Origin of the sequence: Streptomyces sp. NBC_01260 (assembly GCF_036226405.1) — a bacterium.
Lineage (GTDB): Bacteria > Actinomycetota > Actinomycetes > Streptomycetales > Streptomycetaceae > Streptomyces > Streptomyces laculatispora.
On the sequence record NZ_CP108464.1, the window covers coordinates 800,733 to 914,537 of the forward strand.

The window sequence follows — 113,805 nt, forward strand, 5'->3', positions numbered from 1 at the left end:
ATCGACCGATTGATGAGCAAGATCAATAAGTGGCGGCGCACAGCCGGATCGACGCCGGATCATGCCCATAAAACGGTGTCAGAAAGTCGATGTGCTCAAGAACTTGAGGAGCAACGTTTTCTGTACGATCTGGCAGGTGCAGCCACCCCAGGACGACGACACCGCCGATCTCCTCGCACCCGTTCCGGCCGTACGGACCGGCAGCCTCGTGGGATACGCACGCGTGTCCACCAAGGGGCAGTTGCTCGACCGGCAGATCCACGCACTCACCGAGGCAGGGTGCATCCGGATCTTCGCCGACAAGAAGTCCGGCAGGAACGCCGAGCGCGAGGAACTGTGGAAGGCCCTCGACTACCTGCGCGAGGACGACACCCTCGTCGTCCCGTCGCTGGACCGGCTTGGCCGTTCCATCCAGGACCTCATCGCGATCGTGTCCGGCCTGCGCAAGCGTGGCGTCGGCTTCACCGCGCTGCACGAGGCGCTGGACACGACCACGCCCGGCGGGCGCCTGGTTTTCCACGTGTTCGCGGCACTGGCGGAATTCATCCGCGAACTCATCGTGCAGGGCACCAACGAGAGCCTGGACGCCGCTCGTGCCCGCGGCGCCCGACTCGGTCGCCCGCGGGCGATGACGGAGGAGCAGGTACGTCACGCCCGCGACCTGCTCGCCCGCCCGGAGAACACCGTCACCTCGATCGCGAAGCTCCTTGGCTTCTCCAGGAACACGATCTACAACTACGTGCCCGAGCTGAAGGGCGGTCGCCTCGCACTCAATGAGGCGACGAGTACGCCGGAACTGTCCCAACCCACCAGGTCCGAGGACTGATCACCGCCGTTTGCGGCTGGTGACGATCCTGCTCGCTTATTCCGTACCCAGCAGGCCTGACGGCTCGTTGGGCAGGACAGCAGCGGCCGTCTTGACGTTCCCGGTCGCGGGTGGGGTGTGGAAATGTCGATGCAGCCGAGGCCGTGGCCGAAGGTGCCTGAGCTGACCGCGCAGGTGGCGCGGGCGGTGGCGGCACGGGGCCCGTACCCGTTGGCGATGCGGGTCCGTGACGAGCTGGGCGAGTTGTTCGCGGACGCCGAGTTCGCCGAGGCTTTCGGAGCCAGAGGGCTGCCAGGCTGGTCACCGGGCCGGCTCGCGCTGGTGACGGTGTTGCAGTTCGCCGAGAACCTCACTGACCGGGGGGCAGTGCATCGGGTGCGGTACGGCATGGACCTGAAATACGCGCTCAGCCTGGAGCTGGATGATCCCGGGTTCGACGCCTCGGTGCTGTCCGAGTTCCGCACGCGGTTGGTCGAGCACGGGATGGAGGAGAAGGTGCTCGACCTGCTGCTGACCGCGCTCAAGGACGGGGGCTTGGTGAAGGCGGGAGGCAAGCAGCGTACTGACTCCACCCGCGTGCTGGCGGCGGTCCGTGATCTGAACAGGCTGGAGCTGGCCGGGGAGACGCTGCGGGCCGCGCTGGAGGCGGCTGGCCTGCGCGGCCCCGGACTGGCTGATCCAGGCGGTGCCCGTTCGGGAATGGGCCGAGCGCTATGGACCGCGGATTCACTCCTGGCATCCGTCGGCTTCTACGAGCAGGCGCGAGGAGATGGCCCTGGCTTACGGCCGGGACGGGTTCGCGCTGCTGGAGGCGGTGCACGCGCCTGACGCCCCAGCCTGGCTGCGCGAACTCCCGGCGGTGCAGGTCCTGCGCACGATGTGTGTGCAGAACTACCACCGTGCCGTGACCGAGGCCGAGGCGGAGGCGGAGGTGAAGCGCCGGGAGAGCAAAGACCTCCCGCCCGGCAGACTGCGGCTGGTCTCCCCGTACGACACGGACGCGCGCTACGGCCTCAAGCAGGGCTCCTGGTGGACCGGCTACAAGGTCCACATCAGTGAGTCCTGCGACGAAATTGATGACCACGACGCGCCCGCCGGCCAGGCGACGATCCCTGGAGCCGACGGACCGCCGCCGCGCTTGATCACCAGTATCGCGACCACCGACGCCACAGTGACCGACGCGGAAATGACTGAACCGGTCCATCACATGCTCGCAGGCGGTGGTCTTCTGCCCGCCGAGCACTTCCTCGATTCCGGTTATGCCTCCGCCGAGTTGATCGTGGGGATGAAGAAGAGTTTCGGGGTCACCATGGTCACTCCGGTCCTGATGAACAGCTCGCCCCAGGCACGTGCCGGCGCGGGGTTCGACCGCACCGCGTTCACCATCGACTGGGAAAATCGGCAGGCCACCTGCCCACGCGGGGACACCAGCACCTGGTGGAGCCCCGCGACCCAGCGCGGGACCACGGCCATCGTCATCAAATTCGACAAGGAAACATGTCGCCCCTGCCCGGTTCGGGGCCAGTGCACCCGCTCGAAGACCGGCGGCCGGACCCTGTCCCTGCAACCCCGCGAGGTGCAAGAAGTCCTCGACCATGCCCGCCTCCAGCAGGGCGACGATGAGTGGCGAGCCAAGTACGGAACCCGCGCGGGCATCGAGGGAACCATCCACCAGGCCGTCGCGGTCACCGGAATGAGACGTGCCCGCTACCTCGGCCTCCAGAAGACCCACCTGGAGCACTCTTTCTCCGCCGCTGCGCTCAACCTCATCCGCCTCGATGCCTGGTGGAACGGCCACCCGCTCGACCACACCCGCATCAGCCACCTTGCCCGACTCAGCCTTTCCCTCGCCGCGTGACCGAACAAGCCAGCAGGATCGCCACCAGCCACAAACGGCGGCGATCAGTTCGCGCCGGGGCACCTCCGCTTCACATGCTCGCGTCCTCTTCGGTAGGTGGTCTGGGGACAGTACGGCGGAGGTCATCGGCCGCGGCACGGTGTCCCTCTGCGGTCAGGCGGTCGGCGAGGAGGGCCCGAGCTTCGCGGTACCCCTTAGAAAGCTGCGCTGGCATGGTGTCGTGCCGTTCGATGACTGTTCCGGCCTCGGCGAGCAGGACGACGGCTTCCTCCAGCCAGGAGCCGCCCGCCTCGGTCCGCAGGTTGATGGCGAGGAGCAGCATGAGGGCGAGCCTCGCCTCGAATCCCGGGTCGGCCATGGCCATGCGGCGGCGTATGGCCACGGCCTCGTCGGTCACGGCGATGGCGTCGTTACGGCGGCCGATGGCCAGGAGCACAATGCTGAGTGAGGCCAGTGCCTCGGCCAGTTTGTTCGCGTGGGCTTGCGGTTGACGCCCGGCCAAGCGCCGCAGTATGGATACGGACTCGTGGGCGGCGGAGAGTGCCTCGGCTCCCTGTCCCGCGTAGAGCAGGTGCACGGCGCTCCCGGTCAGTACGTTCGCCAACTCGCTCTCGTACGAGACAGGATGGACTGCGGCGAGTCGGCGGAGGAGAGCCACCGCTTCCTGCGCCACAGAGATCCCGGGGTCGCCTACGCGCCACAGTGCCTTGGCGAGGTTGGACAGAGCTTCCGCCAGGGCCTTGGTGTGCGCTGCCGCGTTCGTTTGCGAGAGCCGTCGCAGGATAATAATGCCTTCCTGGAGTGCCGCCACAGACTCCTCGGGAGTGGCGGTGAATCCGAGGCACAGGCCGAGCCCCACCAGAGACGCGGACAGGTCCCGCTCATGGGTCACGGGGTCGCCAGCGGCCAACTCCCGGAATAGGGCCACGCACTCCTGTGTCGTGACGGTCGCGTCGACCCACCGGTCGGCCTGGCACAGATCTCGCCCGACGTTCAGCAGCGCGCTCGCGAGATCGGACCGATACTGATCGTCTCGTCCGGCGAGTTCGCGCAGGATTCTGATGGATTCCTCGGTGGCCGCCAGTGCGTCGGCGCGGCGTCCGACTGCGGAGAGTCGCACGCCGTAGGCCGTCAGCGCGGTCGAGAGGTTGCGTTCGACCAGTTCCGCCTCGGCGGGGTGCCGCAGTTTGTTGCGGTCCAGCGCTCGGTATTCCCGCACATTTTCCTCGGCCGCCGCCAGCGATTCCTCCAGTTGCCCCGCGTGATAGAGGCGGACGCTGTGCTCGTGCCGGACGACGCCCTGGTCGTTGAGGTGCCCGGCCCGTGAGAGCCGGTGCGGCAGTAGTCGGGTGCTGACGGCTGCGACGCCCGGGTCGAGGTCTGGGTGGGGCAGCTTGAACGGCGGGAAGTGGGCCGCAATGGCTTCGAGGAGTTCGGGTGCGATGTCGTCGAGCCGGGCCAGCGTGGTCAGGGCGGCGCTGCCGGCTGCGACGGCGACGTGGGGGGCGGCCGCGAGGAGTGGGTACAAGTGCCGTGGTCCGACGTGCGGCCAGCGCTGGGCGGCCGATGCAAGGAAGGTGACGGCGCGGGGGGTCCACAGGAGTGTGGCGGGGTCGGTGGCGCCGGTAAGCAGGGTGCCGACGGTCACTCGGGCCCATGGCTGGGCCGGGTACTCGGCGTGGTGCCCCGGGAGGGTGAGCGCCAGGAAGTCCTCGCTGAGGCGGTCTGGGTACAGCGGTTCCAGGACGGTCTCCTGGGCTGGGTCCGCCGGTGGGTAGCAGACGGCGTGGTCGGCGAGCACGCGGTGCGCCGGGAGCTTCAGGTCCAGCCCGGCAACGACGTCCAACCCCTGAGCGGGCGCCATCGGCCCCGTGAGCGCGGCGGTGAACACGGTCCGGTTCATCGCGTCGGGCGGGGTGGTGAAGGTCCGCGCGGTCGGGTCGATCTCGTGGCCGCCCTCTCCGTGCAGCCGTGCCCAGTGCAGATGTTCGCGGTCCAGGAGGTAGCAGGTCAGCCCGGCGAGGTCGGGCGGCGGGCGACGGCCCGCGACGTGGGCGTCGACAGCGACCAGGGCCGCGAGGTGTACCGAAAGGGTCAGCCCGAAGTCGTCCCCGGCGAGGGCGGCGGGTGTTTCGACACGGAGGGACGGGACGCCGTACCGGGCGGCGAAGCTGTCATGGGCGACAGCGAACATCTCCGTCCGCGGCGACCCGTCGCCCTCCCACTCCTGCGTCCCGTCGGACAGCGGAGGCAGGAACTGCGTGGACGTTCCGGCCTGGAGGTTGGCAACGGAGGCGCGGACGGCGGGCCAGATATCGTCGCCTCGGGCCAGCAGCAGGATGCGCGCGGGCACCTCGGGTTGGTGCAGCAGGGCGTTGCTGAACAGCCACAGCAAGTGCGACAGCGGCCAGCGGTCGGCGTAGTCGACGACCAGCAGGGTGCCGTCCGCAGCGGCGCCGAGATCCTGGCTGCCGGGCGGCGGAATTACGCTCCCGGGGCCGTGCGTGGCGGTGACCACTTGCCAGCCGTCGTCCGCCGATTCACGCGCGAAGTGGTCGGCGAGCCGGGTTTTCCCCTGCCCGCCTGGCGCGTGCAGCCACCTCACAGCGAGCTGTGGCCCCTTGTCTCGCCATCGCCGCAGCGCTGCCAGCTCCGCCGTCCGGCCGGTGAACTCCACAACGGCGAAACGGGCGTTGAGCATGCGGCTCGGCACCTCGCGCAGGAACGAGTCGTCGGCGGCGGGCGGCGGGCGCCACCGCTGAAGCAGGTACACCGGTATGCCATCGCCGAAGACGTGGATGTCCGCGCCGACAACACCATAGGCAAAGCCGTTCTCGGCGCGGACGGACTGTGTCACGGCGTGTCTTCCTCGGCGTCGGTGGCGCTGGCCGGTGGCGAGGGGTACGGCGAGGCACGATGGTGGACGTGCACGCTGCTGCCCGGCCCAAGCGCGCCGTACGCCGACCCGCCGCCAGTAGCATGCACGCTCTGCTGCCAGACGTTCTGAGCCGTCGGCAACAGAGCGCCGACCTCGTCGATCAGCGCGGCCACTTCGCCGGAGAGCTCCGGGGCACGGCGCAGCAGATCCTCCAGGTTCTCCTGCCAGCGCTGCACCTGCCTGTTTCGGGCAACCTCCAGCTCGGCCGCGTCCCGCACTCGGGCCGCACTCGCCTCCAACTCGGCCTGCACGGGGTCGTCCTCGTCTCCCGTCATGCCCTCGTCACGCCGTCTGAAGAGCGCCACGGTCCGGTCGCGGGCCACCTCCCACGCGGAGGTGGCCATGGCGGAAACGACGGTGGTGGCGCCGGCCATGGCCAGTAACGACACTGGGTCCGACAAAGGCATCCCCTTTCAGAGTCCCGCGCCTCTGGTGGCGAAGGCCATCCAGGCGGATGCGGGAAGTGCCAGCACGAGCCGTCCGGTTTTCGAGTCCCGGACGGAGACTACGTTGGGATAGTCAGCAGCGGCTTCCAAACAGTCAACTCCGCCCACCGCACCCGGCTCACCGCTCCACCGACACATGCCGCACCGGAGCACCGCCGTTTGCGGCTGGTGGGTGACAGCGTTCCTATCGGACCGCCTCATCCGCCTCGATGCCTGGTGGAATGGCCATCCGCTCGACCGCACCCGCGTCAGCCACCTTGCCCGCCTCGGCCTCTCCCTCGCTGCGTGACCGAATATGCCAGCAGGATCGGTGACAGCGTTCTTACCGGCACCCCTTGTCGCGGGCGATCTCAATCGCCACGTCCGTCGTGCGGCCGTTGACCATGCCGCCGTCGCCCAGCTTGTGAATCAGGTTGGCCGAGCGCATCAGGCGCTCGACTTCACCGGTCGTGAAAACGGGCCGCAAGCCGCTCGGGCGTGCCAGCTCCAGCTGCGACAAGCGTTCCAGGACACCGGCGATGCTGGTCTCCAGTGTGTTGAGAGGCTGATGGTCGGCCTTGAGTGCCCGCGCGAAGTTCACGAACAAGTCGTCAGGTTCGCTCTGTGCATGCTCGACGGCCTGCAGGACGCTGACCCGCTGCTTCAGCGCAATGGCCAGGGCAGCGATTTCGAGGTGGGTGCGGAACGTGCCGCCATGGTCGTCGACGCCGGGAAACGACTTGGTCAGCGTGCTGATCTCGACGGCCTTGCCCTCCGGCAGCTTGTCGAGTGTGCTTTGCCACCCAGCGAGGCAGCGGTCAGCGGCGCCCAGCGCCGTGTTGATGGCGTGGACTGCCGAGTCCACTCCCAGCGAGGCACCGAGCTTGCCCTGATCGAGCAGAATGGCTGTGGCTTTGTCGATGGCATCGCGGCAGCCGTCCAGTTCGCTGTGCTCGGCTTCGAGCTTTTCTTCCTGCAGTTGCTCCAGCAGTTCCGTGATGTGTTCGATAGCCTGCTGGCGCTTGTTGTCCGTGTACGCGCTCACTCCCACCGCTACGGCCATGAGCACGAGCGGCGCAGCCACGGTGAGCGTCGCGCCGGGCACCGGCAAGACCGTTGTCGCGCTGCACCGCGTACGGCATCTCCTGGGGTTCCTGCGCGACGGCGGGCGATCCCGGTCCTCCGATGACGCCCCCGCCGTGCGTATCGGAACCATGCACTCCTTCAAGGGCCTCGAGTTCCGTTGCGTGGCCGTCATCGGCGTGCACGACAAGGCGCTGCCCTACCCGGGGGCCGTGACACCGGCCGATGTGGACCGGCTCCAGCGCGAGGCGGATCTGATGGCTGAGCGCTGCCTGCTCTTCGTCGCCTGCACCCGGGCCCGGGACGGCCTGTACGTGTCCTGGACGGGGGTGCCGAGCCCGTTCCTGGTCGAGGCCGGTGTGGCGTGAGGACGAAACACCACGGGCACGGCCGCGGAGAGAACGCCAGGCGCGGCAGCCATCGAACCGCGTCAAGCGGCCCTCCCCAGGCCTCATCGTCCGCTGCGACGGCGATGGGCCCGCTGCCGGCACGTCGCACCGCAGTAGCGTGCCGGGCGTCCCGCGGTCTTGGCCTCGAACTCGGCCCCGCACTCCTCGCATCGTGTTCTCATTGCGGGACGCCTGCCGGGCCCGTCACGAAATGCATGCCCTTCCGTGACTGAAGCCGGTCCCCGCAGGCCCTCCAGCGCCAGCTGGACCATGCGGACTCCCCCGGCGCTGTCCCGATGAGCGGCCCGCATCGTCGCGCACCCGACAATGAGTACGGCGACGTCGTCCGGGCCGATGTCGGCGCGGACCCCGCCGGCCTGCTGGGCGGCGCGGAGCAGTTCGGCCAGTGCCTGCTGGAACTGGTGTCCCGACGCGGCGAGCATCGGACGCGGCCAGCTGGTGTCGGTGGTCACGAGGTCACAGACGTGCCTGCGCCCGGCGGACTTGTCGATGGCCTCAAGGAGGAACCCGAAGAACGCCGCGGTGGGAGGGGCCTGGGCGGCCCATCGCCGGGCGGCGGCGACCAGGTCCTCGACGTGCTGGACGAGCACGGCCTCCAGCAGGGTCTCCTTGCTCGGGAAGTGCCGGTACACGGTGCCGGTGCCGACCCCCGCCTGCCGTGCGATCGCGCTGAGCGAGACGTCGAGTCCCTGAACGGTGAACGCCTGAACAGCGGCGACGAGCACCTTCGTGCGGTTACGCCGGGCATCCGCCCGGCCGGTGTCAGGGGGAGCAGGAGCCATGTCACGTAATCCCTTGTCCGTCCGACTCAACCGGGTGCAGGATTCCACATCGTCCCCGGGGCCGCCACGCTGACCGTGCCCCCGAAACTCCCCGGGGCGGAGGATGACATGACTGTTCACCCGTCAGACCCCGCGTCCGGTCCCGGCCCTCGGCCCGATGACCGACTCGTTGCCGTGACCGGCGCGACCGGCAAGCAGGGGGGCGCCACCGCACGTCGCCTCCTGGCAGCCGGCAGACCGGTGCGTGCGGTCGTACGTGACACGACCGCACCCGCCGCCCTCGCGCTGCGTGCCGCCGGGGCCGAGCTCGCCCGCGGCGATTTCGACGAACCGGCGAGTCTGCCGGCGGCGCTGGAGGGGGCCTCGGCCCTGTTCGCCGTGCCGCCCGTCGCGTACGGGCCGGCCGGCACCGACGTGGAGCGGGAATTCGTCCGCGGCCGGGCCCTCGCGGATGCCGCGGATGCGGCCGGAGTCGGGCACGTCGTGTTCACCGGCATCGCGTCCACTCGGGACGGGCTGGCCGCGGCTCAGGGCAAAGAACGAACAGAGCACTACCTGCGCGAGCGGATCCGTCTGGTGACGGTGCTGCGGCCGGTGCGGTTCATGTCGAACTTCCTCGCGTCGTGGGACATCGGCATGGACGGCATCGTCGACGGTGTGCACCGCCACGTCTTCCCGCCGGACGAGCCCGTCCAGGTCATCGCGCTGGAGGACATCGCGGAGTTCGCCGCGCTGGCATTCGACGACCCCGACCGGTTCGCCGGCCGGACACTGGAGCTGGCCGGGGACGCCCCGACCCCGGCACAGGCGGTCGCCGCCATCACCGAAGCGACCGGCACGACCGTGCGCTACGAGCAGCTCACCCATGACGAGGCCGCCGCGCTCAGCCCCGAGATCGCGCACGTCAGGGAACGTTGGGCAGCCGGCGCGCGCTGGCATGCCGACATCGAGGTACTGCGCGTGGTGCACCCCGGACTGCGCACCTTCGCGGACTGGCTCGCGGAGTCCGGCGCCACTGCGATCCGCACCGGATTCCTTTCCCCTCAAGTCCCTTCAGTGCAGGCAGGCTGACCCGTTCGGTGCGTGCGCGAGGGACGCGGGGGCCCGGCTGGACTGCTCCAGGAGATGAGTTGTCCCCCAGGCCCTCATAGGCCCCCTGAGGTCCCCTGGGGGACAACCCCCAGGAAAGTCGGGGAGAAACCGGGTCGTGGGGAGGACGCCGGGTCCGTAGGTTCTGGGGTGAGATCTTCGTACCGCCCCACACACAGCCTCCGGAGGCATCTCGTGACCGCCCCAACCCCTCAGCCGACGCGCACGCCTCGCGCGCTTGTCGCGGCCTTCGTGCGCTTCGTGGTCTGCGGCGGTGGGGTCGGGGTCGCCTCCAGCGGGATGCTGGTCCTGCTCCACGACCGGATGCCGTTGGCCGTGGCGAACGCTCTGGTGACGGTCGTGTCCACCGTGATAGCGACCGAGCTGCACAGCAGGATCTCGTTCCGGAGCGGGCGCCGGGGATGGGGCGTCCACCTTCAGTCCGGGCTGACCGTCGCCGTGAGTTACGCCTTCACGACCGGGGCGCTGCTCTGCCTGTACGCGTTCCGGGCCGAGCCGTCGGCGCTGGTCGAGCAGAGTGTGTACCTGTCGGCGTCGGCGCTCGCCGGGGTCGGCCGGTTCGCGCTGCTGCGGGTGGTGGTCTTCGGGGAGCGGAAGGCCGGCCGGACCCGTGCCGGGGTGCTCGGCAGGACTTCCGTGGCCATGGCCGCCTGACACGGAAGGGCGGACCGTCGTCCTCGGTCGCGCCTGCCGTCGGCACCGATTGGATATCGTGGCTGGTCGGCCGGGCAGTCGCGCGGCCCGTGAGTCGAGTGGGCGGGGCGCAGGTGGCACAGGAGCGGGCCGGATGGGTGCGGGTGCCGGTCGGGGACGGTGCCGTGCGGTGGGCCACGCGTGGGAAGTGTCTGCGGGTGCTGGTCGTCGTGCACAACGTGACCTCCGCCACGCGGCTGCTCGACGTGCTGCCGCTCTTCGACGGCGATCTGCGGATTCAGCTCCTCGCCACCTGCCCGGAGTCCTCCGCGTTCTCGGCCGGCACGGCCGAGCTCCTGGCCGGCACCGGAGTGCCGGTGCTGCCGTGGGAACAGGCCGTCGAAACGCCGGTCGACCTGGCCGTCTCCGCCAGCTTCGGGGGCCAACTGGAGCTCCTGCGTGGCAAGTTGACGATCCTTTCGCACGGTGTCGGATACACTAAAAGGCTGGCTGCACCGGACACCGGACACCGGACACCGGACCGGGGACGGGGACGGGTGCGGGGGCCGATCCCGCGCCCGTGTTCGGACAGGCTCCGCAGTGGGTCCTGGCCAATGGCGTGCCCATCGCGGACGCCCTCGTCCTCTCCCATCCCGAGCAGTGCGACCGGCTGCGCGCCGCGTGCCCCGAGGCCGCGCCGACCGCCGTGCTCGCCGGTGATCCCTGCTTCGACCGTGTACTCGCCGCCCGTCCCTACCGCGAGCGGTTCCGCCGGGCGCTCGGGGTACGGGCGGGACAGCGGCTGATCGTCCTCAACTCCACCTGGAATCCGGAGTCCTTCTTCGGGGACGGCGGCGCGGGCGGCGACGACCTGCTGCCCGCACTGCTGCCTCGGCTCGCACGCGAGTTCCCCGTGGACGAGTACCGGTTCGCCGCCGTCCTGCACCCCAACATCTGGCACGGCCACGGTCCAGGTCAGGTCCGGGCCTGGCTCGACCGGGCTCGGCGCTGCGGGCTGGTGCTGATCGATCCGCTGGAGGGGTGGCGGCAGGCCCTGGTGGCGGCCGATGCGGTGGTCGGGGACCACGGGTCCGTCACCTTCTACGCGGCGGCGCTCGGCACTCCGGTGCTGCTGGCGGCGGCTCCGCTGCACGAACTCGATCCCGGGGCACCGGTCTCCGACTTCATGCGGGAGGCGCCCCGGCTCGATCCCCGTGAGCCGCTGCGCGAACAGATCGACCGGCTCATCGAGCACCATCGGCCGCTGCCGGGGCCCGCCGCGTACACGACCTCCGTGCCGGGCGAGGCCGCGGTCCGGCTGCGGACCCTGTTCTACTCGATGATGGGTGCGGCGGAGCCGGAGTGGCCCGCCTCGCTGGACCCGTTGCCGCTGCCCGGCCACGAGCCCGTGTCCGTCACCGCTCCCCTCCATGTACTGACCCGGGTGCCGAGTCCGGGCGAGGTCGTGGTGACCCGTTGGGCGGGTTCCCCGCCGGCCGCCGAATGCGCCGGCGGGGAGGTGCACATCGCCGTGCACGAGGACACCCGCGACGTGGACCAGTTGGAGCTGGCCGACGTCATCTTCCGGGACGGCCTGCCCGACGATCCTCGCTTCGGGTCTCCGGCCGTCTGGACGGAGGAGGTGTTGCAGCGCCATCCCGGCTGTGCGCTGGCCGCCTTCACGGTCGGTCCTGCCGAGTGTGTCGTCCGGCTGCGGGGCGGGAAGCCGCTGCGCCTGCTGTCCTCGCCGGAGACCGCGGTGGACCCCGCTGCCGCCGCCTCGGCTCTCCACGCGCTGCTGGGGGCCGGGGAAGCCGGCGGCGACGTCACGGCGACGCGGCTCGCGAAGCTGGTGGCTGACGGCGGGTTCGCGGTCCGCGTCGGGGCCCGGCGGGTACGCGTGCGGGTCGCCGGCCTCCACCCCGGGTGACGCGGCTCAGCCGGTGCCGCGCTCCTCGGCCGTGCAGCGCTCGCGCATGGACCGCAGATGGGCCACGTGGTACTCGGCGCTCTGGCCGCTCAGCGTCGTGATCGCCGCCTCGATCAGCGGGCGTGCGGCCGCGGTGTCCGACGCGTCCAGCCAGGTCTCGGCCAGGTCGGTCAGGGTCCGGGCCGTGTTGTACGTATCCCCCTGCGCCCGGAAGTGGCTCAGTGCCGTCCCCAGCCGGTCCCGGGACTCCTCGAACCTCCCGAGGCCGCGCAGGGCCCGGCCCCGGTGGCGTTCCAGCAGGGCACGTGCGCGGGGGACGTCGGCGGTTCCTTCGTCCTGAGTGCCCATCGTGATCAGGACGGCGTCCGCCGCCTCGAAGCACGCGTAGGCCTCCTCGAACCGCCACTGACGCAGCCGCAGCAGTCCGAGGAACTCCGTCGCCGACGCATGGCCCCGCTTGTGGCCCGCCGCCTCCTCGGCCCGCGCGGCCGCGAGTGCCTCCGCCTCCGCCTCGTCCCAGTGGCGCAGCTCGGTCAGCGTGTGCGCGAGTTGGGCGTGCAGTGCTCCCGCGTCCGCCGTTCCCGGCAGGTGGGTGTCGGCGAGCCGTGCTCCGATGCGCAGTGCGGGCAGCAGCATCTCGTGGCGGCCCGCCTTGAGTTGCAGCGGCCACAGGGAGCGGCAGAGCCGTACGGCCGAGGCCGGGTCGCCCGACTCCTCGGCGCAGTGGACGGCCTGGATCAGGTTGCCGCACTCGGCGATCAGTGCGTCAAGCGCCTCGCCCCGGCTTTCGAAGGCAGGGGTTCCTGGGGCCGGGTTTCCTGGGGCCGAAGGTGCGGGGACCCGCCAGCTCTCCGGCAGCGCCTGATGGGCCACGGACGTCGACAGATGGACATACCAGCGCAGGGCTCGGGCCATCGCGGCCGAGCACGCGGCGATGCCGTCCTCCTGCACGGCGACGGCCTCGGCGTGTCCGCGGACCGCGGGGCGGTAGTGGTAGCGGGCCCGGCCGTCAGCGGTGGTGTTGCGCTCCAGCAGGAGCCCTTCCGCCAGTTCGTCCAGTCGTTGGGCGGCGTCCTCGGGCGTCGTTCCGGTCGCGTGCGCGGCCACCGCGGCGTCGAGGGCGGGCCAGTCGCATACCGCCATCAGGCGGTACAGCTTCGCCGTCCCCGGTTCCAGCGAGCGGTAGGTGTCCTGCGCCGCCGCCCGTACGGGGTCGGCGCCGGCGGCCGGGCCGGACGCGGGTTCGGTGAGGCGGGGTGCCGCCGCACGCAGGGCGTACGGCGATCCGCCGCACCGGGCGAGGACGGAGGGCAGGGTGGCGCGGGCCGCGGCGATCGCCGGCTTGTCCAGGAGCTGGGTCAGCAGCCGTACCGCGTCCTTGTCCGTCAGCGGGCCGACGGGAACGCGTACCGCGTCGAGGCCGGGGAACGGACGACGGGCCACCACGATCATGAACACAGCGGGCGCGGAGGTGAGGAGCGGCCGGATCTGGGCGGCCGAGTGCACATGGTCCAGGACGATCAGCAGCTTCCGGTCCGCTACGCAGCGGCGGAAGAACTCGCTCAGCTCTCCGGCCGAGGTCGGCATATCCTCGTCCCGCAAGCCGAGTTGGCGCAGCAGGCTGCGCAGTACGGTCCCCGCATCGCGTGCGGCAGCGGTGCCGCCGGCCAGATCCGCGTAGAGCTGCCCGTCCGGGAACACGGCCGCCTGGCGCACTCCCCAGTGCACCGCCAGCGTGCTGGTGCCCATGCCCTCGGCGCCGTGCACCAGGGCCAGCCTCGGGGTTCCGTCCGCACGGCGCGACGCCTCGCGGTCGAGGCTCTTCAACGCCTCCTTGCGGTCGGTGAAGAACCTGATCGAGGCGGGGAGGCCCGGCTGTCCGGCGGCGGGTGCGAAGTCCGCTCCCGGACCCCGGCCGCCACCGCTCACCCGGTTCACGAACGCCGTCCACGAGGAGGCGAGTTGAGGGTCGCGGCGGAGCCGGTCGGACACCATGCGGGCGACCGCGTCCAGTTCGTCCGGTGCGGTGGGCGCCGGGATTTCGCGGCCTGCGATGCGGCGGACGAATCCGCCCGTCGACTCCCACGCCCATCTTCCGGCCTCGTTGGCCATTCCCGAGCCGACCGCACCGAGCACCGCCGAAACGGCCGTCAGCGAAATGGGATCCAGCATGTCGCGCACTCCCCGTTCCCGGTGTTCCGCGCGGTGCGCCCTCCCCGGCACCGCCGCTGCCACCGTGCGGATGCAATCTACCGAGTCCGGCGGCGCCCCGTGCGACACCGTGCGCCACGGGCGGGGTTGGCTATCCTGACGACCGTTCCAGGTGATCACAGTGGCCGTGCGGGCCGCGGCACGGGCTGCGCACGCGCCGGAGGGGGAGAGTCACGTGCGGGGTGCTGCGGCGAGCCGGGGGTCGGTCAGGAAGGCCGAGCAGGCGTGGAATCAGGCGATGCTGCTGATGCGGCAGGGGGACACCGCGGGGGCATCCGCGCAGTTCACGCTCGCCGCGTCCCACGATCCGGCCGCCGCCGACGCGTGGCTCGGCCTCCATGCGACCGGGCAGGATCAGCAGCGGGCCCTGGACGCCATGCTCCGGACCTCCGGGGCGTTCGGCGCGCTGCGCACGAAGTTCGGGCTGCCCCTGCGGTCCACGTTCCAGATCGGCCACTACGTCACCTTCCGGCTGGAGAACGCACGCGATCTGTGGCTGGCCGCGATGTCCTCGCTGCTGGACAACGGCCGGCTCGACGAGGCCTGGGCCGGACTGTCGACCGCACAACTGGACTGTGACGAGACGCGGTTCATCTATACGCGGTACGCGTTCCTCAAGGAGGACTGGGCCCTTGTGCTGAGGTTCGCCACCGGGATCGGTGACGCGTTCCTGCGCGACGAGTCGCAGTTGTACGTCGGTGCGTCGCTCTTCGCCCAGGGCGTCCACCACGAGGCGCTGAATGTGCTCGCTCCGCTCCCCGGGAAGCTGGAGAAGGGGAGCAGGTTCGATGCCGAGACCAAGTACTTCATGGGGCGGTCCCTGGAGGAACTGGGGCGGAAGGAGGATGCCCTGAAGCGGTACCAGTACGCCTTCCGGTGTTCGCCGGACCTCTTCGACGTGGATGTCCGCGCCCAGGCCCGCCCGGCGCCGGCGCCGGCCTCCCCGCTCACCCCCGAGGACGCCCCGGACGTTGCTCCCGCGCGGCACTCCGGTGAGCCGGCGCCGTCCGTTCCGGCCTCGGCGGGCTCTCCGTCGCCGCAGACCGGGCCCGGTGGCGGCGCGGAGAGCGGCAGCGGGGACGGGCCGTCGGCGCAGGAGCGGGCCGCCCTGCTGGCCGAGGCCCGGAAGTCCCTCGACGGCATGATCGGCCTCGAACCGGTGAAGCGCCAAGTGCTCACCCTCATCGCCCAGTTGCGGATGGCCGCGCTGCGGGAGGAGCAGGGCCTACCCGGGGGTGCCAAGCCCCGGCACTTCGTCTTCGCGGGGCCGCCGGGCACCGGCAAGACGACGGTGGCCCGCATCATCGGCAAGGTCTTCGCCGGACTCGGCCTGTTGCGGTCCGGTCATGTGATCGAGGCCCAGCGCGTCGATCTGGTGGGGCAGCACCTCGGGTCCACGGCCATCAAGACCACCCAGGTCATCGACTCCGCGCTGAACGGGGTGCTGTTCATCGACGAGGCGTACGCCCTGTCCAACAGCGGATACAGCGGCGGCGACGCCTTCGGGGACGAGGCGATGCAGGTGCTCCTGAAGCGGGCCGAGGACGACCGGGACCGGCTCGTCGTCGTACTCGCCGGATACCGCGACGAGATGGCCGGTCTGCTGGCGAGCAACCCCGGTCTGGTGTCTCGTTTCAATACGCGCGTCGACTTCCCCTCGTACTCCGCCGAGGAACTCGTCCGCATCGCCCGGTCCGTGCTGGCCTCCCAGGGCGACGAGCCGGATGCCGGGGCCGTCGACGTCCTCGGGTCCCTGTGCGCGGCGATCGTGGACGGCGGGATGGCCGACACCGTGGGCAACGCCCGGTTCGCACGCGAGCTCTGCCAAAAGGCCTCCGCGCAACGAGACCTGCGGCTGTACGCCGCGCACGCCGACAGCACACCGACCCGGGAGGAGATGGTCACCGTACTCGCCTGGGACGTGGTCGCCGCACATGACGAGCTCATGGAGTCCCACGGTCTCGCGGGTGAGGCCGAGGGAGCAGGCGGTAGCGGCGGGTAACCGGTGCCGGCCTGTCACCGCCCGCCTCGTCACGGCGCCGTGAAGTACTCCGGGAAGTGCGGTCCGAGCCACGGCCTGCGTCCCCAGGCGAGGACCCGGCCCCTGGCCATGGCGCCCACCGGGGAGATACGGCCGAGCGCCATCAGCAGGAACGTGACCGGCTCGATGGAGATCGTGCAGTCCGGGCGGTCCGGCGGCCGGTGGCCCACCGACACCACGCCGTCGGTGAAGATCACCCCGAATCGGTCGCCGCCCCACAGCCGGACCGCGTAGCGGGCGGTGAGACCCGCCGTGGCCACGGCGTCGGTCACCCGGGGCATGGCCTGGACGAAGAAGGGCAGGGTCAGCCCGGCCCGGGGCCGGTCGACCATGTGCGGGCGCCTCAGCGCCCGCGCCAGGTCGTAGCCGTGGCCCAGCATGTGCGTCAGGAGGTACGAGCCGAGGACCGCCCGGTTCATCGGACCCATCGGCGTCATCAGCTCCTCGTCCGCGGGGTGTTCGGCCACCGCGTCGAGGAACGCGGCGGTCTGCGCCACGATCATCGCGGCCAGCGGCTCGCCCTCGCGCTCGCCGAACGCCGCGAGGGCCCGCTCGTTGGCTGCGGCCAGGCCCTGCGGGGTGCCGTCCCCGTAGTCGCGCGCGTGCCCGGCGGCCACTTCCGCCATCAGTTGGTTGGCCTGCGCGAGATGCGCCGCCGCCTCCCCCACGGTCCACTCCGACCTGGGAACCGGCCGCCCGGTGTCGGGGGCGTCGCGCAGCAGCGCCGCGATCTCGGTGGCCGTCGCCCGAATCGCGTCGGCCAGCCCCTCGGGCAGCCTGCCCCGTATGTCGTGCTCCGCCACCGGCTCCACCCTGTTACCGCCCTCGTGAACGCCGTGCCTCGTGCGTACGGATCCTGCTCCGTGCCCACGCGCACGGACCTGCCGCACACACCTGTTACCTGCGGGTACACAAGAGCAGGTCGCGGGCACCGCGGGCAAGAGGTCGACGCCCACAGTTCGAACCCCTCTACGATCGAGCACGTGTGCGCAAACGTGATCGTCGCTGAAGACGACGAGAAGCAGGCCGAACTCCTCCGCCGATACCTCGAACGGGAAGGCCACTCCGTCACCCTCGTCGGCGACGGCCTCGCGGCCCTCGACCTGGTCAGGCACCGGGAGCCGGACCTGCTGGTCCTCGATGTGATGATGCCCCGTGCCGACGGTCTGGACGTGGTGCGTGTCCTGCGCGCGGAGTGCCGGGAGTTGCCGGTACTGATGCTGACGGCCCGCACGACCGAGGACGATCTGCTGCTCGGACTCGATCTGGGTGCGGACGACTACGTGACCAAGCCGTACAGCCCGCGTGAGCTGATGGCCCGGGTCCGTACGCTGCTGCGCCGCAGCAGACGCCCCACCGGCGCCGAACCCGCCGACGCCGCACTGCTGACGGTCGGGGCGCTCGTGGTCGATCCGACCCGGCACGTGGTGTCGGTCGGCGGCGAGGCCGTGGACTGCACGCCCGGCGAGTTCAGGATCCTTGCCGCGCTCGCGGCCGAGCCCGACCGGGTCTTCTCCCGGCAGCAACTGCTCGCGGAACTCCACGGCTTCGACCGGTACATCAGCGACCGGACGGTCGATGTGCACGTCATGAACCTGCGCAAGAAGATAGAACCCGCCCCGCGCCGGCCGGCCCGGCTACTCACCGTCTTCGGCGTCGGATACAAGCTGACGGACCCGGCGAAGGCTGCGACACGTGCGTCGTCATAGCGGAGCGCGTCTCCACGACGGGGCGCACAGCGCCTCCCCCGGCTCCGAGCGGCGGGCGCGGCTGCCGTTGCGCAAGAGCCTCTTCGCCCGGCTGCTGACCGTATCCGCACTGGTGGCGGCCTGTTCGGTGGCTGCCACCGCCTGGCTCGCCGTCCAGACGACGTCCGGCGCGATCCGGCAGGAGCAGGGGCAGAACCTGACCGCCGATGCCCGGATCTACCACAGCCTGCTCGGTTATGCGGCGGCTCATCCCACCTGGGAGGACGTCGGGGGGACGGTGCGTGAGCTGGCCAGGAAGTCCGGCCGGCGGATCGCGCTGACGACGGAGCGGCGCGATCCGCTCGCCGACTCGGCCGACCCGGCGTCGTCGCCCGCCCTGCCCGCGCAGGCCTCGGCGATCGTCGACCCGCTGTCGGTGGACACCGCGCTGGCGGCCGAGACCGCGGGCGCCTCCGGCGCTCCGGCCGACCGGGTCGATCCGCGAGCTGTCGGGCCGTTCCGGCTGCCCGCCTCGGAACGTGCGGAGTTGCAACAGATCGCCGAACGGAACGTGGCCTGCCTCAGCAACTCCGGGATCGCCTCGGACGTGGTCCGCAGCGCGAGCGGTCGCCCTCGGATCCAGGTGGTGGGCAACGACCCCGACCGTCTCCAGGGCACTCGCTGCACCACCGATGCCCTGGACAGTCCGACGGCCACCGAGAAGAAGGCGCTGAAGTCCCTCAACCAGCTGGCCGACGCCTGTCTGAAGCGCCAGAACCGCGTCGGCGTACACCTGAAGCTCGATCTGTCCTGGGGGCAGGCGCCGGAGCCCCGGCCCGCGGAAGTGCTCGCCAGTATGGCGCCGAGCGCGTCGCCCAGTCCCGTGCCGACCTCCCCGCCCACGGCCGTCACGCCCAGCGTCTCTCCGGACACCCGCCCCTCGCCTGCCGTCGGCAACGGCGAGGACGGCCGGGCCATCGCCTCCTGCGTCGGCACGGCCCGTCGTGAACAGCTCGGTTCGTACGTCGCCTCGCCCGCGCTGCTGTTCATCGGCGACACCGGCGGCACCACGGTGCCCGGTTTCGATCTCTCACCGGCCAACACCGCCAGGATCGCGGGCACCGCGGCGCTCGTCCTCGCTCTCACCGTCGGCGCGTCGGTACTCGTGGGCGCACGGCTCGTACGCCCGCTGCGCGCGCTGACGGGCGCCGCCCAGCGGATGCGGGACGGCGAGGACAGCGTGCCCGTGCTGGTCGCCGCGGACAACGAGATCGGGCGGCTCGCCGCCACCTTCAACGACATGTCCGCCCACCGCGCCCGGCTGGAGGCGCAGCGCAAGGCCATGGTCAGCGATGTCGCCCATGAACTGCGCACCCCGCTCAGCAACATCCGCGGCTGGCTGGAGGCGGCGCAGGACGGCGTGGCCGACCCGGACCCGGCGTTCATCGCCTCGCTGCACGAGGAGGCGGTGCTGTTGCAGCACATCATCGACGACCTCCAGGACCTGGCCCAGGCCGACGCGGGCGCGCTGCGGCTGCACCCCGAACCGGTACGGATCGAGGACCTGCTGAACCAGGTCGCCGCCGCACACCAGGCCCGCGCCGACACGGCCGGGGTCGCGCTGACGGTGCTCCCCGCGCCACCGGGCCGCCCGGTCCCGGGGCTGACGGCCGATCCGGTCCGGCTGCGCCAGGCCCTCGGCAATCTGGTCTCGAACGCGGTCCGCCACACCCCGTCCGGCGGGAAGGTCACCCTGCGTCCGTACGGCTCCGAGTCCGGGGAAGCGGTGCTGGTGGACGTCACCGACACGGGCAGCGGCATTCCGCCCGAGGACCTCGGTCATGTCTTCGACCGCTTCTGGCGCGGCGAGAAGTCCCGCAGCCGCCGTACGGGAGGCAGCGGGCTGGGCCTGGCGATCGTACGGAAGCTCACGGAGGCGCACGACGGTTCGGTCACGGCGGTGAGCGTGCCGGGACAGGGGTCGGTGTTCACACTCCGCCTCCCGGCCGACCGCAGTGGCTCGTCCGGGGACGGTTCGACGGAGGCCGGCTCGACCGACGGCCGCTCGACCGACGACCGCGACGGCGCCGGGAGCGGTTCCGAGCAGCCCTGATGCGATGACCACAGCGTTCTGACAGCTTCTTCATATCTTCGGGACAGCCTGTCGGTACGCCTCGCGCCGCGGTGCGATTCCGCATCGCGGCGCCGTCGAGGCCGACCTGGAACGGAGCCATATCCATGTCCCTGCGCTCGTCCCTGCGCACCGTAGTCCTTGCCGCTGTCGCGGCCGGCGCGGTATGCGTCCCCGCCACCTCGGCCTTCGCCGACTCCTCCCCCACCGCCTCGCCCGCGAGGCCGTCACAGAGCGCCACCCCCTCTGTCGTCCCCTCCCGCGCGCCCTCCACCGCGCCCTCCGCCGTACCGTCCGAGGCGCCGCGCGGCGGCGTGGCCGCGGGCGACAGGACCGCACCCGCGGTCCGGCCGGCGACCGTGCCGCGCGGCGGAGTCGCCGCGGGTGAGCACCCGGCCGGCACGTCCGGTGACAACACCGCCGCGGTGACGGGTTCCGCCGTGGCGGCCCTCCTGGTCGCGGGCGCCGGAACGGTCGTCCTGCGCCGCCGCTCCACCGGCCGCCGCAACGGCTGACCACCCCTCAGCCGACAAGCCGGCAGTGGCGCCGTCCTGCATCAGGGCGGCGCCACTGCCGTCGGCCGATCTCTTCTGGAGTCTGTCCTCATGTCCCGCACGCCCCAGTTCCTCCGGCGCACCGCTCTGCCGGTGTACACCTGCCTCGCGCTGACCGCACTGACCTCGCTGACCGGCTGCTCCGACTCCTCCCCGCCGAAGCCCTCGGCCGAGGCCCGGAACACGGAGTCGGCCGCCACGACCGGAACTCCCGCACCCGGCCCGGGAACCGCGTCCGCTTCCGCGAAGTCCGCCTCGCCGCCCGTCCACGTCTCCATCCCCTCCCTCGGGATCAACAGCGCGGTCATGCGCCTCGGGCTCAACCCCGACCGCACGGTCGAGGTGCCGCCCGCCGACAAGGGCATGACGGTCGGCTGGTACACCGGCGGCTCCGTACCCGGCCAGCCGGGCCCCGCCGTACTGATCGGCCACAACGACACCCGCTACGGCCGGGCCGTGTTCCACGACCTCAAGAAGATCGCCAAGGGCGCGGACATCGCCGTCCGCGACGACCGGGGCACCGAGATCCACTTCAAGGTCACCGACCGGGAGACGGCGAGCAAGAAGGCGTTCCCGACCGCGCGGGTCTACGGACGCACCGAGGCCCGTGCGCTGCGGCTGATCACCTGCGACGGTTCGTTCGACGCCGCGGGGCACCCCGTGGACAACCTCATCGTGTACGCCGAGAGGAAGTGACGGAGCAGCCGGTGAGAGGTGTCCGGGAATGACGGGCACCTGATGGACGGCCGGGGGCGGTGCTCCCCGGCACCTGCCGTCTACCCACGTCCGGCGGGCGCAACGGCTCAGCGACGCCGCCGGGGCGGTGGCGGACGACCACGAGCGGGCCGTGGAGGCCGTACGGGCGGCCTGGACGCCGTTGCACCGGGAACTGGCGGACGAGCACCTGAGCAGGCTTCCGGTGGCGCGGCTTCCCTGGGCGGTCAGCGAAAGGCCGGGTGCCGACGAGTGGGAGAAGGGCGGCATCCGGAGCGTGCGGGACGTACTCGACGCCGGGGTGTGGGAGCTGGGCCGGTTGCCGGGGGTGGGGCCCGGGGCGGCCGGGCAAGCGGTTGCCGCCGCGCGGCAGATGTCCGACCTGGCCGACGCCACTCCTGCCGTACGGATCGATCGACTCCGGCCGGCCCGAGCCCCGGACCACGTCCCTGCTGGTCGCCCTGCAGGTACTGGTGGACGGCGGAGCGGCGGCCCGGGATGCCGCGGAGGCGGGACGGGCCCTGGCCGAGCGGCTGGAGCCGCTGCTGGCCGACGCCGCGCCGTGCGGTACCTACCGGGAGATGCTGCGTGCCGGACCCGGTCAGCGCAGGCGGGCCCGCTCGTCCGCGACGCGGCTGCGCAAGGAGTTGGCCGCGGCGGCACGGACCGGCCTCGCGGACCGGTTCGCGCAGGCGTCGGTGGATCTGCTGCGCGGTCAGAACAGCGATGCGGCCGGGCCGGCCGCACGGGTGGACTTCGATGCCCGCTCCGCGGAGTACTGCCGCGTACTCGTGGATGTCACGGGCCACGGCGTCGTGCCGGCGAACTGACCGCGAGGAGCGGGACGGTGTAATACGCCGCCTGCTTCCGGTGGGACTGGGGCGGCCGGATGTGTGCGGGCCGGCCCGGTCCCCCCTCAGTTCGCGCTCCGCCCGCCTGCTTCGCGCAGGTCATGGTCGGCCGCCCGGTCGTGGGCGGGGTCCGGCGAGCCGTCCGCCGCCGGTCTCAGAAGAAGACCCCGCACCGCAGCAGCACATTCGCGTACGGCCGCGCCTCGCCCGTGCGCACCACCAGGCGGGCATCCGCCGTGAGCCCCTTGAGTGCGTCGTGGGAGACGTGGGTGAGGTCCGGGAGGCGTTCGGTCAGGAGCCGGGCCGCCTCCGGGTTGGCCTCCCGGATCTCCTCGGCCGCTGTCGCACCCTCCACCACCAGTTCGTCCAGCAGGCCGTCCAGCACCTGGGCGAACGACGGGACGCCCGCGCGGAAGGCGAGGTCGACGATGCGGGGGCCCGGCGGGATGGGCATGCCGACGTCGCAGATCAGGACGGCGTCGCCGTGGCCCAGCTCGGCCAGGGCTCCCGCGAGGTGACGGTTGAGGATGCCTGACTTCTTCACAGTGCGGAGACCTCTTCCGCGGTGGGGAACGACGCCTGCGCGCCCTCCTTGGTGACGGCGGCCGCGCCGACCCTGACGGCGAAGGCCGCTGCCTCGGGGAGCTCCTCCCCCAGGCCGAGCCGCCAGGCCAGGGCCGCCGTGAACGCGTCGCCCGCACCCGTCGTGTCCACCGCGTCGACCGCCGGGCTCGGGACCCGTACGAAGTCGCCGGTACGGGTGTCGGCAGCCAGCGCGCCCCCGGCTCCCAGGGTGATCACCACCGAGCGGGGGCCGAGCGCGGTGAGCGCCTGGGCCCAGGACTCGGGAGTGGTGCCCGCGTCGCGGCCCAGGATGGAGCGGGCCTCGTGCTCGTTGACCACCAAGGGGTCGCAGGCCGCCAGTACTCCGGCGGGGAGCGGTGCGGGCGGGGACGGGTTGAGGACGAGGCGGGTTCCGGAGGGAAGGGCGCGGGCCGTCTCGGCGACCGTGTCCAGGGGGATCTCCAGTTGGACGGAGACGACCCGGGCGGCAAGAAGCAGTGGGCCCGCCGCCCGGATGTCCTCGGGAGTGAGCCGGGCATTGGCGCCCGGCGAGACGACGATGCTGTTGTCGCCCGACGGGTCGACGGTGATCAGGGCGACGCCCGTGGGCGCTCCGCCGACGAGGACTCCGGTGGTGTCGACGCCCGCCGACCGCTGCGATTCCAGCAGCAGCAGTCCGTGGGCATCGTCGCCGACGCGGGCCAGCAGCGCCGTACGGGCTCCGAGGCGCGCGGCGGCGACCGCCTGGTTGGCGCCCTTGCCGCCGGGGTGGACGGCCAGGTCGGAGCCGAGCACCGTCTCCCCCGGTGCCGGGCGCCGGTCGACGCCGACGACCAGGTCGGCGTTGGCCGAGCCGACGACCAGGAGGTCGAACCGGGCGGGACCGGAGTCCTCGTTCTCGTACATCTGTTGCTACTGCCTTCCGTGGACTGCGTGTTCGGGAGGGGCGGCGTGATCAGGAGGAGCCGCCCGGCCAGGACAAGGCGCCTGGCCGGGAGACGCCCTGACGTCAGGAGAAGTCGGCGACGTTCTGCCGGGTGACGACCTTGACCGGCACCTTCACCGTGCCGGCGACCTTCTTGTCCTCGGCAGCCCGGACCGCGTTCTGCACGGCGATCTTCCCGAGCTCCTTCGGCTGCTGGGCGACCGACGCGTACAGCGTGCCCGCACCGACCGCCTTCAGACCGTCCGGTGTGCCGTCGAAGCCGACCACGGAGACCGACTTTCCGGCCTTGCTGCCGAGCGCCTTGACCGCGCCGAGCGCCATCTCGTCGTTCTCGGCGAAGACACCGGTGATGCCGGGGTGGCCCTGGAGGAGGTTGGTCATGACGTCCAGGCCCTTGGTGCGGTCGAAGTCGGCCGGCTGGGTGGCCACGACCTTGATGCCCGGGTACGCCTTGATGCCTGCGGCGAAGCCCGCTCCGCGCTCGCGGCTGGCGGAGGTGCCGGCGGTTCCCTGCAGGACGACGATGCTGCCCTTGCCGCCGAGCTTGTCGGCGAGTGCCTTGGCGGCGAGCTTGCCGCCTGCCACGTTGTCGGAGGCGACGAGTGTCGCCGTGTCCGCCTTGTTGACGCCCCGGTCCGCGGCGATCACCGGGATGTCGGCCTGGTTGGCACTGCGGACGCCCGGTCCGACCGCGTCGGAGTCCACCGGGTTGACGATGATCGAGTCCACCCCGGAACTGGTGAAGTTCTCCAGCTGGTTGGCCTGCTGCGAGGCGTCGTTCTGGGCATCGGTGACGGTCAGGTCGATCCCGTCCGCCTTGGCCTGCTCCTGCGCGCCCGCCTTCATCTGGACGAAGAAGGGGTTGTTGAGCGTGGAGAGGGACATGCCGATCCTGGTCTTGCCTCCGGAGGAACCGGAGTTGAAGAACGTCACGGCGGCGATGACGGCCGCCACGCAGACCAGTGCGAGACCGGCCTTCATCGCTCCCCTTCGACCCGGTCCCGGTGAACCCGGCGCGCCGGAGGAGCCGCCGGCGGACGCCGCTCCCGAACCGGCCTTGCGGCGCAACGTGTCGAGCAGCACCGCGAGGGCGATGACGACACCGATGACGACCTGCTGCCAGAAGGCGGACACGGACATGAGGTTGAGGCCGTTGCGCAGCACGGCGAGGATCAACGCGCCGATCAGGGTGCCGGAGGCCTTGCCGACGCCGCCCGCGAGGCTGGCACCGCCGATGACGACCGCGGCGATCGCGTCGAGTTCGTACCCCTGCGCGGCCTGCGGCTGGGCGGAGGTCAGACGGGAGGCGAGGACGATACCCGCGACGGCGGCGAAGAGACCGGACAGCGCGTAGATGGCCAGCTTCTGCTTCTTGACGCGCAGTCCGGAGAGCCGGGCGGCCTCCTCGTTGCCGCCGATCGCGTACATGGAGCGGCCGAGGTAGGTACGGGCGAGGACGAGGGCCGTGATCAGCCCCATGGCGATCATGACGAGGACCGGTACGGGCAGCCAGCCGCCGAGCGTGTCGCCGAGTACGGAGACGGAGTCGGGGAACGAGATCGGGCTGCCCTGGGAGATCACCAGGGACAGACCGCGCGCGATCGACAGCATGGCCAGCGTCGCGATGAACGAGGGCAGCTTCCCGTACGCGACGAGGGCGCCGTTGACGAAGCCGCAGGCGATGCCGGTGGCGACGGCGAGGAGGACCGCGAGGACGACGGGCATGCCCGCTGACGTCGCCGACCAGGCGAGGACGGTCGCGGAGAGCGCGGCGACCGAGCCGACGGAGAGGTCGATGCCGGCGGAGACGATCACGAAGGTGACGCCGAACGCGAGGATCGCGGTGACGGCGGCCTGCACACCGACGTTCAGCAGGTTCTGGGTGGTGAGGAAGTCACCCGAGAGCAGCGACATCGCCACCAGCAGGACGACCAGCGCGGTGAGGGCTCCGTTGTCGAGCAGCAGGCGGCGCAGGCTCGGTCCGGCGGCTCCCGCGCCCGCCTTGCTCGGATGAGTGTCAGTGGCCACGGGGGCTCTCCTCGTCGTTCTCGGTGGGTTCGGTCGCGGGGGCGGAGCTGACGGCGAGGGCCATCACGGCGTCCTGGGTGGCGCGGTCGGCGGCGAGTTCACCGGCGATCCGGCCCTGGGCCATGACCAGCACCCGGTCGCTCATGCCGAGGACCTCGGGCAGATCGCTGGAGATCATGAGTACGGCGTGGCCGGAGGCGGTCAGCTCGTTGATGAGCTGGTAGATCTCGACCTTGGCGCCCACGTCGATGCCCCGGGTCGGCTCGTCGAGGATCAGCACCCGGGTGTCCGCGAGCAGCCACTTGCCGATGACGACCTTCTGCTGGTTGCCGCCGGAGAGGGTGCGGACGTGCTGGCCGAGGCCCGCCATCCGTACGCCGAGCTGGTCGGCGATCCGGGCGGCGGCCGTGCGCTGGCCCTTGAGGTCCACGAGTCCGGAGCGGCTCGCCGACCGCAGGGTGACCAGGCCGAGGTTCTCCTGCACGGAGGCGTCGAGCACCAGGCCCTGTCCCTTTCTGTCCTCGGGGACGAGGCCGATCCCGGCGCTCATGGCGGCGGTGACGTCGTGCTTGCCGAGCCGCTCGCCGCGCACATCGACCGTTCCCGCGTCGTACGGGTCGGCGCCGAAGACGGCACGGGCGACCTCGGTGCGGCCGGCCCCGACGAGTCCGGCGAGGCCGACCACCTCACCGGCACGCACCTCGAAGCTGATGTCGTGGAAGACGCCGTCGCGGGTGAGCCCGCGCACGGACAGCAACGGCTCCCCGGCGTCGGCGCGTTCCCGGGGGTACTGCTGGTCGATGCTGCGTCCCACCATCAGCTGGACGAGTTCCGCCTCGGGGGTCGAGGCGGGCACCTGGTCGATGCTGCGGCCGTCGCGCAGGACGGTGACGCGGTCGCCGAGGGCGGCGATCTCGTCCAGGTGGTGGGTGATGAAGACGATCCCGACGCCGTCCTCGCGCAGCCGGCGCACGATCCGGAAGAGCTTGTCGACCTCCTCGGAGGTGAGGACCGCGGTCGGCTCGTCCATGATCAGGACGCGCGCCTCCAGGCTGAGGGCCTTGGCGATCTCGACCATCTGGAGCCGGGCGATGCCCAGTTCACGGATCTTCGCCCGGGGCGAGACGTGCAGACCGACGCGGTGCAGCAGCACCTCGGCGTCGGCTTCCATGCGGCGCCGGTCGATCAGTCCGTAGCGGCGCGGCTGGCGGCCGAGAAAGATGTTCTCGGCGACCGTGAGATCGGGGACCAGGTTGAACTCCTGGTAGATCGTGGCGATCCCGAGCTTCTCGGCGTCCTGCGCACCGTGGATGCGGACTTCCTGTCCCCGGGCGAAGATCCGGCCGCTGTCCGGGCGGTAGGCGCCGGAGAGCATCTTGATGAGCGTGCTCTTGCCCGCGCCGTTCTCGCCGAGCAGGACGTGCACCTCACCGCCGCGCAGATCGAAGTCGACGCTGTCCAGGGCGACCACGCCGGGGAAGGTCTTGCGCACGCCTTCGATGCGCAGCAACTCGACTGACTCGCTCACGCGTTGCTCCTCGGGCCGGATGCGGGCAGGGGCGGCTCGCCGGTGCGCTCGCCGCATGAGCCGCGCACGACGAGACGGGCGGGCAGGGTGACGGACTGCGGGGGCCTGCCCTCGACGATGTCGACCAGCGCGCGTACGGCCGCGCGGCCCAGTTCGCCGGTGGGCTGGGCGATCGCGGTGATCGGCGGTCCCGTGTGGACGAACCAGGGGATGTCGTCGAAGGCCGCGAGCCCGATGTCCTCGGGAACGCGCAGGCCGTGGGCGCGGATGGCGTCCAGGGCGCCGAGGGCCATGAGGTTGTCGGCCGCGAACACGATCTCGGGAGGCCGGGGCAGGGCGAGGAACTGCTCGGTGGCGCGTCTGCCGCTGGCCGCCTGGAAGTCGCCCTGGCCGGTGTAGGCGTCCGGCAGCGCGAGTCCGTGCGCGCTCATCGCGGCCCGGAAGGCCTCGACACGCTCGTTGCCGGTGGTGGTGGCCGCGGGCCCGGCGATGATGGCGAGCCTGCGGTGGCCGAGCGCGTACAGGTGGGCGACCAGGTCCTGGATGGCCCGGTGACCGTCGGCACGTACGACGGGAACGTCCACACCCGGCATCCAGCGGTCCACGAAGACCATCGGGGTGCCGGCGCGTGCGACGTCGTGGAGCAGCGGGGAGTCGCCGTCGGCCGGCGAGACGAGGAGCCCGTCGATCCTGCGGTCCAGGAGTGTACGGACGTGGTGGTCCTGCTGCTCGGGCTGCTCGTCGGCGTTGCCGATGATCACGCTGTAGCCGAGGGCCCGGGCTTCCTCCTCGACCGAGCGGGCCAGGGCGGTGAAGTACGGGTTGAGCACGTCGCTGATGACGAGACCGAGTGTGCGGGTCTGATCGGTGCGCAGCGAGCGGGCGAGGGTGTTGGGCCGGTAGCCGAGGGCTTCGACGGCTGCGAGGACGCGTCCGCGCGCGTCCGGGCTGACGGAGGGATGGCTGTTGAGGACACGGGAGACCGTGGCGACAGAGACTCCTGCCTGGGCCGCGACATCCTTGATGCTCGCCATTTCCGGGACCACCTCCTTGTGGTTTCCGTGCGCCTCGAAACCAGCAGCCAGGGCCGTGGAATCGATTACACGGATGATTGGAATCGATTACATGGCCGAAAACAACCCCCTCCTCGATCTCCGAGACCGGATCGTGATGCGGGACGGGCCGCGGTGGGGTGGGTGACCGGGCGGCCTGATTCACCCGCGCGCGGCTGCGGGACGGGGCCGACGGTCAGCGGCGGGGATGGGCGGCCGGCCCCGGCCTGTGGGGCATGGAGAGCGCAGCCAACTGCAACCAGAGCCACGCCGGGTGCCACGACTCGCGCAGGTAGAAATGAACAGCGAGTGAGTTGGGGCCTGCCCCCGTGCGTTGGGGGTGGGCCCCTCTTGCCGGAAAGGATCACCGCATGTCATTGGCAGAGTCCTGGGATGGGTACGCGGTTGGGAGCAAGCCACGCCGGACCGTGAACGCCAGGGCGAGACGACGTGGCTGAACTGGACTCAGTACGCCGATCACGGGCCGAACGAAAGCGTTCCAGGACTGTCGCCGGACGCCGGGTGCTGCTTCGTTCCCGCACGGCATCGGGTGGCATCCTGGCGTTCTCGCAGCTCCCTGTCGGGGACCAGGACCTCCAACCAGGCAGGGACTGCGGCACATCCACAGCCTCGATGCGTGGGAACACCTCCTCGCAGGCCACGGATTCACCGCTGTGTCAGCCGCCGGAGGGCAGGACCGTGGGCACGGTGCTTGTACGCGCGCCGGCTCCTTGACCGCGCTTGCCTGCCGGGTGCGAGACGAAGATCCGTTTGCACATCAAGCCGCACATCGGCAGCGTGAAGCGGTGCGAGATCACGGATGACACCTTGGACGACCTGTACCGGCTATTGGAGGAGGCCAGGAAGCGCACTGGCTGGTCATCGTCCGGGGTCGGGCGCGCACCCTGAGAAGGTGTCGCCGCGGTGGCGCACCCTGCGCAACCGGCTCGAACGTCCGGCAGCACTCGCCGGGCTGCACCATGGCCTGATACAGCCCCTCACGCATGGACGGAGCTGGCGCCGGCCGGCCGCCTCCGGAGCCGGTCTCAGTCTGTCGTCCCCGGCCTGACCTGGGGATTTGCTCTGCCGCTGGTCACGTGGTTGGTCGCGCCACAGCCTGAGAAACAGAAAAACCCCAGATGAACTGGGGTTTTTACTGGTGGTGTCCGAGGGGGGACTTGAACCCCCACGCCCGATAAAGGGCACTAGCACCTCAAGCTAGCGCGTCTGCCATTCCGCCACCCGGACTGGGTGATCAGCCGCGGTCTCCCGCGGCGACAAAGAAAACAATACCAGGGGTTCGGGGTCCGTCTCACCTGCATATCCGGTGGTCAGTGCGCTGGTCAGCGGGGTGCGGGGCGATCGGGGAGACGATTTGGGCGACGCACCCCGCCTTCGCGCACGGTCCGTCGTCGGTCACGTACGCACGGTGTGCCCGGAGGGTCGGCGGCGGGGTCCCCGGGGGCGCGGGCGGGGCGGGTTACGTTCGCCGGCATGAGTGATCGCGGCTATCGGCCACCCCGCGCGCTGTCACCGTTGCGTGAGCATCTGCGCGAGACCTTCTGGTTCGCTCCGACCCTGACACTGGTCTGCGCCATCGCCCTCTGGTTCGCCGCCTCGGCGCTCGACGAGCAGCTCGTCGCCTACCTCCAGGACGAACGGGCGTACGACGAGGTCAAGGACCTGCTCTCGATCGCCGAGGACACCAAGACGATCGTCGTCACGATCGCCTCGGCGATGATGACCTTCATCGGTGTGGTCTTCAGCATCTCGCTGGTGGCCGTGCAGATGGCGAGCGGACAGCTCACACCCCGGGTGGTACGGATCTTCGTACGGAGCCGGATCAGCAAGCTCACGCTGTCGGTGTTCCTGGCGACGTTCGTGTTCTCGCTGCTGGTCCTCAGCTCGTACGAGAGCGAGACGGACCCGCGCCGGGTGGTCTCCGTGCCGTTCCTGCAGAGTGTGCTGACCGCCGCGCTCGTCGGGCTCAGCCTGCTGCTCTTCATCGCGTATGTGAGCTCGACGCTGCGACTGATGCAGGTCGGCCCCGTCGTCGACCGCATCACCCGGGATTCCTTCCGGGTGCTGGGGCGGATGCCTGGCGGCCTGCCTCAGGAGGGGCCGCTCGCGGCCGAGACCGGGCGGCTCGTGCACGAGGGGCGGGCCGGGGTCCTGCGGGACGTGAACGTGGCACGGCTGGTGCGGGCAGCCCGGCGCCAGGGCGTCGTTCTCCGGCTGATCCCGCGGCTCGGGGACTTCGTCGTGCCGGGGACGCCGGTGCTGGCGGTGCACGGCGGGGCCGCGCCGCCCCGGCGCGCGCTGCGGTACACGGTGTCCGTCGGGGTCGAGCGCACGCTGCACCAGGATCTGGCGTTCGGGCTGCGCCAGCTGTCGGACATCGCGCTGCGGGCCCTCTCGCCGGCCGTGAACGACCCGACCACCGCCGTGCAGTGCCTGGACCGGATCGTGCAGTTCCTGGCAGCCCTCGCGGACCTGCCCCTCGGCGCCGCCCACCACCGGGACCGCAAGGGGGTCGTACGGCTGGTGCAGGACGTGCCGGGGTGGGCGGATCTGGTGGATCTCGGCTTCGAGGAGATCCGGCGGTGCGCGACGGGCAGTCCGCAGGTCACCCGGCGGCTGCTGGCCGGGATCGACGATCTCCTGCTGCTGACGGCGCCCGAGCGGCAGGGGCCGCTGGTCCGGCACCGTACGCTGCTGATTCAGGCGGTGGAGCGCACGGTGCCGGACGCGGACGAGCGGGAGTTCGCGCTGCTTCCCGACCGGCAGGGGATCGGGTGAGCCGGACTCCGCCTCTACGGCATCAGGTGGTAGTCCGGGAAGTTGCCCGGCAGGCGCTCGCCCGGCGGGCCCTCGGTCACGGCGCGGACCAGGAGTTCACCGCCGACGAAGGCACCGCGCCACGAGCCGCCGAAGCCGCCGAAGAGCTCCTCGCGGTCGCCCCGGGAGCGCGGCACGCCGTGGCCGACCTTGAACGCGCGGATCTGGGGAGCCAGCCTCTCGTACGTAGCGGGGTCGTCGGTCGAGAGGGTGGCGACCAGGGCCCCGTTCGAGGCGTTCATGGCGGCGAGGAGCTCCGCCTCCGTATCGACCAGGACGATCGTGTCGACCGGGCCGAAGGGCTCCGCGTGGTGGAGCGGGGAGGACGGCGGCGGGTTGAGGAGCGTGACCGGGTGGAGGTAGGCGGAGGTGTCCTGGCCCGGAAGGAAGTGGCCGTCCGCGGGAGATGCGCCGGCGCGGTGCAGTGGGACCGCGCCCCGGTCGATCGCCTCGGCCACCTGGTCGGCCAGTTCCTCGGCCTTGGCCGCGTTGATCAGTGGGCCGAAGTCCAGGGCGGGAAGCGGATCGGCCGGGTCCGCCACGGCGAGGGGGTGGCCCACGCGCAGGGCGCGGACCGCCGGGAGGTACGCCGCCAGGAACGCGTCGAACGCGCTGCGCTGCACGACGAAGCGCGGGTAGGCGGTACAGCGCTGCTTCCCGTAGTCGAAGAGCTTCGGGACGACGGCGCCGAGCGCGTCCCAGTCCGTGTGGTTCCAGATGCCCCAGGTGTTGAGCCCCTCCTGTTCGAGGATGTGCCGTTTACCGAGGTCGGCCACGGCGGTGGCGATACGGGCTCCGGTGTCGCGGCCCCCGACGAAGGAGACGCAGCCGATCTCCGGTGAGCGGACCAGGGCCTCGGAGAGTTCGCCGCCACTGCCGCTGACGAGAGTGAGAGGGACGCCCTCGCGGGCGGCGAGCGCACAGGCCAGGGTCAGACATGCGACGCCGCCGTCGGTGGGGGCCTTCGCGATCACGGCGTTGCCGGCGAGTGCCTGCACCAGCATCGCGTGGACCAGCACGGACATGGGGTAGTTCCAGCTGGCGATGTTGGAGACGGGTCCCGGGAGCGGGGTGCGGTCGGTGAGCATCCGGTCGATGTTGTCGACGTACCACCGCACCCCGTCGATCGCCCGGTCGACATCCGTCTGGGCGAGACGCCATGGCTTGCCGATCTCCCAGACGAGGAGGAGGGCGAGCAGTTCACGGTGTTCGGTCAGGGCGTCGAGGGTGGCCGCGACGCGGGCGCGGCGCTCGGGGAGGGGGATGTGCCGCCAGGCGCGGTGCTGGTCGAGGGCGGCGCGGACCGCGTGCGTGGCGGTGGGGGCGTCGAGTCGGGGCGGTCCGGCGATGGGGGTGCCGTCCACGGGGGTGGTGACGGAGAGCACCCGGCCGTCGCGCTGCCAGGTGGCTGCCCAGAGGTTCAGGACGCGGTCGTCCTGGAAGGCCTCGGGGGCGGCGGCGAGGCAGCGGTGCCAGGCGTCCTGCCAGGCTGTGCCGGGTTTGAGGGCGAGGGTGGTGCGGGGTGTGGGTGTGGTGCCGGAGGTCATGGGGTTCTCCGCTCTCGGTGCACAGTCGGGGCGGCGGATGCGGTGGGGAGGAGTGCGGCGGGGTGCGGCGGGCCTTGTCCCCTCGCCCGCCCTTCCCGTGACCGGGGCTCCGCCCCGGGCCCCGCCCCTCAATGGCCGGAGGGGCTGGAGTGGGGGGCGGGACCGGGAAAGCGCAGGCTGGAAGAGCGGGACGGCTGGGGCGTGAGTCGCGTTCGGGTCAGGCGGGCTCGGGTCAGTATCGCTGTTTCTGTGGGAGTGGAGCCGACTGACACTCCCGCCGCCTCCAGCGCACGCTGAGGCAGCCGGGCCGGCCGCGGGTGCGGGACATCGCCCCGAATCCGCAGCCGAACAGCCGGGAAGTGGTCTGGCGGCCACGTCCTTCACACCACGACGTCGGGCCTCCCCGCACATGTGCGGGGAGGCCCGACGTAAGGGGCCCGACGTGGTCGGGCCCGCCGATGGTGCTACTTGCGCAGCGCTGCCATGCCCTCGTAGCTGATCCGCGCCTGCTTCAGGGACTGCGCGAGGTCCGTCGAGCTCGGTGCGGTGTCCTGCTCGACCATCGGGTTGCGGTAGTTCGCCTCCCCGACGCGGCGGAAGAAGGTCCGGTAGTCGATGACCCCGGTGCCGAAGGGGACCATCTCGTAGCCGTCGCCGTTGGTGGTGCTGACCACGCCGTCCTTGGCGTGGAACAGCGGGTAGCGCTTGTTGTGGCGGCGGACCAGTGCCGCGGGGTCGAAGATGTTCTCCCGCTGCGATCCGTCGTGCGCGGTGTAGCCGTGGAACTTGTACTGGGCGACGTGTGCCCAGAAGATGTCCATCTCCAGCCATACGGTCTTCGGGTCAGTGACCTTGAGGAAGTACTCGAGCTTGCGGATGCCGGAGCTGCGGGTGGGCCGTCCCTGTGCGTCCAGCGGGCCGCCGTCGAGCAGGAAGCCGTAGGCCGCGTCGTGGTTGTGGGTGTACAGCTTGATCCCCGCACGACGGGCGATCTGCCCCATCGCGTTCCACTTGTCGGCCGCCACGTCCCAGTCGGCACGGTAGGCGCTGCCAGTGGGGTCACCACCGGTACCCATGTGGTCCATGCCGAGGATGTTCGCTATTTCGAGGCTCCGCTTGAACTGGTCCAGGTCGCTCTGGCTCAGCGGCCAGGACGAGGGGATGAAGCCGTGGTTGCCCTGGGCGCGCAGGCCGTAGTCGTCCAGCCAGGAGCGCAGCAGCTTCGCGCCCGCCACCGTTTCGAGGTTGTTGCCGCCGGGTGCGTTGGCGTGCTGGCCGAACCCGGCGAACTCGACCTGCTTGTAGCCGTACCGGGCGAGCTCCTTGAACACATCGCGGAAGCCCGAGGGAAGGCTGGTGCTGAGCGGATCGCGGCCCGTGGCGTCGCGCACGGTGTACAGGATGATCCCTCGCTTCGCCGCCGGGACCAGAGCCTGGCCTTGGCCGTGACCGTGGTTGTGGTCATGGCCGTGGCCCTGGTGGGACGCGGGCTGGGCGAAGGCCGGCGATGCGCCGAGTACGGGCGCGGCGATCGCCGTTGCCGCAGCGGCGGTGCAGGTGCTGAGGAAGCGGCGGCGGTTGACGCCGAGGGTGCGGCGCAGGGCGCTGTCCGTTCCGGATTCGTCGTTGTACTCGGTCACGGTCTCTCTCTTTCTCGAAGATGCGCACAAGGCTGTGCACGGACCGATCTCATGCGAGGCCGGCAAGCGTGAGGAGCAGGGACTTCACTTCGGTGGCCCGGACGGGGCCGGTGAACGCGTGGGGGGTGGAGCAGAGGATGAGCGGACCTTCTTCGTCGCTCAGGGGGAGGCGGCCGTGGCTGCCCCGGATAGGTGACGGGTCCAGGGGGACGACCGCCATGCGGTAGCGCATCCCGAGCTTCTTGCGGGCGACCGCGGTGGCCGCCTTGACCCGGACGTACGGGTCCTGGGGGTCCAGGAAGAGTTCGACGGGGTCGTAGCCGGGTTTGCGGTGGATCTCGACGAGCTGGGCGAAGTCGGGCGCGCGGTCGTCGTCGAGCCAGTAGTAGTACGTGAACCAGGCGTCCGGGTCCGCGACGGCGACCAGTTCGCCGGAGCGCGGATGGTCGAGTCCGTGTGCCTTCTTGCCCTCGTCGTCCAGGAGCTGCTCGATGCCCGGGAGGTCCGCCAGCGCTTCGCGGGCCGCTTCGAGGTCCTCGGGGCGGCGTACGTAGATGTGCGCGATCTGGTGGTCGGCGACGGCGAAGGCCCGGGAGGTCATCGGGTCCAGGTACTCCATGCCGTCCTGGGTGTGCACTTCCAGGAGGCCGGCGCGGCGCAGCGCGCGGTTGATGTCGACGGGCCGCTCCACCCGGGTGATGCCGTACTCGGACAGGGCCACGACGGTGCGGCCCTCGCGGCGGGCGTCGTCCAGGAGCGGGGCGACGGCACGGTCGAGGTCGGCCGCGGCCTTGAAGGCGCGCGGGTCGTCGGGGCCGTAGCGCTGGAGGTCGTAGTCGAGGTGCGGGAGGTAGCAGAGGGCGAGGTCGGGGTGGCGGGTGTCGAGGATGTGCCGGGTCGCGTCGATGATCCACTGCGAGGAGACGAGGTCGGCGCCGGGGCCCCAGAAGTGGAAGAGGGGGAAGGTGCCGAGTTTCGCGGTGAGTTCGTCGTGGAGGGCCGGCGGGCGGGTGTAGCAGTCGGGTTCCTTGCGGCCGTCGGCGTAGTAGACGGGGCGGGGGGTGACGGTGAAGTCGGTGTCGGCGCCCATCGCGTACCACCAGCAGATGTTGGCGACGGTGTAGCCGGGGTGGGCGCGGCGGGCCGCGTCCCAGAGCTTGTCGCCCTCGACCAGCCCGTTGTGCTGACGCCACAGGAGGACGTCGCCGAGTTCGCGGAAGTACCAGCCGTTGGCGACGATGCCGTGTTCGGCGGGGGTGGTGCCGGTGAGGAAGGTGGACTGGGCGGCGCACGTCACGGCGGGGAGCACGGTGCCGAGCGGTGCGTGGGTGCCGGTCCGTCCGAGGGCCTTGAGGTGCGGCATGTGGTCCAGGAGGCGGGGGGTGAGCCCGACGACGTCGAGGACCAGCAGCGGGGTGGGTGAGCCGTCCGTCCCGGCGGTCGTCCCTGCGGTGGTCATGGCAGCTCCTTGAGGCCGAGGTCGACCAGGAGGTCGCGGGCGAGGGTGAGTTCGGCGGCGATGCCGTCGGCGAGCTGGGCGCGGGTCCGGGGGCGCAGTTCGGCCGGGAGCGCCTGCCAGGTGTACGTCTCGACCTCCAGGTGCCGGGTGAGCGGCTGCGCCCCGCCGACCAGCCGGTTCAGCGTGGACCGGAGTACGGGGAGGGTGGAAGCGAGCGGTGGTGCGGGTGGGGCGTGCAGCGGGACGTGGAAGTGGGCGCGCCACGGGGCGCTGTCGGGCAGGGTGTCGCCGGTGACCGCCTCGTCGAGGTCGTCGGTGCCGCGCGGTCCCGCGGCGGTGGAGACGCGGGTCTGGTGGAGGAAGCGGGGTTCGGCGAAGGCGGCGAGCGCGGTGCGCACCTCGGGGAGGTGGGGTTGTTCTGCGTGCAGGGCGGCGGAGAGCTGTGCCTTGACGGGCGGGACGCCTGCGGCGGCGAGCGCGTCGAGTGCGCCGTCCGGGTCCTCGAAGGAGGTGGCGAGATGGCAGGTGTCGATGCAGATGCCGATGCGTTCGTGGCCGATGGCGGTGAGGGGTGCGATGGCGTCGGCGGTGGTCTCGACGGTGCATCCGGGTTCGGGTTCGAGGCCGATCCGGATGGACTTCCCGGTGAGTTCGGCCAGCGCGTCGAGGCGTTCGCCGAGGGTGGTGAGCGCGGCGAGCGCGGTGCGGGCCGCCTCCGGGTCGCCCGTGTACGGGGTGCGCCAGGCGATGGGCAGGGTGGAGATGGTGCCTTCGGTGACGTCGTCGGGGAGCAGGGTGACGAGGAGCCTGGCGAGGTCGGTGGTGTGGGCGAGCCGTTCGGGGTCCGTCCAGTCCGGCTTGTACACCCGGTACTTGACCTCTTCGGCGCCGAATCCCTCGTAAGGGAAGCCGTTGAGCGTGACGACTTCGAGTCCCCGGTGGTCGAGTTCGGCGCGCAGGGAGCGCAGTTGCGCGGGGTCGTTGACCAGGGTGCGGGCGGCGTCCCTGGCGAGCCAGAGGCCGATGCCCAGACGGTCGCGTCCGAGCCGTTTGCGTACCGGTTCGCAGTGGTCGCGCAGTTGGGCGCGGACGCCTTCGAGGGTTTCGGCCGGGTGGACGTTGGTGCAGTAGGCGAGGTGGACGACGGTGCCGTCGGAATGGCGGAAGCGCATGGCCTCACTCCCCGCCGCGGAGGATGGAGTTGCCCTCGTGGAGCGGTTCCGGGTCGGCGGTGTCCAGGTGGAGGCGGCCGCTCTGGCGGTAGAAGGCGACGGGGTTGCGCCACAGGACCTGGTCGACGTCGTCCTCGGTGAAGCCGGCGGCCAGCATGGCGTCGCCGACGCCGCGGGTCTTCAGCGGGTCGCTCCTGCCCCAGTCGGCGGCGGAGTTGACCAGGACCTTCTCGGTGCCGTGGAGCTTGAGGACGGCGACCATGCGGTCCTCGTCCATCTTGGTGTCGGGGTAGATGGAGAAGCCGGCCCAGCAGCCGCTGTCGAGGGCTTCCTTCACCGTCGTCTCGTTGAGGTGGTCGAGCACGACCAGTTCCGGGGCGAGGTGGGATTCGCGGACGACGTCGATCGTGCGGCGCAGCCCGGCGAGCTTGTCGCGGTGCGGGGTGTGGACGAGGGCGGGCAGCCCGTGGTCGGCGGCGAGCTGAAGCTGGGCGGCCAGCGCGGTGTCCTCGGCCGGGGTCATGGAGTCGTAGCCGATCTCGCCGACGGCGACGACGGAGTCCTTGACGAGATAGCGCGGCAGGGCGTCCAGGACGGGGGTGCAGCGGGGGTCGTTCGCCTCCTTGGGATTGAGGGCGAGGGTGCAGTGGTGCGCGATGCCGTACTGGGCGGCGCGGAACGGCTCCCAGCCGAGCAGCGCGTCGAAGTAGTCGAAGAAGCTGCTCGGCGAGGTGCGGGGCTGGCCGAGCCAGAAGGAGGGTTCGACGAGGGCCCGGACCCCGGCGTCGTACATCGCCTGATAGTCGTCCGTGGTGCGGGACGTCATGTGGATATGGGGGTCGAAGATGCGCATCAGGACTCCTCCGATGGGGCCGTTGGGGCCGTGGGGGCGGCGGGACCGGGGGCAGCGGGACCGGTGGCGGTGGTGGTGGAGCCGGGGGCGCTCGGGCCGGGGGCCGTGAGGGCGAGTACCCGGTGCAGGTCGGCGGGGACGGGGCGGCCTGCCGCGATGCGCTCGGCCGCGTAGTCGCCCAGCATCCGGGCGAGTTCCGCGTCGCCGCGGGACCGCCGGGCCAGCTGGTCGACGGCGGCGACGGGGACACCGGTGAAGAGGCATTTGAGGACGGCGTGGCGCCAGTTGTGCGGATCGAGATGCTCGCCGGCGTACGGGCCGACGGCGGCGGCGATCAGTGTGGTGTCGTTGGCGCGCAGAGCGTCCTCGACGAGGGCCAGGGCGGTGGCGCCGAGGTCCAGTGCGGGCAGTACGAGCAGGACGGCGCGCCGTTCGGCGGCGGTGCCCTGTTCGTAGAGCCGGGTCGCGGCGGCCAGTCCGGCGCGGGCCTCGATGAGCAGCAGGGCGCGTACGGAGTCGGCGTGTTCGAGTCCGCAGTGGCGGCCCGCTGCGGCGTACCGCAGTTCCCACGAGGGGACGGCGTACACGTTGCGGGAAGGTTCGGCGTCCGGATGGGCGGCGGCGTGGGCGGCCTCGGCGAGTGCTTCGTCGAGCCAGGCGCGTGCGGCGCCGCCGAGCTGCGCGTCGAGCTCCTTGCGGGTCAGCAGCGGGGCATCCGGCGAGGTCATCGGCATGGCGTTGCTCCCTTCCGGGGTCTAGTGGCTCGACGGAGCGTGCTTGCGGAGGAACTCGATCGAGCTCTGGGCGAGTTCGGGGCCCGCGTGGGAGTGGCGGGGCAGCTCGACGACGGTGAGTCCGGCGTATCCGGTGTCGCCGAGGGCGTCGAGGGCGGCGAGCACGGGCGGGAAGTCGATCTCTCCCTCGCCGAAGGGGAGGTGTTCGTGGATGCCGCAGCGCATGTCCTCGATCTGGACGTGTCGCAGCCAGGGGGCCGCTTCGCGTACGCAGTCGACGGGCGAGGCCTGCTCCAGGCACTGGCAGTGGCCGATGTCGAGGGTGAGTCCGAGCGGTTCCGGGTCACCGCACAGCGCGCGCAGGTGGTGGAAGTCGGAGAGGTGGCTGAGGAGATGTCCGGGCTCGGGCTCGATGGCCAGCGGCACACCCGCTCGTTCCGCGGCGTCGAGGACCGGAGCGAGGGCGCCGGTCAGCCGCTCCCAGCCGGTGTCGGGAGCGGTGCCCAGTGGCATGACCCCGCTGAAGCAGTGCACGGCGTGGGCGCCGAGCTCGGCGGCGACGCCGACGGCCCGGACCAGCAGCCCGGTCCGGGCGGCCCTGGCCTCGGGGTCCGGGTCGAGCAGCGAGGGGCCGTGCTTGCGGCGCGGGTCCAGGACGTAGCGGGCCCCGGTCTCCACGGTGACGCCGAGACCCAGCGCCTGGAGCCTGGCGGCGGCCTGCCGGGTGCGGGCGAGGAGGTCCGGGCCCATCGGATCGAGGTGCATGTGGTCGAGGGTCAGCCCGACCCCCTCGTAGCCGAGGTCCGCGAGGAGTGCGAGGGCGTCGCCGAGGCGGAGGTCGGTGAGTCCGTTGGTGCCGTAGCCGAGGCGGATCGTCATGTGGGGCTCACCTTCCGGGCGAGACTGCGGGCGAGCGGGACGAGGCCCATGACGGCGAGCGCCGTGCCGGACGCGCCGGACCGGGCGGCGAGGGCGGCCTGGAGCGGGATCATCGCCCGGATACCGCTGCCGACGGCGCGCTGGGTGAGCGGCGGCGACGGGTTGAGCGCGGCGTGGACGAGCGGGCGGGCGGCGGTGCGGAGGTAGGCGCCGGTGAGCGCGGTGAGCAGGAGACGGGCGGGGGCGCTCGCTCCGGTGCGGGCGCGTGCGTTCGCGGGGGCGCCGCCTCCGGCACGGGAGCCGGGCGGGGCAGTGCCGCCGCCGCCGGCAGGCAGCGCCGCGTCGGCCTCTCCCCGCCGCTCCCGCACCGCGACGCCGCCGAGCGCGACGACCGCTCCGAGGGCGGCGAGGGGTGCGGTGGTGGAACCGCCCTGTGCCTCATGGCGCGAGACGGCGGTGACCGCGTAGGTGTGCGCCGTCAGCAGGGCGGCGGCGGGCAGGGCCGCGGGCAGCGCGGCACGGGCGGAGGCCGTGGTGGCCGGACCAGTGGCGCGGGTGGAGTGCGCGGCCGTCGCCGTCGCCGTCGCGCCCAGCAGCAGGTCCAGGCCGCGGGCCGCCGCCATGGCCGCCGGGCCCGCCGGGGTGTGCTTCAGGCGGAGGTCGTACGCCCAGACCGTCGCCGCGAGGCCGGTGGCCACCGTCAGGGCCGGGCGTCCCGCGCGGGCGGCGAGGGCCAGGCCCGCCGCGGTCAGCGCACCGGCCGCGACGAGCGCCGCGCGGGGCGTGATCCGGCCTGAGGGGATCGGGCGGTGCGGGCGGTCCACGGCGTCCTCGTCGCGGTCGGCCCAGTCGTTGAGGGCCATGCCCGCCTCGTACAGACAGAGCGAGGCGCCGACGGCGAGGGCGGTGGAACGGTTGGGGCGGCGTCCGAGAGCCGCCGCGCCCGCCAGCGCGTCGCCCGGCACGGTGAAGAGTGCGGAGACCCTGAGCAGCTCCGCCCAGGCGCGCACGGTCACTTCTCCCCCCGCAGCCGCTCCGCGAAGGCGAGCAGCGCCAGGTACTGCGCGGACAGTGCGGCAGGTCCGCCGTCCGGGTCCTTGAAGTAGAAGCCGAGTTCGGGGCGCGGGCCGGTCAGGCCCGCCTCGTGGGCGCGGGCCAGCAGCCGTGCCAGGTCGAGCACCAGGGGCGCGGCGAGTGCCGAGTCGCACCCCTGCCAGGTGGTCTGGAGCACCATGCGCGCGCCGAGGAAACCGTCGAACGCGATGTGGTCCCAGGCCGTCTTCCAGTCGCCGAGTGCCGGCACGTCGTCGATGTGGACCTCGCCCTCGGGGGCGGAGCCGAGCGTGTCGGCCAGGACGCGTTCCTTGCCGGCGTTCTTCGCGGCGGCCGCGGCCGGGTCGGCCAGTGCCGCCCCGTCCCCGCCGCCCAGCAGATTGGTGCCGGACCAGGCCCGTACCGGCAGGGCCCGCTGCACGAACATCGGGGCGAGCACGGAGCGCAGCAGGGTCTGGCCGGTCTTGCCGTCGCGGCCCGCGTGAGGAAGGGCGCAGGCCGCGACGGCGGTTTGGAGGGCGGGGGTACGCAGCCCGGTGGAGGGGGTGAAGTTGACGTACGGACAGCCGGCGCGGAGCGCCGCCGCGGCGTAGAGCGAGCTGGCGGGCAGCCGCTGCGCGCCGGGCGCGGGCGTCGGCTCGGTGGAGGCGACGTTCACGACGACGGTCCTGGCCAGGCCGTTGCGGCGGCCGAATCCGGTGATGTCGGCGGCGAACGCGGTGACGAGCTCCTCGTCCGTGCGGGTGTCGCCGGGGAGCGGTCCCCCGGGGCGGATCTCCGCGTCGGCCGCTGCGAGTTCGGACTGCACGGCGGAGGGGAGCCCGTGCGGCAGCACTCCCCCGGCGGCGAGTACCTCGGCCCGTTTGGGGAGGGGGCAGTCCAGGGTGTCGTGTCCGCCGAAGACGAGCGAGGCCACGGGTGGCAGACCGCTCTCGGCGAACGGCGGGGTCTCGGTGACCATGCCTGCGGCCGGGTGGAGGCCCGCCGCGACCGCTGCGCACCCCGCCGTGGCGGTGGTGGCGACGGAGCCGCGTGCTCCGATGAACCAGACTCCGGTACGAACGGCGTGTGCTGACACGGGCTGCCTCCCTGGCTGGGGGTCCTGGCTGGGCAGAGCTGGTGGCGCTGTGCACGGGGAGAAGGGGGCTGCGGACGGCGGGCGGGGGCGTGCTGCCCCGCCCGCCGTCCGGGCGGTGGCCCTATGCGGAGGGCAGTTCCTTCAGCTGGATGTCGCGGAAGGACACCTGGTCGTCGGCCCCGTGGTTCTGGAGGCCGATGTAGCCGTCCTTGAGGCTGCGGGCCGGATCGGTGTTGGTGAAGTCGTTGATCTTCACTCCGTTGAGGAAGATCTGGAGACGTTCACCCTGGACCTTGATCTCGTAGCTGTTCCACTGGCCGGGCGGCCTGAGGACCTGGTCACGGGCCTTGATGTTGGCCGACTTGAAGGTGTAGACGGCGCCGGTGGTGCGGTCGGCGGCGTCGGTGGCGTCGATCTGGACCTCGTAGCCGTTGTTGACGGCGGACCAGGGGTCGTCGGACTCCGGGAAGCCGACGAAGACGCCGGAGTTGTCATCGCCCGCCAGCTTCCAGTCGAGCTTCAGGGAGTACGACTTCAGCTCCTTGGCCTGGTAGGTGAGCAGGCCCATGCCGCCTTCGGAGCGCAGCTCGCCGTCGACGACGTTGAACTTGCCGGGGCCCGCCTGCTTCCAGCCTTCGAGCGTCTTGCCGTTGAAGATCGGCCGGTAGCCGGTGTCCGGCTTGCAGTCGGCCTTCACCTGGCCGGCCGCGTACCGCATACCGCCCGAGAGGAGCTTGCGGAAGTCCGGGTCGGCGTAGGACTCCTTGGTGTGGCCGAGGCCGGTGTAGAAGGAGCGGCCGCCCTGGTAGCTCTGGCACCAGGTGATCGGGTGGTCGCCCTTCATATTGCCGCCGGTGTAGGTCGTCTCGTCGAGGGTGGCGAGGACCTTGACCTTGCCGCGCGGGTTGGTGCGGTAGTTGTACAGCTCGTCGGTGCGGTCCCAGGCGTCGCCCAGGTGTGCGGTCGCCGGGTTCTTGCGGTCCTCGACCCGGACGGTGACGGGCTGGATGGCGGGGTGGCTGTCGAAGTACGCGCCGACGAGTCCGCCGTAGAACGGCCAGTCGTACTCGGTGTCGGCGGCGGCGTGCACGCCGACGAAGCCGCCGCCGGTGGACACGTAGTTCTCGAACGCCTTCTGCTGGTCGGCGTTGAGGACATCACCCGTTGTCGACATGAAGACGACGGCGTCGTAGCGGGCCAGGTTGGCGGTGGTGAACTGGCCGGCCTCCTCCGTGGCGTCGACCGTGATGTTGCTGTCCTTGCCGATCTCCTTCAGTGCGGCGATGCCCTCACCAATCGCGTCGTGGCGGAAGCCGGCGGTCTTGGAGAAGGCCAGGACGCGCTTGGCGGTCTTGTCGGGCGGGGTGTTGGAGAGCTCGAAGTCATCGATGTCGTAGAGCGCGCCCTCGCCTCCCTTGAAGACCAGGAAGAGCTCGGTGGCCTTCTTCGGGACGCCGCGCAGCGGTACGTCGATGTCCTGGAAGGTCTCCCAGCCGCCGGTCACCGGGACCGGTGCGGAGCCGAGGATCTTGCCGGTCGCCGAGCCGGACCGTACTTCGAGGAAGCCGCCGGCGCCGCCGGAGGAGATCCGGGCGGTGAGCTTGGTGGAGTCGCCGAGGATGTACGGCTTGAAGGAGATCCAGTCGCCGTTGTCGATGTCGCCGACGGTCTTGCCGCCCTCGGCGTTCGCCTTGTCGTACGTCTTGATGCCGGACGAGCCGGTGAAGTGCTCGGCCTGGCGGTGGCGCGGCTGGAGCTGCGACTGGTCGTGGCCGGTCAGCGCGGCCTGGCCGCCGCCCCCGCCGTCGGTGTACGAGGCGTCGATGACCCCGAAGATGTTGGCGTTGGGGTCGTGCCCGCCGTCCATGTCGGTCTTGATGGTGCCGGTGCAGCCGTGCGCCGAGGTGATCGGGTGGCCGTGGCTGTCGTGACCGAGGACGAAGCGGACCTCGATCTTGGAGCAGTCGATCGTGCCGTCCTCGGGGTCGGTCACGTTCACCTTGAACGGGATCGCGTCCCCGAAGGTGAACAGCTGCCCGTCACCGGGGAGTTCGAGGCTCACGGTCGGGGCCGTGTTGCCGACGGTCACATGGACGCTCGCCGAACCGGTGCGTCCGGAGGGGTCCTGCGCGGTGACGGTCGCGGTGTAGGTGCCGTTCTTCTTGTACGTGTACGTGGGGTTGGGGTCGGTGGAGGTTCCCCCGTCGCCGAAGTCCCAGGCGTAGGTGAGGGCGTCGCCGTCGCCGTCCGAGGTGCCGGCCGAGGAGAACTTCGCCTTCAGCGGCGCGGCGCCCGAGGTCTTGTTGACCGCGGCCTCCGCGATCGGGGAGCGCCCCCCTGTGGCGTTCTCGATTCGGTAGAGCGCGGAGTGCTCGTCGCCGCCGAACCAGGAGAGGCCGTAGTCCAGGACGTAGAGCGCCCCGTCGGGTCCGAAGGCCATGTCCATCACCTGTGTGCCGGACCACGGGATGTCGTTGATCGACTGCACGGCGCCGTCGGCGTCCTGCTCGATACGCTTGATCCACTGCCGGCCGAACTCACCGGCGAAGAAGTCGCCGTCGTACGCCTCCGGGAACTTCACGGGCGAGTCGAGGTCGGCGTCGTAGTGGTAGACCGGTCCGCCCATCGGGGACTCGGATCCGGTGCCGAACTCCGGGACGGAGCCGCCGTCGTAGGGGATCCAGGCGGCCTGCGCCGGGGGCAGGTCGACGATGCCGGTGTTGTGCGGCGAGGTGTTCTTCGGGGCCGCGCAGTCGAAGGCGGCGCCGGAGGTCTTGGTGGCGAAGTCGTAGTCGATGTAGGGGTCGTTGTCACCCGTGCAGAACGGCCAGCCGAAGTTGCCGGCCTTGGTGACCCGGGCGAACTCGACCTGTCCGGCCGGTCCGCGCTTGGGGTCGGCCGCGCCCGCGTCCGGACCGTAGTCGCCGACGTAGACGATGCCGGTGGCCTTGTCGACGCTGAAGCGGAACGGGTTGCGGAAGCCCATGGCGTAGATCTCGGGGCGGGTCTTGTCCGTGCCCGGGGCGAAGAGGTTGCCGTCCGGGACGGTGTACGAGCCGTCGTCGGCCACCTTGATCCGGAGGATCTTGCCGCGCAGGTCGTTGCTGTTGCCGGCGGAGCGCCGGGCGTCGAACGCCGGGTTGCGGTCGGGGCGGGCGTCGAGGGGGCTGTAGCCGTCGGAGGCGAAGGGGTTGGAGTCGTCGCCGGTCGACAGGTACAGGTTGCCGTCGGCGTCGAAGTCGATGTCGCCGCCGACGTGGCAGCAGATGCCGCGGGACGTCTTGACGTCGAGGACCTTCTTCTCGCTGCCCAGGTCGAGCGTGCCGTCCTCCTTGAGGACGAAGCGGGAGAGCCGGTTGACGCCGTCGAACTTGGCGAAGTCGGCGGCGGTGCCGGTCTCGGGGGCGTCGCCGTCCGGGGTGTCCATCGGAGGTGCGTAGTAGAGGTAGATCGCCCGGTTCTCGGCGAAGTCCGGGTCGATGCCGACGCCCTGGAGGCCTTCCTCGTCGTGCGAGTAGACGGGGACGGTGCCTGCGACGCTGGTGTTGCCCGAGCTGTCGGTGAGGCGCAGCTCGCCGGTGCGCGAGGTGTGCAGCACGCTGCGGTCGGGGAGCACGGCCAGCGTCATGGGCTCGCCGGTCTCGGCGGCGCCCTTGGCGAGGGTGACCTGCTGGAAGTCCTCGGAGGCCGGGGCGGGGGCGGGTTCCTCGTGGGCGGCGGCCGTTGTGGGCGTGCCGCCCAGAGTGAGGGTCGCGGCGGCGAGCAGGGCGCCGGTGAACAGGGCGAGGGATTTGCGGACGCGGAGTCTGGTTCCGGTCCTGCTTCGGGTTCTGTGCACGAGTGTCCTCCGGAGAGTGCCGGTGGTACGGGCGGGTGCGGGTGCTGCCGTGCCGTTTCGCGCGGGGACTGCCGCGCAGATCGGTCGGGGCCTGTGTGGCTCCCGTGACGGGGGTTATGTCGTGTACACGTTCTGGACGGTAGACCTGTTCGTCCAGGACGGAAAGCCCTTGTGCAGCGATGTTGTTGAACTTTTTCCTTGGTCAGGACAAAGAGGGGCGAGGGCAGCGGGGACCGGCCCGACGGCGTGCGGTGTGCCGCGAGCGGTGCGCGATCAAGCCTCTCCGGTGAATGAGGAGCGGGGGTCCGGGGGCGCCCCCGCAAGGGCGGCGCCCCCGGGCCCGGTCAGTCCTTGCCGCCGAACGCCGCGTCGAACGACGCGCTCGGCGGGTCGAAATCGAACCGCTTCAGCGACGTCAGCGCCTCCGGCGCGCCCGTCAGGCGGTCCATGCCCGCGTCCTCCCACTCCACGGAGACCGGCCCGTCGTACTCGATGGACCGCAGCATCCGGAACACGTCCTCCCACGGCACATCGCCGTGCCCCGCCGAGACGAAGTCCCAGCCGCGCCGCGGGTCGCCCCACGGCAGGTGGGAGCCGAGCCGGCCGTTGCGGCCGTCCAGGCGCTTGCGGGCCTCCTTGCAGTCCACGTGGTAGATCCGGTCCCGGAAGTCGTACAGGAAGCCGACCGGATCCAGGTCCTGCCAGACGAAGTGGCTCGGGTCGAAGTTCAGCCCGAAGGCGGGCCGGTGGCCGACGGCCTCCAGCGCGCGGTGCGTGGTCCAGTAGTCGTACGCGATCTCGCTCGGATGCACCTCGTGGGCGAAGCGCACCCCCTGCGCGTCGAACACGTCCAGGATCGGGTTCCAGCGCTCGGCGAAGTCCTCGTACCCCCGCTCGATCATGTGCGGCGGAACCGGCGGGAACATCGCGACCAGGTGCCAGATCGAGGAACCGGTGAACCCGATGACCGTACGCACCCCGAAGGCGGCGGCCGCCCGCGCGGTGTCCTTCATCTCCTCGGCGGCCCTGCGGCGCACCCCCTCGGGCTCCCCGTCGCCCCAGATCCGGGCGGGCAGGATGCCCTGGTGGCGCTCGTCGATCGGGTTGTCGCAGACGGCCTGCCCGACCAGGTGGTTGGAGATCGCCCAGCACTTCAGCCCGTACGTGTCGAGCAGCCGGCGGCGCCCCTCCAGGTAACCCGGGTCGGCAAGCGCCTTGTCGACCTCGAAGTGGTCTCCCCAGCAGGCGAGTTCGAGCCCGTCGTAACCGAAGTCGCGGGCGTACCGGCAGACGTCCTCCAGTGGCAGGTCGGCCCATTGACCGGTGAAGAGGGTGAAGGGACGGGGCATGCGCAGGACCTCCTAGAGCTGTGCGGTGGTGTGGACGGGGGTGTGCACGGAGTTCTTCGCGGCGCTCTCCTCCACTGCCGCCAGCACCCGCTGCACCTGCAGTCCGTCCGCGAACGACGGTGTGGGAGCGGAGCGTTCGGCGATCGTCCGGACCACGTCGCGGGCCTGGTGGATGAAGGTGTGCTCGTATCCGAGCGCGTGCCCCGGCGGCCACCAGGCCTCCAGGTAGGGATGCTCGGGCTCGGTGACCAGGATGCGCCGGAAGCCGGCCGTGGTGGCGGGCTCGGTGTGGTCGTGGAAGGACAGCTCGTTGAGCCGTTCCAGGTCGAAGGCGAGCGAGCCCAGCTCCCCGTTGATCTCCAGCCGCAGCGCGTTCTTCCGGCCGGCTGCCATCCGCGTCGCCTCGAAGGAGGCCAGTGCGCCGGAGGCGAGCCGGCCGGTGAAGAGCGCCGCGTCGTCCACCGTCACCGCCCCTCGCGCACCGGTGTCCGCCGCCCCGGACAGGCCCGCCGCCGGGCCCGCCCGCAGGGGCCGTTCGCGTACGAAGGTCTCGGTCACCGCCGACACCCCGACCAGCAGCTCCCCCGCCAGGAACTGGGCGAGGTCCACGATGTGCGCCCCGAGGTCGCCGAGCGCGCCCGAGCCCGCGTGCTCCCGCTCCAGCCGCCAGGTGAGCGGTGATCCCGGGTCGACCAGCCAGTCCTGGAGGTAGGTGGCGCGAACGTGCCGCAGGGTACCGAGCCGCCCCTCGGCGATCAGCTTCCGGGCGTAGGTGAGGGCGGGGACCTTGCGGTAGTTGAAGCCGACGACCGCCACCTGACCGCGGGCGGCGGCGCGCTCCGCCGCCTCGGTCATGGCCTCCGCCTCCGCGACCGTGTTGGCGAGCGGCTTCTCGCACAGCACGTGCTTGCCCGCCTCCAGGGCCGCGATGGCGATCTCCGCATGACTGTCGCCAGGGGTGCAGATGTCGACGAGCTGCACGTCGTCCCGGGCGATCAGGGCCCGCCAGTCGGTCTCCGCAGCCGCCCAGCCGTGCCGGTCGGCGGCGGCCTCGACCGCCCTGCGGTCGCGTCCGCAGATCGCGGCGAGAGCCGGTCTCATCGGCAGCTCGAAGACGTGGCCGGCGGTGCGCCACCCCTGCGAGTGGGCGGCGCCCATGAACGCGTATCCGACCATACCGACCCCGAGCGTCGGTGCGCTCGCCATCGGCCGGTACGTCGGCGGCGCCGCCGCCTCCTGCTCCGTCTCTTCCCTACGGGCCATCCGGACTTCCTCCTCATCGATGGTTCGGTGGGTGCGGCAGGAGGGTCAGCACCCTCCTGCGGGGCGGTTCAGTTGAAGCCCGTCGGCAGGTACTGCTCGATGTTCTCCTTGGTGACCACCGCCGAGTAGAGCGTGAGGTTGGTCGGGATCTCCAGCTCGGAGAGACCGGCGACACCCTTGCCCTGGCCGAGCGCCCGGGCCAGGTCGATGGCCGAGGCCGCCATGGTCGGCGGGTAGAGAACGGTGGCCTTCAGCACACTGTTGTCTGCCTTGATCGCGTCCATCGCGGACTTGGCCCCGGCCCCGCCGACCATCAGGAACTCGTCCCGGCCGGCCTGCTGGATGGCGCGCAGCGCGCCCACGCCCTGGTCGTCGTCGTGGTTCCACATGGCGTCGAACTTCTTCTGCGCCTGGAGGAGCTGGGCCATCTTCGCCTGGCCGGACTCGACGGTGAAGTCGGCGGCCTGACGGGCCACCAGCTTGATGTTGGAGTAGTTCTTCAGCGCGTCGGCGAAGCCCTGGCTGCGCTGCTTGGTGAGCTCCAGGTTGTCGATGCCCGCCAGCTCGACGACCTTGGCGTTCGGCTTGTCCTTGAGCTGTTCGCCGATGTACGTACCGGCGTTGAGGCCCATCCCGTAGTTGTCGCCGCCGACCCAGCAGCGGTACGCCTGCGGGGAGGCGAAGATCCGGTCCAGGTTGACGACGGGAATGCCCGCCCGCATCGCCTCCAGGCCCACCTGGGTGAGCGCCTTGCCGTCGGCCGGGAGGATGACGAGGACGTCGACCTTCTTGTTGATGAGGGTCTTGACCTGGCCGATCTGGGCGGCGGTGTCGTTGGAGCCCTCAGTGGTCTCCAGGGTCACCTCGGAGTACTTCTTCGCCCGCGACTTGGCGTTCTCGTTGATCGCGTTGAGCCAGCCGTGGTCGGCCTGCGGACCCGCGAAGCCGATGGTGACCGGCTTGCCCGGCTTGTCGTCGGCGGCGGGCGCGTTGCTCTGCGCCGCGGTGTCCTTCTCCTTCGGGTCGTTGCTGGTGCAGGCGGTCAGGAAGGCGCCCGCGGAGACTGCTGCGGTGCCGAGGAGCAGTCCTCTGCGGCTGGTTTCTGGCATGGCTGTCAAACCCTTCATCCGGTGCGTGGGCATACGGAACAGGCAGGAGCTGGGGGAGAGGTGAGCTGCGGTCAGGTCTCCCCGTGCGCCGAGGTGCGGCGCTGGACCAGGACGGCGGCGACGATGATCGCGCCCTTGGCGATCTGCTGGACATCGCTCTGCAGGTTGTTGAGCGCGAAGATGTTGGTGATCGTGGTGAAGACGAGGACGCCCAGCACGGAGCCGACGATGGTGCCGCGGCCGCCGCTGAGCAGGGTGCCGCCGATGATCGCGGCGGCGATGGCGTCGAGCTCGTACAGATTGCCGTTGGTGTTCTGGCCGGAGCCGGACAGGATGATCAGCATGAAGGCGGCGATGCCGCAGCACAGTCCGGACAGCAGGTAGAGGTAGAGGCGCTGGCGCCGTACGTCGATGCCGGCCAGCCGGGCCGCTTCCGCGTTGCCGCCGACGGCGACGGTGCGGCGGCCGAAGGTCGTACGGTTCAGCACCAGCCAGCCGACGACGGTCACCGCGGCGAACATCATGACCAGCGGCGGGATGCCGAGGACGTAGGAGTCGGGCAGGCCCAGGTCGAGGACGGACTTGACCGTGACGATCTGGGTCTTGCCGTCGGTGATCTGGAGGGCCATGCCGCGGGCGGATGCGAGCATCGCCAGCGTCGCGATGAACGGCACCATCCGGCCGTACGCGATGAGCAGCCCGTTGACCAGTCCGGCACCGAGGCCGACGAGCATCGCGGTGAACAGGATGCCGGCGAAGCCGTACTCCTGGGTGGCGAGTGTGGTGGCCCAGACCGAGGCCAGGGCGACCATGGCACCGACCGACAGATCGATGCCGCCGCTGGTGATGACGAAGGTCACCCCGACGGTCACGACGCCGATGACGGACGCCTGGGTCAGGATCAGCTGAAGGTTCCCGGAGTCCAGGAAGGCGTCGGGTTCGGTGATGCCGCCGACGACGATCAGTGCGGCGAGGACACCGAGCAGTGAGAGGTTGCGCAGGTCCGCGCGCAGCCCGAGGGCTCGCGGGGATCTGTCCTTCTTCGGGGACGCGGGGACGGATACGGGCGCGGCGCCCTTGTCCGGCCCGCTCTGTTGTGCCGAGGAGACGGGCTGCGTCATGACGTCGGGCTCCCTTCCATCACGAGGTCGAGTACGCGGTGCTCGTCGAGCTCCCTGGCGTCCGCCGTATGCACGACGCGGCCTTCGCGGAGCACCAGCACCCGGTCGGCGAGGCCCAGGACTTCGGGCACTTCGCTGGAGACGAGCAGTACGGCGAGGCCTTCGTCGGCCAGCCGTCGGATCACGGCGTAGAGCTCGGCGCGGGCGCCGACGTCCACCCCGCGGGTCGGTTCGTCGAGCAGCAGCACCCGGCAGCCGCGCAGCAGCCAGCGGGCCAGGACCGCCTTCTGCTGATTGCCGCCGGAGAGGGTGCGGACGGGGGTGTCCGGGTTGTCGGGGCGCAGCGAGAGTTCGCGGGTGGCGGCGCGGGCCGCCTTGCGCTCCGCGCCCCGGTCGAGCCAACCACCCCTGGAGAAGCGGGACATGGAGGAGACGGAGACATTGCGGGTGACGGATTCGAGCATCAGCAGGGCCTGCGCCTTGCGTTCCTCGGGGGCGAGGCCGACGCCGGCCGCGACGGCGGCGCGGACGCTGCCGGGCCGCAGCGGCCGGCCGGCGACGGTGACCCGTCCGGCGGTGGCACGGCGCGCGCCGTAGATCGTCTCCAGGATCTCGGAGCGCCCGGAGCCGACCAGGCCGGCGAGGCCGACGATCTCGCCGGGCCTGAGTTCCAGGTCGACGGGGGCGAACTCGCCCTTCCTGGAGAGGCCTTCGACCTTGAGCACGGGCTCGGCGCCGGAGTCCTCGGGGACGGCTCCGGGCCTCGGCGGGAAGACGTACTCGACATTGCGGCCGGTCATCATGGCAACGATGTCGCGCGTCGGGGTGGTCTCGGCGGGAAGGCCGACCGCGACGGCCCGGCCGTCCTTGAGTACGGTCACCCGGTCGCCGATCCGGCGGATCTCCTCCAGCCTGTGGGAGATGTAGACGACGGCAACCCCGTCGGCGGTCAGGGAGGCGACGATGCGGAAGAGATTGGCGACCTCGTCGGGGTCGAGGGCCGCGGACGGTTCGTCCATCACGATGAGCCGTACGTCGTGGGAGAGCGCGCGGGCCATCGAGACGATCTGCTGCTGGGCCGCGGAGAGTTCACCGACCGGGCGGGCCGGGTCGATCTCCGGGTGGCCGAGGCGCTTCAGCAGTGCGGCGGCCGCGGTGCGGCCCTCGCGGGTGCGGACGACGAAGCCCGCGCTGGTGGGTTCATGGCCGAGGAAGACGTTCTCGGCGACCGACAGCCCCTCCACCAGGTCGAGTTCCTGGTAGATGGTGGCGATCCCGAGACGCATCGCGGTGATGGGCGACTTGAGTACGGCGGGTGAGCCGCGCCAGGTGATCTCGCCGCCGTCGGGCTGGTGAGCCCCGGCGAGCACCTTGATGAGGGTGGATTTCCCGGCCCCGTTCTGGCCGAGCAGACAGTGGACCTCGCCGGCCTGGACCTCCAGGTCGACGCCGTCGAGGGCGCGCACGCCGGGAAACGACTTGGTGATGCCGGACATGGTGAGCAGGGGTGGTTCTGGAGCCATGACAAATCCCCTCGGCGGGTGCCGGTGAGCGGGCAGGGCGCAGTGCAGTCCCGGGGTGTCCCCGGACCCCGGCCGCGGCGCGGGGACAGTGCCTTCTTGCTGGCCGGCCGGGTGTCGGTCCGGCGGGAAGTGGATCGGACGGGAGAACGATCAGGCGGGTGGTGCGCGGCTCTCACACGGCGCCGCGGGCCGGTGGTGCTGGGTCAGGCCGGTGAGAAGAGGTGGTCGCTGATGAGCCGGGCCGCGCCGATCACTCCGGCGGCGGGTCCCAACTCGCCCAGCACGATGGGAAGGTTGCCGGTGGCCAGCGGCAGTGACTGCCGGTAGACCTGGGTCCGGACGCTGGCGAGCAGCGTGTGACCCAGTCCGGTCACCCCGCCGCCGATCACCACCAGACCGGGGTTGAAGAAGCTGACGAGTCCCGCGATGACCTGACCGACCCGGTTGCCGCCTTCGCGGATCAGGTCGAGCGAGGTGGCGTCACCCGCGGCCGCGGCGGCGGCCACATCGACGGCGGTGAGTTTCCCGGACGCCGCCAGCCGGGCCGCGAGCTCCGTGGACTGTCCGGCACGGGCCGCGTCCTCGGCGTCGCGGGCCAGTGCGGCGCCGCTGAAGTGGGCTTCCAGGCAGCCCCGGTTGCCACAGGCACAGGGGCGCCCGTCCGGTTCGACCTGGATGTGGCCGATGTCGCCCGCACTGCCCGTCGTACCGCGGTGGACCTCTCCGCCGACGACGATGCCGCAGCCGATACCGGTGCCGATCTTGACGCAGAGGAAGTCGCCCACGGAGCGGGCGACGCCCGCGTGCTGCTCCCCCATCGCCATCAGGTTCACATCGTTGTCGACCATCACGGGGCAGCCCAGCTCCTGGCTGAGCGCCTCGCGGACCGGGAAGCCGTCCCAGCCGGGCATGATCGGCGGTGCGACCGGAATCCCCTCGGGGAAGCGGACCGGTCCCGGTACGCCGATGCCCGCGCCGTCGAACCCTTCGGCGAGCCCGGAGGCCCGGAGCTTGGCCGCCATGGACAGCACCTGCTCGAAGATGGCGACGGGGCCCTCGCGTACGTCCATGGGGTGGTTGAGGTGGCCCAGGACCTCCAGCTCCGCGTTGGTGACCGCCACATCGACCGAGGTGGCGCCGATGTCGACACCGAGGAAGCGCAGTGCCGGGGCGAGCCGGATGTTGTGCGAGCGACGCCCGCCGCGGGATGCGGCGAGTCCGTCGGCCACGACAAGGCCGGTCTCCAGCAGTCTGTCCACCTCGACGGCGAGCTTGGAGCGGGAGAGATCGACCTGATCCCCCAGCTGTGCCCGCGAGTTGGGCCCGCCGTCGCGCAACAGTCGGAGCAGTCGCGCCTGATGCGCATTCGCGGGTCGTGCCGTCATACGTCTCACGCGCCCCTCCCCGCCACATCGGCCTGTCCGTCGGGCTTTGGAGGGGAACGTAGCAGCGCCCGCCCGGAGTGGGAAGAAGTTGCGCAGGAATCCACCACAACTTTCTCCACCCTGAGGACAAAGGGGTGCGGCGTCGGCCCCGGAGGGAGTCGGCGCCCGCCGTCGGCGGCGGGCGCGACAATGCCCCCGATCGCCGGGCGGGCTGATTCCTCAGCCGGCGTTCGAGGGCATGGAAAGCGCGGGGGTCAGCCCTCTTCGCGCTCGTGGTAGGTCCGGCGGGTGTGCTCCGTGTGGGCTCGCATGATCGCCGTGGCCTGCTGCTCGTCGCGCGAGGAGATCGCGGCGATCAGGGAGCGGTGCTCGATCCAGGACCCGGTGCCGCGCCGGCGGGCGACGGGGGTGTAGTACCAGCGGACCCGGCGGTCCACCTGGCCGGCCAGCTCGGCGAGCACGACGTTGCCCGCCAGCTCCATGACCTTGGCGTGGAAGGCCGCGTTGGTCGCGACAGCCAGGTCCACGTCGTCGTCGGCGACGGCCTGCTCACCCTTGGCGCACAGCTCCTCCAGCGCGGCGATGCCCGACGTACCGGAGTTGGCGGCGGCGAGCCGGGCGGCCTCGGCCTCCAGGAGCGTACGGACCGAGAGCAGTTGGTCGGCCTCGTCCTCCGTGGGTTCATGGACGAACGCGCCCTGGGCGGGCCGCAGATCGACCCAGCCCTCGGTGTTGAGCCGCTGCAACGCCTCGCGCACCGGCTGCCGGGACACCCCGAGATGGCCGGCCAGCTCGCTCTCGACCAGATGCTGGCCGGGACGGAGCGCACGGGTGGTGATGAGTTCCAGCAGCGCCTCGTAGACACGCTCGCGCAGCGGACCGGGCCGTTCCAGCTTCGGCACAGCCCCCGGCGGCAGCCCTGTGGACAACATTGCGGTCCCCCTCCAGCGACGAGCAATTGCTTATCGTCTACAGTCTACCGAGCGCAAGGCCCCTCAGGGACAGCGGATCACCTGACCCGCGTAGCTGAGGTTCCCGCCGAAGCCGAAAAGCAGCGCCGGAGCGCCGGTGGCCACCTCGCCCCGCTCCACCAGCTTGGACAGGGCCATCGGGATCGAGGCGGCCGACGTGTTGCCGGAATCCACGACATCCCGGGCGATGACGGCGTTGACCGCGCCGATCTTCCTGGCGACCGGTTCGATGATCCTCAGATTGGCCTGATGCAGCACCACCGCGGCGAGATCCTCGGGGGTGATTCCGGCCTTCTCGCACACCTTGCGCGCGATGGGCGGCAGTTGGGTGGTGGCCCAGCGGTAGACCGACTGCCCCTCCTGGGCGAAGCGCGGCGGCGTCCCCTCGATCCGTACCGCGTCCCCCATCCCGGGCACGGAACCCCACAACACCGGCCCGATCCCGGGCCGGCCGGCCGCACCGGAGTCGGCGACCACGACCGCCGCACCGGCGCCGTCGCCCATCAGCACACAGCTGGAGCGGTCGGTCCAGTCGACGATGTCGCCCATCTTGTCGGCGCCGATCACCAGAGCGCGGCTGGCCGCTCCGGCGCGCACGGCGTGGTCGGCGGTGGCGAGGGCGTGGGTGAAACCGGAACAGACCACGTTGATGTCCATCACCGCGGGCGACGTCATACCGAGCCGGGCGGCGACCCTGGCCGACATGCTCGGCGACCGGTCGATCGCCGTGGAGGTGGCGACCAGGACCAGGTCGATGTCCACGGGCTGCAGCCCGGCGGCAGCGAGGGCCTTGGCCGCCGCGTGCGCGGCCAGCTCGTCCACCGGCTCGTCGGGGCCGCCGAGGTGACGGGTCTTGATGCCGACGCGGCTGGTGATCCACTCGTCACTGGTGTCGACCATGGCCGCCAGGTCATGGTTGGTGAGCACCCTGGCGGGCTGATAGTGGCCGAGCGCCACGACACGTGAGCCGGTCATGTTCAGGTTCCCCTCGCTACATATGGCAGGAACCATCCAGTCTTGGTCGCTACCGCTCGGTACAGGGGCACGTGATCCCACAGGATTCCCGGCCGACGATTGGAGGCTTGACAACAGCCTTGACCGCCTGGACCGCATACTGTAGACAATATTCTGTCGACTTGACAGTGTGAAGGGCAAGCCCCTGGAACTCGGCGTGCTGCTCGCGGCGGTCGTCGAGCCGGCCGCTCCGGCCGGGGTCCCCGTTCCGACGCCGCGCGCCGTGTGCGCGTCTGCGCCCGCTGCGGTGTCGGCTGCGACGTCACCCTCCACGTGCAGGACAATGAGATCGTCAAGGTCACCTCGCCGCACGACAACCCGGTGACCCACGGCAATCTCTGCATCAACGGCCGCTTCGGCTTCCAACACGTACAGAATCGGGTCTAACGGTCATGGGACGGGTCACCGAGCGCCGCCGCACCATCCGCATCCGGGACGGGGTCGTCTCCACCCGCCCCGACACCCTCGTCGCCGAGGAGCCCCTGGAGATCCGGCTGAACGGCAAGCCGCTCGCCATCACGATGCGCACCCCGGGCGACGACTTCGCGCTGGCGGCGGGCTTCCTGGTGAGCGAGGGCGTGCTCGGCGAGGGCCATGAGGTGCAGTCGATCGCGTACTGCGCCGGGGCGACGTCCGACGGCGTCAACACGTACAACGTGGTGGATGTGCGGCTCGCGCCCGGCGTCGTGGTCCCCGACATCACGCTGGAGCGCAACGTCTACACGACGTCCTCCTGCGGGCTGTGCGGCAAGGCCAGTCTGGACGCGGTCCGCACCACGACCCGGCACCCCGTCGCCGACACTCCCCCGGTCCGGGTCGAGCCGGCGCTGCTGGCCGCCCTCCCCGACCGGCTGCGCGCCTCGCAGCCGGTGTTCGACCGGACCGGGGGCCTGCACGCGGCGGCGCTGTTCTCCGAGACGGGCGAGCTGATGGACATACGGGAGGACGTGGGCCGGCACAACGCGGTCGACAAGCTGGTCGGCCGGGCCCTCACCGACAACCGGCTGCCGCTGTCCCGGTCGATCCTGCTGGTCTCCGGGCGGGCCTCCTTCGAGCTGGCGCAGAAGGCGGTGATGGCCGGTATCCCGATGCTGGCGGCCGTCTCGGCGCCGTCCTCCCTCGCCGTCGACCTGGCGGCGGAGACCGGGCTGACCCTGGTCGGCTTCCTGCGGGGCCCCTCCATGAACGTGTACGCGGGCGAGCACCGCATCGCCCTGGAGGCGACGGCCGTCCGGGGCTGAGGCGTCCCGCCCGCCGCACGGGTCCGGGGTCCGGCCGGCGGGGAGCGCCCCCTGCACCGGCCGGCCTCAGCCCACCGGGACGGTGCCCGTCAGGTCACCGTGACGGGCTCCACCGCCGCGCCGTCCGCACCCGCTTCCTCCGGGTCCCGGGCACGCCGCTTCGCGATCACCGCGCACACCATGAGCTGCATCTGGTGGAAGAGCATCAGCGGCAGCACGGCGAGGCCCGCCTGCGCGCCGAACAGGACGCTGGCCATGGGCAGGCCGGAGGCCAGGCTCTTCTTCGAACCGGCGAACTGGATGGCTATGCGGTCCTCCCGGCCGAAACCGAGCCGCTTCGCCCCGTACCAGCTCAGCGCCAGCATCAGCGCCAGCAGCACCGCCTCGGCACCGAGCAGCGCCCCGAGCCGGGCCGGGGTGACCTGGTGCCAGATGCCGGCGACCATGCCCTCGCTGAACGCGGTGTAGACGACCAGCAGGATCGAGCCCCGGTCGACATGGCCGAGGATCTTCTTGTGCCGGGTGATGAAGCCGCCGATCCAGCGGCGCAGCAGCTGTCCCGCGACGAACGGCAGCAGCAGCTGGACGCCGATCCTCAGCAGCGCGTCCCCGGAGAACCCGCCGCCGCTGTTGCCGAGCAGCGCGGCCGCGAGCAGCGGGGTGATGAAGATTCCGGCGATCGAGGAGAAGGAGCCCGCGCAGATCGCCGCGGGCACGTTGCCGCGGGCGATCGAGGTGAAGGCGATCGACGACTGGATGGTCGAGGGGACCAGGCAGAGGAAGAGGAAGCCGCTCTGGAGCTGCGGCGTCAGTACGTACGGCACCAGCCCCCTGCTCGCCAGTCCCAGCAGCGGGAACGCGACGAACGTGCAGACCAGGACGGTGAGGTGGAGCCGCCAGTGCCTGACGCCGTCGAGGGCCTCGGCGGTGGAGAGCCGCGCGCCGTAGAGAAAGAAGAGGAACGCGACCGCTCCGGTGGAGGCGCCGCCCGCCACCTCGGCGGCCGCGCCGGAGGCCGGCAGCAGCGCCGCGAGTACGACGGTGCCGATCAACGCCAGGACGTACGGGTCGATCGGCAGCCAGGACGGCAACTGCAGGGTGCGGCGGCTCATGTGCTCCACGTGTTCTCTCGTTCAGGGTCGTGCCTTCCTTATCCTGCTCCCGATCACCGACATCGGGAATCCGGTATACCGCTCTTACTGTGATCACGGTTCGCGATAACGTGGCGCCATGTACGACCCCGCGCAGCTGCGCACCTTTCTCGCCGTCGCCCAGACACTGAGCTTCACCCGGGCCGCCCGCCGGCTCGGGGTGCGGCAGTCCACGGTGAGTCAGCACGTGCGGCGGCTGGAGGAGGCGACCGGGCGGCAGCTGTTCACCCGTGACACGCACCGGGTCGACCTCACCGTGGACGGCGAGGCGATGCTGGGTTTCGCCCGGACGATCCTGGAGGCCCACGAGCGGGCCTCGGCGTTCTTCACCGGCACCCGGCTGCGCGGGCGGCTGCGGTTCGGGGCCTCGGAGGACTTCGTGCTGACCCGGCTGCCGGAGATCCTCCAGTCGTTCCGCCGCGACCATCCGGAGGTCGAGCTGGAGCTGACCGTGGAGCTGTCGGGCACGCTGCACCAGCAACTGGCGGCGGGGCGGCTCGATCTGGTGCTGGCCAAGCGGCGGACCGGTGACACCCATGGGGAGCTGGTCTGGCAGGACGCGCTGATCTGGATCGGTGCGCCCCGGCTGCGGATCGACCCGGACCGCCCGGTACCGCTGATCCTCTTCCCGCCGCCGGGCATCACCCGGGCCCGCGCGCTGGAGGTGCTGGAGGGGCAGGGCCGCTCCTGGCGGGTCGCGTGCACCAGCGGCAGCCTCAGCGGGCTGACCGCGGCCGCCCACGCGGGGCTCGGCGTGATGGCGCACAGCCGGGGCCTGGTCCCGCCCGGACTGGTTCCGGTGCCGGCCAGGGCGGGGCTGCCGGAGCTCGGCGAGGTGGATTTCGTGCTGCTGCACGGCCGTCGCCGGGATGGTGCGCAGCAGGCCGCGGACGCGCTCGCGGCGGCGATCCTGGCGGGCGGCGACCGGCTGCTCCGCCCGCCGGGCGGGATCGGCGCGATCGGTGGACGGGACGGCGCATGACCCGGGCGGCCAGGGGGGAGAATCCACGGGACGCGGCGGTCTCCGCCGGGGCGGCCCAACCCGGTCAGGCCCGGCAGGTGCGGATCAACCTCCCGTAACCGTACGGAACGGCAGTGATCGCGGCGTACAGATTCGGTGGAGATTCCCGCGCGAGCCACTTACTCCTTGGTCGGAAGCGCGCCCGAGCCTTGCCCTTCTGGCCGGATTTCAGCCCCTGACCAGTGCAGACGCCACGTTGTGCGGGCGGTCTCGGACTCTCCCGCGGCGGCGCCCGGTGGGGTAGCGTCACGGCGCTGTGCGGAGCGCCACAAGGAGCAGGTCATTGCGCGAGTTCACTGTCCCACCCATGGCGGCCGCGCCCCACGTGGGCGGGCTCGCTGATGTGGTTTTCGACTATGCCGAGGAGGATCCGCACCGGGTCGCCCTCGGTCGCAAGGACGCGTCCGGACGCTGGCTTGATGTCACCTCTGCGACGTTCCGCGACGAGGTGCTCGCCCTCGCCAAGGGGCTGATCGCGCACGGCGTGCGGTTCGGCGACCGGGTGGCCCTGATGTCGCGCACCCGCTACGAGTGGACGCTCTTCGACTTCGCCCTGTGGGCGGTCGGCGCACAGTCCGTACCGGTCTATCCGACGTCCTCGGCCGAGCAGGTCCTGTGGATGCTCCACGACGCCGACGTCTCGGCGGTGATGGTCGAGCACGAGGACCACGCGATGACGGTCGCCTCGGTCATCGACCGGCTGCCCCAGCTGAAGCGGCTGTGGCAGCTGGACACCGACGCGGTGTCCGAGCTGGTCCTGGCGGGCGTCCATGTCGAGGACGAGGTGGTGCACCGGCACCGGCGGGCCGTGACGCCCGACTCGGTGGCGACCGTCATCTACACGTCGGGCACGACGGGGCGGCCCAAGGGCTGCGTGATCACACACGCCAACTTCATGTTCGAGACGGACACGATGGCGTCGCGCTGGGAGTCGGTCTTCCACTCCCGGCCGGGCGACGAGGCCTCGACGCTGCTCTTCCTGCCGCTGGCGCACGTCTTCGGGCGGATGGTGGAGGTCACGGCGATCCGCGGCCGGGTGAAGCTGGGCCACCAGCCGGAACTGTCGGCGAAGGCGCTGATGCCGGACCTGGTGACGTTTCGCCCCACGTTCATCCTGGCGGTGCCGTACATCTTCGAGAAGGTCTTCAACGGGGCCCGCCGCAAGGCCGAGGCGGAGGGCAGGGCCGGCCCCTTCGACAAGGCCGTGGACATCGCGGTGAAGTACGCCGAGGCGATGGAGGCGCGGGCGTTCGGGACCGGTCCCGGCCCGTCCGCCGGGTTGCGGATGCAGCACCAGTTCTTCGAGAAGGTCGTGTACAAGAAGGTGCGCGAGGCGATGGGCGGCCGGATCCGGCACGCCATGTCCGGCGGCTCGGGGATGGAGCGACAGCTCGGGCTGTTCTTCGCGGGGGCCGGTGTCACGGTGTACGAGGGGTACGGGCTGACCGAGTCGACCGCCGCGGCCACCGCAAATCCGCCGGAGCGCACCCGGTACGGCACGGTCGGGCAGCCGATCCCCGGCACCACGGTGCACATCGCCGAGGACGGCGAGATCTGGGTGCACGGCAGCAATGTGTTCTCCGGGTATCTGGGCGACCCGAAGTCCACCGACGCGGTACTGAACGAGGGCTGGCTGGCCACCGGCGACCTGGGTGCGCTGGACGACGACGGCTATCTGACGATCACCGGGCGCAAGAAGGAGATCCTGGTGACGTCCGGCGGCAAGAGCGTCTCACCGGCCGGTCTGGAGGAGCGCGTGCGCGCGCATCCGCTGGTGGCGCAGTGCATCGTGGTCGGCAACGACCGGCCGTACATCGCGGCCCTGGTCACCGTGGACCAGGAGTCCGTGGAGCACTGGCTCGCCATGCAGGGACGGCAGCAGCTGTCGCCGGGCGAACTGGTGCGGGACCCGGATCTGGAGATGGAGGTCCGGCGGGCGGTGGTGGCGGCGAACACGGCCGTGTCGCAGGCCGAGTCGATCCGGACGTTCCGGATCCTGGCGCATCAGTTCACCGAGGAGCACGGACTGCTGACACCGTCGCTGAAGCTGAAGCGCAAGGCGATCGAGACCGCGTACGCGGCCGAGGTGGACGCGCTGTACCGCTGAGCCGGCCGGAGCCCGTACCGCGGAGCCGGGAAGAAACGGCCCGGAGACGGGAATGTGCGGGACGACTTGATCGTTGAAGTTTCGAGTCCCACCTCCCAACGTAAGGATCGACCGCTCGTGAGCCAGGTCCCCTCCCTCACCCTCAACAACGGCGTCGAGATGCCGCAGCTCGGTTTCGGAGTCTGGCAGGTGCCGGACGACGAGGCCGCGAAGGCCGTCGCCACAGCCATCGAGTCCGGGTACCGGAGTATCGACACCGCCGCGATCTACGGCAACGAGGGCGGCACCGGCAAGGCCATCGCCGCCTCCGGTGTGGCCCGCGAGGAGCTCTTCGTGACCACGAAGCTGTGGAACAGCGAGCAGGGGTACGACTCGACGCTGCGCGCCTTCGACGCCTCGCTGGACAAGCTCGGCCTCGACTACGTAGACCTGTATCTGATCCACTGGCCGGTTCCGGCCAAGGACGCCTACCTGGACTCGTACCGGGCGCTCGAGAAGATCCACGCCGACGGCCGCGCGAAGGCCATCGGCGTCTCGAACTTCCTCCCCGAGCACCTGGAGCGGCTGCTCGGCGAGACCTCGGTCGTACCGGCGCTGAACCAGATCGAGCTGCACCCGCAGCTCCAGCAGACCGAGTCCCGCGCACTGCACGCCAAGCACGGCATCGCGACCGAGGCCTGGTCGCCGCTGGGTTCGGGCAAGGGCCTGCTGGAGGTCCCGACGGTCGTCGCGGTCGCCCGGAAGCACGGCCGCACGCCGGCTCAGGCGGTCCTCCGCTGGCACCTCCAGACCGGCCATGTGGTGATCCCCAAGTCCGTGACCCCGTCGCGGATCGCGGAGAACATCGATGTGTTCGGCTTCGAGCTGGACGACGACGACCTGGCCGCGTTCGCGGCGCTGGACGAGGGCAAGCGTCTGGGCTCGCACCCGGGCGAGTTCAACCTCGGCGCCTGAGCCGTGACGTTCCGCCGCTGATCCGCCCGTGACCGCCGTCCGGCCTCCGGCCGGGCGGCGGTTCGCCGTACGAAGGGACCGGAACATGACCGGGGACACCGCGCCCGTGGCCGGGGCGGGGCACTACCGGCTGCGCAATGTCGGCAGCGGGCTGGTGCTGGAGGTGCGCGACGGCGCGAAGGGCGGGGGCGCACCGGTGCAGCAGAACGAGGAGAACGGGTCGGCGGCCCAGCACTGGGAGTTCACCCCGGTCCACGAGGGCGCGGCCCTCCACCACGTGGTCAACGCGCACAGCGGCAAACGTCTGGACGTGCGGGGCGCCTCGACGGAGAACGGCGCGCTGATCCAGCAGTGGCGGGCCAATAACTTCGGCGCCCAGGAGTGGCTGGTCGAGCGGCACCTGGAGGCCCCGGGCACCGTCACCCTGGTCAACTTCGTGAGCGGCCTGGTCCTTGAGGTCGCCGACGGCAGTACGGCGAAGGGGGCGTCCGTCCAGCAGTGGGAGGACACCGACTCCCCCGGCCAGTGGTGGCGGCTGGAGCCGGTGTCCGCCGCCGCGTAGGGCGGCCGCGCTCAGGCCTTCCGGCCGAGATGGAACGTCCGGGCCATCAGCAGGAAGGTGTCGGTGCGCCGGTGCAGTCCGGCCGGGTCCTCGGGGTCGGTCAGCCGGTCGAGCACGGCGTTGTCCTCGGCGTCGAGCCGCTCGCCGATGCCCTCGCGGCGGCGGGTGAAGTCGGCGATGACATGGTCGCGTGCCACGTCGGTGAGGGGTGCGGGCAGGTCGAGCAGGAAGCTTCGGGTGCCCTGCGGGGCGAGGCCCACCGCGCAGAACAGGGCGGCCCAGTTCTCGGTCTCCCGCTTGGTGCCGGGCAGGTCCGCCCGCATCTGCTCGAAGGCCTCGGCCTGGATCACGTCGAGCCGCTCCTCCAGGCCGGGCCGGCCGAAGCCGATGTCGCGCGGGAGATGGCGCGGCTGGAGCCCGCCCTCGACGAGCACGACGGTGCCTCCGGGGCGCAGCAGCCCGGCGAATCCGGCCAGCGCGGCGCGCTGGTCGCCCATGTGGTGCAGGGCGTTGCCCGCCCAGATCAGGTCCGCCTCCCCCGCGCGTGCCAGGTCGCCGGGAAGGTCGGCGTGCAGGGTGGTGACCCGGTCGGCGAGCCCGAGCCGCTTCGCGCGGTCGCGGGTGCGCTCCAGCAGGGCCGGGGTGCCGTCGACGGCGACCACCTCGGCCTTTGGGAACACCTCGGCGAGCAGGCAGGCGATGACGCCCGGTCCGCTGCCGATGTCCAGCACCCGGCGGACCTCCGGGGCGTCGGGCAGACGGGCGATCCAGCGGGCCGCCGCCGTGTACTGCCCGGTGCTGAGTTCGGCGTTCTGCTCCAGCAGCGGGCCGATGGCGTCCCAGTCGAGATCGGCGGGGTCGTGATGGTGGGCATGGCCGCTCTCGTGCCGGTGGCCGTGGCCGCTGTCGTGGTGATGACCGTGACCGGTGTCGTTGCTCATGGGGACAGCCTCACCACACATCAAGCCACAGGCAAACTTTGTTGCCGATCCGGCAAGCCGCCACCGTTGCGGTAGTCCTGCGGGCCGACCCCGCGGACCCGTTTGAAAGCGGTGCTGAAGGCGAACGCCTGGCTGTAGCCGACCTTCCGGGCCACCGCCTCCACCGTCGCGTCCGTCTCCCGCAGCAGATCGGCCGCGACGGCGAGGCGCCAGCCCGTCAGGTACGCCATCGGAGGCTCCCCCACCAGTTCGGTGAAGCGCCGGGCGAGCCCGGCCCGGGAGACTCCGGTCCGGTCGGCCAGGGCAGCGACCGTCCAGGGGTGGGCCGGCTCGTTCTGGAGCAGCCGCAGCGCCTGGCCGACGACGGGATCACCCAGGGCCCGGTACCAGGCGGGGGCCTCGGCCCCGGGCCGGGAGAACCAGGTGCGAAGCGCGTCGATCAACAGCAGATCGAGCAGCCGGTCCAGCACCACGCTCTGCCCCGGCTCGTCCCTGGCGATCTCGTTGTCGAGCAGCGTCAGCAGCGGGCTGCTCCGGCCGCCGCCGGGGAGGAGGAGCAGTGCGGGCAGGGCGTCGAGGAGCCGTCTGCTGATCTCGCCGTCCAGCAGATAGGTGCCGACGAGCATGTTCGCCGCACCGTCAGGGGCGTTGCCCCAGGTGCGTACGCCCAGGTGCATGGACTGGGACAGCGGGTCGCCGCGCAGGGTGGTGCAGGTGCCGCCCGGCCCGATCCGGGTCTGCGGTGCGCTGCCGGGCCGGTCCGCGACGGTGTACGGCTCCGGGCCGCGCGCGATGGCCAGGTCACCGGGGCGCAGCAGCACGGGTTCGGCACCTTCGGCGGGAGCGATCCAGGCCTCGCCCGCGGTCATGGACATCAGGCAGAGCGGGGCCCGGTCCTCGATCCGTACGGACCACGGCGGTTCCATCACCATCCGCAGCAGGAAGGCCCCCCTGGCCCGCGGCCCGTCCAGAAGTCCGGCAAGTGCGTCCATGGGCAGCAGCGTAGACGTTCGCGTAGGGAGCTGAGCGGCTGAGGCATGGAACGGGCGGGGCTGTCCGGCGAACCTTGGTTCATGACAAACGACATGACGGACCAGCAGCAGGAAACCCGCACGGCACGCCCGGTACTGGTGACGAGCGGGACGGGCAAGACGGGCCGCCGGGTGGTGGAACGGCTCGCCGCGCGCGGGGTGCCGGTGCGGGCCGGATCACGCAGCGGTGAGGTCGTCTTCGACTGGGCGGACGAGTCGGGCTGGGAGGCCGCGCTGCGGGGTGCGGACGCGGCGTACATCGCGTACTACCCCGATCTGGCGGCGCCCGGGGCCCCGGAGGCGATGGCAGCCTTCGGACGGATCGCGCGGGGCTGCGGGGTGCGGCGGCTGGTGCTGCTGTCGGGGCGGGGCGAGCCGCAGGCGCTGGTCGCGGAGGAGGCGCTGCGCGAGGCAGCCGGGAACGCCGAACTGACAGTGGTGCGCTCGGCGTTCTTCGCGCAGAACTTCAGCGAGGGCGCGCTGCTCGACGGGGTGCTGGGCGGCGAGCTGGTGTTCCCGGCCGGCTCCACCGCCGAGCCGTTCGTGGACGCCGGGGACCTCGCCGACGTGGTGGCCGCGGCGCTGTGCGGGGAGGACGGCGCGGGACAGGTGCACGAACTGACCGGCCCCCGGCTGCTGACCTTCGCCGAGGCGGCCTCGGAGATCGCCCGGGCGGCCGGGCGCGAGGTGCGCTACGTCGCGGTGACGGGCCCCCAGTACGCGGCGATGCTGGCGGAGTTCGGCGTACCGGAGGCGGAGGCGGGCTTCCTGGCAGAGCTGTTCGCGACGCTGCTGGACGGGCACAACGCCACGGTCACGGAGGGCGTCAAGCAGGCTCTGGAACGTGACCCGTCGTCGTTCACCGCCTTCGCCGCCGAGGCCGCGCGGAACGGGGCCTGGGACGCGTAGGGCGGTGGCGCGGCACGGGCGGGATGCCGGGGGCGTCACGCGTGGGCCGAACCCGGCCGGCGGCGGAATGCCAGCAGCCGCTACTCCGGTTCGGCGCGGCGCCGGTCCCGGCCGGGCAGCGCGGTCGGGACCTCGGTGAGCCGTTCGGCCGCCGCCCCGGGCAACGCCAGACGCGAGGCGTAGTAGCCCGAGTTGTACCGGTGAGCGGTGCGGCCGGCGCGCGCAGGACACTCCCCTGCCGCGTCGGCCAGCGGTCCCCTTGCGTGTGCAGCCCTCACGCCCTACCATCCTGAACATGTTCAGTGAACACGTTCAGTCACGAGCGGCGAAACGGGAGGCGACACGGCGCAAGGTGTTGTCATCGGCCGAACGGCTGTTCCGCGAGCAGGGATTCGGCTCCAGCACGATCCGACAGATCGCCACGGACGCCGAGGTGAGCACTGGCACCGTCATGTCAGTCGGCGACAAGGACGCTCTGCTCGTCGCCATCTTCGACACCTGGATCGCCGCCGTGCACCACGGCCGGGAGGGCCGGGACGAGCAGGACGACGAGACACCGCTGCCCCCCGCCGCGGTGGCCCAGGAGGTCCTGGATCTCGTCGAACCCTTCATCACCTACTTCGCCCTCGATCTCGAACTGTCCCGGGAATACGCCGCGGTCATCGTCCGCGGCACCCATGAATCAGAGGTCTTCCAAGCCCTCGCCCGGGCCTTGCTCACCGAGCTGGAGACCCTCCTGGCCCGCACCCCGATCACCGCCACCGGTGCGGGCGCCGGCGCACGCACCCTCTACTTCGCCTACCTGGGCATCCTCATGACCGTCGGCAACGGCGCCCTCGACCAGCGGGCCGCGATCGCCCAGTTCCAGGAAGTCATCCATTTCGTCGTCCACCGCGAAGGAGCTCAACGATGATCAGCACTCCCGACCCGTGGTGGCCGACCGCACTGCTTGCCCTGGTGCTGTTCTCCGACGCGCTCATGTCGGTGCGTCCCCCGGCGTTCATTCAGCAATGCCTGGAAGGAGTGCGCTTCCCCCGCGACTGGTGGTGGGCGCTTGTAGTCGTCAAGCTCCTGGCGGCGGCAGGGCTTGTCGTCGGACTCCGGTATACGGGTGTCGGCGTGACGACCAACGTCGCGGTGATCGCCTACTTCGTGTGCGCCGCCTACGCCCACTACAGGGCGCGGTTCCTCAAGCAGGAGTTCTGGCTGAACTGCCTGGGGATGCTCGCGTTGTCGACGGCCGTCCTGTTTCTGTCACACCTGTCCGCGATCTGACGAGGAGTCCGCCACTGCCCCGCACGCAGATCCTGGGCGGGGTGCTCCCGTCCGCAGCCCTGGAACCCGCCTGACCACTCCGTCCGGCTCCACCGCCACGATGCCCTCGTCCCGGCCGAGGAGCGGGTTCGACTCGTGCGGCACGCCGGTCCTGACCACAGGCGACTCACCACGCAACAGCTCCTGCTGCAGGGCTTCCAGCCCGGCTCCCGAGTCCGTGCCGAGCTCGTCGCGCAGCTCACGGCGGTACGCCTCGTACCGCACCAGCACGGCGGACGGGCCCGCCGTCGCCGCCTCGCCGCACAGCTGCTCGGCGAGCACTTCCTCGTCGCGCGGATGCTCCGAGGCGGCCGCGGCCAGCGGCCCGGCCGCCTCCGAGTGCCGTCCCAGGCGGGCGAGCGCGAGCGCCCGCGCGCGTACGAGCGTGCCGCAGACGGGGGCGTGCCCGGTGCGCAACGCGGCTACGGGGTCGGCGGTGTCACCGGGCCCGTCATGGGTGCCCTCCCACAGCGTGAGCCCGGCCTCGGCCGCGGCCGGCGATCCCGCGTGGTCCCCGGCCCTGGCCCGGTCCGCGCTTGCGGCCCGGACCACCTGGCCGGCCAACTCCTACCGCCTGGCGACAACTTCACCGGAGGCGCGGGCGAATCCGGACTCGGTCATGGTCTTCTTCTCCTCCGGAGTCCGCACGAACAGGCTCAGTCGCCGAGGATCCGCTCCCACAGCAGCCCGTCCCGCCAGCCCCCGTCGAGGAAGATCGCGGAGTGCGCGACGCCGTACGGGCTGAACCCGTTGCGGCGCAGCACCCGCTGCGACGGCAGATTCTCCAGATTGGTGGACGCCTCGGCGCGGTGCAGTCCGAGTTCGTCCGTCATCACCCGGAGTACGAGCCCGACGGCGTGCCCGGCGTGCCCCTGGTTCTGGGCGACACCGGCAATCCAGTACCCGACGGAGCCGCGGCGCAGATGCGGCTGCGGCAGGATGCCTCCGACGGTGACCTGCCCGATCACCTCGTCGTCGGCGAGCACCACGCCCGGCCAGACCGTGCCGGCCCGGTATCCGGCCAGCAGTCCGTCGATCCGCTCCGCCTGGCCCCGCGGGGTGAAGAAGTCGGCCGGCTGGGCCGGTTCCCACGGCCGGAAGGCCTCGACGTCCCGCACCCGATGCGCGGCGATCGGGGCGGCGTCGGCGGGCTCGATCAGGCGGATCCTGGTGCTGCTGGGCATGGGCTGATCCTCGTCGCGGTGCTTCGGATGAGACGGCCAGCGTATGCGGGGGTGTCCGCGCCGCCGCACCCCGCGCCCTGCGCCCCGCACCCCGCGCCCCGCGCCCGCGAAAGGATCGAGTCGATCGCGCAGCCCGTACTCTCGCCGGAGTACCCGGTCTCAATTGCCAGCAAGCCACCTGGGCCATAACTTGCCTTTATGGAGCTGGAGTTGCGCCATCTGCGAACCGTACGTGCCATCGCCGACACCGGAAGCCTCACCAAGGCGGCCGCCGCGCTCGGGCTCGCGCAGCCCGCGTTGAGCGCACAGCTGCGGCGGATCGAGAAGGCGCTCGGGGGCCCGTTGTTCGACCGGGACCACACGGGCGCGCGGCCGACGCCACTGGGTGAGCTGGTGCTCGAACGGGCCCGGGTGGTGCTGCCCGCCGTCAGTGAGCTCCAGGAGGAGGCGGTGCGGTTCGCCAACGCGCGGGGGGCCATGGAGCGGTTCCGGCTCGGCGGCACGCACGGACCGCTGCTCGGCGGCCTCGTCGACCGGCTGGCCGCGGCGCACCCGGCCGCGCCGGTGTCCACGTACACCTCCTGGTCGGTGACTGAGCTGGCTGCCCAACTGAGCGACGGGCGGCTTGACTTCGTGCTCATCGGCGCCTGCGGTGAGAGCCCGCCGCCGGACGCGGACCGGCTGACGTGGCAGGTCGTCGGGATCGATCCGGTCTTCGTGATGCTGCCGGAGAACCATCCGCTGGCAGGCGAGCCGGAGCTGGAGCTCTCCGCGCTGGCGGGCGAGTGCTGGGCCGATGTGCCCGGAGAGGGCTGTTTCGCGGACTGTTTCGTGGCCGCCTGCGCGCGGGCGGGCTTCAGCCCGGTGTCGGTGTACGAGACGGACACCGCGTCCGTCGTCCATCTGGTGCAGGTGGGACGGGCCGTCGGGCTGTGCCGGGCGACGTTCCCCCCGACGCCTGGCGTGGTGACCCGTCCGATCACCGGGTCGCCGCTGAGCTGGCGCCATCTGCTGGGCCGGCATCCGCGCTCGGCGGCCGCGTCGGCGGCGGCCGGAGCGGTGATCGGACACACCCGGGCGGCGTACGCCGAGGCGGTGGAGCGCAGCGACAGCTGCACGCGCTGGCTGGCCGCGCACCCCCGCTTCGGAGCGACGCCCTGACGGGCCGCGGGCCGCGCCTACCGCGCCCCGTGGCCGGCGGCGACGGCCGCCACCCTGGCGGCGAGGGCCAGGTCCTTCTCGGTGACCTTCCCGCCGGCGTCGTGGGAGTTCACCGAGAGCGCGACGGTGTCGTACCCGAGCGTCAGATCGGAATGGTGGTTGAGCTCGTCCTGGATCTGCGCGACATGGACGGTGAGACCGGCGGCGGCGAAGTGCGAGGGGAGCCGGTAGGTGCGGGTGATCCGGTCCCCCTCCAGCGTCCAGCCGGGCAGTTCGCGCAGCCGGTTCTCGATCTCGTTCTTCGGCAGCGGTGCGGCGGGCATACGGCGGCTCCCTCACTCGTGGTCGGTGCCGGTCGGCGGTGCCGGTGACGTTACGGTCTCGGTATGACAACTGTCGCGCTTGACACGGGGGTAGGGCCGCTGCTGCGCAGCTGGCGGGAGCGGAGCCGGATCAGCCAGCTGGAACTTGCGCTGCGGGCCGACTCCTCGGCCCGCCACATCTCCTTCATCGAAACGGGCCGCGCCCGCCCCAGCGAGGAGATGGTCCTGCGGCTGGCGGAGCACCTGGACGTGCCCGTACGGGAACGCAACGCCCTGCTGGTGGTGGCCGGTTACGCCCCTCGCTACACGGAGACCGCGCTCGACGACCCCGCGATGGGCGCGCTGCGCGAGGGGATGGACCGGCTGCTTCAGGGGTACGACCCGTATCCGGCGCTCGTCGTGGACGGCATGTACAACGTGGTGGCGGCCAATCAGGGGATCGTCCGGCTGACGGCCGGGGTGGCGGAGCATCTGCTCGCGCCGCCGCTGAACGCGATGCGGCTCACCCTGCACCCGGAGGGGCTGGCCCCCCGGATCCACAATCTGCGGGAGTGGCGGGCCGATCTGCTGGCGCAGATGGAGCGTCAGATCGCCCTGGTCCGTTCGGCGGAGTTGCGTGAGCTGTACGAGGAGGTCGCGGGCTATCCGGTGGGGCCGAGGACGGATGGTCAGGAGTGGGACGAGCCCTCGTCGTCGGTGCCGTTCGCGCTGCCGCTGCTGATCGAGCAGGACGGCCGGCTGCTCTCGTTCATCGCGTCCATCGCCACGTTCAACACACCGATGGACGTGACGGTCGCGGAGCTGGCCATCGAGACGTTCCTGCCCGCCGACCCGGAGACCGCGGCGTATCTGCGGTCCCTCGTTCCCTGACGGTGTCCTTCCGTGCTCCCTCGCTCGCGGGAGAGATGTGTCCGCGGCTCCTCGCCTGCCGGCGAGAGGCGTTCCCGGCCCTCATTTCTTGACGACGGGCAGGGTCCACGGACCGTCCGCCCGCGCCAGGATCCGCGCGGCCAGGCACACGACCGCGAGGATCGCCACGGCCAGGACCAGTGGCAGGGTCGGATGTCCGTGCAGCACGGCCACGGCTCCGACGAGGGCGCCGGCCAGCATGGCGGCGGCCGAGAGGATCCGGCGGCCGGCCCTGCTGCCGCCGCCCCCGGCGAGCCGTCCGTCGGAGGCGATGCCGGTGATGGTCAGGGTCAGCACGGTGGTGGTGAGGTCGGGTACGGCGAGCGCCCGCGATACGGCGTTCTGCACACCCAGGCCCAGGGCGAGCAGCACGATGAGGGCGAACCGCACGCCGCCGTCGTACGGGCTGCCGGAGATCAGCGTGACGACCAGGGCGGCCAGTACGCACAGAGTCTCGACGCACAGCGCGTGCAGCAGCATGCGGCCGCGGTGGGCGTGGGAGTGGTGGACGATCAGTCCGCCGGCCAGCGCCCCGGCCGCGAACGCGCCGAGCGCGACGAACGAGGCGGCCAGGGAGAAGCCGGGGGCTCCGGCGAACGCGAAGCCGGAGAAGACCACATTGCCGGTCATGTTCGCGACGAAGACCCGGCCCAGTTGCAGATAGCTGACGGCGTCGACCAGTCCGGTGACGACGGTCAGGGCGAGCATCAGCGGCGGCAGCGGTCCGTGCCGGTCGTCCATGTCCGGTACGAGGGTGGTCCATGCCTCACGCAGTACGACGGGCACCGGCATGCTCCGATCACGAGGTGGTTGATCAGGATTGTGCCGTTGCGCCCGGTGCGAATGCCACGACCGACGCGCGTCGCCCCCGCGCGCCGCTCGGGCGGCGCGGGGGCGACGGAGTGCCGACGGGGCTACACACGGGCCCCGTTGTCGAGCGGGTCCCGGCGCCCGGCGCCGGACCTGCCGCGCGAGGCGCTCTTGCGGACGGGCGGCGGGGCCTTGCTGCCGCGCTCCAGAAGGAGTGCAGCCGGCACCGCGGTCATGACCGAGGAGTACGTCCCGACGACGATGCCGATCAGCAGCGCGAGGGCGAAGTCCGCGAGCGAGTCACCGCCCAGGACGGCCAGCGCGACGAGGATGAACAGGGCGCCCATCCCGGTGTTGACGGTTCTGGGAATCGTCTGCAGAACGGCCCGGTTCGCCACTGTCCCGAGCGGCTCCCGGCGGGCCTTGGCCCACAACTCCCTCACCCGGTCGAAGACCACCACCGAGTCGTTGACGGAGTACCCGATGACGGTGAGAAGCGCGGCCAGGAAGATGCCGTCCACGGTGCGTCCCAGCCAGGCGAAGGCGCCCACCAGAATGATCACGTCGTGGACCAGCGCCCCGACCGAGGCCACCGCGAACGTCCAGCGGAACCGGACGGCCAGATAGACCAGTTGGACGAGGACGGCGATGGCCAGCGCGATCAGGGCGTTGCGCCGCAGTTCGTCGCCCAGGCTGGGGCCGATGAGTTCGTCCCGGACCTTGGTGGTCTCGCCGCCCTCCTCGGCCAGGGCAGCGCGCAGCGCGTGTTCGCCGGCGTTGTCGAGATCCCCGGTGCGCACCGAGATGTCGCCCGCACCCGCCGTGGTGACCTCGGCGTCGGCGAAGCCCGCGCCGGCCAGCGCGGAACGGGCGGTCTCGACGTCGACGGGGCGGCTGGTCGCGTACTCGACGAGGCGGCCCCCGGTGAATTCGACGCCGAGGTTGACCCCGCGCACCAGGATGCCGGTCACCGCCACGGCGATCAGCACCGTGGAGATGAGCAGCCAGCGGCGCGGGGACCGCATCAGCTGCGGATCGCGGCGATTGAGCCAGGTCCGTACCCGGCCCGGGCCGGCGATGCCGTTGATGCCCCGGTAGTCGCCGACGAATGTGGAGCCCGCGGCGATCTCGGTGAGGGCGCGGGCGATGACCAGTGCGGAGAACATCGACGCGAGGACGCCGATGCCGAGCGTGACGCCGAAGCCCTTGACGGGGCCCGAGCCGAGGAAGAAGAGCAGTCCCGCCGCGATCAGTGTCGTCACGTTGGAGTCGGCGACGGCGCTCCAGGCGTGCCGGAACCCGGCGGTCAGCGAGGTGCGCAGGGACCGGCCCGGATACTGTGCGTGTTCCTCCCTGGCCCGTTCGAAGACCAGCACGTTGGCGTCGACCGCCATCCCGATGGCCAGCACGAATCCGGCGAGTCCGGGCAGGGTGAGCGTGACGCCGAGGGCGACGAGCCCCGCGTACGAGATCACTCCGTAGGCGCCGAGGGCGACGGCGGCGAGCGCGCCGAAGAGCCGGTAGACGACGGTGATGAACAGTGCCGTGGCCGCGGCGCCGATGAGGGCGGCGCGGGCGCTGGCGTCGATGGCGGCGGCGCCGAGCGTCGGTCCGACGGTCCGCTGCTCGACGATCTCGACGGGCACCGGCAGCGCACCGCCCTGGATCAGCAGGGCGAGCTCGCGGGCCTCGTCGGCACTGAAGGAGCCGGTGATCTGGGTGGAGCCGGAGGGCAGACCGGTGTTGCAGCCGACGGTCGGGGAGACCTGCGGCGAGGAGATCACCTGCTTGTCCAGGACGATGGCGACCCGGCGCCGCTCGTCCTGGACCGGGTGGCAGGCAGCCTCCCCGGTCAGCCGGGTCCAGTCCCGGCCGGCGTCCTTGTGGAAGTCCAGGGAGACGGACCAGCCGGCGCCCTGCTGGGCGTCGAACGAGGCGGAGGCCTCCTTGACGCCCGCGCCGGAGAGCGCGACAGGGCCCAGTGCGAGCCGGCTGCCCTGCTCGTCCGGGAGCGTCAGCCCGGCCGCGGTATCGGAACCCTCGAGCGCTCCGGGGCCCTGCACGGCATGGAAGGTCAGCTGGGCGGTTCTGCCGATGACCTCGGCGGCCTTGCGCGGGTCCTGGACGTCCGGGAGTTCGACGATGATCCGGTCCTCGCCGGAGCGGGTCAGGGTCGGTTCCGCGACGCCGAGCGAGTCGATGCGCTTGCGCAGCACCTCCAGGGTGCGGTCGGTGCTCTCGCGGTCCGCCTTCGCGGTGTCGGAGTCCTTGGCCTGCAGCACCATTCTGGTGCCGCCCTGGAGATCGAGGCCGAGTCTGGGGGACATGGTCAGCGTGATGAGCACGGCGACGAGCAGAACGGCAGCAGCCAGAACCGCCCGCACCGTGGTGGCGCGAGTCATGGGAATCCTCCGAGGGGCGCCGGGCCCCTCGGTCAGGGCGCCACGGCAGGTGTGCGGGACGGGACCGGTGGCAGGTCCCACGGCCGGTGAACGGCCGTACCTGGAGGCCCGCGCACACCGGGAAGCGCGGTGCGGAAGCGGTCGGCGGCGGCCGGGGGTCCGGCGAGGGCGCATCCGGGGACGGGGTGCGGCAGCGGGAGGCCGGGCGGGCGCGGGAGGGGGGCCCCGGGGCCGTGCGGCGGGAGGTGCTGAGGGGGACGGGGGTGTTCGGCGGCGGCCCACGGCCGGGGCACGGTCACCGGTGCCGGCCGGAGGCTCCCGGCGGCGGCGCGGGTACGGGGGCGGGGGACGTCGTGGGCGCCGGGCGTCCGGCCGGTTCGGTCCGTGCGCACGGTCCGCTCCGTGCGCACGGGGTGCGTGCCCACGGTCCGGCTCGTGGTCTCCGTACGGCCGGGGTGCGGGGCGGCCGGCCGGGCTCCGGCCGGGTGACCGGCGAAGGACAGCGGACCAGTCGTGGCCCCGGCGGGGACCGCGGCGGCGGCGGGCGCGCCGCCGGCGACGGTGAGGACGGCGAGGAGCAGCGCGGCGAGGAACTGCCGCGCCGAAGCCGCGCGTCGGCGGTGCGCCGGGGTGTCCGGCCGGTCCCGCCGGTGCGCGTCGCCCCGGGACGCCCCCGGGAGGGGGGTCACCCGGCTCGGCCGGGCAGGGCCGGTGCGGCGTTGGCGTGGCGGAGCACGGAGCTGAGGAACAGCCCGGCCCCGCGGACGACCGTGGTCGCCGGGTCGTCCGGGAGACGGACCGGAACGCCGAGGCGCACCGCGATCCGGTTGGTGACGTCCGGGCGCAGCGCACCGCCTCCGGCGAGCAGCGGGCCCTTGCGCAGCGCGCCGAGCACCGCGCCGTGGCGGTCCTGCTGCCACATCGCCATGACCATGTCCAGGACGGCCCGGACGACGGCGGTGGGCGGATCGCCGGGCTCCAGGTCGCTGAGCCCGGTCTCGGCCAGCCGCGCGTCGCGGACCAGCCCGTCTACCAGGAGCGTCGCCTCCGTCAGCTCGGCACCGATGTCGACGACGAGCAGCGGACCGCCGTCCTGCGGGCCGGCGTATGCGGCGGCGGCCCTGGCGCTGTCCAGGACGATGACGCTCGACGGGCCGAGCGCGGCAAGGATCTCCCGTGCGGCGGCGCGGTGTTCGGGGCCCGCGAGTACGGGGTGGCTGAGGACGATCATCGTGTCGCTGCGGTCGGCGCCCAGTGCCGTATCGGCGATACGGCCGAGCATCCGCCCGCAGGACTCGGTGTCGACGATGCGTCCGCGCCGGACCGGGCTGCCCTGGCCGTACTCACCGCCGGGACCGTTTCCGGTGTCGGCGACGACGCCCTGCCCGGGGATCCAGGCACGGGTCCGGGAGCTGCCGAGGTCGATCGCGAGCCCCCGGGTCGCTCCCCGGTGCTGCCGGTGAACGGAGCGAACGTGTCGCTGTCCGTCGCGCAAAGAACGCATCGCCCCTCACCCCCGGCTTGCTGTCGCAGCCGTGCACACCCATTGACCCGCTGATAGCGAGGCATGACCGAGCCCTCACTATGCAATAGGTAGGCAAAGAAAGCCACTCTTGCGTAAAATCCAAGGGATTGGCCTCACGCCTCGGACGGCAGGAACTCCTCGATCAGTTCGGCGAACTCCTGCGGGGCGGCGATCCGGATGCCCAGGTCCTCCGCCTTGGTGCGCTTGGACCCGGCCTTCTCACCGGCCACCAGCAGCGTGGTGCGCTTGGAGACGCTGGAGGAGGCCTTCCCTCCGGCCCGCTCGATCAGCTCGTTCATCTCATTGCGCGAGAGCTTCTCCAGCGCGCCCGTCATGGCCCCGGTGACCACCACGGTCATCCCGCTCAGCGGCCGCCCGTCCACGCCCTCACCGTCCGCGTCGGCCTCCTCGCCCGGCTCCGGGGGCGGGGTCGCGCCCGGCTCCGTCATGTTGACCCCGGCGCCGACCAGCTTCTCGATCAGCGGGGCCAGCTCCACCAGCTCCGCGACGACACCCGCGGCCTTCTCCTTGCCGATGCCGTCGACGAGCTGGAGCGCCTCGGCGTCTGCGGCCCTGATGCGGTCCATGTCCGCGAAGTACCGGGCGATCCGCCGCGACATGGAGCGTCCGGTCCCGCGCACCCCCAGGGCGCAGAACACCCGCGAGAGCGGCTGGGCGCGCGCCGTGTCGATCGCGGCCAGCAGGTTGTCCGTACTGGTGTCGCCCATCCGCTCCAGTCCGAGCAGCTGTTCGCGCTCCAGCGCGAACAGATCGGCGAAGTCGGCGACCAGCCCGGCATCGACGAGCTGGACGACCCGGGTCGCACCGAGGCCCTCGATATCCAGCTGGTCGCGCCCGGCCGCGTACGAGATGGAGGCGACGAGGCGGCAGTTCCGGCCACGGACGCAGCGCCAGCGCTGCTCGCTCGTGTCGATCTCGGAACCGCACTGCGGACAGGCCTCGGGGAAGACGACCGGCTGCTCCTCGCCGGTCCGCAGGTGGGCCACGGGGGCCTCGATCCGGGGAATGATGTCGCCCGCCTTGTAGACCATCACATGGTCGCCCAGCCGCAGATCGCGGCGGGTGATGTCGGCCGGGTTGTGCAGCGTGGCGTAGCCGACGGTCGATCCGTCGATCTCGACCGGCTCCAGCACCGCACGCGGCGCGATGATGCCGGTCCGGCCCACATTCCACTCGACGCCGAGGAGCCGGGTGACCTTCTCGACGGCCGGCAGCTTGTACGCGATGGCCCAGCGCGGTGCGCGGGTGCCCGAGCCGGCGTCGTGCTGGTCGGCTGCGAGGTCGGCCTTGATCACGATGCCGTCGATCCCGAAGGGCAAGGAGGCGCGCAGCGCCGCGATCTCCTCGACCCGCAGCTGGACGTCCTCGACGGTGGTGACGGTGCGCGGTGCCACGTCCGTGCCGGCCGCGGTGTGCACGCCGAGGTCCGCGGCACGTCCGAGGACCTCGCTGTGGGGCAGCCCGGCCAGGGTGCCGGTCAGCTCGCCGGAGTCGGGCAGCGGCAGCGCGCCGTACGCGAAGAACGTCATCTCCACGGTGTAGGGGCGGTCCTTGGCACGCAGGGTGCCCGCCGCGCCGTTGCGCGCGTTGGCGAAGGGGGCGCCGCCGTGTTCGGTGCGGACCGTATTGGCCTGTTCGAACTGCTCGGTCGTCATCAGGATCTCGCCGCGCATCTCGATCGTGACCGGCTCGGTGAGCTGCGCGGGAAGCCCGACGACGGTGCCGATCGCGTGCGAGACGTCCTCGCCGGCCGTGCCGTCGCCGCGGGTGACCAGCTGCTCCAGCCGGCCCTCGCGGTAACGGGCGGCGACCGCGAGCCCGTCGAGCTTCGGCTCGACGCTCCAGGCGGCGACGGGCCTGCCTATCCGGCGCTCCAGCGAAGCGGTCCAGGTGACGAACTGCTCCGCCGAGAAGACGTTGTCCAGGGAGAGCATCGGCACGGTGTGCGGCACGTCCCCGACGACCGCGCCGCCCGCCACCTTGCCGGTCGGCGAGTCGGCCAGCACATCCTGCGGATGGTCCTGCTCGTACGCGGCGATCCCGCGTGCCAGCCGGTCGTACGCGTCGTCGTCGAGCGTGCTCTCGCCCGTGGCGTAGTACGCGGCGGCGGCCTGCGACGCCTCTTCGACCGCGACGGCGTAGGCAGCGGTATCGGCGAGCACAACAGCTGAGTTCGTCATGTCCTCCATCCTGCCGCCCACCACTGACAACGCCCCCGCAGCGGTGTCCGGCTGCCGGCCCGCGGCCCCCTCGGACCCCCGCCGGCCCCCGTATGTGACGGCGCGTCCGCGACGGTATCGACGCCATCGTGAACTGCGGGGCCGACGGCACCCCCTGACCGGCCACTGCCCACCGGCCGAACCGCCGTTGTCCGTCCGATGCCCGCCCGGGGCCCCGACCTGCTTCCGGGCCCGTCCACCCGACGCTGGTGCGGCGGCGGTCGGCCTGACGCCGCCGCCGTCGCGGGCGGTCAGCCTCGCGCGCCGGTGCCCGCGTCGGCGCCGTCCGCCCTGTCCGCCTGGCCCACGGGCACCTGCGGCCCCGAGACCTCGTTCAGCCAGCGTCTCAGGACCCGGTGCACCGTCTCCGCGCCGACCAGTTCGGCCGGCCGCTCCTCCCCCTCGGCGGCTGCCGCGTCGAGCGGGTCCGTCATCCCGCGCGGCCAGAGCAGGAAGGGCCGGGCCTGTTCACCGCCCAGGCCGCCGTGCGAACCGATCTGCTCCTCGAAGGCGTGCACCGTGCCCGTTGCCGGGTCGTACATCGAGTTGACCATCACATCGGCGACGTGCGGGAAGGTGTCGGTGCGCCGGACCGCGGCCGCCGCCCCCGCGCCGAAGGGGGCCAGCGGCCCGTCTCCGTCCCGCAGTTCCGCCACCGGGACCAGGGCGCCGCCGCGCCCCAGCACCACCGATCCGTGGCTCTCGCTGCGCACCAGCAGGAAGCCGATGCCGGGGTGGTTGGCGAGCGTGCTGAGCAGCGCGGGGTGGCGGCGGTCGAGCTGCTCCAGCGAGGCGCGTCCCGCGATGTCGGGGAAGGAGATCAGGCCGAGGTTGCCGGAGGCGAGAACGACCGGGTCCGAGGGGTTCGCCAGGTTCTCCTGCAGGTCCCCGTCGACCGGCCGGTGAAGCGCGATCCGTACCGCGTCACGCGCCTCGGAACCGCTCCGGGTGCGCTGCGCCCGGCGGGGTACCGGCAGTCCGCTGCCCGCCCGCACCAGGTCCTTCAGCGTCAGTCCGTACATCGCCGCGAAGGTCTCCCCCGGGCTCTGGCCGTGGTCGGACAGGAGCACGATCCGGTACGTGCGCGGGGTGTGTTCGGCGACCTTGACGATCAGGGCGAGCGAGCGGTCCAGCCGGGCGAGGACCTTCTCCGCGTCCCGGCTCCGCGGCCCCGAGTGGTGGGCCACCTCGTCGTACGCGACCAGGTCGGCGTAGACCGCGGTCCGTCCGGCGAACATGTCGCCCATGACGGCGGCGACCACCACATCGCGTTCGACGACGGTCGCGAAGGCCCGGATGAAGGGGTAGAGGCCGCCGCGCTTGATCCGGGGCGTCTCCTTGCGGATGCGCGCCCGGGTCGACTGGCCTATCTCCCTGCCGACCTCGGCGACGAACGACAGCGCGGTACGGACGGCGTTGGCCGGATCGGCGAAGTAGGCGAAGTACCCGGCCCGGGAGCGGCGTCCCTTGCCGCGCCTGGCGGCCATCGACAGGACGAGCGCGAGCTGGTCGGCGCCGCCGCTGAAGAGGTTGCCGCGGCCGGCGCCGTCGAGCGTGAGCAGTCCGCCGTCGTGGGTGCGCACGACGGCCCGGCGCTGCATTTCGAGGGCGCTCGCGGGTCTGCTGGAGACCATGACGTCGCCGGTCTCCTTCTCGTACCAGCGGAAGGCCGGGATGTCGTAGTTGCTGCCGTGCAGGATGCCGAGCTGGCTGGCGCCGGTCTGGCTGGACCAGTCGGTGCGCCACGGGGTGAGCCGGTGACCGGCCCCGTCGGCCAGCCAGTGCGCGACGGTCGGCATCAGGCCGTCGGCGGCGGCCTGCGCGAGGACGTCGTGGCCGACTCCGTCGAGCTGTATGAAGACGGTGCCGGGCGGCCCCCCGTCCGCGCCGTCGTCCCTGCCGCTGCGGCGGCGGCGCCGGTCCGCGAGGCGCGACAGCCGGCGGCGGTAGGCGTTGTCGTCACGGACGGCGAGCGCGGTGGAGGTCGCCGAGGCGACGGCGGACATCACGGCCGCGACGACGACCGCCATCTGCGGATCGGCCGCGCCGCGACCGTCCGGGATGAGCCGCAGCGCTATCAGCAGCAGCGAGCCGTTGAGGAAGAAGACCAGCATCCCGAGGACGAGTGCCGGCACGATGAGCAGTGCCCGTACCAGCACCGGCCAGACCAGTGCGGAGAGCAGACCGAACGCGCCCGCGCCCCATGCCGCGGTGAAGGCGGTCTTGGTGATGCTGTCGCCGTCGTCCGACTGGAGCTGGAAGTCCGGCAGAATCCCGGCGAGCACAAGCATCGTGAGCGTCGAGACCGCCCACACCACAATCACCCGCATCAGGGCGCTGCCGGCTGTTCGCCATCGCCCGTCACCCACGCCGCTGCCACCTCACGTCCGGGCCCCGCCGTTCCGGGCCCTGCCCCAGTTTTTCACAGCGGGACGGCCGGCTCCGCCGACGGGCTCCGGCCGGGCCGGTCAGCAGCCGTCGTAGCCTGCGGTCGGCATGGAGAGCCTGCGGTGCACGCCGGCTTTCGTCCGGGAGCTGTAGAGCGGCTCGTCGAGACCTGCGATCTCCAGGCGTACGCCACGCCGCTCGCACTCCTCGGTGAAGCGCGGCACCGACGCGACGGCCCGTGCGAGCACCCGGTCGTTGGGCGCGACGAAGAGTTCGACCTCGCCGCCCTCGACATCGGCCCAGAGCGCCTGGTGGTCGGGACGCAGTCCGTAGAGGCGCAGCTGCCGGGTGACCACGTAACCCTTGTCGGCGGCCCAGCGGGCGCACATGTCGTGCTGGCTGCGGGTGTCCACGAGAAACGGGTCGCTGTCGAGTTCCTCCAGCGGCGTGAGACTGGCGATGGCCGCCACCCGTACGTCCCCCATGGCCGTTCTCCCCGTGCTAGGCGTTCTGCGACCCTACGCCCCCGGTTCCCGTACAAGAAGGCGCATGTCAGGACGGGAAGGGGGCGCACGGGAGCAGGTGCGCCGGCCGCCGACGCGGCGGAGGGCGCACCTGCCGGTGGGGTCAGCCGTCGAGCGAGGTCATGACGTGCTTGATCCGGGTGTAGTCCTCGAAGCCGTAGGCGGAGAGGTCCTTGCCGTAGCCGGACTTCTTGAACCCGCCGTGCGGCATCTCGGCGACCAGTGCCATGTGTGTGTTGATCCACACACAGCCGAAGTCGAGGTTCTTGGACATCCGCATGGCGCGGGCATGGTCCTTGGTCCACACCGAGGAGGCCAGGGCGTAGTCGACGCCGTTGGCGTACGCGACGGCCTGGGCCTCGTCCGTGAACGACTGGACGGTCATCACGGGCCCGAAGACCTCGTTCTGGACGATCTCGTCGTCCTGCTTGAGGCCGGAGACCACGGTCGGGGCGTAGAAGTAGCCCTTCTCGCCGACCCGGTGGCCGCCCGCCTCGACCCTGGCGTGCTCGGGGAGCCGCTCGATGAAGCCGCTGACCTGGGCGAGCTGTCCGGCGTTGTTGAGCGGGCCGTAGAGCACGTCCTCGTCGTCCGGCTGCCCGGTCCTCGTGTCGGCGGCGGCCTTGGCCAGCGCGGTGACGAACTCGTCGTGGACGGATTCGTGGACCAGGATCCGGGTGGCGGCGGTGCAGTCCTGCCCGGCGTTGAAGAAGCCGCCGACTATCAGGTCCTCGACCGCCTTCGCCAGGTCCGCGTCCTCGAAGACGACCGCGGGCGCCTTGCCGCCGAGCTCCAGGTGGACCCGCTTGACGTCGAGGGCCGCGCTCTGGGCGACCTGGATGCCGGCCCGTACCGAACCGGTGATGGAGGCCATCGCCGGGGTCGGGTGCTCGACCATCAGCCGGCCGGTCTCGCGGTCGCCGCAGACCACGTTGAAGATCCCGCGCGGCAGGTCCAACGACTCCAGGACCCCGCCGATGATCCCGGCGATCAGGGCGGTCGACGCGGGGGTGGTGTCGGACGGCTTGAGCACCACCGCGTTGCCCGCGGCGAGCGCCGGGGCGAACTTCCAGACGGCCATCAGGAGGGGGTAGTTCCACGGGGCGACCTGGGCGCAGACGCCGACCGGTTCGCGGCGGATGATCGAGGTCATGCCGTCCATGTACTCGCCGGCCGAGCGGCCCTCCAGCAGCCGGGCGGCACCCGCGAAGAAGCGGACCTGGTCGATGGCGGGGGCCAGTTCCTCGCTGCGGGTGAGGTGCAGCGGCTTGCCGGTGTCCCGGCTCTCGGCGGCCACCAGTTCGTCGGCCCGCGCCTCCATGGCGTCCGCGATCCGCAGGAGGGCCAGCTGGCGCACGGCGGGGGTGGTGTCGCGCCAGACGGGGAAGGCGGCAGCGGCGGCGGCCATCGCCGCGTCGACGTCGGCGGCTCCGGAGAGCGGGGAGGTCGCGTAGACCTCGCCGGTCGCCGGGTCCACGACATCGAGTGTGCGGCCGTCCGAGGCATCCGCGGGGACACCGTCGATGAAGTTGCGGAACGTGATGGTCATACGGGGAGAACCGGTTTCTCTCGTGGTCGGGCGGCGTTACGGGCCGGGAGGCGGGCGGCGGTGCCGCGCGGGTCAGCCGGCCGTACGGGCGGACAGGTGCTCGTGGACGGCGGGCCAGCTGCCGTCGTCGGCGCGGGCGAAGACGATCGTCTCGCGCTCGTGGACCGTCTCCCGGCCCTCCCTGGTGGAGATGGTGGTCTCCACATCGTGGCTGAAGACGGCGGTGGAGCCGAGGTGCTGGATCAGCTGCCCGGTCGAGACGCAGCCCAGGACGCGGAAGTCGTCCTGGTCCACCCACTCCTGCCAGAGCACGCGGTACTCGGCGGTGGAGCCGAGCCGCTGCGGGGTGGAGTGGAAGACGAAGGTCGCGTCGGGGGCGAAGGCGCCGAAGTAGTCGTCGAGGCGGCCCTCGGCGAAGGCGGCGACGAGCGCGTCGGCGGCGGCGCGGATCTGCTCGGTGTCCCGGACGGGCGTACTCATGGACGGCTCCTGGATGCGGGGGCGGGGCGGGTGCGGGAGGCGACGGGCGGTTCGAGGCGGCGGGAAGCGGTGGTCAGAGCGCCGCGGCCGGCTCGGGGGCGGGCTCCTCGTCGGCACTGGTGATCGGCGGGACCGGGGTGTCCGAGGCCCGGACGAACCGGGGCCCGTCCGGCCCGTACACCGCACGCGGCTCGGGGAACACGGTCAGCAGGCCGAGGTAGAGCACCGCCGCGAGGGCCAGGCCGACCGGCAGCGAGATGTCCGTGCCGTTCGCGAGGTTGCCGAGCGGGCCGACGAACTGGCCGGGCAGGTTGGTGAAGAGGAGCGCCACTGAGGCGGAGAGCAGCCAGGTGGACAGGCCGCGCCAGTTCCAGCCGTGGTTGAACCAGTAGCGGCCGCCGGTCTGCCTGCGGTTGAAGACCTGGAGCGCGTCCGTGTCGTACCAGCCGCGCCGGGTCACGTAGCCGAGTGCCATCACGATCATCCACGGGGCGGTGCAGGTGATGATCAGGGTGGCGAACGTGGAGATGGACTGCGCGAGGTTGAGTGCGAACCGGCCGACGAAGATGAAGGCGATCGACAAGGCTCCGATGAAGAACGTCGACTGCACGCGGCTGAAGCGGGTGAACACGCTGGAGACGTCGAGTCCGGTGCCGTACAGCGCGGTCGTACCGGTGGAGAGGCCGCCGATCAGGGCGATCAGGCAGAGCGGCAGGAAGTACCAGCCGGGCGAGATGGCGAGCAGTCCGCCGACGTAGTTGGGGGCGGCCGGGTCGACGTACTTCGCGGCCTTCGTGGCGATGATCGACGCGGTGGCGAGGCCGAAGACGAAGGGCAGCAGCGTGGCGATCTGGGCGAGGAACGCCGCGCCCATGACGCGGCGGCGCGGGGTGTCGGCCGGGATGTAGCGCGACCAGTCGCCGAGGAAGGCGCCGAACGAGACCGGGTTGGACAGCACGATCAGCGCGGCGCCGACGAAGGACGGCCAGAACAGCGGGTCGGAGCTGGAGGCGAAGGAGCCCGCGTACCCGGCGTCGAAGTCACCGGCGAAGGCGAAGGCGCCGAGGACGAACAGGGCCGAGGCCGCCACCACCGCGATCTTGTTGACCAGCAGCATGAAGCGGAAGCCGTAGACGCAGACCACCAGGACGAGCCCGGCGAAGATCGCGTAGGCGATGCCGTACGTGATGTCGGACTCGGGGACGCCCGCGAGCCGGTGCGCGCCGCCGACGAGCGCGTCGCCCGACGACCAGACCGAGATCGAGAAGAACGCGACCGCGGTGAGCAGCGAGAGGAACGAACCGACGACCCTGCCGTGCACACCGAGGTGGGCGGAGGAGGAGACGGCGTTGTTGGTGCCGTTGCGCGGGCCGAACAGCGACATGGGAGCGAGCAGCAGCGCACCGGCGACGAGGCCGAGGACGGTCGCGGCGAGACCTTGCCAGAAGGAGAGGCCGAAGAGGATCGGGAAGGCGCCCAGTACACAGGTCGCGAAGGTGTTGGCGCCGCCGAAGGCGAGCCGGAAGAGGTCGAGGGGGCGGGCGGTGCGGTCCGCGTCGGGGATCCGCTCCACTCCATTGGTCTCGACTTCGGTGATCGAGGTAGTCACGGACGCTCCACCTGCTGTTCGTGCTGTTCATGCGCGGGGACTGGCCCCTCAGTGTGTGGGCCTGGGCCACGACGGGCAATTGTGAAAGTCACAGAGGGATACCCTGCTTTCTGTGGCCAACAACAAATTGACGGTCGAGGATCTGCTCTCGTTCCCGGCGCTCCAGCTCACCGTGCGGGCCGGCGGCAGCGGTCTCGGCCGGTCCGTCTCCTGGGCACACGCGAGCGAGCTCGCCGATCCGACGCCGTGGCTGCTCGGCGCCGAGGTGATCATGACGACGGGTCTCGCGGTGCCCCGTACCGCCACGGGTCAGCGCGCCTATCTGGAACGGCTGGACGACGCCGGTGTCTCCGCGCTGGCGCTCTCGGCGCAGCTGCACATGCCGCCGCTGCACGACGCGTTCTTCCGGGCGGCCGAGGAGCGCGGCTTCCCGGTGCTCGAGGTGCCGCTCGCCGTGCCCTTCATCGCCGTCTCCCAGGAGGTGGCCGCCTCGGTGCAGGAGGATGCCCGGTACCGGCTGGGCGCCCAGTTGCAGGTCTTCGGTTCGCTGCGCTGGCTGGTCGCCGAGGATCTGGACACCCCTACGCTGCTGCGCCGCCTGGAGCGCCTGTCGGGGTACGACGTCTATCTCTGCACTCCGCAGGGGCGCCCGCTGCTGCCCGGGGTGCCGGTGCCCGAGCCGGGGGTGCTGCCCGCCTCGGCGGACGCGCCGCCGACCATTCCGGGCGGATTCGTGCTGCCGGTGCCGGCGCCGGGCGGTCCGGCGGGGTTCCTGGTGGCGTACGAGCGGGAGGGCGCCCAGCCCGCCGGGCTCGCCGTCGTCCAGCACATCGCCACGGTGGCGGCGCTGCGGGTCGCGATGGTGCGCACCGAGCGCGAGACGCTGCGGCGCGAGGGCGCGGAGACGCTGGCCGAGCTGCTGCAGGAGGTGCTCGACCCGGAGACGGCCCGGCGCAGGCTGGCACGGCACGCGATCGAGGGCGACACGGTGCTGATCGTGGTCCGCGGCGCCACGGACGAGGCGCTGCTGCGCTGTCTGCAGGACCATCCGCATCTGCTGCTGAGCTGGGGCGAGGACCGCTATGTGCTGGGCTCCGGGGAGCTGGCCGTGGAGATCGGCGGGCTGCCGGATGTGGCGGCCGGGATGAGCCGGCCGTTCCTGCCGGGCGCCGCGCTGCGGGTGGCGCAGCGGGAGGCGCTCTGGGCGGTGTCGAAGGCCGTCGAGTCCGGCCGGCCCGTGGTCCGCTACGGCGATGACTCGACGGGCCGCTGGCTGCCCGACGATCCGGCGGTGCTGACGGCGCTGGTCGAGCACGTGCTCGGTGAGGTGCTGCGCTACGACGCCACCCACGACTCGCAGCTGCTGGTCTCGGTCCGCACCTGGATGGAACGCGACCGCCGTACGGAGACGGCGGCGGCCGCCCTCCACATCCACCCGAACACCCTCGCGTACCGGCTGCGGCGCTTCGGTACGCTGGCGGACCGGGATCTGGGGTCGACCGGGGCGCTGGCCGAGGTCTGGCTCGCCATCCAGGCGGCGGGCACGCTGGGTCTCACCGACTGATCAGAACCACTGCCCGTAGGCTCGACAGCGGGTCCGGGGAACAGGAGGCGGCGCGTGCCGGTGGAAGTCACCTGGTGGGGTCATGCCACCTGCACGATCGAGGACTCCGGGGTCCGGGTCCTGACCGACCCCCTGTTCGTACGGCGCCTCGCGCATCTGCGCCGCCGCCGCGGCGAGCTGCCCGGTCCGTCGGCCGCCGTCGCCGATGTCGTCCTCATCTCGCATCTGCACTCCGACCATCTGCATCTGCCGTCGCTGGCCCGCATCGCCCCGGGCGGCCGGCTGATCGTGCCGCTGGGTGCGGTCCGGGCGGTCCCGGGACTGCGGCTGCTGCGCCGGGTGCGCGGGCTGCGGATCACCGAGGTCGCGGCCGGTGACGAGGTGCGGGTCGGTGAGGTGCGGATCCGGGCGGTTCCGGCACTGCACGACGGCCGGCGCCTGCCGGTGGGCCCGCACCGCTCCCCCGCGCTGGGTTACGTCGTCGAGGGCGCGTCGCGCACCTACTTCGCCGGGGACACCGGTCTGTTCGACGACATGGCGCGGGCCGTCGGCCCGGTGGACGTGGCGCTGCTGCCGGTCGGCGGCTGGGGGCCGTATCTGGGCCACAGCCATCTCGACGCGGCGCGCGCCGCCGAGGCACTGGCCCGGCTGTCGCCGCGTTCGGCCGTGCCGGTGCACTACGGCACGTACTGGCCGATCGGGATGGACGGGATCCGGCCGCACGAGTTCCATTCGCCGGGTGACGAGTTCGTCCGCCAGGCGGCGTTGCGGGCGCCGCAGGTGGCGGTGCACCGGCTGGAGCACGGCGAACATGTGCGGCCGGAGGCCGACGGGTGATCCACGAGGTCGTAAGCCGGCTGCCCACGGAGTCGACGCAGCAGGCGGTCGGCTATCCGTCGTTGTTCCTGCTGGTGGCGCTGGGCGCCCTGGTGCCGGTGGTGCCGACGGGTGCGCTGGTCAGCTCTGCGGCGGTGGTGGCGTTCCACCAGTCGTCGCCTTTCGCACTGCTGGTGGTCTTCGCGGTGGCGTCGGCCGCCGCGTTCCTCGGGGACATCTGCCTGTACTGGCTGGGTCAGCGCGGGGTGCGATCGAAGAACGGTTCCAAGTGGCTGCGGGTGATCAGCGAGCGGGCCGCTCCGGAGCGGCTCGCGCAGGCGCAGCGGAAGCTCGACGAGCACGGCGCGATGGTGCTGGTGCTGTCCCGGCTGGTGCCGGCCGGGCGGATACCGGTGATGCTGGCGTGCCTGCTGGGCCGGATGCCGATGCGGCGGTTCGCCCGCGGGGATGTACCGGCCTGTCTGGCCTGGGCCGCCACGTATCAGCTGATCGGCATTCTGGGCGGCTCGCTGTTCCCCGAGCCGTGGCAGGGCGTGGTGGCGGCGGTCGGTCTGACCCTCCTGATCAGCGGGGCGCCCGCGGTGTGGCGCCGGCTGCGGGTGCGGTTCGCCCGCTGACCGGGCGGGGCCGGTGTCGCCCGCGCGGCGGTCCCGGCCCGGAGCGGTACGGCGATCGCCCGGACCGCGTCAGCGGAGTTCGTCGAGGGCTGCGCGGAAGACGCTCAGGGCTGCCGCGACATGGGGCAGTTCGAGGGGCTCCGGCGCGGTGAGGGACTCCGTCTGCTGCTCCGGGGTCGATCCGAGCAGCGGCCCGGTGCCCAGCCGCACCCGCAGGGCCCCGAGTTCGTCGCCGAACCGGTGGCCGCCGGGGACCGGTGCGCCGAGCCGTTCCGTCAGGTACTCCTCCAGCTCCAGCGAGTCCGTGACACCGCGGGCGGCGAGCCGGGACCTGAGGGGGCCGAGGTCCGCGTACAGGTGGCGGCCGGCCTGCGGGGGCCGGGCCAGCGCGCCCGAGGCGAGTACCGCCCGGTGGGCCGCGGCGGCGACCTGGGCCTGCATCGAGGCGGCCCGGCGCACCCGCTCCGTGACGGCGTCCGGTTCGCGCAGCGCGTGCGCGGCGGCGGCCGCCACCGGACGGGCGACGAAGGCGCCGAGCGCGGTGAGGATGTCGAGGGTACGGGCGTGGCGGACCGCTGCCCGGCCGGTGTCCGGGAACCGGGCGACCGCGACCGGCCAGGCGGACGGGGTCAGCGCACCGGACAGGTCGGAGATGACCGTCACGTCGTCGGGGCACATCTCGGCCGGGCTCAGCAGCACCGTGTCGTACGGCCGGTGCAGGGTGTCGCGCCAGGTCTCGTCGCTGACGATGTGCAGCCCCTCGGCGACGGCGGCCTCGCAGGCCTCGCGCACGAGTTCCGGCGGGGCGACGGTGGCCGTGGGGTCGTCGACGACGGAGATCAGCAGCAGCCGGGGCCGGCCGCCCTCGGCCCGCACCCGGCGCACGGTCTCCAGCAGCGCGTACGGGTCGGGCACGCCGCCGCACTCGGCGGGGGTCGGCACGTGGTAGGCGGGCCTGCCCAGCAGCCGGGCCTGCGGGATCCAGGCGGCGGGGCAGGGGCGCGGCATCAGCACATCGCCGCCGTGCGCGGCGATCAGGGCGAGCAGCATCGCGGAGGTGCCCGGCGCGGCGGCGATGTGTTCGGGGCCGCCGCGCAGCCCGCGCCGGTCCCAGTAGGCGCGGGCCGCCTCGCGCAGGTCCGCCGAACCGCCGGCCGGCTCGGGCAGGCCGCTGCCGGCCGCCGCCGCCAGCACCTCGGCCAGTTCGGGCAGCACCGGCAGGCCGGGGCCGGGCGCGGGCGGTCCGTACCGTACGGGCCCGCGGTCCTCCCGGACTCCTGGTGCGCCGCGCCCGGCCTGCCCGCGCCCCTGACGCCCGGTCCGCTCCCGGCCCATCCGGGCCTCCTTCGCCGCCGCTCGGTCACCCGGCCCGTCGCCCGGGCCGTGTCCGCCCCTTTATACGAGGGAATGGAGCAAAGCGCCCGGCGGACCGGGAACCGCACCGGCCGTGACGGCCCCATTGACACCCGCCCCGCCCCGTCATTACGGTCACGCCAGAATTTCGAACGAGTGACGAAATATCGAACACGTCGAGGGGCAACTTCCTTGCGCATCACCGGAATCAGTACACATGTGGTCGGAACTCCCTGGCGCAACCTCACCTATGTGCAGGTGCACACCGATGAGGGTCTCACCGGTGTGGGTGAGACCCGGATGCTGGGCCGCACCGATGCGCTGATCGGCTATCTGCGCGAGGCGGAGGCCAACCACGTCGCCGGTTCGGATCCGTTCGCCGTGGAGGACCTGGTACGCCGGATGAAGTACGGCGACTACGGGCGGGCCGGCGAGATCGTGATGTCGGGCATCGCGGTCGTCGAGATGGCCTGCTGGGACATCAAGGGCAAGGCGCTCGGTGTCCCGGTCTGGCAGTTGCTCGGTGGAAAGGTCACCGACCGGGTCAAGGCGTACGCCAACGGCTGGTACACCACAGAACGCACCCCGGAGGCGTACCACGAGGCGGCATCCGCGGTCGTCGCGCGCGGCTACCGGGCGCTGAAGATCGACCCGTTCGGCACCGGTCACTTCGAGCTGGGCCAGGAGGAGACCCGGTACGCGGTGTCGCTGATCGAGGCGGTCCGGGACGCGATCGGACCCGACACCGAGCTGATGCTGGAGATGCACGGCCGGTTCAGCCCCTCGACGGCGGTACGGATCGCGCACGAGATGGCCCCGTTCCGGCCGGCCTGGCTGGAGGAGCCGGTACCGCCGGAGAACCTCAAGGCGCTCGCCAAGGTGGCCGGCAGGGTCGATGTGCCGATCGCGACGGGTGAGCGCATCCACGACCGCTTCGAGTTCCGCGAGCTGTTCGAGTCGCAGGCCGCCGACATCATCCAGCCGGACGTCGGTCACATCGGCGGCATCCTGGAGACGCGGAAGCTCGCCGCGACCGCCGAGACCCATTACACGCTGATCGCCCCGCACAACGTGGGCGGCTCGGTGCTGACGGCGGCCGGCCTCCAGGTCGCGGGCTGCACGCCCAACTTCAAGATCCTTGAGCACTTCAATGACTTCGCCGACGCCGACATCAAGAAGGTGGTGCGGGGTGCCCCGCAGGTCGACCCCGCGACCGGCTGCTTCGAACTCTCCGACGCCCCCGGCCTCGGGGTGGAGCTGGACGTGGACGCCGCCGCCGAGTTCCCGCAGCAGCAGGCGCGGTTCGACCTCTGGGCCGACGGCTGGGAGAAGAGGCAGCCCAAATGAGCGGCGGCCCCGCCCGCTCGCGGGCGATCACGGTCGACCGGCCGGGCGGGCACCGGCTGACCGACGGCCCGGTTCCGCAGCCCGGCCCGGGCGAGGTCCGGGTACGGGTCGCCGCGGCCGGGATCTGCATGAGCGACCGGGAGCTGTACGACGGTCATCGCGACCCCCGCTATGTGCGCTACCCGGTGGTGCCCGGACACGAGTGGTCCGGAGTGGTCGAGGCCGTGGGCGCGGGCGTCGATCCGGCCCTGACCGGCCGCGGTACGGTCGCCGAGGGGTTCCGTTCCTGCGGCAGCTGCGAGCGGTGCCGCGGCGGCGAGACCTCGCTGTGCACGGCCGGGTACGACGAGACGGGGTTCACCCGGCCCGGGGCGTTCGCCGACCATGTCGTGGTGCCCGCGCGGCTGTTGCACCCGCTGGCCGACGAAGCGGACCTGCGCGCGGCCGCGCTGCTGGAGCCCGCCGCCGTGGTGGCGGCGGCGGTGCGGGCAGGCACGCCCGAACCGGGTGAACGCATCGCGGTGGTGGGGGCCGGGACGCTCGGGCTGCTCGCGGTGCAGCTGCTGGCCGCGGTGTCGCCCGGCGAGCTGACGGTGATCGACCCGAGGGACGAACGGGCGTGCCAGGCGCTGGCGTTCGGGGCGAGCGAGGCCCTGAGCCCCGAGGAGGCCGCGCAGGTGCGCGGCCGGTACGACCTGGTCGTGGAGACGGCGGGCGCCGCGACCACCGCCGCCGACGCCTGCCTCCTCGCGCGGCGCGGCGGCCGGGTGGTGCTCACCGGGATGTTCGCCCCGGGGGCCACCGGCATCGACCCGGTGCACCTGTCGCTGAGCCAGCTCACCGTGCGCAGTGTGTTCGGGGCGTCCTCGGCGTCCTGGTCCTACGCGGTACGGGCGTTCACCGCCGGACTCCTCGATCCGGCCGCGCTGATCACGCACGAGTTCCCGCTGGAGCGGTTCGCGGACGCCGTGGCACTGGTCGGGGGCGGCGCCCCGGGGACCGGCAAGGTGCTGATGCGTCCCTGAGGGCCGCCGCGCGATCCCTGGCGGGCGGCCCCCGCGTCCCCATCCCCCCGAACCTCGTCCGACCCACCGAACACGAAAGGTCGCTCATGACCTCCGCTTCCCCCGCCCCGTCCGGATCCCGCCCCGGTGTCCGGCGTCCGGGCGAGCCCGCGCTCACCGCGCTCGGGCTCGGCGCCCCGGCCGCGGACCCGGCCGACGCCTCCCCGCACTCCTTCCCCGACGGCGGCACCTGGCGGACCGAGATCCCGTCGGTGGAGGGGCCCGAGGCGCTCTCCGTCGTACTCAAGGAGAGCGCGCGGCTCGATGTCCCCGTCCACCGGATCAGCCAGGGCAGCGGGATCTGGATGCTCAGCGACGCCGAGATCATCGAGATGGCCGAGGGCTGCGCCGAACGCGGCATCGAGCTCTGCCTGTTCACCGGTCCGCGCGGCAGCTGGGACACCGGGGCCTCGTTCCGCAGCGACTCGGGCGGGGCCGGGCTGCGCGCCCGCGGCCATGACGCCCTGGCCGGCTGCGTCGAGGACGCCCTGCGCGCATCGGAGCTGGGTGTGAAGTGCCTGCTCGTGGCCGACGAAGGGGTGCTATGGACGCTGCACAGACTGCGGACCCAGGGTGCGCTCCCCGCCGACACGACGCTCAAGGTGTCGGCCCTGATCGGTCCCGTGAACCCGGCCTCCTACGCCGTACACGAGCAGCTCGGCGCGGACTCGGTCAACATCCCGTCCGATCTGACGCTCGCTCACTTCACCGAGATCCGGCGGGTGTCGGCCGCACCGATGGATCTGTACATCGAGGCTCCGGACGACCTCGGCGGCTATGTGCGGATGTACGAGGCGGCCGAGCTGATCCGGCGCGGCGCCCCGCTCTATCTGAAGTTCGGGCTGTCCAAGGCACCCGGCATCTACCCGTACGGCGCCCATCTGCGCGATGTCGCCCTGGACACGGCCCGCGAGCGGGTCCGGCGCGGCCGGCTCGTCCTGGACCTGCTGGCCCGGCACGGCGCCGACGGAAACATGTCGCCGCTGGGCTCCCGGCTGCCCGGCACGCTGCGCCGCTTCCCGACGCGGTGAGCCGTCGCCGGGCGGGCCGCATCCGGACCCGCCCGGCGATCCGGGCCTGTCAGCCCGCGAAGGCCGTGCCGGGCATTCCCTGGCCCGCGTCCGGCAGGACCAGCAGCGAACCGGAGAGCGGGTGCGGGGCGTCAAGGCCCCCGCGGGCCGTGGAGATGTACAGGTCGCGCAGCTCCCGGCCGCCGAAGGCGCAGGATGTCGGCCGTCGCACCGGCAGCTCGACGGTGCGCTCCAGCGTGCCGTCCGCCGTGTAGCGGCGCAGCGCGGCCCCGTCCCACAGGGCGACCCAGACGGCTCCCTCCGCGTCCACCGTCAGCCCGTCAGGGAAGCCGGCCCCCTCCTCCACGGTGGCGAACGGGCGGCGGTTGACGACCTGTTCACCGTCCACGTCGAAGACATCGATCCGGCGGGTCGGTGTGTCGATGTAGTACATCAGCCGGCCGTCGGGGCTCCACCCGGTGCCGTTGCTGCAGGCCACCAGGGGCAGCACCCGGGTGGCCGTGCCGTCGGGCGCGACGCGGGTGAGGCTCCCGCCCACCTCGGAGTCGTCGTAGCGCATGGTGCCCGCCCACAGCGCCCCGTCCGGCGCCACCGCCGCGTCGTTGCCGCGCCGCCCCGGCTCGGCGTCGTGGACCAGCCAGCGGAAGGCGCCGTCCGCGTCGTACAGCCCGATGCCGTCGCGCAGATTGACGACCAGGCCGCCGCCGGCCCGCGGCTTGGCCGCTCCGACGTGCTGCTCGGTGGCCATGACCGTGCGCCGGCCGGTGGCCGGGTCGTAGGTGTGGATCCGGGCCGAGAGGATGTCGACCCAGATCAGCCGTCCGGTGGCCGGGTCCCAGGTCGGGCCCTCGCCGAGGGCGGCGTGCTCGCGGACGGCGACTTCGAGGCGCGGGCAGCTCACTTCCGCCCCCGGTGGTGTCCGAGCCGGCCGGAGAGCGCCTCGGCGCCCTCGGCGGCGAGAGAGGCCAGCTCCTGTTCGCGCTCGTCGCTCCAGCGGATCATGGGGACGGAGATGGAGAGCGCGGCGACGACCCGGCCCGCCCGGTCCCGCACGGGAGCGGCCACACAGCTCACATCGGGGTTGGACTCCCGGTGCTCCACCGCGATGCCCCGCTCCCGGACAGCGGCGAGCGCGGTACGCAGCTCCCCTTCGTCGGTGATGCTGTTCGGGGTCATGCCGGTGAGTTCGAGGCCGTCGAGACGGGCGTCGAGCTCCCGGTCGGGCAGGGCCGCGAGCAGCATCTTGCCGACGGACGTGCAGTGGGCGGGCAGCTTGCGGCCGGCCGCCGAGACCATCCGGACCGCGTGGGTGGAGTCCACCTTGGCGATGTAGATGACGTCGGTCTCCTCCAGGATCGCCACATGAACGGTCTCCCCGCACGTCTCGGCGACCTGCTGGGCCACCTGCCGGCCCTCGGCGGCCAGGTCGAGCTGCTCGGCGTACCGGCTGCCGAGCTGGTAGGTGCGGACGCCGAGGCGGTAGCGGCCGGGCTGGTCGGGCGTGGTGACCAGGTAGGAGCGGGCAGCCAGCGTGGTGAGCAGCTCGTGGACAGTGGTGCGCGGGAGCTGGAGCTTGCGGGTTACCTCGGGCGCGGAGAGCGTGCCGTCGCCGTCGAGGAAGAGTTCGAGTACGTCCAGCGCCCTGGTCACCGCTGGGACAAGTCGCCCCATGGTCGTGCACCACCCTCTCGTGTTCGTGATGCCGGTCAGTGACCGGCATCACGAACAGGCTAAGGGTGGCGCACTTGTCCGGGCAATGACGAAGCGACGTCCGGCACCCGGACCATGCATGCTTTCGCGGCTTTTTGCCCCTTATTTCATTGAAGGAGGGGCGAGTGGAGTCATCCCGCGGGCCGCCCGGACCACGCGATCACGGCGCGCCTGCTGATTCGAGGCGGCCGGGCAGGGTATTCGCTGTCCCATGTCGTCACCGAGCAACCCTTCACACTCGCCGAGCTCCGCCGGACTGCGGAGCCTGCTGCACCGATGCGATCTCGCCGTGTTCCAGGACCTGGCCCGGCGGCACTGGCCGGCCGCCGCACCCGTGCTGCCGAGGCTCAGCCGCAGCGCCAATCACGGGCTGCTGTGGGCCGGTGCCGCGGCGGGCATGGCCGCGTTCGGCGGCAGCGCCAGGGCCCGGCGGGCCGCGCTGCGCGGGATCGCCTCGATGGCCGTGGCCTCGGCCGCGATCAACACGGTCGGCAAGGGCGCGGTCCGCAGGGAGCGGCCGATGCTGGACGCCGTGCCGGTGATACGACAGCTCAAGCGCCAGCCGTTCACCACCTCCTTCCCGTCCGGGCACGCCGCGTCCGCCGCCGCCTTCGCCACCGGGGTGGCCCTGGAATCGAAGGGCTGGGGAGCGGTCGTCGCGCCCGTCGCGCTGTCCGTGGCCGCCTCCCGCGTCTACACCGGCGTCCACTATCCGAGCGATGTGCTGGCCGGCGCGGCGCTGGGCATAGGCGCCGCGTTCGCCCTGCGCGGCGTCGTACCGACCCGGGGGCAGCTGCCCGCGCCGGGCAGACCTCCCGCCCACGCCCCCTCACTGCCCGACGGCCAGGACCTGGTCGTCGTGGTGAACCAGGCGTCCGGGACGGCGACGGCCACGGCCTCGCTGGTCCGCGACGCGCTGCCGAACGCCGAGGTCGTCGAGTGTCCCCCCGAGGAGCTCTCCGCCGAGCTGGAGAAGGCGGCGGGACGGGGCCGGGCGCTGGGTGTCTGCGGCGGTGACGGCACGGTCAACCAGGCGGCGGCGGTGGCCTCCGTGCACGGTCTGCCGCTGGCCGTGTTCCCCGGCGGGACGCTGAACCACTTCGCGTACGACCTGGGCATCGAGACCGTGGCCGACGCCTGTGCGGCGCTCGCCGCGGGCGATGCGGTCCGGGTGGACCTGGGCCGCTTCCGGCCGGGCCCGGACGGCCCCGGCGGCGCCCACGGCTACTTCCTCAACGCCTTCAGCATGGGCGTCTATCCCGAGCTCGTGAGGACGCGCGAGCACTGGTCCCCCCGGATCGGCGGCTGGCCGGCCGGAGTGCTGGCCGCGCTCCAGGTACTGCGCGGCGAACGGCCCCTGGAGGCCGAACTCCAGGGCCGGCGACGGCCGCTGTGGCTCCTGTTCATCGGCAACGGCCTGTTCCAGCGGGTGGGCCCGGCGCCCGGCCGACGGCACAACCTCGCGGACGGACTGCTGGACGTACGGGTGGTGCACGGCGGGCGGACTCCAGGGCTCCGGCTGCTGGCGGCGGCCGTCGCGGGCCCGCTGACCCGCTCCCCCATGCATGCCGCCGTCCGCCGTCACCGGGTGCGGATCTCCGGGCTCAAACCCGGGACACCGTATGCGTACGACGGTGAAGTCGCGCACAGTCAGCGCGAGTTGATGATCGACAAGCTGCCGGAGGCGCTGACGGTGTACTGCCCGATGCAGGTGTGAGACCGGCCCGGACCGGACGGACAAGGGGCGGCCGACGCCAAGTCGGCCGCCCCTTCGCGCGCATTCGCACCCCGGGACCACACCGTCCCACATCGCAAGATGGCCATCTCATCATTCGGCATCCGGGCGTACCGTGGCCGTACCGATCAGCACTTCGCGGTTCGCGTTTCACGGTTCGCATTTCGAGAGAGGATGCACGGTCATGCCGAAGGAGACCGCCGTCTACACCCACGGCCACCACGAGTCGGTGCTGCGCTCGCACCGCTGGCGCACCGCCGTCAATTCCGCGGGCTACCTCATCGGTGAACTGCGCCCCGGCATGAACGTGCTGGACGTGGGCTGCGGGCCCGGCACCATCACCGCGGACCTCGCCGCACTGGTCGCCCCCGGGCGGGTGACCGCCGTCGACACCACCCGCGAGATCCTGGACCGGGCGGCCGAGGTGGCAGCGGAACGCGGCCTGGACAACCTGGAGTTCACCACCGCCGATGTGCACGCCCTGGACTTCCCCGACGACACGTTCGACGTGGTCCACGCCCACCAGGTGCTCCAGCATGTCGGGGACCCGGTGCAGGCGCTGCGCGAGATGCGACGGGTCTGCCGCCCCGGTGGCGTCGTCGCGGCCCGCGACAGCGACTACGCGGCGATGACCTGGTTCCCCGAAGTGCCGGGAATGGATGCCTGGCAGGAACTGTACGGCAGGGTGGCACGCGCCAACGGCGGCGAGCCGGACGCGGGCCGCCGGCTGCTCTCCTGGGCCCGGCAGGCCGGCTTCACCGACATCACCCCGACGGCCGCCGCCTGGTGTTTCGCAACCCCGGAGAGCCGGGACTGGTGGAGCGGCCTGTGGGCGGACCGTACCGTCGGCTCGGTCTACGCGAAGCTGGCGGTCGACGGCGGGCACGCGTCGGCCGAGCAGCTGACCGCGATCGCCGAGGCGTGGCGCAGCTGGGGCGAGCAGAGCGACGGCTGGTTCATGGTCCCGCACGGCGAGGTGCTCTGCCGCGCATGAGTGCGCCGCCCCGGGCCCGCCGGCCGATCCGGTGTCCCGGGGACGGCCCCTCGGCCGAATCGATCACACAGCGCTGACCGGCCAACTACCCTGTTCCGCATGGAAATCCTGGGAACCACGCTGCGTATCTGCGTCGACGACCTGGAGGCCGCGGTGGCCTTCTACGAAGACCTCACGGGCAGTCCGGCGCTGCGCTTCGAGCGCGGCGGGGTCTCCGTGGCCGCCATCAGCTGCTTCCTGCTGATGAGCGGCCCCGAGGCCGAGCTGGAGATCCTGCGGAAGGTGACGGCGACGATCGCGGTCAAGGACGTCGACGAGGCCAACGCCTCGCTGACCCGGGTGGGTGCCCGGATCATCGCGGGCCCCGTCCACACGCCCGTCGGCCGCAATCTGATCGCCCTGCATCCGGACGGCTCGGTCTTCGAGTACGTCGACCGGAACCTGGCGGCCTGAGCGGCCGCCAGGTGCGCGTGTTCCGGCGGAAGCCGTAGCCGTCCGGCAGCGGCTCGTCAGGTACGCGGGCGCATCCGGTAGTTGTACACGTCCGGCAGCGGTTCGTCCGTCAGCTCGGCCCAGACCTCGTCCAGGATCTCCGCGCCCTCGCGCAGATCGGCGACCTCGAAGCCCTCGTCGAACAGGGCACGGGCGGCCGCGCGGTCGCCCTCCGCGATCAGCAGTCCGGCCTCCAGCAGACGGAAGCGGCCGCGGCGGCGGATATCGGGGAGCAGCCCGTCCCAGACGGTGCGGGCAGGCCCGGCCCGGCCCGCCGTCAGCAGCGCCTCGATCGCCTCCCGGCCGAGGGCGGCGGTGGCCGCGGTCCAGGCCTCGTCGGCGTCCCGGCGTTCGGCGCACAGGTCGTCGAACGCCTCCGTGTAGTGGTCGGCCGCCCGCTCCCGCTGGCCGCTCTCCTGGGCGGCTACGGCGAGGCAGCGCAGCAGCGGCCAGCGGGACGGGGCCAGGGCCAGACCGCGTTCCCAGCTGCGGACCGCCTGGGCGCGGTCGTCGGCGTGCCACTGGGCGATGCCCAGGTGGTATTCGGTGAGCGGTTCGGCGGAGGCCGTCTCCAGCATGTCGCGCCAGTGCGGGGAGACCAGGGAGGGGCCGGGCGGCGCCACCCTGCGCGGTTCGGGGAAGGTCCCCTGCTCCAGCAGCTCCAGCCAGGGCGCCTGCTGTTCGCCGAGCGTGGACTCGGCGAACGGGGTGCCGGGCAGCTTGTATCCGGCCCGCCGCACTTCGAGCGCGCCCCAGCCGGACCCGGTGGCGAGGACCTCGCCGGGCTCGGTGTCCGCGCAACGGCGCCAGGCCTCGTATGCGGCGTCCACATCGGCGCGCGGCAGGGCGGCGGCGAGCCGCTGCTCGGTCTCCGCGCGGGCCGCGGACCAGTCGTCGCCGTGCACGGCGGCGGGGTCCGCCGACAGGGGCCCGTACGACTCCAGCCAGCTGAACTCGCCGCCGGGCTCCAGCGGTACGTGTTCCAGCTGGGTGCGGGCGAGTCCGGCCTGGATCTCCGCGTAGCCGACGGTGCCTGGCTCGGTGAGCCATTCCTGCCAGCGGCGGCCGCCGGGTCCGCTGCCCCAGAGGAAGAGTTTGCGGCCGCGCAGCAGGTCGGTGGAGGTCTGGACGAGCCCGTGGCCGTTCTCGTCGAGGGAGGCGATCCAGCGGCGGGCGCCGTCGGGTACCTCATAGAAGTAGTCGGCGGGGAAGTCGCTGCGCAGCGGGTACGTCCGGTCGACCGAGCCGCTCTCGGGGACCGGGACCCGGGTCAGCGTCCGTTCGTAGCCGAAGTGCCAGGCCTCCTCGGCCGGCGCCACCACCCGGGTGCGCTCGCCCTCCGGCACGGCGATGTTGGACCACCAGTAGACCGGCGCGGGGTGCTCGTGCGGATTGCGTATCCGGACACCGACGTGCAGGAAGTCGGAACCGTCGGGCAGCCACAGGTCCACCTGGAACGGCAGGTCGCGCAGTCTCTCCCACTCCCAGAGCCGGACCATCTCGCCGCCGTCGGGCGCCGGGACCCGGGCGGCGTGCACCGGGGCGCAGGACAGGGTGGTGTGGCCGGTCGCGCCGATGTTCCACTCGATGCCGCCGGAGAACCAGGCGCCGTTGAGCGCGAAGTCGGCGGGCTGGAGCACGGGGTTGGTGTAGACGAGATCCCGGTCGGTGGGCTTGTGGAAGAGGGAGTGGATACGGCCGCCGAATCCGGGCAGCACGGTGGCCCGCAGCCGGTCGTTCTCGATCACGATCACGTCGAGGCCGGTGGGGGTGCGCTCGCGTCCGTAGCCGTCGAGGACGGCCACGGGCAGGACGGTGGCAAGCGGCTCATGGCCGATCTGGCGGGCCATGTCGCGGGGCAGACCGGCCCGGTCGCGATCGTCGACGACATGCATCTCGTCGAGGGGCCGCAGCGCGGGCAGCGGATTCTCCGGTCCCGTCGCCGCTGCGGGCAGGGTCAGTACGGCACGTCGTACGGTGGTGGCCAAGGCAACCTCGCTCCCTCGCGCGGGCCGCCGCAGGTCCGGGCGCCCCCCGATGACCATGGAACACGCTGAAGGCCGCACGGACCAGGGGATCGGCCGTCACTCTTCGGCAAAAGCGGCGACCACCAGGTCGGTGAGCAGGGCGCCGGCGGTGCCGTCCGGGTCGAGATCGGGGTCGTAGACCGTGACGTTGAGGCCCGCGCAGCGGGGCGAGCGGACCAGCGTCCGCAGCAGGGGGCCAGTTCGGCGGGGAGCAGTCCGCCGTCGTCGGGGCTGTCCACGGCCGGCATGACCCAGGGGTCGCGGACGTCGGCGTCCAGGTGCACCCAGGAACCGTCGAGCACCGGGGTCTCCAGAGTGCCCAGGATGTCTGCCGCCGGCGGCCCGGCGCCCCGCTCGCGGAGTTCGCCGACGGTCACGACCGGCCCGGCGAGCTTGTAGCAGCCTGGCACGGTACCGGGGGCCGGGGGCCGAAGCTCCAGGTTGGAGGGTGCGTCGACCGCGACAATATTCCGGATGCGCCCCATCCTCTCCGCCGTAGGCTGGCCGCTCAAGCGGTTTGCGGGACGCGACAGAGACGGTGGATCACGATGAGCACGCAGCACACCTACCGGGTGATTGTGCGCGGCACCTGGGCCGGGCTGACGGACGTGGCACGGGAGCGGCTGCTGGCCGAGGTGGAGGAGCACGGCCTGGCGGCCATGGCGTTCAGCGAGGAGGGCTCGCTCACCTACGACCGGGTGCTCAAGCACTTCAGTTTCCGCTACGTGGTGGTGTCGGACGCCGAGGACGGCGTGGAGATGGCGTCCGCGATCGCCGAGGACCGCGCGGAGACGGAGCTGCGGGAGCGCGGATACGGACATGGCGAACTGCGCTCCACCGCGACGGACATGGACACCATGAAGATCAACTTCAAGGGGCGGCGGGGGCCGGGGGCGGCCTGACGCCACAACGGTGACTGCTACCTCACCTCCGACCAGGTTTTTCCTGCTTTCAGCCCCGATGGCACCGCATATCCAACGTAACGGGGGCTGCGAATGCCATGGCCTTCCGAACAGGAGTCAACGGCGCTGCTGCTCGACGCTGGATACCGGCGTGGCTTCAGCTTGGTAGAGCTGGAGCTGCCCGATCTCCGACATCGCCCCAGCGAAGGGCCATTGGCAGCCGTCCTCCGAATCGGTGCGATCGGTCCAAGCGACTACCGCGCGGCCTGCAAGACGGTCGTCGATGCGTACGCAGATGCGGCCTTCACTCAGAGGCGGACGCCCGAAAGCCACCTCGCCACGGCCGAGCCGACCTGCCGGGTGGCCCTTCCACCTTCACAGCTCTCGCAGCGCCGGCAGCAGCTTCTGCTCCGCCCACCCGAGAAACGGCTCCTGGTGGCCGCCGCCGACCTGGATGAGTGCGACCTCGGTGAACCCGACATCGGTCACGGACGGACGCCCCCTCCAGCTTGACCCGACCTGGCCGTCACGTCGCGCGGAGCGTCAGACCGACGGCTGCCCCAGCGTGGCGCAGCCGGGACGCCGGGGCTCGGGGGCGCCGCGCTGGTAGTCGAGACCGAGCTCCTCCATGGTGCGGCCGAACGCCTGAAGGGCGTCGTCGTGCCCATGGGCGCCGTTGTTGAGCTTGCTGGTCACGAAGACGTCGGCACGGTCGAGACCGGAGTCCCGGACCGCTTGGCCGACCTCCTTCTCGTTGCCGTACATCTCCGCCGTGTCCATGTGCCGGTAGCCGGCCTCCAGCGCAGCCAGCGTCGTCTCCCGGGTCTCGTCCGGCGGGATCTGAAAGGTGCCGAAGCCCAGTTGAGGGATCTGCACCGCGTTGTTGAGGGTGATGGTCGGTACTACTGAGGTCACAGTCACTCCTGATGTCGCCGTTTCAGGGGCAGAAGTGGGAGGGCCCGGTGCCGTGGTCCTCGGGCTTTCCTCCCGGAGCTTGACGGACGTGTCGGCCTTCCCGTCCGCTGTACCGGCAGGCCGGTCGACCGCTCCGCCGGAGAGTTTGTCCGGTCACACGTCGCGAGACCCCTCCACCCCGCGCTCCTCCTGCGGCTCTTCGTGGACCTCGGCACCGGTTCTGTCCGGCATCGGAACCCACTCCCCGTTCACCCTTTTGCACCCACCTCGCATCCGGAGCACGACCTGTCGGACGCGAGTGGCAGTCCGGGCCGGACAAGCCGGCGAGGCCGTGCGGCTCAATCACAGCGCCGACGCGATGGTGCGGAGCAGCAGCCTCACTGGCGAGAGGCCGGCCGGGCCGGCCCGGAACGCACTTGTCTGGAGCAGACGGCACGAGGAGTGCATGAGACGCGTCCGAACGCCACGGGAAATGACTGCTGGCCTGTACCGGTGGACCCACGCTTCTGATGCATTTCGGCGTGACCGGCCGGCTCGTCTGCTGCCGCCCCGAAGAAAGCCTGCACCCCGGCGCAGACCCCGCAGTAGATCCAGCAGCCGCACTTCGTGGAGCCGTCGTCCTTGAGCTGGGTGCAGGCCGACAGCGGTGCGCCGTCCGGACCGTGGCCGTTGATCTCCGCAGGTGCCGGCACCTGCGGTCAAAGAGCGCGGTCTGTCAATGTTTGGCACCATCCAGACAGGGCTAGGCGCGTACTCGCGAGACGCCCCATCGCATGCGTGATCCGACCAACGTCGCGCACCTGACAACGCAGCAGGAGGACAGCCCGATGACCGACACCTCACGCGAGCCGACCACCACGGATTCCGGTGCTCCGGTGGAGAGCGACGAACACTCGCTCACCGTCGGCCCCGGCGGACCGATCCTGTTGCAGGACGCCTACCTCATCGAGCAGATGGCGCAGTTCAACCGGGAGCGGATTCCTGAGCGTCAGCCCCACGCCAAGGGGAGCGGTGCCTTCGGACACTTCGAAGTGATCAATGATGTCAGCGCCTACACCAAGGCTGCCGTCTTCCAGCCCGGCACCAGGACTGAACTGGTCGCCCGGTTCTCCACCGTCGCAGGCGAGCGCGGCAGCCCGGACACCTGGCGGGACCCGCGCGGCTTCGCGGTGAAGTTCTACACCAGCGAGGGCAACTACGACATGGTGGGCAACGACACCCCCGTGTTCTTCGTCAAGGATCCGATGAAGTTCCAGCACTTCATCCGGTCCCAGAAGCGTCGCGCGGACAACAACCTGCGCGATCATGACATGCAGTGGGACTTCTGGACCCTCTCGCCCGAGTCGGCCCACCAGGTCGCATGGCTGATGGGCGACCGCGGCATCCCGCGTACATGGCGGCACATGAACGGCTACACCTCGCACACCTACATGTGGATCAACGCGCAGGGCGAGCGCTTCTGGGTGAAGTACCACTTCAAGACCGACCAGGGCATCGAGTACTTCACCCAGCACGAGGGCGACCAGATGGCCGCGACCGACACCGATTACCACACACGGGATCTTTTCGAACACATCCGTGACGGTGAGTATCCGAGCTGGACGCTGCACGTGCAGGTCATGCCGTACGCGGACGCCGCGGAGTACCGGTTCAACCCGTTCGACCTGACCAAGGTGTGGCCGCATGGCGACTATCCGCTGATCAAGGTCGGCCGGATGACCCTGAACCGCAACCCCACCGACAACCACGCCGAGATCGAGCAGGCGGCTTTCCAGCCGAACAACCTGGTTCCCGGCATCGGCCCGAGCCCGGACCGGATGCTGCTGGCGCGGCTGTTCTCGTATGCGGATGCGCACCGCTACCGCATCGGGGGCAATTACCAGCAGCTGCCCGTCAACGCGCCAGTCGTTCCGGTGAACACGTACTCGAAGGACGGAGCGATGGCGTACCGGAAGACCACCGACCCCGTGTACGCCCCGAACTCGAAGGGCGGGCCCTCGGCCGACACCGACCGGCACGGCAGCCCGCCGAGCTGGTCTGCCGACGGGGAGATCACTCGAGCGGCCTATGTCGACCACGCCGAGGACGACGACTGGGGTCAGCCCGGCACCCTGGTGCGCGAGGTCCTGGACGACGCGGCCCGCGACCGGCTGGTGGACAACGTCGTCGGCCATCTGCTCAACGGGGTCACCGAGCCTGTTCTGCGACGAGCTTTCGAGTACTGGTCCAACATCGACAAGACGATCGGTGAACGCATCAAGCAGGGGGTTCGCGCCAAGGCGGACGAAAAGGACCCGAAGGCCGCGGAGCAGGGCAACCCCGCACGGCGGGGAATGCAGGCCAAGGCCTGATCGCGGAGGAAGACCCGACCGGTCTCCACCCGTGCCGGCTGTCGTCGGGGCCGTTGATACGGCCGATCGGCCTGTGGCGCGCCGTACCGATCGACAGCCCGGGCTGTGGCTGCTTTCTGACGGTGAGCCGCTACGCCTCGGCACGGTCCCTCTCCCCGCCTGTCGAAGCCGCGACTGCCCAGGGTGCCGGCCCGGACCTGGCAAGGGGGCGCGCCCGGTGGCGCAGCCCCCTGATGGCGAAGTCCTGCCGACGGAACTGCGCTCGGCGGAGTGGGCCCCGGCGGGTCGAGGCTTGCCGGAACGGCACCCGGGGCCCGCGCTGCGTCATGGGTGCGCCCATAGGTCCGCGCCGATGTCCTTGTCCAAGGCCGCGCGTACCAGCGCGGCTGCCAGGACCGCGGGCCCGTGAGGACCTGTCGGGCGCGCCTGTTCCGCCAGTTCCTCCGGTGAGGCCGGCAACCCCAACCTTTCTGCGCCCTGCAGTGCCTTCTTGTCGGTGCGGCGCCGCCTGGCAGCAAGGGTGCGGGAGGAGTGATCGGTCACCCGCGATGGCGCGCCCAGACCTGAACCACGAACCAGCAGATGACGAACCAGGCGACCATGGTGCCGACGGGCCACAGCGCGAGTGTGTTGTGCAGGGCGACGCGCAGGATCAGCAACAGCGCCAGTGCCATGGTGCAGAGCAGGAGCCCGAGGCCGAGGCCGAGCAGCGTAGGCCGGGCGGCCCACTTCAGTCTGGGGCTTCAGCTGCCGGCCGCCGGAGCGCACCGTTCGCGGACCCAGGACGGTGGGAGAAGTGCGCTGTCGGCGGCACTGGGCGATGGTGACAGGTGTGGCGTGAGTGTTCCGTGGAACACCTACTCGCCGTTCTGCACGGCGCGGGCCCAGCCGCTTACGCCCGTCCGGCGGGCGTTCCTACCGCTCCGGGGCCAAGGCCTCGCGAGACGAAGTTGCGAGGTGAGTCGATGCCCGGTCTGCTCGGTACGTACCACCGGAGCGGCCGTGTGATGGTGCTGCGCGGCGTCTACGCGCCCCAGGAGGACAGCTGCTGCTCGGTGAGGCGCTCGGCCGGGAGAGGGTCGGCGCCGGAACGTCGGTCCTGGACGTCGGGACGGGGTCGGGCTTCATCGCTCTCGCCGCAGCACGGCGGGGCGCGCGAGTCACCGCGGTCGACCGCACCCACCGTGCGGTCCTCGCCACACGCCTGAACGCGGCGCTCGCCGGGCTGCGGGTCGAAGCTGTCCGGGGCGATCTGCTGACTCCCGCGGGCGGCAGACGGTTCGACCTGATCCTCAGCAATCCGCCCTATGTGCCCGCGCCGGATGCCGCTCCGCCCCGGCGGGGCTCGGCCAGAGCGTGGGATGCCGGGAACGACGGCCGCCTGGTCATCGACCGGCTGTGTGCCGGAGCAGCCGGTCTGCTCCGGCCCGGCGGAGTGCTGCTCCTGGTTCACTCGGCCCTCTGCGGGGTGCCCGCGACCCTGGAAAGGCTGGAGCGCGCGGGCCTGTCGGCCCAGGTGACCGATCGCCGCTCCGTTCCCTTCGGACCCGTACTGGCATCGCGGAGGCAGTGGCTGCTGGGCTGCGGTCTGATCGCGTCCGGTGACGACAAGGAAGAGCTGGTGATCATCCGTGCCGAACGCATCGAGTAACGGGCGGCGGAGGGTGACCCCGACGCAGAACGGGCCGGTACTGCTCGATGGCCCGGTCGAGGTGACCCTCGACGACGGGAGCACGGTGACCTCGGACCGGTTCACCGTGGCTCTCTGCGTCTGCCGGCGCAGCCGTGCCTATCCCTGGTGCGACACCAGCCACCGCCGCAGAGTCAAAGGCTCCGCCGTGCGCGGCCCGCGGTCCGGAGGCCCGGCGTCAGCGGAGAACGAGCGGACGGGACGAGATGGTCCCGGTGAGGAGTACGGCACGTGAAAACGGCGCAGAACGCGGATGTGCGCCCGCGTGAGCCCATCCTGCCGACGGGCCGCGGCATCCTCAGTGACGGAGTCCTCCGAGCCCTGCGCGCCCGTCCTGGTCGCGAAGGCCCCCTGCCGTCGGACGGTGCCGTCGACGAGACCGATCCGTACAGCGAGGACCTGCACCTGGCGCTCTACCTCTGTTACGAACTGCACTACCGCGGGTTCCACGACGTCGACCCCGCCTGGGAATGGAACCCCGCGCTTCTCGGGCTGCGAGCGGGACTGGAACACCGATTCCTGGAAGCACTGCGTGCAGACACGGAAACCCGCTCCCGCAGCGCCGACGAGGCATTCGCCGGGATCCTCGTCGAGCCGCTGGACGGCACGGGAGTGTCGCACTTCCTCCGGGACGAGGGAGAGCTGTGGCATCTGCGGGAGTACGCCGCCCAGCGTTCGCTCTACCACCTCAAGGAGGCCGATCCCCATGCCTGGGTGATCCCCCGGCTGCGGGGCCGGGCCAAGGCGGGCATGGCCGCGGTGGAGTTCGACGAGTACGGTGCGGGCTCGGCCGGCCGGATGCACTCCCGGCTCTTCGCGGACCTGATGACGGATCTCGGCCTGGACACGACATACGGCCGGTACGTGGACGTGGCGACGGAGGGGATGCTGGCGAGTGTCAACCTCATGTCGATGTTCGGCTTGCACCGTGCGCTCCGGGGTGCCCTGGTGGGGCACTTCGCCGCGGTCGAGGTCACTTCGTCGCCGGCCTCCCAGCGACTGGCGGAGGCGATGCGGCGGGAGGGCGCGGGCGCGGCGGCGGTGCACTTCTACGCCGAGCATGTCGAGGCCGACGCCGTCCACGAACAGGTGGTCCGCCGCGAGGTCGTCGGCGGGTTGCTGGAGGAGGAGCCGTGGCTGGAGGCGGACGTGGTCTTCGGCATCGAGTCGACGGATCTGCTGGACGCGCGGCTGGGTGAGAAGACGCTCTCCGCCTGGCGCCAAGGCCGCTCCAGTCTGCGCAGACCACTCTGAGTACCGGCCGCCGGCAGACGGTCGTACCTCCAAGAGATCTGCGACTACTCGTCGCCGCCGACGCGGGCGGTACGAACTACGTGCCGCCCTTGGTCACGGGCAGCGTCTTCTTGGCCCGTCCACCTCGCCGGTCGCTTTCGCATGACCGCTCGGGTGGTCGCGCTCGCGTCGCGGAGACCATGTTTCGGAAGTGGACTGATGGAAACCCGGGTCTGCAGGAGGGGGCACCTCTCACAAAGGGCCCGGCCCGCTCCATGCCGCACCCGGCATCCGAGATCGAAGAAGAGGCACAGAGAAACAAGGAGAGCCCCGTGCCCGCAGGATGCGCCCAAGGCGCGAGCGTCACTACGAGCACGTGAGGGAGAGCGCCGAAAAGCACGGTACGTCCGAGAAACGAGCGAAGGAAATCGCGGCCCGCACCGTCAACACGGAGCGCGCGCGCTCGGGCGAGGCCAGGACGGCAAGCAAGCCGTCGACGCGTGACATCAAGGCTGTCGGCCGCTAAGCGAAGAGCTGACGCGTTGCCCGTCGACAGAACGCAGAAGCAGAGAGCCGCCGACGCCGGCTGCGGGCCCGCCCATGTGCCGGCGCCACTGCCCCTCGGGCGCGCCCGTATGGGAGTGTCCACCATTCGAATGCAGGTCCGGTCCCGGCCGCAGGGGTCCGGGCATCCAGAGAATTCGGGGGCTGCGGTCGCACACACTGCGAGCTGATCCCCAGGAAAGAGGAAGAGACGATGACCGCGAATGACGGAAGCAAGCGCAAGGTACTGGCCGTCGTGACGAACTACGGCGTCGAGCAGGACGAGCTCGTGGTGCCGGTCGAACATCTGCGTGGCTGGGGTGCCCAAGTGGACATCGCGGCCGTGTCCACGGACGAGATCGAAACGCTTGTCGGCGACAAGAACCCCGGAAAGACCATGAGGCCTGACCTCACGCTGGACGCGGCCGACGCTGCCGCATACGACCTGCTGCTCGTACCGGGCGGGACCTTGAACGCGGACAAGCTGCGCTGCCAGAGCCCGGTGGTGGACCTCATCCGCTCCTTCAAGGAGGCCGGACGCCCGGTCGCGGCGATCTGCCACGGGCCGTGGGCCCTGGTCGAGGCGGATGTCGTCGCGGGCAAACGGCTCACGTCGTACCCCTCGCTGGCCACGGACATCCGCAACGCGGGCGGCACATGGGCCGACGAGCCGGTGGTCACCGATGACACCGGCGGCTGGACACTCATCACGTCCCGCAACCCCGGAGACCTGGACCCGTTCCTCCACGAGATCGATGCTGCCCTCTCTGTCGTATGAGCACGTGCCGGCCGCCGGTGGCCTGTGCGAGATCGCCGCCGAAAGCCGTTGGAGCCCTTCACCACCCCCTCGCGGCCCCACTCCCTGACAGGCGGCGAGTCGTCGCTCCGGACCGGATCACACCGCCAAGTGGGCCAGCACCGAACACATCCCGCGATGTACCGCGTCGCGCGACTCCTGCGTCAGGTCGATGGTCTCGAAGGCATGGTGGCCGTTCGGTACGTCGATCACCTCCACCGCCGCCCCGCAGTTCCGGGACGCGGTGAGGAACTCCTCCACCGTGGCGGCGATCTCCGGCCCGACGGTGACGCCCACCGCCCCCTGCCCGGCCGTGCAGCGGGCGTACCCGGTCGCCGCCCGCCGGGTCCTCGACCTTGATCACGTCCGCGCCCAGGTCGGCGAGCATCGAGGTCGCGTACGGGCCGGGGAGCAGCCGGGACAGGTCGAGGACGCGTTTTCCGGTAAGGGCGGACCAGCGCGGACCGGCGGTGGGCGGTGTGGTGGTGCTCATGGGGTGGGCCTTCCCGGGGATGCGGGGAATCGGGGCACAGCGGCGGGTTCAGGCGCTGAAGGCCAGGAGCTTGGCGATGCCGTTGCGCTGGATCTCCGACGTGCCGGTCAGGACGCGGAACATACGGATCTTGCGGAAGAGGTACTCGATCTCGTTGCCCTGGGTCGGCCCTTCCTTGCCGTGGATCCGGCCAGGCGTCAGCGCATGTCGGCGGTGATCGCCCAGCGCTCGTGGTCGCGCCAGGCTCCGTCGATGAAGAGGAAGTCCGGCGAGAAGCCCTCCAGCCGGAAGCCGGCCCGGCGCACCAGTGCGAGCGAGGCCTCGTTGCCCGGCTGGATGTTGGCTTCGAGGCGGTGCAGGCCGAGGGGCCCGAAGGCGTGCCGCAGAACCAGGCCGAGCCCCTCGGCCATCAGCCCGCGCCCGGCCGCGTGGGCGAAGGCGCCGTATCCGAGCGCGCCGCAGCAGAAGCCGCCGATGACGATGTTGTTGATGTTGATGAAGCCGGCGATGGCACCGTCGGCCGCACCCTCGCCACCGTGCCGCTCGCACACGAGGAAGCCCGCTTTCGTGGGGTCCTCGATGAGTACGGCCGCGTACGCGGCGTACATGTCCGGATCGGCGGGCGGGAACAGCCAGGGCCGGTGCAGTTCGCGGCTCTGGCGGGCCCGTGCGGTGAACTCGTCGGCATCCGCGAGGGTGAAGGGGCGGATCGCCGTGCGCGGCCCCTCGGCGAGGTAGGTGGTGTCGGACATCGGCCCAGCGTAGGTGCCGCGCAGGAGGGCGGTGCTACTTGGGCCGCCTGCGGAAGAAGTAGGCGCCGCAGGCCATCCCGGCCACGAACATCACGATCAGGGCCACGTAGAGCGGAATGGTCACCAGCGGGATCAGGAGGCGGACCGTCACGTCGCCGGTGTTCTCCGCGATGAACACCACCGACAGGATCGCGATGACGATGACCACAATGCGGGCCGGGGAGAACGGCCCGGTGCGGCTCGTCCCGCCGCTCGACACATCCTTCGGGCTCATGAACCGGCCCCTTCCCTGCTCCTGGCGCGCCTGCGCCCCCGGAGCACCAGGATGGCTCCGTCCGGGTGCCGGGGGGCGGTCCTGTACGCCCATACGGGTGACAGGAGTGCGGCAGGCGCTCACCGCGTCAGTTCACCGTGCCACCGGTCACGGTGCCACCGACCACGGGCAGCTCCAGCACTCCGGTGTCCTGGGGCGCGCTGACGACGGTGACCGGCTTGATGCCGCGGTTCCCGAAGTACGCGGTGTCACTGGCCGCGATCACGAATTCCAGCCGGTGCCCCGACTCGTACCGGTGGACGATTCCGGGCAGCTGCACGGTGAACGGCCTGGTCACGTCCGGAACCCGGACCGGCGAGACGAGCCGGTTCACCAGCGTCCTGGAGCCGTCCGGCGCGACGTCGTACACCTTGGCGAACAGGACGAGCTTGTCGGAGGCGTCACCGCTGTTCTGTACGCGCTCCGTCTTCGGCGAGACGACCTTCAGCGTCGCCCTGGGGGCGCCGACGACATCGACGGCGGAGGTCAGCGGGGCACTGGTCCAGCCGAGGTAGGTGCCCTTGGTGTCGTACGGCTTGGGGTCGGGCAGGCCGACGAGACCGGCGAGCGAGCTCTCGGAGTGGCTGGTGGGCACCAGCCAGTTGGTGTACTGGCGGCTGCCGCGCGAGACCTTGGAGCGGTTGTCGACGAGCTTGCCGTCGCCCGAGAGGTACATCTTCTGCGTGAGGCCCGGGACGGCGGCCGCGGTGCCGTAGCCGCTCTGCCAGTCGCGGTAGTAGGCGAACTCGGGTCCGGTGCCGGTCTTCGTCTCGTGGCGGAGGTAGCGGTCGAACCAGGCGAGGATGCGCCCGCCGACGTAACTGCTCTCCAGATTGCCCTGGCCCAGGTCGAGTTCACCGTCCACCTGGCCGCCGCTGTGACCCCAGGCCTGCCAGATCATCTTGGCCGTGGTGCCCTGCGCCTTGAGCGTCTCGTACGTGGCGGTGGCCTCGTTGAGGTTGAAGAGGCTGTCGGCCTGGCCCTGGACCAGGAGCGTCGGCGCCTTGACCCGGCTCAGGTACGAGACCGGCGAGACGCTGCGCGCGTAGTCGAGCACGGCGGCGGTCTTCCCGGCCGGGTAGCGGCCCGAGTTGAGCAGTTGGACGGTGTCGCAGGCCTTGGCCGCGAAGTGGAGGCAGGTCAGGCTGCCGAACCGGGAGGGGTCCAGGCTGGGGCTGAGGATCGTCTGCCCCTCCCCCATCAGGTAGAAGCCGTTGGTCCACTGCCATTTGAAGACCCCGGCGGTGTCGGAGGAGACGCCGTCGGCCGCACCGGTGTTGTTGGGGGCGAGTGCGTAGCCGAGGTCGTTCCAGGTGATCAGCGGGACCAGGGCGTCGACGCGGTGGTCGACGGCCGCGGTCGCCATCTGGACGGCCCCGCCGTACGAGCCGCCGATCATGCCGACCCGGGGGTCTCCGGGGCCGTCCTGGGTGACGAAGCCGGCCTTGGTGCCGTCGTCGGCCGCGCGGGTCCCGCCGAGGAAGTCGACCAGGGCCGCGGCGGCCCTGCCGTCGGTCTCGGGGTCGTCGAGTGTGATGAGGCAGCCGGACTTGCCGAAGCCGAGCCCGGAGTAGACGAGCCCGACGTAGCCGCGTGAGGCGAAGGCCTTGCCGATGCCGTCGGTGGAACCGTCCGACTTGCTGCCGCCGAAGCCGTTGGTGGCGAGCACGGCGGGCGCCGGGTGCTGCGCGTCTGCGCCGGAGGGGCGGTAGAGATCGGCGTCCACGGTGCAGGACCGGCCGCCCGCGGACACGGTGAACTTCAGCGGGGTGACGGTGTATTCGGATCCCGCGGCCGCCGTTGCGGCCTGTGCGGTGCCGGCGAGCGCGAGCGGCGCCGCGAGGGCGGCCCCGGCGACGAATGCGAGCGGTCTGCGGGACAGCGACATCGACCGGGACCGGGACCGGAAACGGGAGCCGGGAACAGCACGCGACACGAAGACCTCCACACCGAGGGCGCCTTACCGACCAGTAAGTACTGGGGCGCGCTCATGCTGTGACACAGGTCATAGCGGTGTCAACGCCCCGGACGGCGTTTCGTGAAGGCTGCTCAACTTCTTCGCATCGACGCCCGGTTCGGCGCGCGGGGCCCGCCCGCACCGCTCAGACCAGCGCCGATACCTCGACCGTGAGGGTCGCCCGGCCGCCGTCCGCGGGCGCGTCCAGCACGGCCGGCACCCCGAGCGGAATCGTCAGCCCGGTGGGGCCGTGGCCGAAGCCGAGCTCCTCGACGACAGGGATGCCGAGGCCGCCGAGCCGGTCGGCGAGCACCGCCCGCACCTTCGCGTACGGCCCGCAGCCCGCCCAGGAGCCGCAGGCCACCCCGGCGATGCCGTCGAGCGCCCCGGCCCGCAGCAGCTGGGTGAGGATGCGGTCGATGCCGTACGGGTCCTCGGTGGTGTCCTCGATGACCAGCAGCCCGCCGCGGGCCGACCGCCGGGCGTGCGGGCTGCCGAGGTCGGCGGCCAGCAGGTGCCCGCAGCCGCCGTAGGTGATCCCCCGGGCCCGGCCGGGCACCAGGGCCCCCGCTCCTTCGAGTCCCAGCGTCCGTACCGTCTCGGGCTCGAACAGGGTGGCCCGCAGGGACTCCTGGGTGCGCGGGTCCTTGAGGAAGGTCTCCGCACCGACCATGGGGCCGTGCAGGGTGGCGAGCCCGGCCCGCAGGGCGAACGCCTCGTGGAGCACGGTGATGTCGCTGTAGCCGACGAACACCTTGGGCCCGGCGGCCCGCATCGCCGCCCAGTCGAGCAGATCGACCATGCGCTGCACCCCGTACCCGCCCCGGGCGCAGATCACCGCGTCGACCGACGGATCGCACCAGGCGTCCTGGAGATCCCGGGCACGCGCCTCGTCCGTACCGCCGAGATGGTCCAGCTCCGGATGGACGTCCAGGACATGGGGCATCGTCAGGGGTTCGAGGCCCCAGCCGCGCAGGACGTCGAGGCCGGGCTCCAGGCGGTCGACGGACACCGGTCCACTCGGCGAGACGACGGCGACCCTGGAGCCCGCGCGCAGCCGGGCGGGGCGGGTGAGGGGTACGAGGGTCACTTCCGCAGCTCCAGCCGCGGCACGTCGGGCCGTTCGATGCCGAAGGTCTGGGCGTACAGGGAGAGCTCGGCCTCCAGCGCACTGATCATGGTCTCGGCGCGGCGGAAGCCGTGGCCCTCGCCCGGGTAGGTGAGGTAGGCGTGCGGGATGCCGCGCCCCTGCACGGCGGCCAGGAAGCGTTCGCACTGCACCGGCGGGCAGATCGGGTCGTCCTCCCCCTGGAGCAGCAGGAACGGCGTGGTGAGCCGGTCGGTGCGGGTGATCGGCGACCGTTCGCGGTAGCGGTCGGGGACCTCGGCAAGCGGGCCCACCAGGGACTCCAGGTACTGAGACTCGAAGTCGTGGGTCTCCCCGGTGCCCCAGCCGGTCAGATCGAGGATGGGGTAGATGACCGTGCCGCAGGCGTAGACGTCGGTGCCGGTCAGCGAGGCGGCGGCGGTCCACCCGCCGGCGCTGCCGCCGCGGACGGCGAGCCGGTGCGGGTCCGCGGTGCCTTCGGCGGCGAGCGCCCCGGCGACGGCCGCGCAGTCCTCCACGTCGACGACGCCCCACTGTTCGCGCAGGCGGTTGCGGTAGGCCCGTCCGTAACCGGTCGAGCCGCCGTAGTTGACCTCGGCCACGCCGATGCCGCGCGAGGTGAAGTAGGCGATCTCCAGGTCGAGGACGAGCGCGGCGTGGCCGGTGGGGCCGCCGTGCGCCCACACGACGTAGGGCGGCAGCTCGCCGGCCGGGCCGGTCCGGCCGGGACTGTGCGGCGGGTAGATGTGGGCGTGGATCTCCCGGCCGCCCGGACCGGTGAAGGTGCGGTCGGCGGGCTCGGGGTAGTAGGCGGGGTCGACCGCGTCCTCGTGCGGCGCTCCGATGATCCGGGTGTGCCCGGTCGAGGTGTCCAGCTCCACGATCTCGTACGCGCTGTGCGGGCTCGCGGCGATTCCGATGACCCGGCTGCCCTGTACTGCGAGCGTCTCGGCCCATGCGGTCCAGGGTCCCGCGATGTCGACGAGAGTGCCGGTCTCCGGGTCGAGGATACCGAGCGTGGTGGCCCCCTTGCCGTGCAGGGTGGCGATGAGCCCGTTCTCCAGCGGCCGGAACCAGCTGAGGCCGATCTTCCACAGCGGTCCGGCGAACTCCTCCTCCCTGGGGCAGAGTTCCACCGCGACCCCGCCGTCCGGATCGGCACGGTAGAGATTCCACCACCCGCTGCGGTCACTGGCGAGGAGCAGTTGTCCACCCGCGGTCCACTGGATCTGCGGCACCGACTCCTGCGGACCGCCCAGGAGGGTCCGGGGGGCGTGGAACACACCGTCGTCCCCGATGTCCGCGACGATCACCTCGGTGCCGTCCCACGGCATCCGCGGGTGGTCCCAGGCGATCCAGGCCGCCCGCCGTCCGTCCGGCGAGAGCTCGGGTCCGGTGACGAACCGGTGTCGGCCGTCGGAGAGTTCGCGTACCGCCGACCTGTCCCCGGCCGCCGATCCGTCGAGCGGCACGGCGGCGATCAGCCTGCGCAGTTCGCCGGGTCCCTCGCCGGTGAACTCCTCCAGGACGCACCAGATCTCGCCCGAAGCGCCCCGGTCGGGGTGCAGGCGCGGATCGGCCCAGCGCAGTCCGCCGCCGACCGGCGAGACGGGGGTGAGCGGCCATGGTTCGCCCGGCCCGTCCGGCTCGTAGGCGTAGAGCCGCTGGTCGTCGAAGTGGACGAAGACGATCAGCGGGCCGCCCTCGGCGCGCTCCGTACCGGTCCAGGGCCGTCCGCCGTACTCGATGACGCGGCTGCGGACGTTCCAGGGGGCGGGCAGCTCCGCGGTGGTTCCGTCGGCCAGGCGTCGGACGAGGGCGCGCCGGCCGGCCTGGGCCGGGCGCGGCTCCGTCCACCACAGTTCGTCGCCGACCGCTTCCACGTACTCCGGCCGGCCGTCCCGCGAGGCGGCCAGCGCGGCGTCGATCGGTGACGGCCAGCTTCCGTAGGCCCCTGTGGTTGCCATGTTCGATTCTCCCGAGTGGGTCAGGCGGTGCGGAGATAGTGGTCCAGGACCCGGACGCCGAAGTGCAGCGCCTCGATGGGGACACGTTCGTCCACGCCGTGGAAGAGGGCCTGGTAGTCGAAGCCGACGGGCAGCTTCAGCGGTGAGAAGCCGTAGCCGGTGATGCCGAGCCGGGAGAACTGCTTGGCGTCGGTGCCGCCGGACATGGAGTACGGCACCACGTGGCCGTCCGGGTCGAACCGCTCGACGGCGGCCCGGAGTTTCGCGTACGTGGGTGAGTCGACCGGGGCCTCCAGGGCGATCTCGCGGTGGTGGAACTCCCAGTCGACCGAGGGGCCGGTCAGCCGGTCCATGGTGGCGTGGAACTCGTCCTCGCCGCCCGGCACCATCCGGCCGTCGATGAAGGCGGTGGCGTGGCCCGGGATCACGTTGACCTTGTAACCGGCCTCCAGCATCGTCGGGTTGGTGCTGTTGCGCACGGTCGGCTCGACGAGGGCCGCGGCCGGTCCGATCTTGCCGAGGAGTTCGTCCACGTCGAAGCCGGGGGCGT

General features: G+C 71.7%; 94 protein-coding genes, 1 tRNA gene and 13 pseudogenes (1 of these 108 cut by a window edge). 42 read left to right on the forward strand and 66 right to left on the reverse strand.

Annotation, left to right across the window (positions count from 1 at the left end; translation table 11 throughout):
• The first annotated feature begins 136 nt into the window (after window positions 1-136).
• From OG322_RS03645 to OG322_RS03655, 3 genes are all read left to right on the forward strand, one after another.
• Window positions 137-826 carry a recombinase family protein gene (locus OG322_RS03645; protein WP_123464236.1) on the forward strand — a complete coding sequence of 230 codons (690 nt, stop codon included), beginning with the start codon at window positions 137-139 and terminating at the stop codon, window positions 824-826.
• A gap of 123 nt (window positions 827-949) precedes the next feature.
• The gene (locus OG322_RS03650; RefSeq protein ID WP_241200297.1) at window positions 950-1,654 is read left to right on the forward strand and encodes a transposase; all 705 of its coding nucleotides are present in this window, start codon (window positions 950-952) and stop codon (window positions 1,652-1,654) included.
• Window positions 1,596-2,684: a transposase gene (locus OG322_RS03655; protein WP_241200296.1), complete on the forward strand. Its 1,089-nt coding sequence runs from the start codon at window positions 1,596-1,598 to the stop codon at window positions 2,682-2,684. Before OG322_RS03650 ends, OG322_RS03655 begins: the two co-directional genes overlap by 59 nt.
• 70 nt (window positions 2,685-2,754) lie before the next feature.
• Here OG322_RS03655 and OG322_RS03660 read toward each other — a convergent pair whose 3' ends face one another.
• The 4 genes and pseudogenes from OG322_RS03660 to OG322_RS03675 all read right to left on the reverse strand — a co-directional run.
• Entirely contained in the window at window positions 2,755-5,541 is a 2,787-nt protein-coding gene (locus OG322_RS03660) for a tetratricopeptide repeat protein (protein WP_124285669.1), read from the reverse strand.
• Window positions 5,538-6,023, reverse strand: a complete 486-nt coding sequence (locus OG322_RS03665; protein ID WP_124285668.1) for a hypothetical protein — start codon at window positions 6,021-6,023, stop codon at window positions 5,538-5,540. Before OG322_RS03665 ends, OG322_RS03660 begins: the two co-directional genes overlap by 4 nt.
• A gap of 12 nt (window positions 6,024-6,035) precedes the next feature.
• A complete protein-coding gene (locus OG322_RS03670) occupies window positions 6,036-6,269 on the reverse strand; it encodes a DUF397 domain-containing protein (protein WP_329306027.1) in 234 nt (77 codons plus the stop codon).
• Between the two features lie 121 nt (window positions 6,270-6,390).
• Window positions 6,391-7,152, reverse strand: a pseudogene (locus OG322_RS03675) (hypothetical protein); the annotation flags it as partial.
• 82 nt (window positions 7,153-7,234) lie between these two features.
• On the opposite strand from OG322_RS03675, the pseudogene OG322_RS03680 reads away from it, so the two are divergent.
• A pseudogene (locus OG322_RS03680) lies at window positions 7,235-7,498 on the forward strand (3'-5' exonuclease); the annotation flags it as partial.
• A gap of 83 nt (window positions 7,499-7,581) precedes the next feature.
• Here the strand turns inward: OG322_RS03680 and OG322_RS03685 are convergent.
• The gene (locus OG322_RS03685; RefSeq protein WP_329306028.1) at window positions 7,582-8,322 is read right to left on the reverse strand and encodes a TetR/AcrR family transcriptional regulator; all 741 of its coding nucleotides are present in this window, start codon (window positions 8,320-8,322) and stop codon (window positions 7,582-7,584) included.
• Window positions 8,323-8,496: 174 nt separating this feature from the next.
• Between OG322_RS03685 and OG322_RS03690 the strand changes: the two genes are divergently transcribed.
• The 3 genes from OG322_RS03690 (at window position 8,497) to OG322_RS03700 (ending at window position 11,995) form a co-directional block, all read left to right on the forward strand.
• Entirely contained in the window at window positions 8,497-9,393 is an 897-nt protein-coding gene (locus OG322_RS03690; RefSeq protein WP_329306029.1) for an NmrA family NAD(P)-binding protein, read from the forward strand.
• Window positions 9,394-9,606: 213 nt separating this feature from the next.
• Complete coding sequence (locus OG322_RS03695; RefSeq protein ID WP_123464223.1) at window positions 9,607-10,086, forward strand: hypothetical protein; 480 nt, start codon at window positions 9,607-9,609, stop codon at window positions 10,084-10,086.
• Window positions 10,087-10,645: 559 nt separating this feature from the next.
• Window positions 10,646-11,995, forward strand: coding sequence for a hypothetical protein (locus OG322_RS03700; RefSeq protein WP_329306030.1), 1,350 nt, complete (start codon window positions 10,646-10,648; stop codon window positions 11,993-11,995).
• Window positions 11,996-12,001: 6 nt separating this feature from the next.
• Here the strand turns inward: OG322_RS03700 and OG322_RS03705 are convergent, their stop codons facing one another.
• A complete protein-coding gene (locus OG322_RS03705; protein ID WP_329306031.1) occupies window positions 12,002-14,167 on the reverse strand; it encodes a tetratricopeptide repeat protein in 2,166 nt (721 codons plus the stop codon).
• Window positions 14,168-14,381: 214 nt separating this feature from the next.
• Between OG322_RS03705 and OG322_RS03710 the strand changes: the two genes are divergently transcribed.
• On the forward strand, window positions 14,382-16,208 hold the full coding sequence (locus OG322_RS03710) for an AAA family ATPase (RefSeq protein WP_329306032.1): 1,827 nt from the start codon (window positions 14,382-14,384) through the stop codon (window positions 16,206-16,208).
• A gap of 29 nt (window positions 16,209-16,237) precedes the next feature.
• On the opposite strand, the gene OG322_RS03715 is transcribed toward OG322_RS03710, so the two are convergent.
• The gene (locus OG322_RS03715; RefSeq protein ID WP_124285664.1) at window positions 16,238-17,050 is read right to left on the reverse strand and encodes a maleylpyruvate isomerase family mycothiol-dependent enzyme; all 813 of its coding nucleotides are present in this window, start codon (window positions 17,048-17,050) and stop codon (window positions 16,238-16,240) included.
• Window positions 17,051-17,230: 180 nt separating this feature from the next.
• Here OG322_RS03715 and OG322_RS03720 point away from each other — a divergent pair, with 180 nt between their 5' ends.
• The 5 genes from OG322_RS03720 to OG322_RS03740 all read left to right on the forward strand — a co-directional run bounded on the left by OG322_RS03720 (window position 17,231) and on the right by OG322_RS03740 (window position 22,164).
• The gene (locus OG322_RS03720) at window positions 17,231-17,956 is read left to right on the forward strand and encodes a response regulator transcription factor (RefSeq protein ID WP_185095495.1); all 726 of its coding nucleotides are present in this window, start codon (window positions 17,231-17,233) and stop codon (window positions 17,954-17,956) included.
• Window positions 17,943-20,048: a sensor histidine kinase gene (locus tag OG322_RS03725; RefSeq protein WP_443066524.1), complete on the forward strand. Its 2,106-nt coding sequence runs from the start codon at window positions 17,943-17,945 to the stop codon at window positions 20,046-20,048. The genes OG322_RS03720 and OG322_RS03725 overlap by 14 nt, the downstream gene beginning before the upstream one ends.
• 125 nt (window positions 20,049-20,173) lie before the next feature.
• A complete protein-coding gene (locus tag OG322_RS03730) occupies window positions 20,174-20,581 on the forward strand; it encodes a hypothetical protein (RefSeq protein WP_123464215.1) in 408 nt (135 codons plus the stop codon).
• Between the two features lie 90 nt (window positions 20,582-20,671).
• Window positions 20,672-21,316 carry a class F sortase gene (locus tag OG322_RS03735; protein WP_123464213.1) on the forward strand — a complete coding sequence of 215 codons (645 nt, stop codon included), beginning with the start codon at window positions 20,672-20,674 and terminating at the stop codon, window positions 21,314-21,316.
• 374 nt (window positions 21,317-21,690) lie between these two features.
• The gene (locus tag OG322_RS03740) at window positions 21,691-22,164 is read left to right on the forward strand and encodes a hypothetical protein (protein WP_124285663.1); all 474 of its coding nucleotides are present in this window, start codon (window positions 21,691-21,693) and stop codon (window positions 22,162-22,164) included.
• A 175-nt stretch (window positions 22,165-22,339) separates the two neighbouring features.
• On the opposite strand, the gene rbsD is transcribed toward OG322_RS03740, so the two are convergent.
• The 6 genes from rbsD to OG322_RS03770 all read right to left on the reverse strand — a co-directional run bounded on the left by rbsD (window position 22,340) and on the right by OG322_RS03770 (window position 29,551).
• Window positions 22,340-22,729: a D-ribose pyranase gene (gene rbsD / locus OG322_RS03745; RefSeq protein ID WP_124285662.1), complete on the reverse strand. Its 390-nt coding sequence runs from the start codon at window positions 22,727-22,729 to the stop codon at window positions 22,340-22,342.
• Window positions 22,726-23,655 carry a ribokinase gene (locus OG322_RS03750; protein ID WP_329306033.1) on the reverse strand — a complete coding sequence of 310 codons (930 nt, stop codon included), beginning with the start codon at window positions 23,653-23,655 and terminating at the stop codon, window positions 22,726-22,728. The genes rbsD and OG322_RS03750 overlap by 4 nt, the downstream gene beginning before the upstream one ends.
• Before the next feature lie 103 nt (window positions 23,656-23,758).
• Window positions 23,759-25,723 (reverse strand): ABC transporter permease/substrate-binding protein, encoded by a 1,965-nt coding sequence (locus tag OG322_RS03755; protein ID WP_123464203.1) that lies wholly within the window; start codon window positions 25,721-25,723, stop codon window positions 23,759-23,761.
• Entirely contained in the window at window positions 25,713-27,308 is a 1,596-nt protein-coding gene (locus tag OG322_RS03760; RefSeq protein WP_398912077.1) for a sugar ABC transporter ATP-binding protein, read from the reverse strand. Before OG322_RS03760 ends, OG322_RS03755 begins: the two co-directional genes overlap by 11 nt.
• Complete coding sequence (locus OG322_RS03765) at window positions 27,248-28,285, reverse strand: LacI family DNA-binding transcriptional regulator (protein WP_123464199.1); 1,038 nt, start codon at window positions 28,283-28,285, stop codon at window positions 27,248-27,250. The genes OG322_RS03760 and OG322_RS03765 overlap by 61 nt, the downstream gene beginning before the upstream one ends.
• A 1,178-nt stretch (window positions 28,286-29,463) precedes the next feature.
• Window positions 29,464-29,551 (reverse strand) — tRNA-Leu (locus OG322_RS03770).
• Between the two features lie 246 nt (window positions 29,552-29,797).
• On the opposite strand from OG322_RS03770, the gene OG322_RS03775 reads away from it, so the two are divergent.
• Window positions 29,798-31,102, forward strand: a complete 1,305-nt coding sequence (locus OG322_RS03775; RefSeq protein WP_123464197.1) for a DUF2254 domain-containing protein — start codon at window positions 29,798-29,800, stop codon at window positions 31,100-31,102.
• Window positions 31,103-31,116: 14 nt separating this feature from the next.
• Here OG322_RS03775 and OG322_RS03780 read toward each other — a convergent pair whose 3' ends face one another.
• The 18 genes from OG322_RS03780 to OG322_RS03865 all read right to left on the reverse strand — a co-directional run bounded on the left by OG322_RS03780 (window position 31,117) and on the right by OG322_RS03865 (window position 55,090).
• Window positions 31,117-32,688, reverse strand: coding sequence for an aldehyde dehydrogenase family protein (locus OG322_RS03780; RefSeq protein ID WP_266410638.1), 1,572 nt, complete (start codon window positions 32,686-32,688; stop codon window positions 31,117-31,119).
• A gap of 464 nt (window positions 32,689-33,152) precedes the next feature.
• Window positions 33,153-34,328, reverse strand: coding sequence for a sugar phosphate isomerase/epimerase family protein (locus OG322_RS03785; protein ID WP_329306034.1), 1,176 nt, complete (start codon window positions 34,326-34,328; stop codon window positions 33,153-33,155).
• A gap of 49 nt (window positions 34,329-34,377) precedes the next feature.
• On the reverse strand, window positions 34,378-35,787 hold the full coding sequence (locus OG322_RS03790; RefSeq protein WP_123464191.1) for a nucleotide pyrophosphatase/phosphodiesterase family protein: 1,410 nt from the start codon (window positions 35,785-35,787) through the stop codon (window positions 34,378-34,380).
• Window positions 35,784-36,959, reverse strand: a complete 1,176-nt coding sequence (gene eboE, locus OG322_RS03795; protein ID WP_123464190.1) for a metabolite traffic protein EboE — start codon at window positions 36,957-36,959, stop codon at window positions 35,784-35,786. Before eboE ends, OG322_RS03790 begins: the two co-directional genes overlap by 4 nt.
• A 4-nt stretch (window positions 36,960-36,963) precedes the next feature.
• Window positions 36,964-37,812 carry a TatD family hydrolase gene (locus OG322_RS03800; RefSeq protein ID WP_329306035.1) on the reverse strand — a complete coding sequence of 283 codons (849 nt, stop codon included), beginning with the start codon at window positions 37,810-37,812 and terminating at the stop codon, window positions 36,964-36,966.
• Complete coding sequence (locus OG322_RS03805; RefSeq protein ID WP_329307702.1) at window positions 37,812-38,540, reverse strand: EboA domain-containing protein; 729 nt, start codon at window positions 38,538-38,540, stop codon at window positions 37,812-37,814. Before OG322_RS03805 ends, OG322_RS03800 begins: the two co-directional genes overlap by 1 nt.
• Before the next feature lie 27 nt (window positions 38,541-38,567).
• On the reverse strand, window positions 38,568-39,425 hold the full coding sequence (locus OG322_RS03810; RefSeq protein ID WP_123464186.1) for a sugar phosphate isomerase/epimerase family protein: 858 nt from the start codon (window positions 39,423-39,425) through the stop codon (window positions 38,568-38,570).
• Window positions 39,422-40,441, reverse strand: coding sequence for an SCO3242 family prenyltransferase (locus OG322_RS03815; RefSeq protein ID WP_329306036.1), 1,020 nt, complete (start codon window positions 40,439-40,441; stop codon window positions 39,422-39,424). Before OG322_RS03815 ends, OG322_RS03810 begins: the two co-directional genes overlap by 4 nt.
• On the reverse strand, window positions 40,438-41,556 hold the full coding sequence (locus tag OG322_RS03820; RefSeq protein WP_329306037.1) for an inositol-3-phosphate synthase: 1,119 nt from the start codon (window positions 41,554-41,556) through the stop codon (window positions 40,438-40,440). Before OG322_RS03820 ends, OG322_RS03815 begins: the two co-directional genes overlap by 4 nt.
• A gap of 121 nt (window positions 41,557-41,677) precedes the next feature.
• Window positions 41,678-45,394, reverse strand: a complete 3,717-nt coding sequence (locus OG322_RS03825; protein WP_123464180.1) for a ThuA domain-containing protein — start codon at window positions 45,392-45,394, stop codon at window positions 41,678-41,680.
• A 344-nt stretch (window positions 45,395-45,738) separates the two neighbouring features.
• On the reverse strand, window positions 45,739-46,743 hold the full coding sequence (locus OG322_RS03830) for a sugar phosphate isomerase/epimerase family protein (RefSeq protein ID WP_123464178.1): 1,005 nt from the start codon (window positions 46,741-46,743) through the stop codon (window positions 45,739-45,741).
• 12 nt (window positions 46,744-46,755) lie between these two features.
• The gene (locus OG322_RS03835; RefSeq protein WP_329306038.1) at window positions 46,756-48,006 is read right to left on the reverse strand and encodes a Gfo/Idh/MocA family protein; all 1,251 of its coding nucleotides are present in this window, start codon (window positions 48,004-48,006) and stop codon (window positions 46,756-46,758) included.
• 68 nt (window positions 48,007-48,074) lie between these two features.
• Window positions 48,075-49,115 (reverse strand): substrate-binding domain-containing protein, encoded by a 1,041-nt coding sequence (locus OG322_RS03840; RefSeq protein WP_123464172.1) that lies wholly within the window; start codon window positions 49,113-49,115, stop codon window positions 48,075-48,077.
• A 71-nt stretch (window positions 49,116-49,186) separates the two neighbouring features.
• Window positions 49,187-50,236: an ABC transporter permease gene (locus tag OG322_RS03845; RefSeq protein WP_123464170.1), complete on the reverse strand. Its 1,050-nt coding sequence runs from the start codon at window positions 50,234-50,236 to the stop codon at window positions 49,187-49,189.
• Entirely contained in the window at window positions 50,233-51,759 is a 1,527-nt protein-coding gene (locus tag OG322_RS03850; RefSeq protein WP_329306039.1) for a sugar ABC transporter ATP-binding protein, read from the reverse strand. Before OG322_RS03850 ends, OG322_RS03845 begins: the two co-directional genes overlap by 4 nt.
• 203 nt (window positions 51,760-51,962) lie before the next feature.
• On the reverse strand, window positions 51,963-53,144 hold the full coding sequence (locus OG322_RS03855; RefSeq protein WP_123464166.1) for an ROK family transcriptional regulator: 1,182 nt from the start codon (window positions 53,142-53,144) through the stop codon (window positions 51,963-51,965).
• Between the two features lie 254 nt (window positions 53,145-53,398).
• On the reverse strand, window positions 53,399-54,076 hold the full coding sequence (locus OG322_RS03860) for a GntR family transcriptional regulator (protein WP_123464164.1): 678 nt from the start codon (window positions 54,074-54,076) through the stop codon (window positions 53,399-53,401).
• Between the two features lie 63 nt (window positions 54,077-54,139).
• Window positions 54,140-55,090, reverse strand: coding sequence for a beta-ketoacyl-ACP synthase III (locus OG322_RS03865; RefSeq protein WP_123464162.1), 951 nt, complete (start codon window positions 55,088-55,090; stop codon window positions 54,140-54,142).
• 163 nt (window positions 55,091-55,253) lie between these two features.
• Here OG322_RS03865 and OG322_RS41480 point away from each other — a divergent pair.
• The 3 genes and pseudogenes from OG322_RS41480 to fdhD all read left to right on the forward strand — a co-directional run.
• Window positions 55,254-55,361 (forward strand): annotated as a pseudogene (locus tag OG322_RS41480) (oxidoreductase); the annotation flags it as partial.
• Window positions 55,361-55,516, forward strand: a pseudogene (locus tag OG322_RS03870) (2Fe-2S iron-sulfur cluster-binding protein); the annotation flags it as partial. The pseudogenes OG322_RS41480 and OG322_RS03870, both read left to right, overlap by 1 nt.
• Window positions 55,517-55,521: 5 nt before the next feature.
• Entirely contained in the window at window positions 55,522-56,370 is an 849-nt protein-coding gene (fdhD, locus tag OG322_RS03875) for a formate dehydrogenase accessory sulfurtransferase FdhD (protein WP_123464160.1), read from the forward strand.
• An 89-nt stretch (window positions 56,371-56,459) separates the two neighbouring features.
• Here the strand turns inward: fdhD and OG322_RS03880 are convergent, their stop codons facing one another.
• The gene (locus tag OG322_RS03880; protein WP_329306040.1) at window positions 56,460-57,482 is read right to left on the reverse strand and encodes a bile acid:sodium symporter family protein; all 1,023 of its coding nucleotides are present in this window, start codon (window positions 57,480-57,482) and stop codon (window positions 56,460-56,462) included.
• 118 nt (window positions 57,483-57,600) lie between these two features.
• On the opposite strand from OG322_RS03880, the gene OG322_RS03885 reads away from it, so the two are divergent.
• From OG322_RS03885 to OG322_RS03900, 4 genes are all read left to right on the forward strand, one after another.
• Entirely contained in the window at window positions 57,601-58,503 is a 903-nt protein-coding gene (locus tag OG322_RS03885; protein ID WP_207316621.1) for a LysR substrate-binding domain-containing protein, read from the forward strand.
• 346 nt (window positions 58,504-58,849) lie between these two features.
• Complete coding sequence (locus tag OG322_RS03890; RefSeq protein WP_123464155.1) at window positions 58,850-60,649, forward strand: AMP-dependent synthetase/ligase; 1,800 nt, start codon at window positions 58,850-58,852, stop codon at window positions 60,647-60,649.
• 117 nt (window positions 60,650-60,766) lie between these two features.
• The gene (locus OG322_RS03895; protein WP_329306041.1) at window positions 60,767-61,603 is read left to right on the forward strand and encodes an aldo/keto reductase; all 837 of its coding nucleotides are present in this window, start codon (window positions 60,767-60,769) and stop codon (window positions 61,601-61,603) included.
• An 85-nt stretch (window positions 61,604-61,688) separates the two neighbouring features.
• Window positions 61,689-62,165: an RICIN domain-containing protein gene (locus OG322_RS03900; RefSeq protein ID WP_329306042.1), complete on the forward strand. Its 477-nt coding sequence runs from the start codon at window positions 61,689-61,691 to the stop codon at window positions 62,163-62,165.
• A gap of 11 nt (window positions 62,166-62,176) precedes the next feature.
• Here the strand turns inward: OG322_RS03900 and OG322_RS03905 are convergent, their stop codons facing one another.
• Complete coding sequence (locus tag OG322_RS03905; protein ID WP_123464149.1) at window positions 62,177-63,106, reverse strand: class I SAM-dependent methyltransferase; 930 nt, start codon at window positions 63,104-63,106, stop codon at window positions 62,177-62,179.
• 20 nt (window positions 63,107-63,126) lie between these two features.
• Entirely contained in the window at window positions 63,127-64,098 is a 972-nt protein-coding gene (locus tag OG322_RS03910; RefSeq protein ID WP_124285651.1) for an AraC family transcriptional regulator, read from the reverse strand.
• Between the two features lie 81 nt (window positions 64,099-64,179).
• Between OG322_RS03910 and OG322_RS03915 the strand changes: the two genes are divergently transcribed.
• Window positions 64,180-65,046 carry an NmrA family transcriptional regulator gene (locus tag OG322_RS03915; RefSeq protein ID WP_329306043.1) on the forward strand — a complete coding sequence of 289 codons (867 nt, stop codon included), beginning with the start codon at window positions 64,180-64,182 and terminating at the stop codon, window positions 65,044-65,046.
• 80 nt (window positions 65,047-65,126) lie between these two features.
• Here OG322_RS03915 and OG322_RS03920 read toward each other — a convergent pair whose 3' ends face one another.
• Complete coding sequence (locus OG322_RS03920; protein ID WP_206432426.1) at window positions 65,127-65,324, reverse strand: hypothetical protein; 198 nt, start codon at window positions 65,322-65,324, stop codon at window positions 65,127-65,129.
• 17 nt (window positions 65,325-65,341) lie between these two features.
• On the opposite strand from OG322_RS03920, the gene OG322_RS03925 reads away from it, so the two are divergent.
• Window positions 65,342-65,959 carry a TetR/AcrR family transcriptional regulator gene (locus tag OG322_RS03925; RefSeq protein ID WP_124285649.1) on the forward strand — a complete coding sequence of 206 codons (618 nt, stop codon included), beginning with the start codon at window positions 65,342-65,344 and terminating at the stop codon, window positions 65,957-65,959.
• A complete protein-coding gene (locus OG322_RS03930) occupies window positions 65,956-66,321 on the forward strand; it encodes a DoxX family protein (RefSeq protein ID WP_123464142.1) in 366 nt (121 codons plus the stop codon). The genes OG322_RS03925 and OG322_RS03930 overlap by 4 nt, the downstream gene beginning before the upstream one ends.
• A gap of 87 nt (window positions 66,322-66,408) precedes the next feature.
• On the opposite strand, the pseudogene OG322_RS03935 reads toward OG322_RS03930, so the two are convergent.
• Both OG322_RS03935 and OG322_RS03940 read right to left on the reverse strand, forming a co-directional pair.
• Window positions 66,409-66,903 (reverse strand): annotated as a pseudogene (locus OG322_RS03935) (BTAD domain-containing putative transcriptional regulator); the annotation flags it as partial.
• A 113-nt stretch (window positions 66,904-67,016) separates the two neighbouring features.
• A complete protein-coding gene (locus OG322_RS03940; RefSeq protein WP_123464140.1) occupies window positions 67,017-67,544 on the reverse strand; it encodes a GNAT family N-acetyltransferase in 528 nt (175 codons plus the stop codon).
• Window positions 67,545-67,742: 198 nt separating this feature from the next.
• Between OG322_RS03940 and OG322_RS03945 the strand changes: the two genes are divergently transcribed.
• A complete protein-coding gene (locus OG322_RS03945; protein WP_123464138.1) occupies window positions 67,743-68,705 on the forward strand; it encodes a LysR family transcriptional regulator in 963 nt (320 codons plus the stop codon).
• 17 nt (window positions 68,706-68,722) lie between these two features.
• Here OG322_RS03945 and OG322_RS03950 read toward each other — a convergent pair whose 3' ends face one another.
• On the reverse strand, window positions 68,723-69,028 hold the full coding sequence (locus tag OG322_RS03950) for a 4a-hydroxytetrahydrobiopterin dehydratase (RefSeq protein WP_123464136.1): 306 nt from the start codon (window positions 69,026-69,028) through the stop codon (window positions 68,723-68,725).
• A 63-nt stretch (window positions 69,029-69,091) separates the two neighbouring features.
• Here OG322_RS03950 and OG322_RS03955 point away from each other — a divergent pair, with 63 nt between their 5' ends.
• Window positions 69,092-69,898 (forward strand): helix-turn-helix domain-containing protein, encoded by an 807-nt coding sequence (locus tag OG322_RS03955; RefSeq protein ID WP_123464134.1) that lies wholly within the window; start codon window positions 69,092-69,094, stop codon window positions 69,896-69,898.
• 81 nt (window positions 69,899-69,979) lie between these two features.
• Here OG322_RS03955 and OG322_RS03960 read toward each other — a convergent pair whose 3' ends face one another.
• The 10 genes from OG322_RS03960 to OG322_RS04005 form a co-directional block, all read right to left on the reverse strand.
• Complete coding sequence (locus tag OG322_RS03960) at window positions 69,980-70,723, reverse strand: YoaK family protein (RefSeq protein WP_123466325.1); 744 nt, start codon at window positions 70,721-70,723, stop codon at window positions 69,980-69,982.
• A 128-nt stretch (window positions 70,724-70,851) separates the two neighbouring features.
• Complete coding sequence (gene secD / locus OG322_RS03965) at window positions 70,852-73,149, reverse strand: protein translocase subunit SecD (protein ID WP_329306044.1); 2,298 nt, start codon at window positions 73,147-73,149, stop codon at window positions 70,852-70,854.
• Window positions 73,150-73,181: 32 nt separating this feature from the next.
• Window positions 73,182-73,838: a hypothetical protein gene (locus OG322_RS03970; protein ID WP_185095492.1), complete on the reverse strand. Its 657-nt coding sequence runs from the start codon at window positions 73,836-73,838 to the stop codon at window positions 73,182-73,184.
• Window positions 73,835-74,653: a rod shape-determining protein gene (locus OG322_RS03975; RefSeq protein WP_123464130.1), complete on the reverse strand. Its 819-nt coding sequence runs from the start codon at window positions 74,651-74,653 to the stop codon at window positions 73,835-73,837. The genes OG322_RS03970 and OG322_RS03975 overlap by 4 nt, the downstream gene beginning before the upstream one ends.
• 134 nt (window positions 74,654-74,787) lie before the next feature.
• The gene (ligA, locus tag OG322_RS03980; protein WP_329306045.1) at window positions 74,788-76,884 is read right to left on the reverse strand and encodes an NAD-dependent DNA ligase LigA; all 2,097 of its coding nucleotides are present in this window, start codon (window positions 76,882-76,884) and stop codon (window positions 74,788-74,790) included.
• Window positions 76,885-77,165: 281 nt separating this feature from the next.
• The gene (locus tag OG322_RS03985; RefSeq protein ID WP_206432425.1) at window positions 77,166-79,283 is read right to left on the reverse strand and encodes a phage holin family protein; all 2,118 of its coding nucleotides are present in this window, start codon (window positions 79,281-79,283) and stop codon (window positions 77,166-77,168) included.
• Window positions 79,284-79,382: 99 nt separating this feature from the next.
• A complete protein-coding gene (locus OG322_RS03990) occupies window positions 79,383-79,787 on the reverse strand; it encodes a hypothetical protein (protein ID WP_123464126.1) in 405 nt (134 codons plus the stop codon).
• A 142-nt stretch (window positions 79,788-79,929) separates the two neighbouring features.
• The gene (locus OG322_RS03995; protein ID WP_123464124.1) at window positions 79,930-81,375 is read right to left on the reverse strand and encodes a gamma-aminobutyraldehyde dehydrogenase; all 1,446 of its coding nucleotides are present in this window, start codon (window positions 81,373-81,375) and stop codon (window positions 79,930-79,932) included.
• A 72-nt stretch (window positions 81,376-81,447) separates the two neighbouring features.
• Entirely contained in the window at window positions 81,448-81,855 is a 408-nt protein-coding gene (locus OG322_RS04000; RefSeq protein ID WP_123464122.1) for a YybH family protein, read from the reverse strand.
• A 73-nt stretch (window positions 81,856-81,928) separates the two neighbouring features.
• Window positions 81,929-83,464 carry a purine-cytosine permease family protein gene (locus OG322_RS04005; RefSeq protein ID WP_124285643.1) on the reverse strand — a complete coding sequence of 512 codons (1,536 nt, stop codon included), beginning with the start codon at window positions 83,462-83,464 and terminating at the stop codon, window positions 81,929-81,931.
• Between the two features lie 112 nt (window positions 83,465-83,576).
• Here OG322_RS04005 and OG322_RS04010 point away from each other — a divergent pair, with 112 nt between their 5' ends.
• From OG322_RS04010 to OG322_RS04020, 3 genes are read left to right on the forward strand one after another with little or no spacing between them, the layout of a single operon-like run.
• Window positions 83,577-85,028: a PucR family transcriptional regulator gene (locus tag OG322_RS04010; protein ID WP_123464118.1), complete on the forward strand. Its 1,452-nt coding sequence runs from the start codon at window positions 83,577-83,579 to the stop codon at window positions 85,026-85,028.
• Window positions 85,029-85,082: 54 nt separating this feature from the next.
• The gene (locus OG322_RS04015; RefSeq protein WP_185095490.1) at window positions 85,083-85,865 is read left to right on the forward strand and encodes an MBL fold metallo-hydrolase; all 783 of its coding nucleotides are present in this window, start codon (window positions 85,083-85,085) and stop codon (window positions 85,863-85,865) included.
• The gene (locus OG322_RS04020; RefSeq protein WP_123464116.1) at window positions 85,862-86,482 is read left to right on the forward strand and encodes a DedA family protein; all 621 of its coding nucleotides are present in this window, start codon (window positions 85,862-85,864) and stop codon (window positions 86,480-86,482) included. Before OG322_RS04015 ends, OG322_RS04020 begins: the two co-directional genes overlap by 4 nt.
• A gap of 69 nt (window positions 86,483-86,551) precedes the next feature.
• Here OG322_RS04020 and OG322_RS04025 read toward each other — a convergent pair whose 3' ends face one another.
• A complete protein-coding gene (locus OG322_RS04025) occupies window positions 86,552-87,817 on the reverse strand; it encodes an aminotransferase class I/II-fold pyridoxal phosphate-dependent enzyme (RefSeq protein WP_123464114.1) in 1,266 nt (421 codons plus the stop codon).
• A gap of 210 nt (window positions 87,818-88,027) precedes the next feature.
• Here OG322_RS04025 and OG322_RS04030 point away from each other — a divergent pair, with 210 nt between their 5' ends.
• The 3 genes from OG322_RS04030 to OG322_RS04040 all read left to right on the forward strand — a co-directional run bounded on the left by OG322_RS04030 (window position 88,028) and on the right by OG322_RS04040 (window position 91,277).
• Window positions 88,028-89,182: a mandelate racemase/muconate lactonizing enzyme family protein gene (locus OG322_RS04030; protein ID WP_123464112.1), complete on the forward strand. Its 1,155-nt coding sequence runs from the start codon at window positions 88,028-88,030 to the stop codon at window positions 89,180-89,182.
• Window positions 89,179-90,207, forward strand: a complete 1,029-nt coding sequence (locus tag OG322_RS04035; RefSeq protein WP_124285641.1) for a zinc-dependent alcohol dehydrogenase — start codon at window positions 89,179-89,181, stop codon at window positions 90,205-90,207. The genes OG322_RS04030 and OG322_RS04035 overlap by 4 nt, the downstream gene beginning before the upstream one ends.
• 86 nt (window positions 90,208-90,293) lie before the next feature.
• Window positions 90,294-91,277, forward strand: a complete 984-nt coding sequence (locus OG322_RS04040; protein ID WP_123464107.1) for a hypothetical protein — start codon at window positions 90,294-90,296, stop codon at window positions 91,275-91,277.
• A 49-nt stretch (window positions 91,278-91,326) separates the two neighbouring features.
• Here OG322_RS04040 and OG322_RS04045 read toward each other — a convergent pair whose 3' ends face one another.
• Entirely contained in the window at window positions 91,327-92,178 is an 852-nt protein-coding gene (locus tag OG322_RS04045) for an SMP-30/gluconolactonase/LRE family protein (RefSeq protein WP_329306046.1), read from the reverse strand.
• Window positions 92,175-92,948, reverse strand: a complete 774-nt coding sequence (locus OG322_RS04050; protein ID WP_123464104.1) for an IclR family transcriptional regulator — start codon at window positions 92,946-92,948, stop codon at window positions 92,175-92,177. The genes OG322_RS04045 and OG322_RS04050 overlap by 4 nt, the downstream gene beginning before the upstream one ends.
• Before the next feature lie 250 nt (window positions 92,949-93,198).
• Here OG322_RS04050 and OG322_RS04055 point away from each other — a divergent pair, with 250 nt between their 5' ends.
• The 3 genes from OG322_RS04055 to OG322_RS04065 all read left to right on the forward strand — a co-directional run bounded on the left by OG322_RS04055 (window position 93,199) and on the right by OG322_RS04065 (window position 96,169).
• Window positions 93,199-94,704, forward strand: a complete 1,506-nt coding sequence (locus OG322_RS04055) for a bifunctional phosphatase PAP2/diacylglycerol kinase family protein (RefSeq protein ID WP_329306047.1) — start codon at window positions 93,199-93,201, stop codon at window positions 94,702-94,704.
• A gap of 202 nt (window positions 94,705-94,906) precedes the next feature.
• Window positions 94,907-95,716, forward strand: coding sequence for a class I SAM-dependent methyltransferase (locus OG322_RS04060; RefSeq protein ID WP_123464100.1), 810 nt, complete (start codon window positions 94,907-94,909; stop codon window positions 95,714-95,716).
• Window positions 95,717-95,815: 99 nt separating this feature from the next.
• Window positions 95,816-96,169 (forward strand): VOC family protein, encoded by a 354-nt coding sequence (locus OG322_RS04065; RefSeq protein ID WP_123464098.1) that lies wholly within the window; start codon window positions 95,816-95,818, stop codon window positions 96,167-96,169.
• A 56-nt stretch (window positions 96,170-96,225) separates the two neighbouring features.
• Here the strand turns inward: OG322_RS04065 and OG322_RS04070 are convergent, their stop codons facing one another.
• Together OG322_RS04070 and OG322_RS04075 are read right to left on the reverse strand one after the other, a co-directional pair.
• Complete coding sequence (locus OG322_RS04070; RefSeq protein WP_329306048.1) at window positions 96,226-98,196, reverse strand: DUF5107 domain-containing protein; 1,971 nt, start codon at window positions 98,194-98,196, stop codon at window positions 96,226-96,228.
• A 96-nt stretch (window positions 98,197-98,292) separates the two neighbouring features.
• A pseudogene (locus OG322_RS04075) lies at window positions 98,293-98,618 on the reverse strand (arginase family protein); the annotation flags it as partial.
• Window positions 98,619-98,783: 165 nt separating this feature from the next.
• On the opposite strand from OG322_RS04075, the gene OG322_RS04080 reads away from it, so the two are divergent.
• Window positions 98,784-99,137, forward strand: coding sequence for a DUF6204 family protein (locus OG322_RS04080; RefSeq protein WP_123464094.1), 354 nt, complete (start codon window positions 98,784-98,786; stop codon window positions 99,135-99,137).
• Window positions 99,138-99,512: 375 nt separating this feature from the next.
• Here OG322_RS04080 and OG322_RS04085 read toward each other — a convergent pair.
• Together OG322_RS04085 and OG322_RS04090 are read right to left on the reverse strand one after the other, a co-directional pair.
• A pseudogene (locus tag OG322_RS04085) lies at window positions 99,513-99,635 on the reverse strand (LLM class F420-dependent oxidoreductase); the annotation flags it as partial.
• A 108-nt stretch (window positions 99,636-99,743) separates the two neighbouring features.
• Window positions 99,744-100,052, reverse strand: a pseudogene (locus OG322_RS04090) (aldo/keto reductase); the annotation flags it as partial.
• Window positions 100,053-100,879: 827 nt separating this feature from the next.
• Here OG322_RS04090 and OG322_RS04100 point away from each other — a divergent pair.
• Window positions 100,880-102,403 carry a catalase gene (locus tag OG322_RS04100; RefSeq protein ID WP_123464092.1) on the forward strand — a complete coding sequence of 508 codons (1,524 nt, stop codon included), beginning with the start codon at window positions 100,880-100,882 and terminating at the stop codon, window positions 102,401-102,403.
• A 324-nt stretch (window positions 102,404-102,727) separates the two neighbouring features.
• On the opposite strand, the pseudogene OG322_RS04105 reads toward OG322_RS04100, so the two are convergent.
• Window positions 102,728-102,898, reverse strand: a pseudogene (locus tag OG322_RS04105) (endonuclease); the annotation flags it as partial.
• A 44-nt stretch (window positions 102,899-102,942) separates the two neighbouring features.
• Window positions 102,943-103,077, reverse strand: a complete 135-nt coding sequence (locus OG322_RS41485) for a hypothetical protein (RefSeq protein WP_443066525.1) — start codon at window positions 103,075-103,077, stop codon at window positions 102,943-102,945.
• Window positions 103,078-103,368: 291 nt separating this feature from the next.
• On the opposite strand from OG322_RS41485, the pseudogene OG322_RS04115 reads away from it, so the two are divergent.
• The 5 genes and pseudogenes from OG322_RS04115 to OG322_RS04135 all read left to right on the forward strand — a co-directional run bounded on the left by OG322_RS04115 (window position 103,369) and on the right by OG322_RS04135 (window position 106,647).
• Window positions 103,369-104,054 (forward strand): annotated as a pseudogene (locus tag OG322_RS04115) (HemK2/MTQ2 family protein methyltransferase).
• On the forward strand, window positions 104,035-104,328 hold the full coding sequence (locus OG322_RS04120; protein WP_123464088.1) for a CDGSH iron-sulfur domain-containing protein: 294 nt from the start codon (window positions 104,035-104,037) through the stop codon (window positions 104,326-104,328). Before OG322_RS04115 ends, OG322_RS04120 begins: the two are co-directional and overlap by 20 nt.
• The gene (locus tag OG322_RS04125) at window positions 104,325-105,347 is read left to right on the forward strand and encodes an iron-containing redox enzyme family protein (RefSeq protein ID WP_241200291.1); all 1,023 of its coding nucleotides are present in this window, start codon (window positions 104,325-104,327) and stop codon (window positions 105,345-105,347) included. The genes OG322_RS04120 and OG322_RS04125 overlap by 4 nt, the downstream gene beginning before the upstream one ends.
• A 322-nt stretch (window positions 105,348-105,669) precedes the next feature.
• Window positions 105,670-105,849: pseudogene (locus tag OG322_RS04130) on the forward strand (plasmid stabilization protein); the annotation flags it as partial.
• 234 nt (window positions 105,850-106,083) lie between these two features.
• Entirely contained in the window at window positions 106,084-106,647 is a 564-nt protein-coding gene (locus OG322_RS04135; RefSeq protein WP_123464086.1) for a DJ-1/PfpI/YhbO family deglycase/protease, read from the forward strand.
• A 117-nt stretch (window positions 106,648-106,764) separates the two neighbouring features.
• On the opposite strand, the pseudogene OG322_RS04140 reads toward OG322_RS04135, so the two are convergent.
• From OG322_RS04140 to OG322_RS04180, 9 genes and pseudogenes are all read right to left on the reverse strand, one after another.
• Window positions 106,765-106,941, reverse strand: a pseudogene (locus tag OG322_RS04140) (alpha/beta hydrolase); the annotation flags it as partial.
• An 88-nt stretch (window positions 106,942-107,029) separates the two neighbouring features.
• Window positions 107,030-107,158, reverse strand: a pseudogene (locus tag OG322_RS04145) (CoA transferase); the annotation flags it as partial.
• 48 nt (window positions 107,159-107,206) lie between these two features.
• Entirely contained in the window at window positions 107,207-107,401 is a 195-nt protein-coding gene (locus OG322_RS04150; RefSeq protein ID WP_329307703.1) for an acyl-CoA dehydrogenase family protein, read from the reverse strand.
• Window positions 107,356-107,910: a GNAT family N-acetyltransferase gene (locus OG322_RS04155; protein ID WP_123464084.1), complete on the reverse strand. Its 555-nt coding sequence runs from the start codon at window positions 107,908-107,910 to the stop codon at window positions 107,356-107,358. Before OG322_RS04155 ends, OG322_RS04150 begins: the two co-directional genes overlap by 46 nt.
• A gap of 34 nt (window positions 107,911-107,944) precedes the next feature.
• Window positions 107,945-108,184: a LapA family protein gene (locus tag OG322_RS04160; protein WP_123464082.1), complete on the reverse strand. Its 240-nt coding sequence runs from the start codon at window positions 108,182-108,184 to the stop codon at window positions 107,945-107,947.
• A 127-nt stretch (window positions 108,185-108,311) separates the two neighbouring features.
• On the reverse strand, window positions 108,312-110,111 hold the full coding sequence (locus OG322_RS04165) for a CocE/NonD family hydrolase (RefSeq protein ID WP_124286121.1): 1,800 nt from the start codon (window positions 110,109-110,111) through the stop codon (window positions 108,312-108,314).
• Between the two features lie 214 nt (window positions 110,112-110,325).
• Window positions 110,326-111,270, reverse strand: coding sequence for a S66 peptidase family protein (locus tag OG322_RS04170; RefSeq protein WP_329306049.1), 945 nt, complete (start codon window positions 111,268-111,270; stop codon window positions 110,326-110,328).
• The gene (locus OG322_RS04175) at window positions 111,267-113,255 is read right to left on the reverse strand and encodes a prolyl oligopeptidase family serine peptidase (RefSeq protein WP_123464077.1); all 1,989 of its coding nucleotides are present in this window, start codon (window positions 113,253-113,255) and stop codon (window positions 111,267-111,269) included. The genes OG322_RS04170 and OG322_RS04175 overlap by 4 nt, the downstream gene beginning before the upstream one ends.
• Window positions 113,256-113,275: 20 nt before the next feature.
• Window positions 113,276-113,805: the 3' end of a M20/M25/M40 family metallo-hydrolase gene (locus OG322_RS04180; RefSeq protein ID WP_306086100.1), read on the reverse strand. 814 nt of this gene lie beyond the right edge of the window; the window shows 530 of its 1,344 coding nt (coding positions 815-1,344); its start codon lies beyond the right edge, outside the window — the gene reads right to left on this strand; its stop codon occupies window positions 113,276-113,278.

Coding starts and splice junctions, on each gene's coding strand:
- OG322_RS03650 (WP_241200297.1), top strand. CDS start 950: ATGTCGATGCAGCCGAGGCCGTGGCCGAAGGTGCCTGAGCTGACCGCG.
- OG322_RS03655 (WP_241200296.1), top strand. CDS start 1,596: ATGGCCCTGGCTTACGGCCGGGACGGGTTCGCGCTGCTGGAGGCGGTG.
- OG322_RS03670 (WP_329306027.1), bottom strand. CDS start 6,269: ATGAGGCGGTCCGATAGGAACGCTGTCACCCACCAGCCGCAAACGGCG.
- OG322_RS03685 (WP_329306028.1), bottom strand. CDS start 8,322: ATGGCTCCTGCTCCCCCTGACACCGGCCGGGCGGATGCCCGGCGTAAC.
- OG322_RS03705 (WP_329306031.1), bottom strand. CDS start 14,167: ATGCTGGATCCCATTTCGCTGACGGCCGTTTCGGCGGTGCTCGGTGCG.
- OG322_RS03730 (WP_123464215.1), top strand. CDS start 20,174: ATGTCCCTGCGCTCGTCCCTGCGCACCGTAGTCCTTGCCGCTGTCGCG.
- OG322_RS03735 (WP_123464213.1), top strand. CDS start 20,672: ATGTCCCGCACGCCCCAGTTCCTCCGGCGCACCGCTCTGCCGGTGTAC.
- OG322_RS03750 (WP_329306033.1), bottom strand. CDS start 23,655: ATGTACGAGAACGAGGACTCCGGTCCCGCCCGGTTCGACCTCCTGGTC.
- OG322_RS03760 (WP_398912077.1), bottom strand. CDS start 27,308: ATGCGGCGAGCGCACCGGCGAGCCGCCCCTGCCCGCATCCGGCCCGAG.
- OG322_RS03765 (WP_123464199.1), bottom strand. CDS start 28,285: ATGGCGAGCATCAAGGATGTCGCGGCCCAGGCAGGAGTCTCTGTCGCC.
- OG322_RS03775 (WP_123464197.1), top strand. CDS start 29,798: ATGAGTGATCGCGGCTATCGGCCACCCCGCGCGCTGTCACCGTTGCGT.
- OG322_RS03780 (WP_266410638.1), bottom strand. CDS start 32,688: ATGACCTCCGGCACCACACCCACACCCCGCACCACCCTCGCCCTCAAA.
- OG322_RS03790 (WP_123464191.1), bottom strand. CDS start 35,787: ATGACCACCGCAGGGACGACCGCCGGGACGGACGGCTCACCCACCCCG.
- eboE (WP_123464190.1), bottom strand. CDS start 36,959: ATGCGCTTCCGCCATTCCGACGGCACCGTCGTCCACCTCGCCTACTGC.
- OG322_RS03800 (WP_329306035.1), bottom strand. CDS start 37,812: ATGCGCATCTTCGACCCCCATATCCACATGACGTCCCGCACCACGGAC.
- OG322_RS03805 (WP_329307702.1), bottom strand. CDS start 38,540: ATGACCTCGCCGGATGCCCCGCTGCTGACCCGCAAGGAGCTCGACGCG.
- OG322_RS03810 (WP_123464186.1), bottom strand. CDS start 39,425: ATGACGATCCGCCTCGGCTACGGCACCAACGGACTCACCGACCTCCGC.
- OG322_RS03830 (WP_123464178.1), bottom strand. CDS start 46,743: ATGCCCCGTCCCTTCACCCTCTTCACCGGTCAATGGGCCGACCTGCCA.
- OG322_RS03835 (WP_329306038.1), bottom strand. CDS start 48,006: ATGGCCCGTAGGGAAGAGACGGAGCAGGAGGCGGCGGCGCCGCCGACG.
- OG322_RS03840 (WP_123464172.1), bottom strand. CDS start 49,115: ATGCCAGAAACCAGCCGCAGAGGACTGCTCCTCGGCACCGCAGCAGTC.
- OG322_RS03845 (WP_123464170.1), bottom strand. CDS start 50,236: ATGACGCAGCCCGTCTCCTCGGCACAACAGAGCGGGCCGGACAAGGGC.
- OG322_RS03850 (WP_329306039.1), bottom strand. CDS start 51,759: ATGGCTCCAGAACCACCCCTGCTCACCATGTCCGGCATCACCAAGTCG.
- OG322_RS03855 (WP_123464166.1), bottom strand. CDS start 53,144: ATGACGGCACGACCCGCGAATGCGCATCAGGCGCGACTGCTCCGACTG.
- OG322_RS03860 (WP_123464164.1), bottom strand. CDS start 54,076: ATGTTGTCCACAGGGCTGCCGCCGGGGGCTGTGCCGAAGCTGGAACGG.
- OG322_RS03865 (WP_123464162.1), bottom strand. CDS start 55,090: ATGACCGGCTCACGTGTCGTGGCGCTCGGCCACTATCAGCCCGCCAGG.
- fdhD (WP_123464160.1), top strand. CDS start 55,522: ATGGGACGGGTCACCGAGCGCCGCCGCACCATCCGCATCCGGGACGGG.
- OG322_RS03880 (WP_329306040.1), bottom strand. CDS start 57,482: ATGAGCCGCCGCACCCTGCAGTTGCCGTCCTGGCTGCCGATCGACCCG.
- OG322_RS03885 (WP_207316621.1), top strand. CDS start 57,601: ATGTACGACCCCGCGCAGCTGCGCACCTTTCTCGCCGTCGCCCAGACA.
- OG322_RS03890 (WP_123464155.1), top strand. CDS start 58,850: ATGGCGGCCGCGCCCCACGTGGGCGGGCTCGCTGATGTGGTTTTCGAC.
- OG322_RS03900 (WP_329306042.1), top strand. CDS start 61,689: ATGACCGGGGACACCGCGCCCGTGGCCGGGGCGGGGCACTACCGGCTG.
- OG322_RS03905 (WP_123464149.1), bottom strand. CDS start 63,106: ATGAGCAACGACACCGGTCACGGTCATCACCACGACAGCGGCCACGGC.
- OG322_RS03910 (WP_124285651.1), bottom strand. CDS start 64,098: ATGGACGCACTTGCCGGACTTCTGGACGGGCCGCGGGCCAGGGGGGCC.
- OG322_RS03915 (WP_329306043.1), top strand. CDS start 64,180: ATGACAAACGACATGACGGACCAGCAGCAGGAAACCCGCACGGCACGC.
- OG322_RS03925 (WP_124285649.1), top strand. CDS start 65,342: ATGTTCAGTGAACACGTTCAGTCACGAGCGGCGAAACGGGAGGCGACA.
- OG322_RS03930 (WP_123464142.1), top strand. CDS start 65,956: ATGATCAGCACTCCCGACCCGTGGTGGCCGACCGCACTGCTTGCCCTG.
- OG322_RS03940 (WP_123464140.1), bottom strand. CDS start 67,544: ATGCCCAGCAGCACCAGGATCCGCCTGATCGAGCCCGCCGACGCCGCC.
- OG322_RS03945 (WP_123464138.1), top strand. CDS start 67,743: ATGGAGCTGGAGTTGCGCCATCTGCGAACCGTACGTGCCATCGCCGAC.
- OG322_RS03950 (WP_123464136.1), bottom strand. CDS start 69,028: ATGCCCGCCGCACCGCTGCCGAAGAACGAGATCGAGAACCGGCTGCGC.
- OG322_RS03955 (WP_123464134.1), top strand. CDS start 69,092: ATGACAACTGTCGCGCTTGACACGGGGGTAGGGCCGCTGCTGCGCAGC.
- secD (WP_329306044.1), bottom strand. CDS start 73,149: ATGACTCGCGCCACCACGGTGCGGGCGGTTCTGGCTGCTGCCGTTCTG.
- OG322_RS03975 (WP_123464130.1), bottom strand. CDS start 74,653: ATGCGTTCTTTGCGCGACGGACAGCGACACGTTCGCTCCGTTCACCGG.
- ligA (WP_329306045.1), bottom strand. CDS start 76,884: ATGGAGGACATGACGAACTCAGCTGTTGTGCTCGCCGATACCGCTGCC.
- OG322_RS03990 (WP_123464126.1), bottom strand. CDS start 79,787: ATGGGGGACGTACGGGTGGCGGCCATCGCCAGTCTCACGCCGCTGGAG.
- OG322_RS03995 (WP_123464124.1), bottom strand. CDS start 81,375: ATGACCATCACGTTCCGCAACTTCATCGACGGTGTCCCCGCGGATGCC.
- OG322_RS04000 (WP_123464122.1), bottom strand. CDS start 81,855: ATGAGTACGCCCGTCCGGGACACCGAGCAGATCCGCGCCGCCGCCGAC.
- OG322_RS04025 (WP_123464114.1), bottom strand. CDS start 87,817: ATGGGCCGGGAGCGGACCGGGCGTCAGGGGCGCGGGCAGGCCGGGCGC.
- OG322_RS04035 (WP_124285641.1), top strand. CDS start 89,179: ATGAGCGGCGGCCCCGCCCGCTCGCGGGCGATCACGGTCGACCGGCCG.
- OG322_RS04040 (WP_123464107.1), top strand. CDS start 90,294: ATGACCTCCGCTTCCCCCGCCCCGTCCGGATCCCGCCCCGGTGTCCGG.
- OG322_RS04050 (WP_123464104.1), bottom strand. CDS start 92,948: ATGGGGCGACTTGTCCCAGCGGTGACCAGGGCGCTGGACGTACTCGAA.
- OG322_RS04055 (WP_329306047.1), top strand. CDS start 93,199: ATGTCGTCACCGAGCAACCCTTCACACTCGCCGAGCTCCGCCGGACTG.
- OG322_RS04060 (WP_123464100.1), top strand. CDS start 94,907: ATGCCGAAGGAGACCGCCGTCTACACCCACGGCCACCACGAGTCGGTG.
- OG322_RS04065 (WP_123464098.1), top strand. CDS start 95,816: ATGGAAATCCTGGGAACCACGCTGCGTATCTGCGTCGACGACCTGGAG.
- OG322_RS04080 (WP_123464094.1), top strand. CDS start 98,784: ATGAGCACGCAGCACACCTACCGGGTGATTGTGCGCGGCACCTGGGCC.
- OG322_RS04100 (WP_123464092.1), top strand. CDS start 100,880: ATGACCGACACCTCACGCGAGCCGACCACCACGGATTCCGGTGCTCCG.
- OG322_RS41485 (WP_443066525.1), bottom strand. CDS start 103,077: ATGGCACTGGCGCTGTTGCTGATCCTGCGCGTCGCCCTGCACAACACA.
- OG322_RS04135 (WP_123464086.1), top strand. CDS start 106,084: ATGACCGCGAATGACGGAAGCAAGCGCAAGGTACTGGCCGTCGTGACG.
- OG322_RS04155 (WP_123464084.1), bottom strand. CDS start 107,910: ATGTCCGACACCACCTACCTCGCCGAGGGGCCGCGCACGGCGATCCGC.
- OG322_RS04160 (WP_123464082.1), bottom strand. CDS start 108,184: ATGAGCCCGAAGGATGTGTCGAGCGGCGGGACGAGCCGCACCGGGCCG.
- OG322_RS04165 (WP_124286121.1), bottom strand. CDS start 110,111: ATGTCGCTGTCCCGCAGACCGCTCGCATTCGTCGCCGGGGCCGCCCTC.
- OG322_RS04175 (WP_123464077.1), bottom strand. CDS start 113,255: ATGGCAACCACAGGGGCCTACGGAAGCTGGCCGTCACCGATCGACGCC.